General features: G+C 70.1%; 102 protein-coding genes and 2 pseudogenes (2 of these 104 only partly in view). 32 read left to right on the plus strand and 72 right to left on the minus strand.

All coding sequences use genetic code 11. From position 1 onward, the window contains the following. The 4 genes from JMF97_RS09885 to JMF97_RS09900 all read right to left on the minus strand — a co-directional run. On the minus strand, window positions 1–406 hold the 5' end (the start) of the coding sequence (locus JMF97_RS09885; RefSeq protein ID WP_307816848.1) for an MFS transporter. Its footprint begins 854 nt before the window's first position; the window shows 406 of its 1,260 coding nt (coding positions 1–406); the start codon lies at window positions 404–406; its stop codon lies beyond the left edge, outside the window. A 133-nt stretch (window positions 407–539) separates the two neighbouring features. Next, window positions 540–1,670, minus strand: a complete 1,131-nt coding sequence (locus JMF97_RS09890; protein WP_203221269.1) for a glycoside hydrolase family 26 protein — start codon at window positions 1,668–1,670, stop codon at window positions 540–542. Further along, window positions 1,658–3,583 carry a glycosyltransferase family 2 protein gene (locus JMF97_RS09895; protein ID WP_307816849.1) on the minus strand — a complete coding sequence of 642 codons (1,926 nt, stop codon included), beginning with the start codon at window positions 3,581–3,583 and terminating at the stop codon, window positions 1,658–1,660. The genes JMF97_RS09890 and JMF97_RS09895 overlap by 13 nt, the downstream gene beginning before the upstream one ends. A gap of 184 nt (window positions 3,584–3,767) precedes the next feature. After that, window positions 3,768–4,847, minus strand: coding sequence for a glycosyltransferase family 39 protein (locus JMF97_RS09900; protein ID WP_238359050.1), 1,080 nt, complete (start codon window positions 4,845–4,847; stop codon window positions 3,768–3,770). A gap of 524 nt (window positions 4,848–5,371) precedes the next feature. On the opposite strand from JMF97_RS09900, the gene JMF97_RS09905 reads away from it, so the two are divergent. Together JMF97_RS09905 and JMF97_RS09910 are read left to right on the plus strand one after the other, a co-directional pair. Continuing rightward, complete coding sequence (locus JMF97_RS09905; protein ID WP_203221271.1) at window positions 5,372–6,763, plus strand: glycoside hydrolase family 43 protein; 1,392 nt, start codon at window positions 5,372–5,374, stop codon at window positions 6,761–6,763. Between the two features lie 91 nt (window positions 6,764–6,854). Continuing rightward, complete coding sequence (locus JMF97_RS09910; protein ID WP_203221272.1) at window positions 6,855–9,596, plus strand: beta-L-arabinofuranosidase domain-containing protein; 2,742 nt, start codon at window positions 6,855–6,857, stop codon at window positions 9,594–9,596. Window positions 9,597–10,286: 690 nt separating this feature from the next. On the opposite strand, the gene JMF97_RS09915 is transcribed toward JMF97_RS09910, so the two are convergent. The 9 genes from JMF97_RS09915 to araB form a co-directional block, all read right to left on the minus strand. After that, window positions 10,287–11,276 carry a LacI family DNA-binding transcriptional regulator gene (locus JMF97_RS09915; RefSeq protein ID WP_203221273.1) on the minus strand — a complete coding sequence of 330 codons (990 nt, stop codon included), beginning with the start codon at window positions 11,274–11,276 and terminating at the stop codon, window positions 10,287–10,289. Window positions 11,277–11,731: 455 nt separating this feature from the next. Next, on the minus strand, window positions 11,732–13,777 hold the full coding sequence (locus JMF97_RS09920; RefSeq protein ID WP_238359051.1) for a family 43 glycosylhydrolase: 2,046 nt from the start codon (window positions 13,775–13,777) through the stop codon (window positions 11,732–11,734). A 450-nt stretch (window positions 13,778–14,227) separates the two neighbouring features. Further along, window positions 14,228–15,730: an L-arabinose isomerase gene (gene araA, locus JMF97_RS09925; protein ID WP_203221275.1), complete on the minus strand. Its 1,503-nt coding sequence runs from the start codon at window positions 15,728–15,730 to the stop codon at window positions 14,228–14,230. Between the two features lie 27 nt (window positions 15,731–15,757). After that, a complete protein-coding gene (yjfF, locus tag JMF97_RS09930) occupies window positions 15,758–16,747 on the minus strand; it encodes a galactofuranose ABC transporter, permease protein YjfF (protein ID WP_203221276.1) in 990 nt (329 codons plus the stop codon). Next, complete coding sequence (locus JMF97_RS09935; protein ID WP_126712156.1) at window positions 16,744–17,787, minus strand: ABC transporter permease; 1,044 nt, start codon at window positions 17,785–17,787, stop codon at window positions 16,744–16,746. Before JMF97_RS09935 ends, yjfF begins: the two co-directional genes overlap by 4 nt. Before the next feature lie 17 nt (window positions 17,788–17,804). Further along, complete coding sequence (locus JMF97_RS09940) at window positions 17,805–19,346, minus strand: sugar ABC transporter ATP-binding protein (protein WP_203221277.1); 1,542 nt, start codon at window positions 19,344–19,346, stop codon at window positions 17,805–17,807. A 187-nt stretch (window positions 19,347–19,533) separates the two neighbouring features. Beyond that, window positions 19,534–20,541: an ABC transporter substrate-binding protein gene (locus tag JMF97_RS09945; protein WP_238359052.1), complete on the minus strand. Its 1,008-nt coding sequence runs from the start codon at window positions 20,539–20,541 to the stop codon at window positions 19,534–19,536. 129 nt (window positions 20,542–20,670) lie between these two features. After that, window positions 20,671–21,345, minus strand: a complete 675-nt coding sequence (locus tag JMF97_RS09950) for an L-ribulose-5-phosphate 4-epimerase (protein WP_013733666.1) — start codon at window positions 21,343–21,345, stop codon at window positions 20,671–20,673. Continuing rightward, window positions 21,342–23,027, minus strand: a complete 1,686-nt coding sequence (gene araB / locus JMF97_RS09955; protein ID WP_203221278.1) for a ribulokinase — start codon at window positions 23,025–23,027, stop codon at window positions 21,342–21,344. Before araB ends, JMF97_RS09950 begins: the two co-directional genes overlap by 4 nt. Before the next feature lie 164 nt (window positions 23,028–23,191). On the opposite strand from araB, the gene JMF97_RS09960 reads away from it, so the two are divergent. Further along, a complete protein-coding gene (locus tag JMF97_RS09960; RefSeq protein ID WP_203221279.1) occupies window positions 23,192–23,425 on the plus strand; it encodes a hypothetical protein in 234 nt (77 codons plus the stop codon). A 470-nt stretch (window positions 23,426–23,895) separates the two neighbouring features. Beyond that, the gene (locus JMF97_RS09965; RefSeq protein ID WP_126712087.1) at window positions 23,896–25,548 is read left to right on the plus strand and encodes a glycoside hydrolase family 27 protein; all 1,653 of its coding nucleotides are present in this window, start codon (window positions 23,896–23,898) and stop codon (window positions 25,546–25,548) included. Between the two features lie 162 nt (window positions 25,549–25,710). Here JMF97_RS09965 and JMF97_RS09970 read toward each other — a convergent pair whose 3' ends face one another. The 4 genes from JMF97_RS09970 to chvE form a co-directional block, all read right to left on the minus strand. Beyond that, window positions 25,711–26,889, minus strand: a complete 1,179-nt coding sequence (locus JMF97_RS09970) for an ROK family transcriptional regulator (RefSeq protein WP_203221280.1) — start codon at window positions 26,887–26,889, stop codon at window positions 25,711–25,713. 108 nt (window positions 26,890–26,997) lie between these two features. Then, entirely contained in the window at window positions 26,998–28,248 is a 1,251-nt protein-coding gene (gene mmsB / locus JMF97_RS09975) for a multiple monosaccharide ABC transporter permease (RefSeq protein WP_203221281.1), read from the minus strand. Continuing rightward, window positions 28,245–29,783 carry a multiple monosaccharide ABC transporter ATP-binding protein gene (gene mmsA / locus JMF97_RS09980; RefSeq protein WP_203221282.1) on the minus strand — a complete coding sequence of 513 codons (1,539 nt, stop codon included), beginning with the start codon at window positions 29,781–29,783 and terminating at the stop codon, window positions 28,245–28,247. The genes mmsB and mmsA overlap by 4 nt, the downstream gene beginning before the upstream one ends. 106 nt (window positions 29,784–29,889) lie before the next feature. Beyond that, the gene (chvE, locus tag JMF97_RS09985) at window positions 29,890–31,023 is read right to left on the minus strand and encodes a multiple monosaccharide ABC transporter substrate-binding protein (RefSeq protein WP_307816850.1); all 1,134 of its coding nucleotides are present in this window, start codon (window positions 31,021–31,023) and stop codon (window positions 29,890–29,892) included. Between the two features lie 563 nt (window positions 31,024–31,586). Between chvE and JMF97_RS09990 the strand changes: the two genes are divergently transcribed. Beyond that, window positions 31,587–32,888 carry a hypothetical protein gene (locus JMF97_RS09990; protein WP_203221283.1) on the plus strand — a complete coding sequence of 434 codons (1,302 nt, stop codon included), beginning with the start codon at window positions 31,587–31,589 and terminating at the stop codon, window positions 32,886–32,888. 109 nt (window positions 32,889–32,997) lie between these two features. Here JMF97_RS09990 and JMF97_RS09995 read toward each other — a convergent pair whose 3' ends face one another. The 4 genes from JMF97_RS09995 to JMF97_RS31970 all read right to left on the minus strand — a co-directional run bounded on the left by JMF97_RS09995 (window position 32,998) and on the right by JMF97_RS31970 (window position 38,720). Continuing rightward, on the minus strand, window positions 32,998–35,994 hold the full coding sequence (locus JMF97_RS09995) for a glycoside hydrolase family 95 protein (RefSeq protein ID WP_203221284.1): 2,997 nt from the start codon (window positions 35,992–35,994) through the stop codon (window positions 32,998–33,000). A 346-nt stretch (window positions 35,995–36,340) separates the two neighbouring features. Further along, window positions 36,341–36,799, minus strand: coding sequence for a hypothetical protein (locus JMF97_RS10000; protein WP_203221285.1), 459 nt, complete (start codon window positions 36,797–36,799; stop codon window positions 36,341–36,343). Between the two features lie 137 nt (window positions 36,800–36,936). Continuing rightward, window positions 36,937–37,692, minus strand: coding sequence for an SDR family oxidoreductase (locus JMF97_RS10005; protein WP_203221475.1), 756 nt, complete (start codon window positions 37,690–37,692; stop codon window positions 36,937–36,939). A gap of 2 nt (window positions 37,693–37,694) precedes the next feature. Continuing rightward, the gene (locus JMF97_RS31970) at window positions 37,695–38,720 is read right to left on the minus strand and encodes a zinc-dependent alcohol dehydrogenase (protein ID WP_203221286.1); all 1,026 of its coding nucleotides are present in this window, start codon (window positions 38,718–38,720) and stop codon (window positions 37,695–37,697) included. A gap of 185 nt (window positions 38,721–38,905) precedes the next feature. On the opposite strand from JMF97_RS31970, the gene JMF97_RS10015 reads away from it, so the two are divergent. After that, window positions 38,906–39,658, plus strand: a complete 753-nt coding sequence (locus JMF97_RS10015) for a FadR/GntR family transcriptional regulator (protein WP_203221287.1) — start codon at window positions 38,906–38,908, stop codon at window positions 39,656–39,658. On the opposite strand, the gene JMF97_RS10020 is transcribed toward JMF97_RS10015, so the two are convergent. From JMF97_RS10020 to JMF97_RS10040, 5 genes are all read right to left on the minus strand, one after another. Beyond that, the gene (locus JMF97_RS10020; protein ID WP_203221288.1) at window positions 39,610–40,488 is read right to left on the minus strand and encodes an amidohydrolase family protein; all 879 of its coding nucleotides are present in this window, start codon (window positions 40,486–40,488) and stop codon (window positions 39,610–39,612) included. The two genes, JMF97_RS10015 and JMF97_RS10020, sit on opposite strands and share 49 nt — an antisense overlap. Further along, on the minus strand, window positions 40,485–41,804 hold the full coding sequence (locus JMF97_RS10025) for an enolase C-terminal domain-like protein (protein ID WP_307816851.1): 1,320 nt from the start codon (window positions 41,802–41,804) through the stop codon (window positions 40,485–40,487). Before JMF97_RS10025 ends, JMF97_RS10020 begins: the two co-directional genes overlap by 4 nt. Before the next feature lie 62 nt (window positions 41,805–41,866). Then, window positions 41,867–42,907, minus strand: a complete 1,041-nt coding sequence (locus JMF97_RS10030; protein ID WP_203221290.1) for an ABC transporter permease — start codon at window positions 42,905–42,907, stop codon at window positions 41,867–41,869. Beyond that, window positions 42,900–44,441, minus strand: a complete 1,542-nt coding sequence (locus JMF97_RS10035; protein WP_203221291.1) for a sugar ABC transporter ATP-binding protein — start codon at window positions 44,439–44,441, stop codon at window positions 42,900–42,902. The genes JMF97_RS10030 and JMF97_RS10035 overlap by 8 nt, the downstream gene beginning before the upstream one ends. Then, window positions 44,438–45,508 (minus strand): sugar ABC transporter substrate-binding protein, encoded by a 1,071-nt coding sequence (locus tag JMF97_RS10040; protein WP_238359053.1) that lies wholly within the window; start codon window positions 45,506–45,508, stop codon window positions 44,438–44,440. Before JMF97_RS10040 ends, JMF97_RS10035 begins: the two co-directional genes overlap by 4 nt. 415 nt (window positions 45,509–45,923) lie before the next feature. On the opposite strand from JMF97_RS10040, the gene JMF97_RS10045 reads away from it, so the two are divergent. Further along, a complete protein-coding gene (locus tag JMF97_RS10045; RefSeq protein WP_203221292.1) occupies window positions 45,924–46,385 on the plus strand; it encodes a VOC family protein in 462 nt (153 codons plus the stop codon). Window positions 46,386–46,445: 60 nt separating this feature from the next. On the opposite strand, the gene JMF97_RS10050 is transcribed toward JMF97_RS10045, so the two are convergent. From JMF97_RS10050 to JMF97_RS10065, 4 genes are read right to left on the minus strand one after another with little or no spacing between them, the layout of a single operon-like run. Further along, window positions 46,446–47,594: a serine hydrolase domain-containing protein gene (locus JMF97_RS10050; RefSeq protein ID WP_203221293.1), complete on the minus strand. Its 1,149-nt coding sequence runs from the start codon at window positions 47,592–47,594 to the stop codon at window positions 46,446–46,448. A 4-nt stretch (window positions 47,595–47,598) separates the two neighbouring features. After that, the gene (locus JMF97_RS10055) at window positions 47,599–48,426 is read right to left on the minus strand and encodes a carbohydrate ABC transporter permease (protein ID WP_203221294.1); all 828 of its coding nucleotides are present in this window, start codon (window positions 48,424–48,426) and stop codon (window positions 47,599–47,601) included. Beyond that, window positions 48,423–49,388 carry a carbohydrate ABC transporter permease gene (locus JMF97_RS10060; RefSeq protein ID WP_203221295.1) on the minus strand — a complete coding sequence of 322 codons (966 nt, stop codon included), beginning with the start codon at window positions 49,386–49,388 and terminating at the stop codon, window positions 48,423–48,425. Before JMF97_RS10060 ends, JMF97_RS10055 begins: the two co-directional genes overlap by 4 nt. 45 nt (window positions 49,389–49,433) lie before the next feature. Next, window positions 49,434–50,795, minus strand: coding sequence for an ABC transporter substrate-binding protein (locus JMF97_RS10065; protein WP_203221296.1), 1,362 nt, complete (start codon window positions 50,793–50,795; stop codon window positions 49,434–49,436). A 351-nt stretch (window positions 50,796–51,146) separates the two neighbouring features. Here JMF97_RS10065 and JMF97_RS10070 point away from each other — a divergent pair, with 351 nt between their 5' ends. From JMF97_RS10070 to JMF97_RS10080, 3 genes are read left to right on the plus strand one after another with little or no spacing between them, the layout of a single operon-like run. Next, the gene (locus JMF97_RS10070; protein ID WP_203221297.1) at window positions 51,147–52,193 is read left to right on the plus strand and encodes a LacI family DNA-binding transcriptional regulator; all 1,047 of its coding nucleotides are present in this window, start codon (window positions 51,147–51,149) and stop codon (window positions 52,191–52,193) included. A gap of 50 nt (window positions 52,194–52,243) precedes the next feature. Then, window positions 52,244–53,191: a glycoside hydrolase family 68 protein gene (locus tag JMF97_RS10075; protein ID WP_203221298.1), complete on the plus strand. Its 948-nt coding sequence runs from the start codon at window positions 52,244–52,246 to the stop codon at window positions 53,189–53,191. A 1-nt stretch (window position 53,192) separates the two neighbouring features. After that, window positions 53,193–54,137 (plus strand): carbohydrate kinase family protein, encoded by a 945-nt coding sequence (locus JMF97_RS10080; RefSeq protein WP_203221299.1) that lies wholly within the window; start codon window positions 53,193–53,195, stop codon window positions 54,135–54,137. Between the two features lie 37 nt (window positions 54,138–54,174). On the opposite strand, the gene JMF97_RS10085 is transcribed toward JMF97_RS10080, so the two are convergent. The 16 genes from JMF97_RS10085 to JMF97_RS10160 all read right to left on the minus strand — a co-directional run bounded on the left by JMF97_RS10085 (window position 54,175) and on the right by JMF97_RS10160 (window position 69,456). Continuing rightward, window positions 54,175–55,353: a low temperature requirement protein A gene (locus JMF97_RS10085; protein ID WP_203221300.1), complete on the minus strand. Its 1,179-nt coding sequence runs from the start codon at window positions 55,351–55,353 to the stop codon at window positions 54,175–54,177. A 251-nt stretch (window positions 55,354–55,604) separates the two neighbouring features. After that, window positions 55,605–56,126: a flavin reductase family protein gene (locus JMF97_RS10090; RefSeq protein ID WP_203221301.1), complete on the minus strand. Its 522-nt coding sequence runs from the start codon at window positions 56,124–56,126 to the stop codon at window positions 55,605–55,607. A gap of 243 nt (window positions 56,127–56,369) precedes the next feature. Beyond that, the gene (locus JMF97_RS10095; protein ID WP_203221302.1) at window positions 56,370–57,377 is read right to left on the minus strand and encodes a sulfate/molybdate ABC transporter ATP-binding protein; all 1,008 of its coding nucleotides are present in this window, start codon (window positions 57,375–57,377) and stop codon (window positions 56,370–56,372) included. Continuing rightward, on the minus strand, window positions 57,374–58,210 hold the full coding sequence (locus tag JMF97_RS10100) for a sulfate ABC transporter permease (RefSeq protein ID WP_203221303.1): 837 nt from the start codon (window positions 58,208–58,210) through the stop codon (window positions 57,374–57,376). Before JMF97_RS10100 ends, JMF97_RS10095 begins: the two co-directional genes overlap by 4 nt. Continuing rightward, window positions 58,203–59,051, minus strand: coding sequence for a sulfate ABC transporter permease subunit CysT (cysT, locus tag JMF97_RS10105; protein WP_203221304.1), 849 nt, complete (start codon window positions 59,049–59,051; stop codon window positions 58,203–58,205). The genes JMF97_RS10100 and cysT overlap by 8 nt, the downstream gene beginning before the upstream one ends. Further along, a complete protein-coding gene (locus tag JMF97_RS10110; protein ID WP_203221305.1) occupies window positions 59,048–60,067 on the minus strand; it encodes a sulfate ABC transporter substrate-binding protein in 1,020 nt (339 codons plus the stop codon). The genes cysT and JMF97_RS10110 overlap by 4 nt, the downstream gene beginning before the upstream one ends. Window positions 60,068–60,314: 247 nt before the next feature. Beyond that, window positions 60,315–60,770, minus strand: a complete 456-nt coding sequence (locus tag JMF97_RS10115) for an RrF2 family transcriptional regulator (RefSeq protein ID WP_203221306.1) — start codon at window positions 60,768–60,770, stop codon at window positions 60,315–60,317. Window positions 60,771–60,866: 96 nt separating this feature from the next. Continuing rightward, window positions 60,867–61,889 carry an ABC transporter ATP-binding protein gene (locus tag JMF97_RS10120; RefSeq protein ID WP_203221307.1) on the minus strand — a complete coding sequence of 341 codons (1,023 nt, stop codon included), beginning with the start codon at window positions 61,887–61,889 and terminating at the stop codon, window positions 60,867–60,869. Then, window positions 61,886–62,866, minus strand: a complete 981-nt coding sequence (locus JMF97_RS10125) for an ABC transporter ATP-binding protein (RefSeq protein ID WP_203221308.1) — start codon at window positions 62,864–62,866, stop codon at window positions 61,886–61,888. The genes JMF97_RS10120 and JMF97_RS10125 overlap by 4 nt, the downstream gene beginning before the upstream one ends. Then, window positions 62,863–63,756 (minus strand): ABC transporter permease, encoded by an 894-nt coding sequence (locus JMF97_RS10130; RefSeq protein WP_203221309.1) that lies wholly within the window; start codon window positions 63,754–63,756, stop codon window positions 62,863–62,865. Before JMF97_RS10130 ends, JMF97_RS10125 begins: the two co-directional genes overlap by 4 nt. After that, the gene (locus JMF97_RS10135; RefSeq protein WP_203221310.1) at window positions 63,753–64,697 is read right to left on the minus strand and encodes an ABC transporter permease; all 945 of its coding nucleotides are present in this window, start codon (window positions 64,695–64,697) and stop codon (window positions 63,753–63,755) included. Before JMF97_RS10135 ends, JMF97_RS10130 begins: the two co-directional genes overlap by 4 nt. A gap of 18 nt (window positions 64,698–64,715) precedes the next feature. Beyond that, a complete protein-coding gene (locus JMF97_RS10140) occupies window positions 64,716–66,251 on the minus strand; it encodes an ABC transporter substrate-binding protein (protein WP_203221311.1) in 1,536 nt (511 codons plus the stop codon). An 81-nt stretch (window positions 66,252–66,332) separates the two neighbouring features. After that, entirely contained in the window at window positions 66,333–66,986 is a 654-nt protein-coding gene (locus tag JMF97_RS10145) for a M23 family metallopeptidase (RefSeq protein ID WP_203221477.1), read from the minus strand. A 381-nt stretch (window positions 66,987–67,367) separates the two neighbouring features. Further along, window positions 67,368–68,189 carry an RICIN domain-containing protein gene (locus tag JMF97_RS10150; RefSeq protein ID WP_203221312.1) on the minus strand — a complete coding sequence of 274 codons (822 nt, stop codon included), beginning with the start codon at window positions 68,187–68,189 and terminating at the stop codon, window positions 67,368–67,370. After that, a complete protein-coding gene (locus JMF97_RS10155) occupies window positions 68,186–68,695 on the minus strand; it encodes a sigma-70 family RNA polymerase sigma factor (RefSeq protein ID WP_203221313.1) in 510 nt (169 codons plus the stop codon). Before JMF97_RS10155 ends, JMF97_RS10150 begins: the two co-directional genes overlap by 4 nt. A gap of 95 nt (window positions 68,696–68,790) precedes the next feature. Further along, complete coding sequence (locus JMF97_RS10160) at window positions 68,791–69,456, minus strand: hypothetical protein (protein ID WP_307816852.1); 666 nt, start codon at window positions 69,454–69,456, stop codon at window positions 68,791–68,793. Window positions 69,457–69,697: 241 nt separating this feature from the next. Between JMF97_RS10160 and JMF97_RS10165 the strand changes: the two genes are divergently transcribed. The 6 genes from JMF97_RS10165 (at window position 69,698) to JMF97_RS10190 (ending at window position 75,698) form a co-directional block, all read left to right on the plus strand. Then, a complete protein-coding gene (locus JMF97_RS10165) occupies window positions 69,698–71,293 on the plus strand; it encodes a GMC family oxidoreductase (protein WP_203221314.1) in 1,596 nt (531 codons plus the stop codon). Between the two features lie 316 nt (window positions 71,294–71,609). Beyond that, complete coding sequence (locus JMF97_RS10170) at window positions 71,610–72,890, plus strand: multidrug effflux MFS transporter (protein WP_238359054.1); 1,281 nt, start codon at window positions 71,610–71,612, stop codon at window positions 72,888–72,890. A gap of 278 nt (window positions 72,891–73,168) precedes the next feature. Continuing rightward, window positions 73,169–74,593 carry a rifampin monooxygenase gene (gene rox, locus JMF97_RS10175; protein ID WP_203221315.1) on the plus strand — a complete coding sequence of 475 codons (1,425 nt, stop codon included), beginning with the start codon at window positions 73,169–73,171 and terminating at the stop codon, window positions 74,591–74,593. A 23-nt stretch (window positions 74,594–74,616) separates the two neighbouring features. Beyond that, complete coding sequence (locus JMF97_RS10180) at window positions 74,617–75,105, plus strand: GNAT family N-acetyltransferase (protein WP_203221316.1); 489 nt, start codon at window positions 74,617–74,619, stop codon at window positions 75,103–75,105. A gap of 42 nt (window positions 75,106–75,147) precedes the next feature. After that, window positions 75,148–75,477, plus strand: coding sequence for a hypothetical protein (locus tag JMF97_RS10185; protein ID WP_203221317.1), 330 nt, complete (start codon window positions 75,148–75,150; stop codon window positions 75,475–75,477). Between the two features lie 38 nt (window positions 75,478–75,515). After that, the gene (locus tag JMF97_RS10190) at window positions 75,516–75,698 is read left to right on the plus strand and encodes a hypothetical protein (protein WP_203221318.1); all 183 of its coding nucleotides are present in this window, start codon (window positions 75,516–75,518) and stop codon (window positions 75,696–75,698) included. Window positions 75,699–75,753: 55 nt separating this feature from the next. On the opposite strand, the gene JMF97_RS10195 is transcribed toward JMF97_RS10190, so the two are convergent. The 4 genes from JMF97_RS10195 to JMF97_RS10210 form a co-directional block, all read right to left on the minus strand. Then, window positions 75,754–78,015, minus strand: a complete 2,262-nt coding sequence (locus JMF97_RS10195; RefSeq protein WP_203221319.1) for a catalase — start codon at window positions 78,013–78,015, stop codon at window positions 75,754–75,756. 128 nt (window positions 78,016–78,143) lie between these two features. After that, complete coding sequence (locus tag JMF97_RS10200) at window positions 78,144–78,647, minus strand: SRPBCC family protein (protein WP_203221320.1); 504 nt, start codon at window positions 78,645–78,647, stop codon at window positions 78,144–78,146. Next, window positions 78,644–79,006 (minus strand): metalloregulator ArsR/SmtB family transcription factor, encoded by a 363-nt coding sequence (locus JMF97_RS10205; protein ID WP_203221321.1) that lies wholly within the window; start codon window positions 79,004–79,006, stop codon window positions 78,644–78,646. The genes JMF97_RS10200 and JMF97_RS10205 overlap by 4 nt, the downstream gene beginning before the upstream one ends. 50 nt (window positions 79,007–79,056) lie before the next feature. After that, a complete protein-coding gene (locus JMF97_RS10210) occupies window positions 79,057–80,040 on the minus strand; it encodes an NAD(P)-dependent alcohol dehydrogenase (protein ID WP_203221322.1) in 984 nt (327 codons plus the stop codon). A gap of 117 nt (window positions 80,041–80,157) precedes the next feature. On the opposite strand from JMF97_RS10210, the gene JMF97_RS10215 reads away from it, so the two are divergent. Then, window positions 80,158–80,865: a TetR/AcrR family transcriptional regulator gene (locus JMF97_RS10215; RefSeq protein ID WP_203221323.1), complete on the plus strand. Its 708-nt coding sequence runs from the start codon at window positions 80,158–80,160 to the stop codon at window positions 80,863–80,865. Window positions 80,866–80,908: 43 nt separating this feature from the next. Here JMF97_RS10215 and JMF97_RS10220 read toward each other — a convergent pair whose 3' ends face one another. The 5 genes from JMF97_RS10220 to JMF97_RS10240 form a co-directional block, all read right to left on the minus strand. Beyond that, entirely contained in the window at window positions 80,909–81,907 is a 999-nt protein-coding gene (locus JMF97_RS10220; RefSeq protein ID WP_238359055.1) for a DUF5954 family protein, read from the minus strand. Window positions 81,908–82,006: 99 nt separating this feature from the next. Further along, on the minus strand, window positions 82,007–82,894 hold the full coding sequence (locus tag JMF97_RS10225; protein ID WP_203221324.1) for an arginase family protein: 888 nt from the start codon (window positions 82,892–82,894) through the stop codon (window positions 82,007–82,009). A gap of 139 nt (window positions 82,895–83,033) precedes the next feature. Continuing rightward, window positions 83,034–83,924 carry a hypothetical protein gene (locus tag JMF97_RS10230; RefSeq protein WP_203221325.1) on the minus strand — a complete coding sequence of 297 codons (891 nt, stop codon included), beginning with the start codon at window positions 83,922–83,924 and terminating at the stop codon, window positions 83,034–83,036. After that, window positions 83,921–84,934 (minus strand): WxL protein peptidoglycan domain-containing protein, encoded by a 1,014-nt coding sequence (locus JMF97_RS10235; protein ID WP_203221326.1) that lies wholly within the window; start codon window positions 84,932–84,934, stop codon window positions 83,921–83,923. The genes JMF97_RS10230 and JMF97_RS10235 overlap by 4 nt, the downstream gene beginning before the upstream one ends. Before the next feature lie 33 nt (window positions 84,935–84,967). After that, window positions 84,968–86,479: an HtaA domain-containing protein gene (locus JMF97_RS10240; RefSeq protein ID WP_203221327.1), complete on the minus strand. Its 1,512-nt coding sequence runs from the start codon at window positions 86,477–86,479 to the stop codon at window positions 84,968–84,970. A 135-nt stretch (window positions 86,480–86,614) separates the two neighbouring features. On the opposite strand from JMF97_RS10240, the gene JMF97_RS10245 reads away from it, so the two are divergent. From JMF97_RS10245 to JMF97_RS10260, 4 genes are read left to right on the plus strand one after another with little or no spacing between them, the layout of a single operon-like run. Beyond that, a complete protein-coding gene (locus JMF97_RS10245) occupies window positions 86,615–87,457 on the plus strand; it encodes a neocarzinostatin apoprotein domain-containing protein (RefSeq protein ID WP_203221328.1) in 843 nt (280 codons plus the stop codon). Continuing rightward, a complete protein-coding gene (locus JMF97_RS10250; protein WP_203221329.1) occupies window positions 87,454–88,473 on the plus strand; it encodes a heme/hemin ABC transporter substrate-binding protein in 1,020 nt (339 codons plus the stop codon). Before JMF97_RS10245 ends, JMF97_RS10250 begins: the two co-directional genes overlap by 4 nt. Then, window positions 88,464–89,498, plus strand: a complete 1,035-nt coding sequence (locus JMF97_RS10255; protein ID WP_238359056.1) for a FecCD family ABC transporter permease — start codon at window positions 88,464–88,466, stop codon at window positions 89,496–89,498. The genes JMF97_RS10250 and JMF97_RS10255 overlap by 10 nt, the downstream gene beginning before the upstream one ends. Continuing rightward, the gene (locus tag JMF97_RS10260; protein WP_203221331.1) at window positions 89,495–90,292 is read left to right on the plus strand and encodes a heme ABC transporter ATP-binding protein; all 798 of its coding nucleotides are present in this window, start codon (window positions 89,495–89,497) and stop codon (window positions 90,290–90,292) included. Before JMF97_RS10255 ends, JMF97_RS10260 begins: the two co-directional genes overlap by 4 nt. Window positions 90,293–90,341: 49 nt before the next feature. Here the strand turns inward: JMF97_RS10260 and JMF97_RS10265 are convergent, their stop codons facing one another. Together JMF97_RS10265 and JMF97_RS10270 are read right to left on the minus strand one after the other, a co-directional pair. Beyond that, a complete protein-coding gene (locus JMF97_RS10265) occupies window positions 90,342–90,656 on the minus strand; it encodes a DUF2470 domain-containing protein (protein WP_203221332.1) in 315 nt (104 codons plus the stop codon). Continuing rightward, the gene (locus JMF97_RS10270) at window positions 90,653–91,294 is read right to left on the minus strand and encodes a biliverdin-producing heme oxygenase (protein ID WP_203221333.1); all 642 of its coding nucleotides are present in this window, start codon (window positions 91,292–91,294) and stop codon (window positions 90,653–90,655) included. Before JMF97_RS10270 ends, JMF97_RS10265 begins: the two co-directional genes overlap by 4 nt. Before the next feature lie 219 nt (window positions 91,295–91,513). Here JMF97_RS10270 and JMF97_RS10275 point away from each other — a divergent pair, with 219 nt between their 5' ends. Next, complete coding sequence (locus JMF97_RS10275) at window positions 91,514–91,906, plus strand: SCO5389 family protein (protein WP_203221334.1); 393 nt, start codon at window positions 91,514–91,516, stop codon at window positions 91,904–91,906. A gap of 90 nt (window positions 91,907–91,996) precedes the next feature. Here JMF97_RS10275 and JMF97_RS10280 read toward each other — a convergent pair whose 3' ends face one another. Both JMF97_RS10280 and JMF97_RS10285 read right to left on the minus strand, forming a co-directional pair. Continuing rightward, complete coding sequence (locus JMF97_RS10280; RefSeq protein ID WP_203221335.1) at window positions 91,997–92,386, minus strand: VOC family protein; 390 nt, start codon at window positions 92,384–92,386, stop codon at window positions 91,997–91,999. Beyond that, window positions 92,368–92,652, minus strand: a complete 285-nt coding sequence (locus tag JMF97_RS10285; protein ID WP_203221336.1) for an ArsR/SmtB family transcription factor — start codon at window positions 92,650–92,652, stop codon at window positions 92,368–92,370. The genes JMF97_RS10280 and JMF97_RS10285 overlap by 19 nt, the downstream gene beginning before the upstream one ends. A 125-nt stretch (window positions 92,653–92,777) precedes the next feature. Here JMF97_RS10285 and sthA point away from each other — a divergent pair, with 125 nt between their 5' ends. Continuing rightward, window positions 92,778–94,181: a Si-specific NAD(P)(+) transhydrogenase gene (gene sthA / locus JMF97_RS10290; RefSeq protein WP_203221337.1), complete on the plus strand. Its 1,404-nt coding sequence runs from the start codon at window positions 92,778–92,780 to the stop codon at window positions 94,179–94,181. A 378-nt stretch (window positions 94,182–94,559) separates the two neighbouring features. Here the strand turns inward: sthA and aceB are convergent, their stop codons facing one another. Together aceB and aceA are read right to left on the minus strand one after the other, a co-directional pair. Continuing rightward, complete coding sequence (gene aceB, locus JMF97_RS10295) at window positions 94,560–96,170, minus strand: malate synthase A (RefSeq protein ID WP_203221338.1); 1,611 nt, start codon at window positions 96,168–96,170, stop codon at window positions 94,560–94,562. Continuing rightward, window positions 96,167–97,459: an isocitrate lyase gene (gene aceA, locus JMF97_RS10300; RefSeq protein WP_238359057.1), complete on the minus strand. Its 1,293-nt coding sequence runs from the start codon at window positions 97,457–97,459 to the stop codon at window positions 96,167–96,169. Before aceA ends, aceB begins: the two co-directional genes overlap by 4 nt. Before the next feature lie 188 nt (window positions 97,460–97,647). On the opposite strand from aceA, the gene JMF97_RS10305 reads away from it, so the two are divergent. Then, a complete protein-coding gene (locus JMF97_RS10305) occupies window positions 97,648–99,048 on the plus strand; it encodes a short-chain fatty acyl-CoA regulator family protein (protein ID WP_307816853.1) in 1,401 nt (466 codons plus the stop codon). Window positions 99,049–99,174: 126 nt separating this feature from the next. Here JMF97_RS10305 and JMF97_RS10310 read toward each other — a convergent pair whose 3' ends face one another. Together JMF97_RS10310 and JMF97_RS10315 are read right to left on the minus strand one after the other, a co-directional pair. After that, window positions 99,175–100,014, minus strand: a complete 840-nt coding sequence (locus tag JMF97_RS10310) for a Rossmann-fold NAD(P)-binding domain-containing protein (protein ID WP_203221339.1) — start codon at window positions 100,012–100,014, stop codon at window positions 99,175–99,177. Then, window positions 100,011–100,427: a nuclear transport factor 2 family protein gene (locus JMF97_RS10315; RefSeq protein ID WP_203221340.1), complete on the minus strand. Its 417-nt coding sequence runs from the start codon at window positions 100,425–100,427 to the stop codon at window positions 100,011–100,013. The genes JMF97_RS10310 and JMF97_RS10315 overlap by 4 nt, the downstream gene beginning before the upstream one ends. A 92-nt stretch (window positions 100,428–100,519) precedes the next feature. Here JMF97_RS10315 and JMF97_RS10320 point away from each other — a divergent pair, with 92 nt between their 5' ends. Continuing rightward, complete coding sequence (locus JMF97_RS10320; RefSeq protein WP_203221341.1) at window positions 100,520–101,050, plus strand: TetR/AcrR family transcriptional regulator; 531 nt, start codon at window positions 100,520–100,522, stop codon at window positions 101,048–101,050. Between the two features lie 98 nt (window positions 101,051–101,148). Here JMF97_RS10320 and JMF97_RS10325 read toward each other — a convergent pair whose 3' ends face one another. The 5 genes and pseudogenes from JMF97_RS10325 to JMF97_RS10345 form a co-directional block, all read right to left on the minus strand. Next, window positions 101,149–101,406, minus strand: coding sequence for an alpha/beta fold hydrolase (locus JMF97_RS10325; RefSeq protein WP_203221342.1), 258 nt, complete (start codon window positions 101,404–101,406; stop codon window positions 101,149–101,151). 106 nt (window positions 101,407–101,512) lie between these two features. Further along, window positions 101,513–101,857, minus strand: coding sequence for a cupin domain-containing protein (locus tag JMF97_RS10330; RefSeq protein ID WP_203221343.1), 345 nt, complete (start codon window positions 101,855–101,857; stop codon window positions 101,513–101,515). A 27-nt stretch (window positions 101,858–101,884) separates the two neighbouring features. Beyond that, entirely contained in the window at window positions 101,885–102,157 is a 273-nt protein-coding gene (locus JMF97_RS10335; protein ID WP_203221344.1) for a hypothetical protein, read from the minus strand. A gap of 167 nt (window positions 102,158–102,324) precedes the next feature. After that, window positions 102,325–102,951: pseudogene (locus tag JMF97_RS31210) on the minus strand (questin oxidase family protein); the annotation flags it as partial. 3 nt (window positions 102,952–102,954) lie between these two features. After that, window positions 102,955–103,647, minus strand: a complete 693-nt coding sequence (locus JMF97_RS10345; RefSeq protein ID WP_203221345.1) for an alpha/beta fold hydrolase — start codon at window positions 103,645–103,647, stop codon at window positions 102,955–102,957. A gap of 753 nt (window positions 103,648–104,400) precedes the next feature. On the opposite strand from JMF97_RS10345, the gene JMF97_RS10350 reads away from it, so the two are divergent. After that, a complete protein-coding gene (locus JMF97_RS10350) occupies window positions 104,401–104,967 on the plus strand; it encodes an HAD domain-containing protein (RefSeq protein ID WP_438803749.1) in 567 nt (188 codons plus the stop codon). A gap of 29 nt (window positions 104,968–104,996) precedes the next feature. Here JMF97_RS10350 and JMF97_RS10355 read toward each other — a convergent pair whose 3' ends face one another. Next, a complete protein-coding gene (locus JMF97_RS10355) occupies window positions 104,997–105,563 on the minus strand; it encodes an NYN domain-containing protein (RefSeq protein WP_203221347.1) in 567 nt (188 codons plus the stop codon). A gap of 233 nt (window positions 105,564–105,796) precedes the next feature. On the opposite strand from JMF97_RS10355, the gene JMF97_RS10360 reads away from it, so the two are divergent. Further along, window positions 105,797–106,918, plus strand: coding sequence for a sigma-70 family RNA polymerase sigma factor (locus tag JMF97_RS10360; RefSeq protein WP_203221348.1), 1,122 nt, complete (start codon window positions 105,797–105,799; stop codon window positions 106,916–106,918). Beyond that, window positions 106,885–107,584, plus strand: a pseudogene (locus JMF97_RS10365) (YybH family protein). The gene JMF97_RS10360 and the pseudogene JMF97_RS10365 overlap by 34 nt, the downstream one beginning before the upstream one ends. Before the next feature lie 73 nt (window positions 107,585–107,657). On the opposite strand, the gene JMF97_RS10370 reads toward JMF97_RS10365, so the two are convergent. After that, the gene (locus JMF97_RS10370) at window positions 107,658–109,175 is read right to left on the minus strand and encodes a M20/M25/M40 family metallo-hydrolase (RefSeq protein ID WP_238359059.1); all 1,518 of its coding nucleotides are present in this window, start codon (window positions 109,173–109,175) and stop codon (window positions 107,658–107,660) included. A 233-nt stretch (window positions 109,176–109,408) separates the two neighbouring features. Between JMF97_RS10370 and JMF97_RS10375 the strand changes: the two genes are divergently transcribed. Further along, window positions 109,409–110,254: an endonuclease/exonuclease/phosphatase family protein gene (locus tag JMF97_RS10375; RefSeq protein ID WP_203221349.1), complete on the plus strand. Its 846-nt coding sequence runs from the start codon at window positions 109,409–109,411 to the stop codon at window positions 110,252–110,254. Window positions 110,255–110,263: 9 nt separating this feature from the next. On the opposite strand, the gene JMF97_RS10380 is transcribed toward JMF97_RS10375, so the two are convergent. Next, window positions 110,264–111,103: a DUF4253 domain-containing protein gene (locus tag JMF97_RS10380; protein ID WP_203221350.1), complete on the minus strand. Its 840-nt coding sequence runs from the start codon at window positions 111,101–111,103 to the stop codon at window positions 110,264–110,266. A 240-nt stretch (window positions 111,104–111,343) separates the two neighbouring features. Between JMF97_RS10380 and JMF97_RS10385 the strand changes: the two genes are divergently transcribed. After that, entirely contained in the window at window positions 111,344–112,495 is a 1,152-nt protein-coding gene (locus tag JMF97_RS10385; RefSeq protein WP_203221484.1) for an RNA ligase RtcB family protein, read from the plus strand. Further along, window positions 112,492–113,100, plus strand: coding sequence for a peptide chain release factor H (gene prfH, locus JMF97_RS10390; RefSeq protein ID WP_203221351.1), 609 nt, complete (start codon window positions 112,492–112,494; stop codon window positions 113,098–113,100). The genes JMF97_RS10385 and prfH overlap by 4 nt, the downstream gene beginning before the upstream one ends. On the opposite strand, the gene JMF97_RS10395 is transcribed toward prfH, so the two are convergent. Beyond that, window positions 113,101–113,868 carry an SIR2 family NAD-dependent protein deacylase gene (locus JMF97_RS10395; protein ID WP_203221352.1) on the minus strand — a complete coding sequence of 256 codons (768 nt, stop codon included), beginning with the start codon at window positions 113,866–113,868 and terminating at the stop codon, window positions 113,101–113,103. Between the two features lie 105 nt (window positions 113,869–113,973). Here JMF97_RS10395 and JMF97_RS10400 point away from each other — a divergent pair, with 105 nt between their 5' ends. After that, a protein-coding gene (locus JMF97_RS10400; protein ID WP_203221353.1) for a hypothetical protein crosses the window boundary here: on the plus strand, window positions 113,974–115,343 show its 5' portion. The gene runs 133 nt beyond the window's last position; the window shows 1,370 of its 1,503 coding nt (coding positions 1–1,370); it begins with the start codon at window positions 113,974–113,976; the stop codon falls past the right edge of the window.

The following is a 115,343-nucleotide window of genomic DNA, read 5'->3' on the forward strand; positions in this document are numbered from 1 at the left end:
GCATCGAGCCCGTGCTGGGCAGGTAGAAGGCGTCCACGACCCCGATGGCCAGGGCGGCCAGCAGCAGTGGCAGCCACGGATCCGCCGCCGACCACACGGCGGCGGCCAGCGCCACGGTGACGACGACCATCGCCGCGTCCGAGACCACCATGACGGTCCAGGCGCCCAGCCGGTCGGCCACCGCGCCGCCGACCAGCAGAAGCAGGGCCCGGGGCAGGTTGACGGCGGTAAGCACCAGCGCGGCGAAGCCGCCACCTTCTCCGGCCGCCACCCAGGCCATCGCGAACGCCATGGCTTGAACGCCGATCAGGGACAGCGTCGTCCCGCCCAGCCACGCCCAGTACGTGCCCGGCACCGCCGTCGCACTGCCGCTCGATGGCGCCCTACCGGTGGATGTCGCCGCCACGGATCCTCCCGATCACCGAATCGCGCCGACCGGTGTCGAGGGTCTGGCCGGTCGCTGTGTCGCGTCCGGCACTGTCCGGCCTCGACCCGGTCGAGGGTCAAGCCGGCACGGGAGCGACCCCGACGGGCGACCGTCAGTCGGCCGGCGCGGTGCGCGGGAGCATCTCGGGCGACCAGGTGAAGCGGTAGCGCGGATCGGACACGGCCTGGGCGAAGGCCGCCGAGACGGCCGGGGAACTGACGATCCGCCAGTCCCGTTCCTTGTTCACCTCGAACCAGATGAGCCCGATGATGTCCTCGTGCCCGGGCAGCAACCGGAACGTCTCAGTGATCCACTCTGCTTTGCGGCCGGCGATGTCGGAGGCCGCGGTCTCCGTGATGACCAGCGGTTTGGCGCTGAAGGCTCGGATCTCCCCGATGGTCTCCTTGAAGATCGCGTCGAAGGACCGGTATTTCGAGAAGGCGCCCATGCCGTAGTAGCCCGAGATGCCGATCCAGTCGACGTAGTCGTCTCCCGGGTAGAGCCCGGCAAGCTTCGGCGTCGAGCCGTCCCATCTGGCGTTCGGGCTCCACACCCAGATCACGTTGGTCGCGCCGGCCGCCTTGAACAGATTGTGCAGGTGGCGCCAGGCCTTGACGTAGTCGCCTGGCCGGTTGCCGTTGGCGCTCTCGCACCACGGATACCAGTTGCCGTTCATCTCGTGGGCGAACCGGATGGCCACCGGGTAGTCGAGTGCCTTGATCCCCTCAGCCCAGGAGCGCAGGTAGTCGTCGAAGTCGCCGCCCGCGATGCGGGACAACCGGTAGTCGGGCTGACGGGAGCGGAGCCGGTCGATCGTGCTGCGGGCGGCCCCCTTCTTACGGGCCTCCTCGTCCACCCGGTAGTCCCACGGTTCCCAGGCCAGCATCGGCAGCATGCCCCGGTCCCGGACCGCGTCGAACAGCGCCCGGTCGAAGGTGTCGGTCGCCCAGCCGGAACCGAAGAGCATGACCTGCGGATGGTGCTTCGCCGTCGCGGTGAAGGTGTCCACGGGCGTGAAGTCGTGCGGTCCCTCCTTGGTCGCGATGCCGATGAACACCTTCTCCGTCGGCGGGAAGACCTCCGACGGGGATGGCGAAGGGCTCGGTTCGCGTACCGCCGTCTGGTCCGACGGGACGGGTTCCCGTCCCCTGGGCCCGGCACCCGGCGCGATGGCGAAGGCGTACGCCAGCAGCAGCGCGCCGACCAGCGACATGGCGACCCGCGGCAGCGTCAGCCGTGCCATGACACCTCCCGGGAAGCGACCACCGGTGCCGTCGCCCGGACCCGCCGGCCACGGACGGCATGACGCCCGGTCGTACCGGCGCGGCTGTCGGTGCGGGGACCACCCAGAGTTGGTGCGTGCGAGCGCCGGGCCAGAAGAGCCGACCCGCACGCGATCAGCGGTGGGCCGAGGCCGGTCAGGAGGGTCAGGACCGGCCATACCCGCAGCGGTGTGCGGCCGTGTTCCAGCACGAAGCTCGCGGCGAGCAGGCCGGCGGCGAAGGCCGCCCAGCCCAGGTGCAGCCGGAAGGTGCCGAGCGATTCGGTGGTGCGTAGCCTGCCCTTGGCGGTCACCACGAATCCGAGCTTGCGGCGCAGCAGCGCACCGGCGGCAGCCGCCACGTAGATCGGGCCGGCGAACAGCGCCAACGCCATGCCGACCAGGCCGATCTCCTCCCGCTCGTGCGGCGCGATGTTGAATCGACGCAGCCAGAGCCAGAGCACGAACCAGGTGCAGATGGTGGCGCCCCACAGCACCGACCACACGGCGATGTCGACCCGGGCCGCGCTCACCCCGGTGAGCAGGTACGCGGCGGTGGCGAAATTGCCCAGCAACAGACTGACCGCGACGCTCGGGTAGTAGAACTGGAGCAGCCGGTAGTGCCAGCGCCGTCGGGACCGTAGTTCGCGCGGCGCCCGCAACTCGGGGCGGACCAGGATCTCGCAGATCCCCGCCGCCCACCGCTTCTGCTGGTTGAAGTAGTCCGCCCACGATGTCGGGCCTTCCCCGATGGCCACCACGTCGGGGGTGTAGACGCCCTTCCACTGGTTGCCGGTCTGCGGGTTCACCGCAGCGTGGATCCGGATGCTGGTCAGGTGATCCTCAATGATCGAATCCTGGTAGCCGCCGATGCTGCGCCAGGCGGACGGCCGGTACAGGTGGCCGGTGCCGGTGAGCAGTGGGGCGTCCAGTCCGTTGCCACCGCGGGCGATCAGTCCGTTGTAGAGGTACTGCTGGACCGACGCGCCGTGGGCGACCAGGTTCTGGTGCATGTTGCCGTAGACCTGTGGCGTCACCACGAAGGCGACGTCCGGGTCGCGGAAGTAGCCGAGCGTGCGCTCCAGGAAGTTGGCCAGCGGCACGTGGTCCGGATCGACGTTGGCGACTACGTCGTAGTGGTGTTCGTGCTCGGCCCGCCAGGCGTTGTGGTTGCCGGACTTCGTCCTGGTGCGGAACTCTCCGTCGGGTTGGTTGTACTCCGGTCGTCCCTTACGGCTGAAGTGGCGTACGCCGAGCCGTGCGGCCATCTCCTTCACCGCCGGATCGTCGCCCTCGTCGAGGATCCAGACGTCGACCTGCCCGCAGTAGACGATCTCCCGCATACGCCGCAGGGTCCGCTCGGCGACGTCGATGGGCTCCTTGCTCGGCACGATCGTGGTGAGCAGCGCCACCCGCAGGCCAACCGGAGGATCGACCGGGATCGGGTCCTTGGCGTGGTACGCGAACACCCAGACGACCATGTTCTGCGCGAGGCGGATCAGTTCGACGCCGACGATCACGCAGAAGCCGAGCCGGGCCACAGCGGTCTGCCAGTCGCCGAGCCCGGTCACGCCCGAGCCGGGTACGTGCTGGGGAAGCAGCAGCCAACCGACGAGCAGCAGGCCGGCCGCACTGTTGACGAGGACCAGCAGGGTCAGTACGAGCCGCGCCGCGGGTGACAGGACGGATCGGAACTCGACCGCCGCCTGCGGATGTCGTGGCGCGACGAGAGTTCCGGCGCTCGCCCCGCAACTCGCGTACGCGATGCGAGCACTGATGTTGAGTTGACGACGGTCGGGGCGTCGGGCGGGTGACGGCCGGGCCGCGGTGCTCTCTACGGGCCCGCCCCCGGGCGGCCTCTCCGTCACGTCCCGAGACAGGCGTGTATCGGTCACGACGCCCACGTTGCCCCCCAAGGGTCGGAGTTCCCTGGCCTTCATGAACACGGCCATGCTGATCGTAAGGACAGATACCGGCAAACTTCTCAGATAGCTTTGTTCGACCCCAAAGGGCTACATATCTACTCTTTCATCTACCAGCAGGGCCGGCGTGAGTCCCGAGTCGCGGACCGATGCCCGGCTATCGCCGCCAGCACACCCGCCGACCGGCGGACGCGCATCGCGCGAGCCCGGCCGCGCCGAGCGTCGCCCAGGCCGGAAGCGTGAAGAGAATGAACTCCGGCCGCCAGATCGGCGTCGCCTGCGCAGCGAGCAACAGGGCCAGCGGCGGCACGGCCGCCCAGGCGGTGAACACGGCGGCGGGGTAGCGCAGCGGAAGGCTGAACAGCACCAGCACCAGCAGCGCCGCACCCAGCGCGGTGACGCCGAACAGTTCTCCCGGCGTCGCGGCCAATCCGGTCAGACTCGGGCTCGACGTTTGCGCGAGCCGTACTCCCTGCCGCATGGCGAGCCAGAGCAGGCCGACCGCGGGTAGCGCGCTCACCACCGCAGCCGTCAGCCATCGCAGCGCCACCTCGCGTCGGAAGGCGAGCACGGTCCAGCCGTGTCCGACGAGGAGCAGGAGCGCGGTCACCTGACACAGACCCAGCAGGCCCACCACGGCCGCGTAGAGCACGAAGCGCCAGATTCTCGGCCGGTCCACGGCCGCCTGGAGCAGCCATGTGGCGAGAACCGCGGCGAGCAGGGTGAGCGCGTACGGCTGGGCCTCCTGCGCGTACCGCGCGGACGTCGGCAGCAGGGCGAAGATGACACCGGCCAGGACACCGGCGCCCGGTGCGAACATCCGGGCGGCCAGCGCTCCGACGAGCGCCGCCGCGGTGACCATGGCGAGGACGGAGAGCCCTCGCAACGCCAGCTCCGAGGTGCCGAAGTACTCCGCCCAGGCCCGCACCAGCAACTGGTAGAGCATGCTGTCGCCCGAGCGGAGCATCGACCAGGTGTCCCGCCAGGACGACGTGTCCCCGGCCCAGGTCGCGAGTTCCGCCATCCGCGGCCCGGGTGTGTCGGCCCGTACGGCGCCGAGCGCGCCCATCAGCAGTGCCGGCACCAGCCAAGCGGCCAGCCGCATTCGGCGGGTACCGTTCACCGGCTCGCCCGGTGCCTCGCCGCGACCCTCCCCCCATGGGTCCTCGGCGGCCTCCGGCAACCCGAGTCGGGGCAGGACGATGGTGTCGGCGTCCTTCATCTGTCCCTCACGCATCTCCGTGGGTTCCGTAGATCCAGGAGCGTATTGAGCGGATCTCACCACCGAGGGCGTTATGCCTACAAAAGCCGCCAAACCGGTACGTCATAGCTGCAAAGCGACAAACAACTGGTCATCTGAGCGGACCGCCGTACGATGCCCGCCGCTCGACGTGACCGACAGGCGTGTTGCGGGAAGATTTCGACCCTGCGGTCGGCCGGAAACCCGAGGCTTGCGCACCCGTTACCGGAACCATTATGTTAGCGATAACATCGATGTCGGCGCATAAAGTTCGGAACTCGATCCGTGGAGACGGGCTAGGGCACCCCGCTGCCACGGCCGCACACAATACCCGGCCGGACGGTCGTGGGTCGCCTGCGGTGCCGCCGTCTCCGACGCTCCGCCGTGCCCCACCACCTACCGCAGCGACACCTCCTGCCCGCCGGCCGTTCCCTGGGCTTCGTCCCCCCGGGGCTCACGGCCCGCCCAGCACTTGGCGTGCCGGAGTCACACCCCGTCCCACCACCAGAAAGGTCCGCCCCATGGCTTTGAGTCGACGAGCATTCACCCTGGGCGCGATAGCCAGCGCCGGACTCACCGCGACCGGCCTGGCGATCAGTCCACGACCCGCCTCGGCGGCCACCTCCACCGCGTACCTGAACACCTACTTCACCGAGTCGCCGAACCAGTCGGCGGCCAACTACGGCCTGCATCTCGCGGTCAGCCGGGACGGTCTGAACTGGTCTCCGCTGAACCAGAACAACCCGGTGGTCACTCCGACCGCCGGTGACCTGGGCCTGCGGGACCCGTACATCTTCCGCAAGCAGGACGGCACGTTCGTGGTCATCGCCACCGACCTGTACGGGCTCAACTTCGGCCGCAACAGCCAGTACCTGCACGTCTACGACTCGACGGACCTGACCAGCTTCACCGGATACCGCCGGATCCAGATGCACACCTACAGCAACGTGCACACCTGGGCGCCGACGGTGTTCTGGGACGCCGCCCGTGGCCAGTACGGCATCGTCTACTCGGCCAACACCACCACGGACCTGTTCCTGGTCAACTACACCAGCGACTTCCGCACCGTCAGCGCCCCGCAGACCTACTTCAGTCCCGGCTTCCCGGTGCTCGACGCCGACATCCGGGTCAGCGGCGGCGTGACGTACATGTTCTACAAGAACCTCGCCAACGGGAACATCTACGGTGCCCGATCCAGCACCGGCGCGCCGAACAGCTTCACCACCTACACCAGCGGCCTGCGGCAGGGCACCGCCATCGAGGGCGCACACCTGGTTCCACGCAACGACGGCGGCGGCTGGTGGCTGTGGGGCGACTCGTTCGGCCCGATCAACAACGACATGTATCTCTGGTCGACAAGCAACGTCGGCGGCAACTCGTGGGCGGTGGCGAACCAGCGCGACTACACCCCACCGCTGAACTCCAAGCACGGCTCGATCGTCGGGATCACCGAGGCCGAGTACCACGCGGTGGTCAACCGCTGGGGTCTGCCGAACTGGGTCCGGCTCAAGTCGTCCAACTTCCCCGACTACTTCGTCCGGCACCTCAACGGCGCAATCCGCATCGACCCGTACCCCTTCGACCCGCACCGCGACCAGATGTGGCGGATGGTGCCCGGCCTCGCCGACCCGGCCGGGGTCTCGTTCGAGTCGGTGAACGTGCCCGGCAGCTACCTGCGGCACAGCGGCTACGTGGCCCGGCTGGCCGCCAACGACAACAGCGCCACCTTCCGCGCGGACGCCACCTTCTACCGCACCGCCGGGCTGGCCGACAGTTCCTGGTCGTCGTTCCGCTCGTACAACTTCCCCACCTACTACCTGCGGCACGCCGGCTACGTGCTGCGCATCGACCCGCTCAGCTCCTCCTCCAGCGCCAACGACCGGCAGGACGCCACCTTCCGGGTCACCTCGTAACGGTCCACCGGCCCGGGGTGACGCGAGGTCCGGCCCACCCCGGGTCTCGTACGTGCCGCCACCCCCCTCACCCGCAACTGCGGAGGCCGTGATGCCCTACCCGTCCCTCAACCGCCGACACGTGCTCCAGGCCGCCGGCGCGGCCGCCATCGCCACCGCCGTCGGTCCCGTCCTGCGCGGCGGCACCGCCAGCGCGGCGATCCCGCCGGTGCGACCCGACCTCGGTGTCTCGGCGTACGCCTTCGACATGGGCCAGGTGCGCCTGACCGCCAGCCGCTGGCTGGACAACCAGAACCGCACCCTGAACTACCTGCGCTTCGTCGACGTCAACCGGCTGCTCTACAACTTCCGCGCCAACCACCGGCTGTCCACCGCCGGGGCCGCGGCGCTCGGCGGTTGGGAAGCGCCCAGCTTCCCGTTCCGCACCCACTCCCAGGGGCACTTCCTGACCGCCTGGTCGCACATGTGGGCCGTGCTCGGCGACACCACCTGCCGGGACAAGGCCAACCACATGGTGGCCGAGCTGGCGAAGTGCCAGGCCAACAATCCCGCCGCCGGATTCAACACCGGGTATCTCTGCGGCTACCCGGAATCCGACTTCACCGCCGTGGAAGCCCGTACCCTCAACAACGGCAACGTGCCGTACTACACCATCCACAAGACGCTGGTCGGGCTGCTCGACGTGTGGCGGCACATCGGCAACACGCAGGCCCGGGACGTGCTGCTGGCGTTGGCCGGGTGGGTCGACTGGCGTACCGGCCGGCTCAGCTCGGCGCAGATGCAGGCCATGCTCGGCACCGAGTTCGGCGGCATGAACGCGGTGCTGACCGACCTGTACCAGCAGACCGGCGACGCCCGCTGGCTGACCGTCGCCCAGCGCTTCGACCATGCCGCCGTGTTCAACCCCCTCGCGGCGAATCAGGACCAGCTCAACGGGCTGCACGCCAACACCCAGATCCCCAAGTGGATCGGCGCGGCCCGCGAGTTCAAGGCCACCGGCACCACCCGGTACCGCGACATCGCCAGCAACGCCTGGAACCTGACCGTCAACACCCGCACCTACGCCATCGGCGGCAACAGCCAGGCCGAACACTTCCGGGCTCCGAACGCCATCTCCGGGTACCTGCGCAACGACACCTGCGAGCACTGCAACACGTACAACATGCTCAAGCTGACCCGCGAGCTGTGGCTGCTCGACCCGAACCGGGTCGCGTACTTCGACTTCTACGAGCGCGCCCTGCTCAACCACCTCATCGGCGCGCAGAACCCGGCCGACAACCACGGCCACATCACCTACTTCACCCCGCTGCAACCGGGCGGACGGCGCGGCGTGGGACCGGCCTGGGGTGGCGGCACCTGGAGTACGGACTACAACTCCTTCTGGTGCTGCCAGGGCACCGGCCTGGAGAACAACACCACCCTGATGGACTCGATCTACTTCCACAACGGCAGCACGCTGACAGTGAACCTGTTCATGCCGTCGGTGCTGAACTGGTCGCAACGCGGCATCACCGTCACCCAGTCGACCAGCTACCCGGCCAGCGACACCAGCACGCTCACCGTCACCGGCACCGTCGGCGGCTCGTGGACGATGCGCATCCGCATCCCCGCCTGGACGCAGGACGCCACCATCAGCGTCAACGGCACCGTGCAGCCCATCGCCACCACCCCCGGCACGTACGCCTCCCTCACCCGCACCTGGACCTCCGGCGACACGGTGACCGTACGGCTGCCGATGCGGGTCATCGTGGAGCCGACGAACGACAACCCGAGCGTCGTCGCCCTCACCTACGGCCCGGCGGTGCTCTCCGGCAACTACGGCAACACCGCGCTGTCGGCGCTGCCCGCGTTGGCCACCGCCTCGGTCACCCGCACCAGCACCACGGCGCTGACCTTCACCGCCACCGCCAACGGCGCGCAGGTCAACCTGCTGCCGTTCTACGACGCGCACGGGCACAACTACACCGTCTACTGGAGCAGCGGCGGCTCCTCCGGCCCGGCGCAGGCCACGTTCCGGCTGGTCAACGCCGCCACCGGGCTGGTGCTCGGGATCGAGAACATGTCCACCGCCGACGGCGCACCGGCGTTGCAGTGGGCCGACAACGGCACCGCCGACCACGACTGGCAGCTTGTCGTCGACGGCAGCGCGGTGCGGTTCCGCAACGCCAACAGCGGCAAGGTGCTCGGCGTGCAGAACATGTCCACCGCCGACAACGCGCAAGTCCTGCAATGGTCGGACACCGGCACGGCCGACCACCGCTGGACGATCGTGGACGCCGGCGACGGCTCACACAAGATCCGCAACGGCAACAGCGGCAAGCTGCTGGCCGTCCTGAACGGCTCGGCCGCGCAGGGCGCGCGGGTGGTGCAGGACCCGGACAACGGTACGCCGGACAACCAGTGGCGGTTCGTCCCCAACGGTGCCCGCCGGATCCAGAACCTGGCCACCGGCCTGGTGCTCGGTGTGCAGAACATGTCCACCGCCGACGGCGGCCTGGTGATCCAGTGGGGTGACACCGGCACCGCCGACCATCTCTGGACCGCGATCGTGGACAGCGGCGGCTACCTACGGCTGCGCAACTCCAACAGCGGCAAGGTGCTGGGCGTGGAGAACGGCAGCAGCGCCGCCGGCGCCCGGGTGGTCCAGTGGGCCGACAACGGCTCGGCCGCCAACCGGTGGCGGCTGCGGTACGGCGGAGGCGGCTACTTCCGGATCCAGTCCGCGAACGGCGGACGGGTGCTCGGCGTCCTCGGCGCCTCGTCGAGCCAGGGCACCCAGATCGTCATCTGGGACGACAACGGCGCCAACGACCACCGCTGGCGCTTCATCTGATCCCTCCCGTTGACGGTCGACGGTCGACGTTGATCGCCGACGCGTGTGCGGCCCGGGCCTCTGCTCGGGCCGCACACGCGTGTCCGGCAGCCGGTTTTCCCCCCCCCGGCAAGGACGCCGGGACCCGCAATCATCGATTTATCGACACCCTTGATGGTGTTATCGATAACATGCTAACTTCGGGTCAGGAGCCAGGGCACACTCCTCTTCACGGTCACCGCCTGTCGAGCCACTGCGGGACACCAACTACTCCCGCCCCGCCGACCGGCAACCCGTCCGGGCCAACAACCCCACGCACCCCAGCACTCCCCCACCCGCCCAGCCAGCCCTGTTGATCAAGAGGTTTCGGTCTAATTCCCACGCACTCCCGACCAAAACGTCTTGATCACCGATGCAGGCTGGACCGTTCCGGCGCACTACCGACCAAACCTCTTGATCGCCTGTGCAGGGCAACAGGGCGAGAAGGCGGGCCGGTCGGACCGGATCGGGCCGAGGGCGGGTTGGCGGGTCCAGCCGGGGCCGGTCAGGTCGGAGCCAAGGCCAGGCCGGAACGAGGCCCCGGGGTCGTTGAGGTGGGTGATCAAGAGGTTTTGGTCGGATGTCGAGCTGATTCTGACCAAAACCTCTTGATCAACACTCCGAGCCGGCCGGCCGGCGGGCAGGGCAGGGCAGGGGGGTGAGAGCAGGGGGTTAGCGGTGGGGTGGGGGGGCTACGGATTGGCGGGAGACGAGGGAGGGGGCGATGGTTTCGCGGAGGGCGCCGCCGCTGTCGGTTTCGATCTGCGCCAGCAGCATCTCCAGGCTGGCCCGCGCGACCGCGACGAAGTCCGGGCGGACGGTGGTCAGCGGTGGGATGAAGTAGGCCGCTTCCGGCACGTCGTCGAAGCCGACCACGCTGATGTCGTCGGGCACCCGTCGGCCGTGCTCGTGCAGGGCGCGCAGCACCCCGAGCGCGAGGTGGTCGTTGGCGGTGAAGACCGCGGTCACGTCGGGCATCCGGGCGAGCATCTGCCCGCACCGGTAGCCGGCCGCCGCCGACCAGTCCGCCGGCACCAGCGGCGGGACCTCGACGCCCGCCGCGAGCAGGGCGGCCCGCCAGCCCTCGATGCGGCCCGCGCTGTCGAACCAGTCGGACGGCCCGGAGACGTGCCAGACCGTACGGTGCCCGGCGTCGAGCAGATGCTGGGTCGCGGCTCGGGCGCCGGCTGCCTGGTCGACCGTCACCAGCGGCATCGGTCGGCGCGGATCACCGTCGACGGTGACCAGCGGTACGTCGTTGGGCAGCCGTTCCAGCGCCTCACCGGCCGACTCCACCGGTGCGATCACCACGATGCCGGCGACCCGGTGGGCCAGGTGCCGTTCGACGACCGCCGAGATGGACCGGTGATCGAGGTCGCGGACGCTGCCCACACTGACCGCGAAGCCGGACTCCGCGGCGGTCTGTTCCAAGGCGGCCAGCAGTGACGCCGGCCCGTAGAGGGTGGTGTTCTGCGCGACCACGCCGATCACCTGAGAGCGACCGGTGACCAGCGCACGCGCCGCCCGGTTCGGCCGGTAGCCCAGCTCGGCTATTGCCGCCTGGACCCGCAGCCGGGTCTGTTCCCGCACGTTCGGGTGGCCGTTGAGCACTCGCGAAACCGTCTGGTGGGAGACGCCAGCGAGGCGAGCCACGTCCGTCATCGCAGGATCGCGTACGGCCATCTCACACTCCCGCATGCCCGTGGGTCGCCGCGACCCGTCGACACTGACCGGAGCGGCTTTGATTCACGATCCCTCTCGCGACGCCCACGCCGGCCCGTGCCAGCCGGGGGTGGCTTTGCGCTAGATCACGCACAGTCTACGACAGCGACGACGTCATACGCCGACAGGCCAGTCGCGGATGACAGATGTCCGTCTTTCCGATCAGCACCGATCGACTGAAGGGTGGTTCGAAGTCGCTGCTCCGCGCATTTCGCCACGCGCCGATCCGGGCCACGATTCCGCAAAATTGCGGCCCGGATCGGCGCGTGGCGCGGGTGGCGCCCATGGCTGGGCGCCACCCGCCGGTCACCGGTGGCTGGTGACCTCGTACCCGGTGGTCGGCGTTGCCGGAGGAGAACGCCGGACCCACCTCGAGAGCCGCCTGACGATCGAGGTCAGGGCGTCGCCAGCTCGAAGCGCCGCACGGTCACCGCGCCGCCCAGTGCCTGGGTGGCGTGGTTGAAGATGGCGAACCGGTACCCCATGAAGAACGTCCAGTTGTTGTTGAGGGTCAGGGCGTTGCCCAACGAGACGAAGTTCACCCCGTCGGTGCTGTACGAGAAGCGGGCCTGCCGGCCTGAGCCGGGTCTGATGTCGGCGTTGGCCCGCAGCCAGATCCGCCCGCCGGACACCGCCGCGCTGGCGATCTCGCTGCCGGTGCTGGTGGTGTCCCAGTTGCTGTTCATGTTCAGCCCGTTGGTCATGACCACCCGGGTCTGCCCGTTGTCACGCCGTACCCCGATCCAGGCCGAGACGTCGCGCAGCATGGCCAGACCGGTCCGGTCGCCGTCGCGCATCGTCGAGTAGTCCAGCTCGACGGTCGCCGTGGAGGTCGGCCCCTGGATGCGGTGGGTGACCGTGTTCCGGGCCTGGTAGAGGTCGTTGGTGACCGAGGCGGTCTGCAGACGCAGGCCGTTGTTCACCGACCAGCGGCTGTTGTCCGGGTTGTGGTTCCACTCCCACTGCGGGCCCAGCGTGGTGCCGGCGAAGGTGTCCACGCCGGTGAGCGGCTTGACCGGACGCAGCGGCAGCGGGTTGGGGTAGTTCACGCCCCAGGCGCCGTTGACCGTCTGCACCTGCGGCCAGCCGTCGGCGGTCCAGTTGATCGGGGCCAGGGTCGGCACCCGCCCGCCCGGGTACGCGTCGGTGAAGGCCATGTAGTACCAGGCGCCGTTCGGGGTCTGCACCAGGCCGCCCTGGTGGGGTACGCCACCGCCGGAGATCGGACCCTGCATGTTGAGCAGCACCTGCCGCTGCTCGTACGGGCCGAAGGGTCCGTTCGTGGACTTCAGCACGTACTGGCCGTTGGCGGGGCGGGTCAGCCAGATGTAGTAGGCGCCGTTGCGCTTGTAGAACCGGGCGCCTTCCAGGGTGCCGATGCTCGACGGGGTCTGGTAGACCTGCTGGGCCCGTACCTGGCTGCGCCCGTCGGCGGAGAGCTGCGCGACGCTGATCGTGCCGTTGCCGTACGCGACGTACATGGTGTCGTTGTCGTCGATGAGCATGCCGGCGTCGTAGTAGCAGGGCAGGGTGGCGTGCCGGGTCCAGGCGCCGTCGACGGCCTTGGCGGTGTAGATGTGGGTCTGGGCGAAGTTGATGCACCCGGCCCAGTAGTACGTCTGGTTGCTCGGCCGGTAGCTCAGCGTCGAGGCCCAGATGCCCTCCACGTACGCCTGTTGCCCGGGGGGCAGGTCGTACTTGGTGCCGAAGTCCAGTCGGGGCACCGAGTGCCCGGCGAACTCCCAGTTCACCAGGTCCCAGGAGCGCAGGATCGGCGCGCCGGGCGAGTAGTGCATGGTGGAGGCGGTCATGTAGTAGACGTCGCCGACCCGGATCACCTCGACGTCCGCGAAGTCCTGCCAGACCACCGGGTTGGTGAAGTTGCCACCGGTGGGCGGCGGCGTCGTCGGCCCGGGGGTGGGCCCGTCGCCGACCCGGACCAGCTGCCACTGCTGGTTGGTGCCGTTCCAGTCGTCGTACTGGACGATGTTGCCGCCGTCGGCGGTCGAGGCGTTCTGCACCTCCATCACCCGGTTCGAGTTCCGGTTGATCAGCCGGACGTAGCCACCGGCCGAGTCGGCCAGCCGGAACTGCTGGTTGGTCCCGTTGTGGTCGGACCACTGCACGATCGAGGCGCCGTTGGCGGTGGAGAAGTTGTAGACGTCGAGCACCTTGCCCGACAGCCGCGACTTGAGCCGGTAGTAGCCACCGCCGGAGTCGACGAACTGCCACTGCTGCTGGTTCCCGTCGTTACGCGACCACTGGGTGATCCGCGCGCCGTCGTTGGTCGCCAGGTTGTAGACGTCCAGCGCCTTGCCGCTGTTGCGGTTGACCAGCACGTACCACGCGTTGGTGTCGACTGTGGCGGCCGAGGCCGGCGTGGCGGCCACCGCCACCAGCGTGCCGCCGACCATCACCGCCGCCGCCACCGCGGCCCACATCCGCGACCACCACCCGCGCCTGCGCGGCGCGGGTCCTGAGACCTCGCCAATGGCAACCATGATCCTCCTTCAGCAATGACGAGTCATCTGAGCGGGACGGTCTCCACTGCGGCGAGCGTGGTGATCTCAGGCCAGCTATGTGATCGCTAACATGTCATCCGGTGCCCAACGGACGACAAGAGATCATTTGCTGGAAGAGACGCGAAGCGGCCCGGACAGCCACAGATATCGTCCGTCTTCACTATCGACTGTGAGCGATAACACGACGTTAGTCAAGACGTAACATCCGCCACGCGATCACGCGGCGGAGTGCAAGGCGAGGACCCGCCACCGGCGGGGCGGCGCCCCGGCCGGTGGGTGGCGGGCCGGCCGGGGCGAGGCAGCCGCGCAAGCGCGCGCTGCCGCCTCGGCGTGACGGGCGCGCCGCCCGTCACGCCGACAAGGTCGTGCTCAGAAGCCCCGGGCGAGCCGGTAGTACGCCTGGTTCCAGCGCAGTTCGTTGGCGAAGCGGCGCGGCTCGGTGTCCGCGTCGATGACGACCAGTTCGGTACGGGCCATCTCGGCCAGGTCGTGCAGCTCCTCCACCCCGACGGCCTGAGACAGGACGGTGTGGTGCGGCGCGCCCGCGCTGATCCACGCCTCGGCCGAGCCGGCCAGGCTCGGGCGGGGCTGCCAGACGGCCCGGGCCACCGGGAGCTTGGGCAGCGGCTGCGGCGGCGCCACCACGTCGACCTCGTTGGCGACCAGCCGGAACCGCTCCCCCATGTCCGCCAGACCGAGCACCACCGCCGGACCGGGCGCGGCGTCGAAGACCAGCCGGACCGGGTCCTCCCGGCCACCGATGCTCAGCGGGTGGATCTCGACGTTCGGCACGCCGGCGGCGATTGTCGGGCACACCTCCAGCATGTGCGCGCCGAGGATCATCTCCTGGCCCGGCGTGAGGTCGTAGGTGTAGTCCTCCATGAACGAGGTGCCGCCCTCGGCCCCGACCGCCATCGCCTTGACGGTGTGCACCAGCACCGAGGTCTTCCAGTCGCCCTCGCCGCCAAAGCCGTACCCGTCGGCCATCAGCCGCTGCACCGCGATGCCGGGCAGTTGCCGCAGTCCGCCGAGGTCCTCGAAGTTCGTGGTGAAGGCGCGGAAGCCACCGGCGTCCAGGAAGGTACGCAGACCCAGCTCGATGCGGGCGGCGTAGCGCAGCGAGTCGTGCCGGTCGCCGCCGGGACGCAACTCGGCGGCGACACGGAACGTGTCGTCGTACTCCTTGACCAGGTCGTCGATCTGCGCCTCGGCGACCTCGTCGACGGCGGTGACCAGGTCGTTGACGCCGTAGGTGTTGACCGAGACGCCGAAGCGCAGCTCCGCCTCCACCTTGTCGCCCTCGGTGACCGCGACGTCGCGCATGTTGTCGCCGAACCGGGCCAGGCGCAGCGAACGCATCGCCGACCAGCCGATCGCCGCCCGGGTCCAGGCGCCGACGCGGGAGACCACCCGCGGGTCGGTGACGTGCCCGGCGACCGTCTTGCGGGCCACCCCGAGCCGGGTCTGGATGAACCCGAACTCCCGGTCGCCGTGGGCGGCCTGGTTCAGGTTCATGAAGTCCATGTCGATCTCGTGCCATGGCAGCTGGACGTTGGCCTGCGTGTGCAGGTGCAGCAGCGGCGTACGCAGCGCGTCCAAGCCGGTGATCCACATTTTCGCCGGCGAGAAGGTGTGCATCCAGGCGATGACCCCGACCGCCCCCTGCACGCTGGCATCCTGACAGACCTTCAGGATGTCGGCGCTTGTGGTCAGGACCGGCTTCCAGACCACCCGGGCGGGAATGTGCGGCGAATCGTCGAGCAGGGCGGCGATCTGACGGGACTGCTCGGCCACCTGCCGGAGGGTGTCCTCGCCGTACATCGCCTGGCTTCCGGTGAGGAACCAGACCTCGGGTTCAGGTTGTGCTGCCATGGGAGTTGCCTTCCGCGAGAGGGGCGGTCACTTGTAGCGGATGCCGATGAGGCGCTGGAACAGGATGAACGCGAAGAGCAGGCCTCCGATCACGATCTTGGTCCACCAGGAGTTGAGGCTGCCGTCGAAGGTGATCAGAGTCTGGATCACGCCGAGCACCAGCACGCCGAGCACCGTGCCGAACACGTAGCCCGATCCACCGGTCAGTACGGTGCCGCCGATCACCACCGCCGCGATCACGTCGAGTTCCATGCCGACCGCGATCAGCGGCGCGCCGGACAGGGTGTAGAACGACAGCAGGATCCCGCCGATCGCCGAGCAGAGCCCGCTGATCGTGTAGACCGCGATCCGGGTACGGCCCACCGGCAGGCCCATCAACAGCGCCGACTGCGGGTTGCCGCCGATCGCGTACACGTTGCGCCCCAACCGGGTGTACGCCAGCACGTACGCGGCGATCAGCACGACCGCGAAGGCGATCAGGACGCTGACCGAGACGAAGTTGCCGCGGGGATCGCCGATCCGGTACTGCGCCATCGTGGTCCAGAAACCGTCGGTGATCCGGATCGACGAGTCACTGATGAACGTGCACATGCCCCGGGCGAAGAACATCCCGGCGAGTGTCACGATGAACGGCTGGATGTCGAAGAAGTGGATCGCACAGCCCATCAGGAACCCGAGGGTCGGCCCGATGAGCAGCGCGATGATCAGCACCGGCAACGCCGGCAGGCCGGACTCGAGCAACCAGGCCGAGACCATCGCCGTCATCGCGACCACCGAGCCGACCGACAGGTCGATGCCACCGGTGAGGATCACGAAGGTCATCCCGACCGCGACCACGAGCAGGAAGCCGTTGTCGATGAAGACGTTGAAGATGACCTGGATGTTGGAGAAGGCGCGGTACTGGGACACGCCGATGCCGTACATGACCAGCAGCAGGGCGAGGGTGACCAGCACCGGCACGTGACGCCGGGGCAGTTTCGCCCAACGCGGGCCGGTGGTCAGCGAGGTCGTGCTCACGCCGTCACCTCTTCCTTCTGCGGCTGCGGGGCCGAGGTCGGCGAGGGCGGTCCACCGCGCCTGCGCCGACCGAGCTTGGCCCGGAACTCCGGTGCCTGGATGAGGCAGACCGCGATGACGACCACCGCCTTGAACAGCAGGGCCGTCTGGGGGGAGATGTTCATGGCGTACACCGTCGTGGTGAGGGTCTGGATGATCAGCGCGCCGAGGATGGTGCCGCTGAGGTAGAACCGGCCACCGGCCAGCGACGTGCCGCCGATGACGACCGCGAGGATCGCGTCCAACTCGACCCAGAGACCGGCGTTGTTGCCGTCGGCGCTGGAGACGTTGGCGGTCATCATGAAGCCGGCGACGGCCGCACACGCCGCGCTGACCACGTAGACGAGGAAGACCATCCGGGCCGACCGGATGCCGGCCAGCCGGCTGGCCTCACGGTTGCCACCCACCGACTCGATGATCATGCCGAGGGCGGTACGGCGGGTCAGCGCCGCGACGAGCAGAGCCGCGCCCAGCGCGATGAAGATCGCCAACGGCAGGGTCAGCAGGTGCCCCAGCCCGATCGCCCGGTACGGCCCCGAGTTGATGGTGATGATCTGTCCCTCGGTGACCAGCTGGGCCAGGCCCCGGCCCGCCACCATGAGGATCAGCGTGGCGATGATCGGCTGGATGCCGATCACCGAGACGAGCACACCGTTCCACGCGCCGAGCACGAGTGCGGCGCCGAGCGCCATGGCCAACGCGGTGAAGACGGTGACCAGGCTGTTCTGGTCCGGTGCCTGACTGATGTGCAGACAGGCGATGGCGCCGCTGATGGCGCAGATCGAACCGACCGACAGATCGATACCGCCGGTGGAGATGACCAGGGTCATGCCCAGCCCGACCAGGATCAGCGGGGCGCTCAACCGGAGGATGTCGATCGGGGTGCCGTAGAGGTGCCCGTTGTTGACCTCGACGGCCAGGAAGCCGGGACGGTAGATCGTGTTCACCGCCAGCATCACCACGAGGACCGCCACCGGCCAGAACAGCCGGTGGCTCGCCATCGACCTGAGACGCTCGTTCACTGGCTCGGCTCCTTCCTCGTCGATCCGCTGGCGATGGTCTGCATGACGCGCTCGGCGTCCACAGTGTCGTCGTTGACGAGCTGCGCCACCATCTCCCGGTCGCGCATCACCGCGACCTTGTGGCTCAGCCGCAGCACCTCCTCCAGCTCGGCGGAGATGAACAGCACGGCCATGCCGCCGTCGGACAACTGCACGACGAGCTTCTGGATCTCGGCCTTGGCGCCGATGTCGATGCCGCGGGTCGGCTCGTCCAGGATGAGCAGGCGAGGCTCGGTGATCAGCCAGCGGGCCAGCAGCACCTTCTGCTGGTTGCCGCCGGACAGGTTACGCACCGGCACATCGGGGTTGGCGGGTCGGATGCTCAGCGCCTTGATGTACTGCTCGACCAGTTCGTCCTGGCGTCGGCGTGGGATCGGGCGGAGCCAGCCCCGGGCCGCCTGCATCGCCAGGATCATGTTCTCCCGGACGGACAGATCGGGGATGATCCCCTCCGCGCGGCGGTTCTCCGAACAGAACCCGATGCCGTACTCAATGGCCTGGACCGGGTTGCGCAGGCTCGTCGGTTTGCCGTTCACCGCGACCTCGCCCCGGTCGGCGCGGTCCGCGCCGAAGAACAACCGCGCCGCCTCGGTACGCCCCGAGCCGAGCAGGCCGGCCAGGCCGACCACCTCGCCGGCGTGGACGGTCAGGCTGAACGGGGCGACCGCGCCCTTGCGACCCAACTCGGAGACCGCCACGAACGGGGTGCCGCCCTCCAGGGCCGCGAGTTCCCGCCGGGGCTGCTCCTCCAGCCGTTCCAGGACGTCGAGTTCCTTGCCGATCATCTTCTCGACCAGGGCGAGCTGCGGCAGCTCCGCGATCGGGTACTCACCGACCAGGGTGCCGTTGCGCAGCACGGTGATCCGGTCGGCGATGCCGTACACCTGGTCGAGGAAGTGGGTCACGAAGATGATCGCGATGCCCTCGTCGCGCAACTGGCGCATGACGCGGAACAGCTGCGCCACCTCACCGGCGTCCAGGCTGGAGGTCGGCTCGTCGAGGATCAGCACCCGCGCCTGCACGTCGATCGCGCGGGCGATGGCGACCATCTGCTGCACCGCCAGGGAGTAGCTGGCCACCGGCGCGGTGACGTCGATGTCGAGGTCGAGGCGGGTCAGCAGTTTGCGGGCGCGGCGGCGTACCTCACCCCAGCGGACGGCACCGAAGAGGCGGGGCTCCCGGCCGATGAAGATGTTCTCCGCCACGGAGAGGTTGGGGCAGAGGTTGACCTCCTGGTAGACCGTGCTCACGCCGGCGGCGGACGCCTGCATCGGGCCGGAGAAGGCCACCTGCTCATCGCCCAGCGTGATGGTGCCCTCGTCGATGCCGTAGACCCCGGTCAACACCTTGATCAGGGTCGACTTGCCGGCGCCGTTCTCGCCCATGAGGGCGTGCACCTCGCCGGGAAAGAGCCGGAAGTCGACGTTGTGGAGTGCGCGCACTCCAGGAAAGGTCTTACTGATCCCGGTCATCGTCAGGACCGGACGGTTATCCGTCATCCCATCAGGCCTTCTTCTGGGTTCGATTCTGTTCGGGGGCTACGGCCGTCCCGTGACGTCCGCCCGACCGACCCTGAGGGTCGATCGGGCGGACGTGGGCACCGGAGGTGTCGGGCCGCCCGGTCCGTCGGGGAAGTGGGCGACGCGGCGGGGCCGCCACGCTCAGTGTGGCGACCCCGGGCATCGATCAGTACTTACGGTTGGGCAGAGCCTCCTTGGCCTGCTCCTGGGTGAAGGTGGTCTCCTCGGTCTCGATCCGCGGCGGCACCTCTTCACCGGCGTGCACCTTCTTGGCCAGCTCCATCAGCTGTGGGCCGAGCAGCGGGCTGCACTCCGCGATGAAGTTGAACTTGCCGTCGGCCAGGGCCTGCATGCCGTCCTTCACCGCGTCGATGGTGATGATGACGATGTCCTTGCCGGGCTCCTTGCCCGCCGCGGTGATGGCTTCGAGCGCACCCAGACCCATGTCGTCGTTGTGCGCGAAGAGCACGTCGATCTTCGGGTGGGCCTTGAGGAACTGCTCCATGACCTGCTTGCCACCGGCACGGGTGAAGTCACCCGACTGGGAGGCGATGACCTTCAGCTTGGGGTCGGCGGCGATCGCCTCACCGAAGCCCTTCTTGCGGTCGTTGGCCGGGGCCGAGCCGGTGGTGCCCTGCAGCTCGACGATGTTCACGTCGCCGGTCGCGCTCTTCATCTGCTCGACCAGCCACTCGCCCGACAGCCGGCCTTCCTTGACGAAGTCCGAGCCGAGGAACGTCTTGTACAGCGACTTGTCGGCCGAGTCCACGGCGCGGTCGGTCAGGATGACCGGGATGCCGGCGTCCTTGGCCTCCTTGAGCACGGTGTCCCAGCCCGACTCCACGACCGGCGAGAAGGCGATCACGTCGACCTTCTGCTGGATGTAGTTGCGGATGGCCTTGATCTGGTTCTCCTGCTTCTGCTGGGCGTCGTCGAACTTCAGCTCGATGCCCGCCTCGGCAGCCGCCTCCTTGATGGAGTTGGTGTTGGCCGTCCGCCAGCCGCTCTCCGCACCGACCTGGGAGAAGCCCATGACGATCTTGCCGTCGCCGCTTCCTCCTTCGTCGGTTCCGGTGTCACTGTTGCCGCAGGCTGCCATGCCGCCGGCCAGAAGCACGGCGGCGAGCGCCGCGACGGCGCGCCGAGGCGCGAGGGACATTCGCATGTTTCTCATCGGATCTCCTCGGGTGGGGGTGCGGGTTCCACGCCGTCGGCCGAGGCCGGCGGCATGGCGTACTGGTGGTGTGGATCCTGTGCACGGTGGTACGAGTTCGGTCGCGGCCCGGTCGGGTCGCGGCCGGGGTCAGGTGGTCGTCGCCGGCGCGGGACGTTGGCCGTAGACGTTCTGGTAGCGGTCGTAGAGGGCGTCGATGTCCGCCTGCGCCATCGGCACCGGCTGCCCGAGCGCCCGTGCCAGGTGCGCGGTCCGGGCGACGTCCTCGCACATCACCGCGGCCTTGACCGCGGCCCGGGCGGTACGCCCGATGGTGAAGACGCCGTGGTTGCGCATCAGCACGGCCGGCGAGCGGTGCCCGGTCAGCGTGCTGACGATCCCCTTGCCGATGTCGTCCCCGCCGATCAGCGCGAACGGACCCACCGGGATCTCCCCGCCGAACTCGTCGGCCTGGGCGGTCAGCCAGCAGGGGATCGACTCGCCGCGAGCCGCCCAGGCGGTCGCGTACGTGCTGTGGGTGTGCACCACGCCACCGACCTCGGGCATGGCCCGGTAGACGTAGGCGTGCGCGGCGGTGTCACTCGACGGCGACAGGTCACCCTCGACCGGTACGCCGTCGAGGTCGCAGAGCACCATGTTGTCGGCGGACAGGTCGTCGTAGTCGACACCGCTCGGCTTGATGATCATCAGGTCCCGGCCGGGTACCCGCGCGGAGACGTTCCCGGCCGTCCAGGCCACCAGCCCGTAGCGGGTCAGTTCGCCGTGCAGCCGAGCGACGGTCTCGCGCAACTCACGCTCGATCATGCCACCTCCTCCGACGCGGTCTCGTTGGTCGACGCGGCCGATCCCGCAGCCGCATTACGGATCGCCCGCAGGCGCAGCATCACGTCGTTGGCGCCGCGACCGAAGTGGTCGTGCAGCGTCCGGTACTCGGCGTAGAGCGCGTCGTAGGCGCGTACCCGGTCCGGATCGGGGCGGTAGACCGCCTCGCTGATCCGACCCATCGCCTGCGACGCCTCGTGGATCGACGGGTACTCACCGGCGGCCACCGCGGCGTGGATGGCCGAGCCGAGCGCCGGGCCCTGCGCCGAGCCGATGATGCTCAGCGGCCGGTTGGTGACGTCGGCGTAGATCTGCATCAGCAGCTTGTTCGAGGTGAGTCCGCCGGCGATCACCAGGTCGTTGACGGGCACTCCCGCCTCGACGAACGCCTCGATGATCATGCGGGTGCCGTACGCCGTCGCCTCCAGCAGCGCCCGGTAGACGTCCTCCGGGCGGGTGGCCAGGGTCAGGCCGACGATCATTCCACTGAGGTCGTGGTTGACCAGCAACGACCGGTTGCCGTTCCACCAGTCCAGCGCGACCAGGCCGTGGGCGCCGACCGGCTGGGCGGTGGCGAGCTCGGTGAGCCGCTCGTGCGAGGCGACCTCCGCCGGGGCGGCGTGCTTGACGAACCAGCCGAAGATGTCGCCGACCCCGCTCTGACCGGCCTCGTAGCCCCAGGCCCCGGCGCTGATGCCGCCCTCCACGACGCCGCACATCCCGGCCACCTCGGCCGGCTGGGCGCCGTTGACCACGTGACAGGTGGAGGTGCCCATGATCGCGACCAGTCGGCCCGGTGCGAGGGCCTGCGCGGAGGCGGCGGTGACGTGCGCGTCGACGTTGCCGACGGCCACCGCGATGCCCTGCGGCAGGCCGGTCCAGCCGGCGGCCTCCGCGGTCAGCTCGCCGGCCTTGTCGGCCAGCGGCATCAGCGGACCGTCGAGCTTGGTCACGAAGTCGCCGAAGTCGGGGTTGAGGGCGGTCAGGTAGTCCGTCGACGGGTACTTGCCGTCCTGCATGATGCCCTTGTAACCGGCCGTGCAGACGTTGCGGGTCTCGACGCCGCACAACTGCCAGACGATCCAGTCGGCGGCCTCGATGAACCGATCGGCCCGCCGGTAGACCTCCGGGTCCTCCTCCAGCAGTTGCAGCCCCTTGGCGAACTGCCACTCGGCGGAGATCCTGCCGCCGTAGCGGCCGATCCACGGCTCGCCGCGTTCGTGGGCCAGGGCGTTGATCCGGTCGGCGTGCGGCTGGGCCGCGTGGTGCTTCCAGAGCTTCACCCAGGCGTGCGGGCGCTGCCGCAGCTCCGGCACCTCGCACAGTGGAGTGCCGTCGGCGAGCGTCGGCAGGATCGTGCAGGCGGTGAAGTCGATGCCGATGCCGACGACGTCGCGCGGGTCCACTCCGGCCGCGGCGACGGCCGCCGGCACGGCGTGACGCAGCACGTCGCGGTAGTCCTGCGGGTCCTGCAACGCCCAGTCCGGTGGCAGAGACGGGCCGCCGTCGGGCAGTGCGGACTCGATGACGGCGTTGCGGTACTCGTGCACCGCCGTACCCAGTTCGGCACCGTCGCGTACGCGGACCACCAGGGCCCGCCCGGACAGGGTCCCGTAGTCGACTCCGACGACATACCGGTCGCCGACTTCGCCCACACCGCTCATGCTCACCTCCGGCCGATGACGGCCCTCAGTGTTAACGCTCACATCCGGCGTCGTCAAGACACCGGCCGGCAACAGCTCCGTAACGGAGTACGACGACCCGTCCGACCACCCGCAACGAACGGCGCGACACCGCGTACCCGACCCGCCCTGCGCCAGATGCCGGGATGGGCGACCGGTCGTCGATGTCGGGCTCGGTCGGTGCGGGCGTCGCCCGGTCGTCGGCTGCCCGCGACCGCTCCGGCGGCTCCGCCCGCGACGGCCGCGCCAACACCGGGACCGCCGGCCACCGGGACGACAACAACCCCGGAAGCGAGCTTGCCGAGCGATCGACCGACGCCATCCACAAAGGCTTCCGGGCCACCGGCGAAAGCGGGCTCGACTCGGTACATGAGCGTTAACATCCGTCGATTCGGTCAGGGCGACTCGACTCGCGTCCTCGACATCCGCGCCGGAGCAACGCCGTACCGGAGACGATCACCTACTGAATCGTTTCCACATGCGAAATCAGCAGCGGAAGTACGGGGTAACTACTCCTGATCAGGTCGAGAAGTCCGCTTGGCATCCATCGACGACGATTTACAGAACTAGATGTCAGCGATAACATCCCTGACATCGGAGCGCCCGTGTCCGGAAGAACCGCCACCGTCACACCGCCCACGTCGTAGCGCCACCACCGTGACGGCCGACGCGATCCTCGGGCGGCCCGTGGGCGACGGCGTCCCCGCCACGGTCGGCGGCACTTCGTCCATCTGACCGCGAGCAGACGACGCTGCCCGCGCCCGCTCGACGAACCACCTGGGCTGCCCGACAACTCACCGGTCGGTCATCGATGACTACCACTCACCGTCCCTGTTCCGAGGAGGATCGAATGCGTGCACGACCACGATGGTTGGCCGTCCTGAGCGTCCTGGTGCTGACGCTCACCACGGTCGTCGTCGACGGACTCCACTCACCGAAACCCGCACAGGCGCTGAACAACGGCGTGGCTCGCACCCCACCAATGGGGTGGAACACCTGGAACACCTTCGGCTGCAACATCAACGAGACGCTGATCCGGCAGATGGCCGACGCGATCGTCAACACCGGCATGCGTGACCTCGGCTACAAGTACGTCGTCGTCGACGACTGCTGGTTCGACCCGAACCGCGACGCGCAGGGCAACCTTCAGGCCCACGCCGGTCGCTTCCCCAGCGGCATGAAGGCCCTCGGCGACTACCTGCACTCCCGGGGTCTGCTCTTCGGCCTCTACCAGGTGCCCCGGGAGAAGACCTGCGCCCAGTACTTCGGCGCCTGGCCCGGTTCCACCGGCAGCCTCGGACACGAATACCAGGACGCCCGGCAGTTCGCCGCCTGGGGCGTGGACTTCCTCAAGTACGACTGGTGCTCACCGTGGGGCACCATCAACGACCAGATCGCCGGGTTCTCGCTGATGCGCGACGCCCTCGCGGCCACCGGTCGGCCCATCGTCTACAGCATCAACCCGAACAGCATCCACGAGAAGACCGGCCCTCAGCGCAACTGGGGCGACATCGCCAACATGTGGCGGACCACCGAGGACATCACCAACGCGTGGAACACCGGCCAGACCAACGGCTACCCGATGGGCATCCAGAACATCGTCAACGTCAACGTGCCCATCGCCTCGTACGCCTCACCGGGCTCGTTCAACGACCCGGACATGCTCGTGGTCGGCAACGGCGGCATGACCGACACCGAGATGCGCAGCCACTTCGCCCTCTGGGCGATCATGGCGGCACCGCTGATCGCCGGCAACGACATCCGTAACGCCAACGCCGCGACGCTGGACATCCTGCGCAACCAGAACCTCGTCGCCATCAACCAGGACTCCCTGGCGCTGCAGGCCGTGCAGGTCTCCAACGACGGCATCCGCCGGGTGCTGGCCAAGCGGCTGGCCAACGGTGACGTCGCGGTCGCCCTGTTCAACCAGGGCAACTCCACCACCACCGTCTCCACCACGGCGGCGGCGATCGGCAAGTCCGGCAACTCGTTCACCCTGCGCGACGCCTGGACCAACACCACCTCGACGAGCACCGGAACGATCTCGGCAAGCGTGCCGGCGCACGGCACCGTGGTCTACCGGGTCAGCGGTGGCGGCACCACCACTCCCCCGCCCCCGCCGACCACCTTCCGGCTGCGCAGCGAATCGTCCGGCCGCTGCCTTGACGTCAACAACAGCGGCACCGCCAACGGCACCGCGACGCTGATCTGGGACTGCCACACCGCCAGCAACCAGAGCTTCACCCAGAACGGTCAGGCCCTGCAGGTGCTCGGCAAGTGCCTGGACATCTCCCCGACCGCCACCCCCGGCACCCCCGTACAGATCTGGGACTGCAACGGCGGCACCAACCAACAGTGGACGTTCAACAGCAACGGCACCATCAGCAACGTCCGCTCCCCCAACCTCTGCCTGGACGTCAACAACAACGGCACCGCCAACGGCACCCCCGTGATCGTCTGGACCTGCCACACCGCCCCCAACCAACGCTGGACCCGCACCTAACCCCACCCCGTCCCCCTCTCCCCCGCCCCCTCGCCCCGCCCCCTCGCCCCGTCGATCTTGCACTTCTGGTCGCCGATATGCCTGGATTGAGAGCTTTCGTCGAGGCAGAAAGTGCAAGATCGACGGGCGCAGGGGTGGGGCGCTGGGGTGGGGTGCTGAGGGTCAGGGGGTGGTCAGGGGGTTGGTGAGGAGGGGGGTGAAGGCCAGTTCGGCGGCGCCGGTGAGGGTGGCGTCGTCGGCGAGGGCGGCGATGCGCAGTTTGACGTGTTCGCGGGCGACGGGCAGGACGTTGCGGGCGATGCGGGCACGGACCTGGTCGGCTGCGCCCGGGTACAAGTCGCACAGCATTCCGCCGAACACCACCATGCCGGGGTTGAACAGATTGATCAGGTTCGCCACCCCGATGCCGAGCCAGTCGCCGACGTGCCGCAGCGCCTCGCGGGCGGCGGGATCTCCGCGGTCGGCGTCGTCGGTCACCGCGCGGATCGCGTCGCGGCCGAACAGTTCGGCGGGCCGACCGGCGGCGTCGAGCAGGGCCCGCTCGCCGACCTCGGCCTCCAGGCAGCCGTACGAGCCGCACCCGCAGGCCCGCCCGTCGTACGGATTGACGACCATGTGCCCGACTTCGCAGCCGTAGCCGCCGTCGCCGCCCAGCAACCGACCGCCGACGATGATCCCGCCGCCGACCCCGACGTCCCCGTGCAGGTAGATGAGGTTCTCCAGGCCGACACCCGCGCCACGCAGGTGTTCGGCCTGCGCGCCCAGGTGTGCCTCGTTGCCCACCAGCACCGGCAGACCGAGCCCGAGCCGACGACCCAGTTCGGCGCCGAACGCCTGGTCGACCCAGCCCAGGTCCGGGCCGAAGCGCACCATCCCGTCGCCGGGGCGGATCATCCCGCAGTACGACGCGCCCACGCCCACACAGGTGGCCGACGCTGGCGCGGCACGATGCAACTGGCGACCGAAGCGGGCCAGCACCTCCACCACCTGCGGCAGATCAGGCCCGGCGCGGGGGCGTACCGCCTCGCGACGGTCCAGGATGACGCCGCCCAACCCGACCCGGGCGGCGACCAGCCGGTCCACCGCCACGTCGAAGGCGAGGACGTAGATCCGGTCGGAGGCGGGGCGCACCAGCAGGGACGGTCGGCCGGCACGACCGGTGTCCGACGGGGACTCCTCCTCGACCAGGCCCACCCGGGCCAGCTCGGTGGTCAGCGCGCGGATGGTGCTGCGGTTGAGCCCCATCCGCGCGGCCAACTCGGCACGGCAGAGCGGACCGCCCAGATGCACATGGCGCAGCAGCGTGCTGGCGTTGCGCCGACGGATCTCCTCCTGGACCAACCCGATCCTCCGGCATCAGCGTCGATGCGGACACCCCGACGCGAGGCAGTGTGGTCAACAGCCGCCGTGACGTCAAGGCGAGGGCCGGGACCCCTCCACGTCGCACCGTCAACGGGTCGCCCCGGCGCGGCGCTTGTTGTAGACGTCGAACGCGACGGCGACGAGCAGCACCAGCCCCTTCACCACCGACTGCATCGACTGGTCGACGCCCATCAACTGCATGCCGTTGCTCATCACCGCCATGATCAGGCCACCGACCATGGCGCCGACCACGGTGCCCACGCCACCGGTGACGGCCGCGCCGCCGATGAACGCCGCGGCGATCGCGTCCAGCTCGAACATGTTGCCCGCGGCCGGCTGCGCACCGTTGGAGCGGGAGGAGAAGATGACGCCGGCCACCGCGGACAGGAAACCCATGTTGACGAAGATCCAGAAGTTGACCGTACGGACCTTCACACCCGACAGCATCGCCGCCGGCAGGTTGCCGCCGATCGCGTAGACCTGCCGACCGAACACGGTACGCCGGGTGAGCAGCCCGTAGACCAGCACCAGCACGGCCAGGATGATCAGCACGATGGGCAGGCCCCGGGCGTTTGCCAACTGCCAGGCGAACCACATGACCACGGCGCCGACCAGCACCATCCGCGCGACGAACAACGCGAACGACTCCACCGGCTGCTGGTAGCGGATCCGCGCCACCCGGGTCCGGAAGCAGCTCACCACGTACCCGGCCACGGCGATGCCGCCGATGAGCAGAGTGAAGGCGTCGTAGCCGTCCCCGCCGATCAGCCCGTTGAGGAAGCCGGCCGCGATCTGGTTGTACTCGGTCGGGAACGGCGACAGGGAGATGTTGTCGAGCACCCGCAGTGTCAGACCACGGAACAGCAGCATGCCGGCGAGCGTCACGATGAAGGCGGGGATGCCGACGTACGCGACCCAGAAGCCGTGCCACGCGCCGACGGCGAGCCCGACGGCCACCGCCGCGAGCACCCCGACCCACCAGGGTTGCCCCTGCCGGATGACGACCACGGCGGAGACCGCGCCGGTCAACGCCACCACCGAGCCGACCGACAGGTCGATGTGCCCGCCGATGATCACGATGACCATGCCGATGGCGAGCACCAGGATGTACGAGTACTGAAGGACGATGTTCGTGATGTTGCCGGGGCTCAGCGAGAGACCGTCGGTGAGGACCGCGAAGAACGCGACGATGACGACGAGCGCCACGAAGATGCCGCTCTGCCGCAGGTTGTTCATGATCAGCGTACGCGGGTCGCTGCTACCGACGTGCAGTGCGTCGGCGGGCGTACTCTCGCCCGACCCGCCCTTGTGCACCGAGGAGGGCTTGGTGCTGGTCATCTGACGGATTCCTTGTCCTTCGCCATGAGTTCCATGAGCTTCTCCTGGGTCGCCTCAGCCACCGGCAGCACGCCGGTGATCCGGCCCGCCGACAGGGTGTAGATGCGGTCGCACATGCCCAGCAGTTCCGGCAGTTCGGACGAGATCATGATGACCGCCTTACCGTCGGCCACCAGTCGGTTGATGATCGTGTAGATCTCGTACTTCGCCCCGACGTCGATGCCCCGGGTCGGCTCGTCCAGGATCAACACGTCCGGGTCGGTGAACAGCCACTTCGACAGGACGACCTTCTGCTGGTTGCCGCCGGAGAGCTTGCCCACCACGGACAGCACGCTCGGCGCCTTGATGTTCATGTCGCGCCGGCTGGCCTCGGCGACCCGGGTCTCCTCGTTGTCGTGCACCCATCCGGCGCGGGCCAGCCTGCGCAGCCCGGCCGAGGACACGTTGTGCCGGATGTCGTCGATGAGGTTGAGGCCGAAGCGCTTGCGGTCCTCGGTCGCGTACGCGATGCCGTTGCCGATCGCCTCGGACACCGACCGTGCCCTGATCTCCCTGCCGTGCATGTACAGCCGACCGGAGATGTCCCGCCCGTACGAGCGTCCGAAGACGCTCATCGCCAGCTCGGTACGGCCCGCCCCCATCAACCCGGCGATGCCGACCACCTCACCGGCCCGTACGTCGAGGCTCGCGCCGTCGACGACCAGCCGGTCCTGGGTGGGATGCCGGACGGTCCAGTCCTCGATGCGCAGCACCTCCGCGCCCGGGGAGGAGACCCGGTCGGGGTAGAAGCTGTCCAGGTCGCGGCCGACCATGCCGCGGATGATCCGCTCCTGGGTCACCTCGCCCGAGCCCATCTCCAGCCGCTCCACCGTCCGGCCGTCGCGCAGCACGGTGGTCGAGTCGGCGATGGCGGTGATCTCGTTGAGCTTGTGCGAGATCATGATGCAGGTGATGCCCTGGTCGCGTAGCCGACGCATCAGGTCCAGCAGGTGCGCGGAGTCGACGTCGTTGAGCGCGGCCGTCGGCTCGTCCAGGATCAGCAGCTTGACCTCTTTGGACAGCGCCTTGGCGATCTCGACCAACTGCTGTTTGCCGACGCCGAGTTGCACCACGGGGGTGACCGGGTTCTCGTGCAGGCCGACCGAGGCGAGCAGCTTCGCCGCCTCGGCGTTGGTGCGGTTCCAGTCGATCAGGCCGCTGCGGCCCCGGCGTTCGTTGCCGAGGAAGATGTTCTCGGCGATGGAGAGGTACGGCACCAGGGCGAGTTCCTGGTGGATGATGACGATGCCGTGGGCCTCGCTGTCGCGGATGCCGCGGAAGTCCACCGGTTTGCCGTCGAGCAGGATCTCGCCGGAGTAGCTGCCCGACGGGTAGACGCCCGACAGCACCTTCATCAGGGTGGACTTGCCGGCGCCGTTCTCCCCGCAGATGGCGTGGATCTCGCCACGTCGTACGGCGAGGGTGACGTCCTGTAGCGCCGCCACCCCCGGGAAGGTCTTGGTGATGCGACGCATCTCGAGGATGTGGTCGTCCATGATCACCGTCCTGCGGTCTCGATCGTGGTGCGGGGCTGAGTGGTGCGGTCGAAGATGGTCCGGGCTCGGCGGCAGGCACCCGCCGCCGAGCCCGGGGAGCGTGCCGTCAGCCCTTGGCCTGGCCGGCGGCGACCTCCTCGGCGGTGAAGTATCCGGAGTCGATCAGCACCGACTTGATGTCGTCCTTGAACACGGTCTGCACCGGCAGCAGGTACGACGGGACGACCTTGACCCCGTTGTTGTAGGTCTCGGTGTCGTTGGCCTGCGGGGTCTTGTCCTGGAGGAACGACTCACCGGCGACCACCGCCTGCTCGGCCAGCAGCCGGGTGTCCTTGAAGATCGTGGAACTCTGCACCCCGTCGTTGATCAGCTTGACCGAGGCGATCTCGGCGTCCTGCCCGGTCACCACCGACATGTCGTCGCGGTAGCCGGCGTTCTGCAGCGCGGTGATGATGCCGCGCGACAGGCCGTCGTACGGCGAGAGCACGCCGTGGACCTTGCTGCCGTCGTTGTAGCTCGACGTCAGCAGGTCCTCCATCCGCTTCTGCGCGCCCTCCTGCTGCCAGCGCAGGATCGCCACCTGGTCGATCTTGGTCTGCCCGGACTTCACCTTGAGCGTGCCGGCGTCCAGGAACGGCTTGAGAGTGTCCATGGCACCGTTGAAGAAGAAGTGGGCGTTGTTGTCGTCGAGCGACCCGGCGAACAGTTCGATGTTGAACGGCCCCTTGGCGTCACCGTCCGAGCCGTCCTTGTTCTTCAGGCCGAGACCGACCAGCAACGCGGTGGCCTGCGCCACCCCGACCTTGTAGTTGTCGAAGCTGACGTAGAAGTCGACGTTCGGGCTGTCCCGGATGAGTCGGTCGTAGGCGATGACGGGGATCTTGGCGTCGGCCGCCGCCTGCAACTGCCCGCTGAGCGCGGTGCCGTCGATCGCCGCGATGATCAGTACGTCGGCACCACGGGTGATCATCTGGTCGATCTGCTGCGACTGGGTGGGGATGTCGTCGCCGGCGTACTGCAGGTCCACCTTGTAGCCCTTGGCCTCCAGCTTCTCCTTGACGGAGGTGCCGTCGGCGATCCATCGTTCGGAGGTCTGGGTGGGCATCGAGACACCGATGGTCAGATCACCGGGCTTGTCGCTGTCGTTACCGCCGCCACCGCCGGCGCCGTCACCACTGCAGGCCGCCATGCTCAGCGCCAGGACGACGCTACCGAGAGCGGCCAGGATTCTTCTGCTCACTGGCTTCCCCAATCTGAACTCGCGCCGTCAGCCGGCTGCGCGGGTCGCACTTGGAGGCCAAGTGTTAGCGCTCACATGTACCAGGTCAACACCTGCCCGGAAATCCAGCGGTCACGGTCTCGTAACGTTCTCGCGACTCCTCCGATCGGCCAGGTAGCCGCAGGTCAGAGCGGGTGACGCCGACGAACACAGCGGCATCTCATCGATGTCCGAGGATGCCTTTGTCGCGTCGAATGCGACTCGCTGGCGACTGTCCCGCACCACCCGGAGACCACTCCCGCGCCGTCGCACACCGGGGGCGACGGCGATGACCACAAAGGGTGACATCGGCGACCACAAGGGACGGCCGGCGGCGGCGCATCATCGCCAACCGAGCAGGCGACCCCAAGGCCTCCGTCACGACGGCGGTGCTGTCGGCGCGAGTTCCGGTGGCCCGCCTGTCCTTGACAGCGCACCGACTCTCGGAAGATGCTCTGCTAAATCAGTTTAGCGACTGCATCCCTCGGCACCCCTGAGCAGTTGTCAGCACGCGCGGGTCAGTCGCACCCCACCAGGGAGGATCGATGAGACTGCGCAGGGCGCTGATCGCCGTCGCCGCGGCGCTGGCGATCGGCATGTCCGGTACGGCCTACGCCGCTGCCGGCGACCGGGGCGGTGCCGGCGGCATCGCCGGCATCACCCCCATCACCACCGTCTACACCTACGGTCAGAAGGTCTCGGCCGTGGCCGTCGAGTACCCGGCCACGGTCAACCCGCGCACCCTGGACACCTCGACCTTCGCGGTGTCCGACACGACGTACAACTTCCGCTTCAACCCGATCGAAGACCTGCCCAAGCTGGCGGAGCGGACGGTCACCCACACCTACACCAACGACGCGCCGACCATCCGCGCCGACCGGCGGTCGGTGCCGGGGCGGTACGTCATCGTGGAGTTGGACCCGGACGAGAACCTCGGCTGGACCGTCGTGCTCTCCAAGTGCCCGACCTTCCTGTGCCACGTCAAGGTCAACGAGGATCTGCCCACCCGGGTGGTCCAGCGCAAGGACGTCCACGCCCAGCCGGGCAACGGCAAGGGCAAGGGTCCGGTGCTGGTCAAGGCGGCGCCGACCACCGCGCACCGGGTCACCGAGAAGGCCGTCAACCTGCTCGTCGACGACTTCCGGTACGGCTCGTACCTCAGCGGCGGCATGGTGCTGCCGTACCACTACCACCTGCCGAAGAACTACCAGCCCGGCAGGACGTACCCGCTGATGGTGGTCCTGCCCGGCCACGGCATGGGCTGGGACGGCGACAACCTGGGCGTGCAGATCGCCGCCGACATCCCGGCGACGGCCTGGTTGCAGTCGAGCTGGACCGGCAGCACCGAGGACGTCATCGTGCTGGCCCCGCAGAACCAGCGGGTCGGTCTGCCCGCCGAGGGGGACCTGCTGATCCGGCTGGTCGAGCAGTTCGTCAAGGACCACCCGGTCGACACCGGCCGGGTCTACGCCACCACCGTGTCGTACGGCTCGCGTCTGCTGTGGGAGGCGTTCGCCAAGCGGCCCGACCTGTTCACCGCCGGTCTGGTCACCGGTGGCTTCCAGATCAGCGCCGCCCAGGCGACCGCGATCGCCGCCGGTGAGGTGCCGCTCTGGATCACCCACGGGGTCAACGACCATCTGCTCAACATCTCGCTGGCGCGCAACACGCACGCCGCGTTGCGGACGGCGTACGAGGCGCGGGGCACCTCGCCCGAGCGGACCGCCGAGTTGCTGCGCTACACCGAGTACGGCAACGAGGCGTTCTCCCTGCCGGACTACCACGCCGCCTACGGCCCGACGTACGAGGACAGCAGCATCCTGCGGTGGCTGCTGGCCCAGCGGTGACGCACCGGTGACCATCGCGACGCGCCGGCCGCGGCACCCCCGTGGTGCGCGGCCGGCGCGCCGTTTCGATGGTCCGTGCCCGCCCGGCGGTGCGGGCACGGACGTTCCGTCAGCCGCCGATCGCGACGGCGAAGATGTGCATGGTCGGCACGTTGGCGGCCGGTCGCGCGCTGATGTTGGGCAGCTCGACCCGGCTCACCGGCTTGTTCTGCAACCCCACCCCGACGTAGTAGACGCAGGCGGAGACGTTGTGCCGCTGGTTGCCGGGCCGGTTCTGGTACGCCATCACGATGGCGGCGGTGGCACCGGCGTGCGGTCCGCCGTACCAGTCGGGGGTGCTCAACGTGAAGCTCTGCCGGGTGCCGTCGGCGTAGACCACCGTGGCGGTGCCCGACACCGCACCGTAGGTGCCGGTCGCGAGGAACCCGAGCGTACGACCCGTGCCGGTCACGCTTATCGACTGCCCTGAGGCGATGGCGTTGTCCGCGCCGCCGGGGGCCACGTTCGGCCAGCGGAAGTTCACGCCGTTGCGGCTCACCGTGCTGCCCAGGGTGACGCCGGCCTGGGCCAGGGCCTGCGCGGAGAGGCTGGCGCCGTTGCCGTCGAAGTTGGCCGCGCCGGTGTTGGTGTCGTTGGTGGTACTGGCGTTGCTGAAGCTCTGCTCCAGCGTCGGTGCGGCCGCCGCCGAGCCGGTGGCCCGGTAGGTGCGTCCACCCTGCACGGTGACCTCGATCAGGTCGGTCTCGACGCGGGTGGTGCGGGCCGGCGTGCCGTCGGTGGTGTCGACGACGGTGAAGGTGCCGGTGAACATCCGACCGCGCAGCCGTACGGTGCCGGGCCGGTCCGGCCGGACGAGGATCTCGGTGGCCTGGCCGTTGCTCCAGGTGATGCCGACGGTGTGCCCACCGCGCCCGCGCAGGCCGCTGACCGAGCCGCTGGGCCAGGCGGCCGGCAGGGCGGGCAGCAGGTGTAGTTCACCGGCGTGGCTGTGCAGCAGCATCTCGGCGATGCCGGCGGTGGCGCCGAGGTTCCCGTCGATCTGGAACGGCGGGTGCAGGTCGAACATGTTGGGGGCGAGCCGGGCGGTGGTGGCCAGGTAGCGGATGAGGTCGTGGGCGCGGTTGCCTTCCTCGAGGCGGGCCCAGAAGTTGATTTTCCAGGCCAGCGACCAGCCGGTGCCGTCGTCGCCGCGGATCTCCAGGGTCCGGCGGGCGGCCTCGAACAGCTGCGGGGTGCCGCGCCTGGTGATCTGGTTGCTGGGGGCGAGGCCGTAGAGGTGCGAGACGTGCCGGTGGTTGCGTTCGGTCTCCACCCAGTCGTACAGCCACTCCATGATGTTGCCGCGCGAGCCGATCCGGGTCGGGGCGAGCCGGTCGCGGGTGGCGCGGACCTGGGCCCGGAAGGTGGCGTCGGTGTTGAGGATCTCGCTGGCCCGGGCGCAGCCGTCGAAGAGGTCCCGCAGGATCTGGTTGTCCATGGTCGGTCCGGCGCAGACACTGGCGTCGGCGTGGTGGCCGATCTCGGGTGAGTTCGACGGGTTGGTGACCAGGTAGCCGAGGCTGGGCTCGGTGACCAGGGTGTCGAGGAAGAACTGGGCGGCGCCCTTCATGGCGGGGTAGTTGGCGCGCAGGAAGTCCAGGTCGCCGGTGAACAGGTAGTGGTCCCAGATCATGGTGGCCAGCCACGCGCCGCCGGTCTGCCACATCCCCCAGAACGCGCCGTCGACCACCGACGAACCGCGCCAGGCGTCGGTGTTGTGGTGGGTGACCCAACCCCCGGCCCCGTACTGCACCTGGGCGGTACGCGCGCCGCTGACGGTCAGGTCCTGGATCATCGAGAACACCGGTTGGTAGCACTCGGACAGGTTCGTGGTGTCCGCCGGCCAGTAGTTCATCGGCAGGTTCGCGTTGATCGTGTACTTCGAGTCCCAGGCCGGGGTCAGCGAGTCGTTCCAGATGCCCTGGAGGTTCGCCGGTTGGGTGCCCGGACGGGATGAGGAGATCAGCAGGTACCGGCCGTACTGGAAGAGCAGGGTTGAGAACTGCGGGTCGTTCACCGAGTTGTGCTGGGCGATCCGTACGTCCGTCGGCTGGTCCGCGGCCGACGTACGCCCCAGTTCGAGACTGACCCGACCGAACAGCGCCTGGTAGTCGGCCACGTGCCGGGCGCGCAGCTGGTCGTAGCTGCTGGCCCGGGCCGCGGTGAGGTGCCGCCGCGCGATGCCCTGGTAGTCGCCGCCGACGTTGCGGAAGTTGACATAGCTGGAGCCGATCGAGACGAGCAGGGTCACGCTGGTGGCGCCGGTGACCCGCAGCGTCCCACCGGAGCTGCTCACGGTGCCACCGCTGACGGTGGCGTGCGCCAGCGCGAGGAACCGGACCGCTCCGGTCACGCCCTCCTGGTTGCCGGAGACGCCGTCGAGAGCGATCGTGGCCCCGTCCGGACTGGACACGCTGGTCCGCTGCGGGCTGTCGAACGTCGCGGTGAAGGTGATCGAGGCGGACCGGTCGGCGGTCAACCGCATCGCGATGACCTGGTCCGGCGCGCTGGCGAAGACCTCCCGTTGGAAGCGGACCCCGTTCATCACGTAGCTGACGGAGGTGGTCGCGGTGGTGAGGTCCAGCTGCCGGTTGTACTGCGAGGTGCCGCTGGCATTGGCGAAGGCCAGCCGGAGATTGCCGACGGTCTGGTAGGCCAGTTGCCCGACCGGGTTGCCGAGCATGGTCTGGTTGATCAGGTTCTGGGCCTGGGTCCACTGGTTGGCGAAGACCAGCCGCCGGATCTCCGCGAGCGAGCCCTGACCTCTGGGGTTGCTGGAGTCGTGCGGCCCACCGGCCCAGACGGTGTCCTCGTTGAGCTGGAGCCGTTCCGTGTCGCTGTTGCCGAACACCATGGCGCCCAGTCGGCCGTTGCCGATCGGCAGCGCCCGCAACCAGTCGGTGCCGGCGGACCGGTCGTACCAGAGCGCGAGGTCGCCGGCCGCCAGCACCTGTGGGGGTGCCACCGAGTCGGCGCGGGCGACTGCGGTCCACGGCAGCGGCAGCAGGGCGCCCCCGGCACCGGCCGCGCCGATCTTGAGCGCCTGCCGTCGGGTCAGGTCTGACATCGATCCTCCAAGGCGGTGACCGATCCCGGCCACCCGAAGCGCGGAAACACTGATTGAGGAATCAGCCCGTTGAAGCCAGCCGCGGCCGCGATGCGTCAGGTCGCCGGTAGCCTGCGAAACAGGCAGACATATGATGTGTTTCGGAGATGTTACTACCGGCTCAGGCAATAGGCAATGGTCGATGCTTGCCGCCGGAGCTGTCAGACCAGCCGGCGAAACCGCTGCTAGCGGTGATTGGCCAGGAAAGCTCGTCCACCTCGGACAAGCATCCCCGACACGCCGACAGAAGGCAGTCACCGGCCGCTTACATCAGATGTTGATGGATACGCTTTCGATGTGGTGGCGGCTATGCGGTCCGGCCGCGACGACCGGGTGGCATCCGGTCCACCTCGGCCAGCCGGACGAGTGCGGCGGTGCGCAGCACGGCGGGCTCGTCGAGGGCGAGCCGGCGCGCATGCTCGACGAGCAGATCCGGTATCCGGTAGCGGGCCCCGCACTCGACGACCAGCCGGCGTTCCACCAGGTCGGCCAGGGTGCGTCGGGCGTGCACCAGGGTCAGGTTGCCCAGCGCCGCCGCCGCGCGCACGTCGAAATCCGGGCCCGGGTGCAGACCCAGGCAGCGGAACAACCGCCGCCGGCTGGCGGGCAGGGCGCGGTAGGCCAGGTCGAAGGCGGCGGTCGCGGCCCGCTGCTCCGCAGCCCCATCGAGCGGCTGACGGCGTACGCGGTCAAGCGCGACGAACGCTGCGGTGGTGGTGCCGCTCGGCAGCCGCCCCGCGTACCTCACCCGGCCTGACAGCCGCATGACATCCCCTCCTACCAGCCGAACCCGGCAGTGACCTCCGACTTCGACGGTGGCCGCCACCGGCGACCACGGTGTCCTGCTCATGTCGAGAGATAAAATGTTATCGATAACACTGCAGGAGTCAATGGCACGGCGGTTCAGCGGGCGAGCCAGCCGCCATCGACCGGGATGATCGCCCCGTGCAGATAGGCCGCGGCGTCGGAGGCCAGGAAGACGGTGATCCCCGCGAGGTCCTCGGGCCGTCCCCAGCGTCCGGCCGGGATCCGCTCCAGGATCGCCTGGTTGCGTTCCGGCTGCTCGCGCAACGCCTGGGTGTTGTCCGTGCTGATGTAGCCGGGTGCGATGGCGTTGACGTTGACATCGTGCCGCGCCCACTCGTTGGCCAGCGCACGGGTCAGCCCGGCGATCCCCGATTTCGCCGCGGCGTAGCCGGGCACGGTGACGCCCCCTTGGAAGCTCAACATCGACGCGGTGAAGACGATCTTCCCGCTGCCCCGGGCCACCATGTCCCGACCGACCTCGCGGGCGAGCAGGAACGGCGCGGACAGGTCGACCTCCAGCACGTGGTCCCAGTCGGTGTCGGAGTGCTCGGCTGCCGGCGCGCGGCGGATGGTGCCGGCGTTGTTGACCAGGATGTCCACCGGCCGGTCCCGCTGCCCGAGCCACCGCGCGAGCCCCCGGACGGCCTCGCGGTCGGACAGGTCCGCCCGGTACGGCACGAACGACCGCCCGTGCGCGCCCACCCGGGCCGCCACCTCGCTGCCGGTCACCTCCAGTGCGGCGCTCACCCCGATCACGTCGGCGCCGGCCGCCGCGAGGGCTTCGGCCATCGCCAGGCCGATGCCACGGCGGCAGCCGGTCACCACGGCCAGCCGGCCACTGAGGTCGAACATCGTCACGCGTCTCCTCCACAGTCCACGAGCACCTTGACGTCGCCACCGGCGGCCAGCGCCTCGAACGCCTGCGCCACCTCGGTCAACGGCACGATGCGGGAGATCAGTCGGTCGGCCGGCACGTGACCACCGTGCACCAGCCGGACCGCCTCGACGTAGTCCGCGCGCTCGTAGACACGTACGCCGATCACCTCCAGCTCGCGCCAGAAGATCCGGTGCAGGTCCACCTCGCGCGGGGCGGGGTGGATCGCCACCACGACCAACCGCCCGCGTACGGCGAGCAGGTCCGTCGCCGTACGGACACCGGCGGCCGATCCGGACACCTCGTACACCACCTCGGCACCGGCGCCCCCGGTTACCTCGCGGACGTAGGCGGCGACGTCGACCGTCGCGGGATCCACCGCGGACAGTCCGAGGTCGGCGGCGAGTTGACGCCGCCGCGGGTCGAGTTCGAGCACTGTCACCTGGGCACCGGTCGTCCGCGCGACCGTACCGATGAGCAGCCCGACCGGACCGGCGCCGATGACCACCGCGTGTTCACCGGCGACCAGGCGGGACCGCCGCACGTCGTGCACGGCCACCGCGGTCGGCTCCACCAGCGCGGCGTGCGCCAGGGACAGCCCGTCGGGCAGCGGCACCAGGATCCGCGCCGGCACCGTCCAGGACTGCTGCATCGCACCGGGCGAGTCGATGCCGACGAAGTTGAGCCGGTGACAGATGTGGGTGTGCCCGGCGCGGCAGGCGGGACAGTCGCCGCACCAGTCCAGCGGCATCACCGTCACCGGGTCCCCCACCCGGTGGCCCTCGACACCCGCGCCGACCTCCGCGATACGGCCCGACATCTCATGGCCGATCACCGCCGGTCGCTGCACCCGCTGGTCCATCGCGCCGTGCGCGATGTGCAGGTCGGTGCCGCAGATCCCGGTGTAGGCGACCTCGATGCGGACCTGCCCGGGGCCGGGCGGCACCCGGTCGGCCTCCTTGACGACGAAGGTCTGGTCGCCGACGTAGTACGCGCTGCGGTTCACGCCGCCTCCTCGATCAGGTGCTCGTCGACGGACGTGACCGGGCGCCGGTCCCACTGCCCGGGTGGCACGGCGGACCGTGTCGGCGACAAACGTCCGATGTCTCTATAGTGGTGGAAGCTGGTGCCGGTGACCGCCGGTGGATCCGAGCCGAGGGTGTGAGGCGGGCCGGTCCGAAGGGGGCGTGGATGGCACTTACCGACGACGCGATCGCGAAGATCCGGAGCATGATCCAGAGCGGTGAGTTGCCGCCGGGGGCCCGGCTGCCACCGGAACCGCAACTGGCCGCCCAGATGGGGCTCTCCCGCAGCGGCGTCCGGGAGGCGGTGAAGGTGCTGGAGTCGGCCCGGGTGCTCGACGTACGGCGCGGTGACGGCACCTATGTCACAAGTCTCGCTCCTCGGCTTCTGCTGGAGGGGCTGGGCCTGGCGGTCGAGCTGCTGCGCGACGACACCCTGCTGGAGGTCATGGAGGTGCGCCGGATGCTGGAGCCGGTGGCCACCGGCCTGGCGGCGCTGCGGATGACCGACGCCCAACTCGACGAACTGGCCCAGATCCTGGAGGACATGCGGGCCGCGGCCGACGACGCCGAGAAGCTGATCCAGTTCGACACCGCCTTCCACCACACCGTCATCGCGACCACCGGCAACGAGACTCTCACCTCGCTGCTGGACGGGCTCTCCAGCCGTACGCTGCGGGCCCGGGTGTGGCGTGGCCTGATCGAGGGCAACGCGGCACACAAGACGATCGACGAACACCACGCCATCTATTTCGCCCTGCGTTCGCGGGACCAGCTGCTCGCCCAGGCCAGTGCGCTGATCCACGTGAACACCTCCGAGGCGTGGTTGCGTACGGTGCTCGCGGCCAACGCGGCGAAGGCCCAGCGACGCGCTCATCCGGGTGCTCCGGCGGGGCGGATCGACGGTACGGACAGTCCGTAGGTGCGTACCGCGGTGCCGGCGAAGATCTCGTTGCGCTGCCGGTCGGTCAGCGTCGGCAGGGCCGCCTCCAGGGCCCGCCGAATGCCCGGATAGTCCGACCTGAGCAGGCACACCGGCCAGTCCGAACCAAACATCAGACGATCGGCGCCGAACTGTTTCACCGCCTCCTCGACGAACGGCCGCAGGTCGTCCGCCGTCCAGTGCGGCGCCGCCTCGGTCACCAGGCCGGACAGCTTGGCGGTCACGTTCGGGTGGGCCGCCAGGTCGGCGAAGGGCTCACGCCATTGGCGCAGTCCCGCCGCACCCTCGTCGATGCGGGGCTTGCCGAGGTGGTCCAGGACGAACCGGAGTTCGGGCAGCGCCTGGGCCGCCCGGGCCGCGGCGGGCAGCTGATCGGCCCGGATCACCAGGTCGAACACCAGGTCGGCGGCGGCGATCTCGGCCAGTCCCCGGCGTACCTCGGGCCGGTCGAGGTAGTCGGGGTCGGTCTCCCCCTGCACCTGCGAGCGGAGCCCGACCAGCAACTCACCACCGCGCAGCCGCCGGTAGCGGGCAATGGTCTCGCCGACGTCACCGGCGGCCACGTCGAGCCAGGCCACCACCCCCAGGATCGGCGCGGTGTCGGCGGCGTAGCCGAGGAACTCGGTCGCCTCGTCGGGATGGCAGCGACCACCCTCGACGAGCACCGTGCCGTGTACACCGGTCGCGGTCAGCTCGGCGGTCAGGTCCTCCGGTGTGAACGGCCGGCGGATGACCGCCAGCTCCGGCTCGTCGAGCCAGGTGTAGCCGCGTTCCGGCCGCCACAGGTGGTGGTGCGCGTCGATGATCATGCCGGTGCTCCCGCCATGGTTGGGGCGGCCCACTCCGGGCCGTCGGGATAGCGGTAGTCGGCCAGCGCGGCGGGCACGAGTTGGGCGCTCATGCCCGGCGCGGTGGGGGCCAGGTAGCGGCCGTCGCTGATGCGTACCGGATCGACGAAGTGTTCGTGCAGGTGGTCGACGTACTCGATGGCCCGGTCGTCGGTGCTGCCGCTGAGCGCGACGAAGTCGAACATGGCCAGGTGCTGCACCAGTTCGCAGAGGCCCACGCCACCGGCGTGCGGGCAGACCGGCACCCCGAACTTGGCGGCGAGCAGCAGGATCGCCAGGTTCTCGTTGACGCCGGCGACCCGGCACGCGTCGATCTGCACCACGTCGACCGCGTCGGCCTGCAGCAACTGCTTGAACATCACCGCGTTGTGCACGTGCTCGCCGGTGGCCACCTTCACCGGTGCCAGGGCGGCGCGTACGGCGGCGTGGCCCAGCACGTCGTCGGGCGAGGTCGGCTCCTCGATCCAGTACGGGTCGAACACGGCCAGCTCACGCATCCACTCGATCGCCTCGGGTACGCCCCAGACCTGGTTGGCGTCCACCGCGATGCGCACGTGCGGCCCGACCGCCTGCCGGGCGATGCCCATCCGGCGGATGTCGTCGGCCAGGTTGCCGCCGACCTTGAGCTTGATCAGGCGGTATCCCGCGTCGACGGCCTCCCGGCACAGCCGGGCCAGCTTCTCGTCGTCGTAACCGAGCCAGCCCGGTGTGGTGGTGTACGCCGGGTAGCCCTCGGCCCGCAGGATCCGCTCCCGCTCGGCGCGGCCGTCGGCGGCGGCCCGCAGCAGCTCCACTGCCTCCTGCTCGGTGAGGGCGTCGCGCAGGTAGCGGAAGTCCACCTGGGCCACGAGCTGTTCCGGGGTGAGGTCGGCCAGCAGCTTCCACAGCGGCTGACCGGCCCGCCGGGCGGCCAGGTCCCACACCGCGTTGACCAGGCCGCCGGCGGCCATGTGCACCACGCCCTTCTCCGGGCCCAGCCAGCGGATCTGGCTGTCGCCGACGAGTCGCCGGGCCAGCGCGCCGGGGTCGGCGACGAGCTCGTCGACCGACTGACCGATCACCATGGCGGCCAGCGACTGCACCGCGGCCACCTGGATCTCGGTGCCGCGTCCCACCGTGAAGACCAGGCCGTGCCCCTCGGCCCCGGCGGTGGTACGCAGCAGCACGTACGCGGCGGAGTAGTCCGGGAACGGGTTCATCGCATCCGACCCGTCCCGGTGCCGGGAGGTGGGGAATCGTACGTCGATGGTCTCCACGGACGAGATGAGTTCAGTCACCGAGGCTCCTGTGAGATCGGACATCTGACCTGCCTGTGCCGGGTGCTCGCGCAGCGGTGCCCTCATGTCTGTGCCTTGCCTCCGGTGATGCGGGAGACCACCAGGGCCACCAGGATGACCGTGCCGTTGAGGAAGTTGGTCCACTGTGCGGGCACACCGGCCAGGGTCAACACGTTGATGATCATGAACAGGAGCAGGACGCCGGTGAAGGCGCCGAAGACGGTGCCCTTGCCGCCGTTGAGGCTGACCCCACCGATGACGGCGGCGGCGAACACCTGGAAGATGGCGCCGCTGCCCTGCGCCGCGGGCACCGAGGCGAGCCGGCCGCTGATCAGCAGCCCGGCCAGGGCGGCGAGCATGCTGGCGACGATCAGCGCGATCCACAGCACCCGGTCGGTACGGATGCCTGCGGCGCGGGCCGCGTCGACGTTGCCGCCGATGGCGTAGAGCGCCCGACCGGCCCGGGTGTAGCCCAGCACCACGATGCCGACCGCGAACAGCAGCAACGACACCCAGATCGACACCGGTACGCCGAACCAGCTCGCCGAGCCCAGGTAGGTCATCGACTCGGGCAGGGCGAAGAAGGTCTTGCCACCGGAGATGCCGGTCAACAGTCCACGCAGCACGATGAGCATGCCCAGCGTGACGATGAAACCGTTGAGGCCGAACCGGACGATGAGCAGGCCGTTGAAGGCGCCGACGAGGGCACCGACGGCCAGCACGACCGGCACCGCCCAGGCCGACGGCAGCACGTCGAGCCCGAGGCCGCGGGTCAGGGCCGGGTCGATGACCAGCCAGGCGGCGATACCGGGGGCGAGCCCGAAGGTGGATTCCAGGGACAGGTCCATCTTCCCGGTGATCAGCACGATCGTCTGGGCGAGCACCACGATCGCGATCTCCGACATGCTCTGGAGCACGTTGATGATGTTGTCGGAGCTGAGGAAGACCGGGTTGACGACGAAGCCGACGATCGCGACCGCGATGATCGCCGGCACCAGGGCCAGGTCCCGCAGTCGGGCGATGGCCAGCGTCCGCGACGGCGGCCCGGCCGACGGTGGTGGCGCGGCAGCCGGCGACGCGGCGGTGGACAGCGTCTCAGACATGGTGGAGATCCACCCCTTCCATGGCGGCTACCAGATCGTTGTCGCTCCAGCCGTGGGCCATCTCGCGGACGACCCGCCCCTGGAACATCACCAGCACGCGGTCGCAGATCCGCAGGTCGTCGACCTCGTCGGAGACGACGAGCACGGTCGTGCCGCGGCGTCGTACCTGCTCGACGACGCCGAGCAGGGTCTGCTTGGACCGCACGTCGACACCGGCGGTCGGCGTGATGAGCACCAGCAGCTTCGGGTCGCTGGCCAGCGCCCGGCCCATCACCACCTTCTGCTGGTTGCCGCCGGACAGCTCCGCGACGGGCACCTGCGGGCCGGCCGCCTTGATCGCGAGATCGGCGATGCTCTGCCGGGCGAGGGCGTCGCGGCGCGCCGGGGAGATCAGACCCCGCCGACCGACCCGGTGCGGCACGGTCATCGTGACGTTCTCCGCGATGGACAGCAGCGGCACCAGCCCCTCCCGGTGCCGGTCCTGCGGGACCAGGCCCACGCCGGCGGCCAGCGCGTCGGGCACGCTGCCAGGACGCAACCGCCGACCGTCGAGGGTGACCGTCCCGCCCGCCGGGCGGGCCAGTCCGACGATCGCCTCGGCCACCTCGACCTTGCCGCTGCCGCCGCCACCGGCGATGCCGACGACCTCGCCGACCCTCGCCTCCAGCGACAGTTGCGCGCCGGAGGCGGTGACCAGGTCCCGCACCGACACCAGCACCGGCACCTCGCGCGACGGTGGCCGCGGTGCTGCCTCGGGCATACTCACGTCCTCGCCCGTCATGGCCGCCACCAGCGCCGGCCGGCTCAACTGCGCCACCGGGGCGGTCACGATGTGCCGGGCGTCGCGGAACACCGTCACCTGGTCGCAGATCTCGTAGATCTCCTGCAGGTGATGGCTGATGAACAGAAACGTCACGCCCTGGGCGCGCAGGTCGCGGATGCGGGCGAACAACCGCCCGATGCCCGCGCCGTCCAGTTGGGCGGTGGGTTCGTCGAGGATGATGAACCGGGCCCCGAAGGACAGCGCCCGGGCGATCTCCACGAACTGTCGCTGTTCGACGGTGAGCGTCGCGGCGGGTTGGCGTACGTCGACGTCGACCGACCATTCGGCGAGCAACTCCTCGGCCTGCCGGCGCAGGGTGTTCCAGCGGATCAGCCGGCCCGGCCCGCGGGCGTGCCGGTTGAGGAACAGGTTCTCCGCCACCGTCAGGGCCGGGATGATCGTCGACTTCTGGTAGACGCAGGCGACCTGCCGCCGCCACGCGTCGCGGTCGCCGAGCGGCGGTGCCGGCGCGCCGCCGAAGAGCACCCGGCCCTCGTCGGCTGCCTGCAGACCGGTGAGGATGCCGACCAGCGTGGACTTGCCGGCGCCGTTGCGCCCGACCAGGGCGTGCGTCTCCCCGCGCCGAACCACGATGCCGGCCTCGGACAGGGCCAGCGTCGAGCCGAAGCGTTTGGTGACGTTCACCGCCTCGACGACGGGCTGGTCGTCGCCGACCTGCCCGCCGGTCGGGGCTTGCCGGGTGGCGCTCATCCGTTGTTGCCCCACAGCGAGGCGTCGTCGAACTTCGTGGTGGGCTCGCCGCCGATCGGCGCGCCGTCCAGGGTCACCAGCGGCGCGGGCAGCTGGTCCTCCAGCAGCCCGTCACGCACCTGAATGATGGTGCTGCCGTGCTCGGTCGGGCCGGGCTGGAACGTCTTGCCCTCGATCGCCGCCTTGACGTACTCCAGCCCGTACTTGGCGTAGAGGTCGGCGGGCTGGCTGACGGTGGCGTCGATGAGGCCCTCGCCGATGTTCTTCAGCTCCTCGGGGATGCCGTCGTTGGAGACCACGAAGACGTGCGTGGGATCTGTCGGGGGCACCTGGAGACCGCGCTGCTTGAGGATCTGCAGCGTGCCGGCGAGGGCGAACGACGACTGCATGTAGATGCCCTTGATGTCCGGGTCGGAGGCGAACCGGGTCTGCAACTTCGACGCCGCCACGTCCGCCTTCCAGTCGGTGGCCTCGCCGAAGACGGTGATGCCGGGGAAGTCCCGTTGCATGCACTCGTTGAACGCCTCGGTGCGGTCCCGGCCGTTGATCGAGTCGAGACCGCCCTGGAGCATCACCACCTTGCCCTTGCCGCCGAGCTTGGTGCCGAGGAACTGGCAGGCCTTCGTCCCGTACGCGCGGTTGTCGGCGCGGACCACCATGAACACGTTGCCGGTGTCCGGCCGGGTGTCGATGGTGACCACCGGGAGCTTCCTGTCGTCGAGCTGGGCCAGCGTGGGCGCGATGGCCGCGGTGTCCTGCGGTGCCATCACCACGCCCTTGACCCCCTGGCTCATGAAGGTCTGGGTGTTCGAGATCAGGTTCGCGATGTCGTTCTGCGAGTTGGTGGTCTTCAGGTCGATCCCCAGCTCGGACGCGAACTGCGGCACGTAGGTGATGTACGAGTTCCAGAAGTCGGTGTCGGAGCGCGGGTAGTCCACCCCGACGAGCAGCTCGGAGCCGCCCGAGCCGGACCCGCCGGTCGTGTCGTTGCCGCAGCCGGCGGCGAAGGTGGCCGACGCGGCGAGCATCGTGGCCACCCCCATACCGAGCAGAGCCCTACGGTTCATTGCCGTTCCTCCAGATCGGGAAGTCATCGACACGGTCGCGCCCGCGGGTGGCGGCGACACGGGTCGGACGGGGATGGCGAAGGATCAGACATCTCAGGCAGCCTAGACATCGGACGTTATACGTTTTCGCCGCGTAACGTCAACGCCTCGATCCGGGACGGATGAGGCGTTCGGCAAGCGGGCGCGCGAAGGAGACGCGCCGAAAGGTCTGATGATTGGCGATGGCGACGACTCAGTGGGGCGAGCGGCTCACCCGCCGATGTTGGCGGTCACAACCGGTCGCCGATCGATCACTGCTTCCCGTCGAAAGGGCGCTGCGGGAACGCTAACATCGACGGCCGGTGATTGTCAGCCCTCGTCCCGCATCGTCCCCGGGAGGCGCACCGAAGACCGCCGTCACTGGCAGGCTGGGGGCATGAGTCGCCACATCCAAGTCACCTTCGACGCCCATGACCCGACGGCACTGTCGTCGTTTTGGCGGGACGTGCTGGGTTACGTACATCCGGGTCCGCCCGGGGTCGACCTGCCCGACGGCGCTGACCCGCTGGCCGCGTGGGACGACTTCCTCGCCCGACTCGGGGTGCCGCCGGAGGAGCGCAACACGCGATCGGCCATCGAGGACCCGGACGGGCACGGTCCCCGGCTGTTCTTCCAGCAGGTGCCGGAGGACAAGGTCACCAAGAACCGGGTCCACCTCGACGTGCGGGTCGCGCCCGGGTCGCAGGGCGACGAGCGGATGGCCGCGCTGGAGGCCGAGTGTGATCGGCTGCTGACGCTGGGCGCGAGCCGGCTACGCCGGGTCGAACCCGCGCCGCCGTTCGAGGCCGGCTTCATCGTGATGGCCGATCCGGAGGGCAACGAGTTCTGCCTGGACTGAACCGGCCACGAAGGGGTGGCACCCGACGCCACGGCCGGAGCGCGGCCGCGGCGTCGGGTCCTACTCCCCCAGGCAGTCGCGCACCGCGGCGCTGAGCAGGTTGGCCCGTTCGTCGTCGACGCCGCCCATCTGGTTGACCACGTAACCGAAGCCGACCTGGTGGGCGTCGTCGCCGAAGGCCAGGTGTCCGCCCGCACCGTCATGGCCGAAGCTGCGTGGCCCGACCATCGGCCGGGGCAGCGAGTGCACGAGGAACCCGGTGCCCCAGCGGTGTCCGGCGTCCGGGTGGCCGTACACCTGCTGGCCGGCGGCCCGGACGGCGATCGCGTCGTCGACGGACTCGGCGGTGAGCAGCCGGGGCCCGTCGACCTCCGAGACACAGGCGGCGTAGAGCCGGGCGAGGCTCTCGGCCGTGCTGACCGCGCCCGCGCCGGGGACCTGGGCCGCCTGGATGGCCGGGTCGTTGAAGCTGACCTCGTTGTTCTCGTCAGCCGGGAACGGGAAGGCGCCGCCCATGGTGATGGCGCGTTCGGAGACCGGATCGATCTCCGGGCCGGGATCGCCGATGGGTCCCAGCATCCAGGCGACCGCGTCGCGTTCGGCGGCCGGCAACCCGATCCAGGTACGCAGGCCGAGCGGCTCGGCGAGGGTCCGGGCGAACCAGACGCCGGGCAGCTCGCCGGTGATCCGGCGGATCACCTCACCGATCAGCCAGCCGAAGGTGATCGGGTGGTAGCTGTGCGCGGTACCCGGCTTCCACAGTGGCGCCTGCGCCTCGATCGCCTGGATCACCGGATCCCAGGCGAGCACTTCCTCCTGGGTGAAGGGCTTGTCCAGCGCCGACAGGCCGGACTGGTGGGTGAGCAGCCAGCGGACCGGGATCTCCGCCTTGCCGTGCTGGCCGAACTCGGGCCAGTAGCGGGTGACCGGGGCGTCCAGGTCCAGCCGGCCCTGCTGGACCAGCAGGTACGCGCAGATCGTCATGATCCCTTTGGTGCAGGAGAAGACCACGGCCGGGGTACGGGCGGTCCACGGTCGCCCCGAGCGGGGGTCGGCCGACCCGCCGTGCAGGTCGACGACCTTGCGTCCGCCCCGGTAGACGGCGACCGCGGCGCCCACCTCCTGCCGGTGGGTGAAGTTGTCACGGAACACGTCGGCGACCCGGCCGAAGCCGTCCTCGACGTCACCGTGGATCTGGGTGTCGGTCAACCCGCTATCCCTTCACTGAGCCCTGAAGCAGGGCCTTGATGAACTGCCGCTGGAAGATCAGGAACACGATGAGTGTGGGGGTGAGGATCAACAACGACCCGGCGCACAGCAGCACCAGGTCCGTCCCCCACTGTCCCTGGAAAGCGCCGAGCGCACCAGCCATGGTCCGCTTGGTGGCATCGTCGACCATCACGATGGCGAGCAGGAACTGGTTCCAGGTCCAGAGGAACAGCAGGATCGTCAGCGAGGCGATCGCCGGGCGGGCCAGCGGCACGTGGATCCGCCAGAACAACTGCCAGGTGTTGCTGCCGTCGACCCGCGCCGCCTCGGACAGTTCGGCTGGCACGTTCGTGAAGTGCGCCCGCATCCAGAACACCGCGAACGGCATGTAGAGGCCGATCAGCGGCAGGATGATCGCCCAACGGGTGTTGAGCAGGCCCAGGTCCCGCATCTGGTAGTACAGCGGGGTGACCACCGCCTCGAAGGGCAGGGTCAGCCCGAGCAGCAGCAGCCCGAAGGCGATGTGGCCGCCGGGTACCCGCAGGTGACCGAGGCCGAAGCCGGCCATGGTCGCGATGAGCACGCCGATCGGTACCACCCCGGCCACGATCAGCATGCTGGACTTGAGCAGGGTGCCCATGTTCGCGGCGGTGAAGGCGTCGGCGAAGTTGCTCCACTGTGGGTCCGACGGCCAGGCCAGACCGGTGGGTACGGTGCCGCGCGGTTGCAGCGCCGCCGACAGCATGCTCAGAAACGGCAGCAGGGTGACCACGACCAGGGCGATCAGGAAGATCCGCCCGCTCACCCGCTCGCTGCGACTGGTCAGGTTCATGGCTTCTCCCCTCGGGTCAGCCGCTGGATCGGCAGCACGCAGACCAGCACCAGCAGCATCAGCACCACGCCCAGGGCGGAGGCGAGCCCGACCTGCCGTTGGGAGAAGGCGAGCCGGTAGATCTCCAGGCCCGGCACGGTGGTCTGGATGCCCGGACCGCCGCTGGTGGAGATGTAGACGATGTCGAAGCTGGCCAGCGCCGCGATGACGGTGACCGTGAGGCAGACGCCGATCTCCTGGCGCAGGCTGGGCAGGGTCACCGCGAAGAACTCGCGGATCGGGCCGGCGCCGTCCATCCGGGCCGCCTCGTAGAGCGACGGGTCGATCTTGCTCATGCCGGTGACCAGCAGAATGGTGCAGAGGCCGAGCATGATCCAGGTCCCGATCACCCCGACCGCCGGCAGCGCGGTGCTGAACTCGCCGAGCCAGGGGCGGGTGACGCGGTCCAGGCCGACGGCCCGCAGCAGCTGGTTGACCAGGCCGTTGCTGGACAGCACCCAGCTCCAGGCGATGCCGGCCGCGACCAGCGGGATCACCTGCGGCAGGAACAGCACGGTACGGACCAGGGTGCCGCCCGGCCCGGTGGTGATCCGCCGTACCAGGCTGGCCACCAGCAGACCGAGCGCGACCGGGATGAAGCTGAAGAAGATGATCAGGACGAACGCGTTCGTGATGATCTTCAGCAGGTCCCGGTCGGTGAAGACGGTCAGGTAGTTGTCGAACCCGACCCACTGGGCCGGCCCGATGCCGTTCCAGCGGTACAGCGAGTACTGCACGGTCAGCGCGAGCGGGCGCAGCACGAAGAAGCCGTACATGAGCAGAGCGGGCAGGACCCAGAGCCACCCGATCCACCGGGTCGGGCGACCCCTACGGTTTCGGCGCGCGGGTTGCGCCGGGTCCGCCCCGCCGGGCCGGGTCGCGGTACCCGGCCCGGCGGGGACGCTGCCGAGGGCAGACGTCATCGGATTCCTTCCGTGGCTTCCCCGGCCCACGGGCCGGGGAAGAGGTCAGCGGGACAGTTCCTTCTCGTACTCGGCCTGCACCGCCTTGACGTAGCCCTGCGGGTTCTGCTGGCCGGCGATCAGCTTCTGCATCTCCGGGGTGATCGCCGAGGCGAAGATGCCGCCGGTGGCGTTGGCGGTGAAGTCGACGGCGCCGTTGTCCGCGCCGAGCTGCTGCGAGGCCTTGAGGGTCTCGGCCAGCACGGTGCCCTCGCCCACGGCCGGCAGCGCCGACGCGCTCGGACCGCCCGGGTGCGAGCCGCCGACGTTCACCGAGATCTCCCGGGCCTTGCCGTTGGTGTGCGCCCAGTTCAGGAAGTACGCGGCGGCGTCGGCGTTCTTGGCCTTGGCCCCGACGCCGAAGGTGTTCGGCGCGGACATCGCGACGCGTTTGGCGTCGGGGGTCTCACCCGGGAAGAGGAAGAAGCCGACGTTGCCGGCCATGTTCTTGTCCAGGTTCGCCGACTCCCAGTCGCCGTTGAACATGAACACGCCGTTGCCCTTCATGAACTCACCCATCATCGCGGTGTAGTCGATGGCGTTGGCGTCCTTCGGGAAGTACCCGACCTGGGCCCACTTCTGGATGGTCTCGGTGGCCTTGAGCGCGGCCGGGGTGTCGAAGGTGGCACCCGGCTTCTGGAAGATCCAGTCGGCGATCTGCTGCGGGTCGCCGAACTGGTTCTGCAGCGCCTGGTGCGGGAAGTTGATGCCGGCGGTGTTCTTGTTGAACTGCATGATCGGCTGAAGGTTCGCGGCCTTCGCCTTGGCCAGCAGGTCCTCGAACTCGGCGATGGTGGCCGGCGGCTGGGTCATGCCGATCTGCTCGGCCTGCTTCTTGTTGTAGAACACGCCGGTGACGCTGTAGCCCAGCCCCATGCCGTAGAGGGAGCCGCTGCCGCGCTGGGCGCCACCGTCGGTGAGCCGCAGCTGCACCAGCTGGGAGGCGGGGAACTTGTCCCAGCCGTGGGCGTCGAAGTACGGGTCCAGGTTCTTCAGCAGGCCGTCCTTGACCAGGTCGACCATGGTGGGCAGCCGGATGATGTCGGGCGCGTTGTCCGAGGCCAGGACGCGCGGCGCGTTCTCCACGATGACGGTGAACTGGTCCTCGCGGACGTTGAACGTGACGTTCGGGTGCTGCTTGGTGAACTCGTCGGCGAGCGCCTTGGCCAGCGGGAAGCCGGTCTCGGCGTACATCTCCAGGGTGATCGGGTCGGTGCCGAGCTCGGTGCTGACCGCGGCGTCGGCATCGCCCGACGGGGTCTGCTCCGTGCCCGGAGCGCTGCAGGCGGTGATGGTCAGGCCGGCGGTAAGCAGCGGCACGAGTAGTGCCAGCCGGCGTCGAGTGAACCTGGTGGAGAACTCCGGCACCTCAATGCTCCTTGACTCGTCCGCGTGCCTCGCCGTCTGGCGGTCCGGGCGCCCCGTGGATCGGCCTTCGGCCGGGTGGGACGTCGCGCCGGGACTCCGGCTCGCGGTATCCAATGACAAACTGGCGGATCACGCCCTCCGCCAGCGGCTCAACCACGTCGCTAAACTGATTTAGCAGAGCATGCGCGTGATGCCGAGGACTGTCAAGAACCAGTTGGCAACGGTCCGGAAACAGCCGGTTCACCTGACGGGCCCGACGCCGGCCGGGCCGCCCGCCGGTGATCGGTCCTTTGCCGCAACGCATCATGATGGGACGGCGGCGCTCGACGGACCGCCGCGATCGGAGGACTGATGGGCCGCAACCGAGCAACCCTGGCCGATGTCGCCAAGCGGGCAGGGCTGTCCAAGACCGCCGCCTCGATGGTGCTCAACGGGCGGGAGGGCACCCGACTGTCCGCCGAGGCGCACCAGCGGGTCTTCGCCGCGGCCGAGGAACTCGGTTACCGACCCAACGTGGCCGCGCGCAGTCTGCGTACCCGCAAGACCGCGACCATCGCGTTCGTCTCCGACATCGTGGCCACCACCCGCTTCGCCGGTGGCCTGATCCGCGGCGCGTTGGACGCCGCCCGCGAGCGCGACCACGTCCTGCTCATCACCGAGACCCAGGGCGACGCGACGTTCGAGCGGTACGCCATCGAGGCGATCCTGGACCGTCAGGTCGACGGCGTCATCTACGCCGCCATGGCCACCCGCCGCCTGTCCGTGCCGCCGGCGATCCTCAGCGGGCCGGTGGTGCTGCTCAACGCGACAAGCGCCGAGGACCTGCCCTGCGTGCTACCCGACGACGAGGGGGCAGGCGTCGCGATCGCCGAGACCCTGCTCGGGTACGGCCACCGGGACCGGATCGCCCTGATCGGGCGCAACCGGCAGAAGGAGCGCGACCCGGAGATCTCGCTGGCCGCCGAGGCGCGGCTGCGCGGCATCCGGGCCACCCTCGCCGCCGCCGGGGTCTCGTTGCTGGTCGAGAGCTTCTGTCCGGAGTGGCTGCCGGAGCACGGCTACACCGCGACCCGGGCGCTGCTGGCCCGCCCGGACCGGCCGACCGCGATCATCTGCATGAACGACCGACTCGCCTTCGGCGCGTACCAGGCGCTCGGCGAGGCGGGGTTGACCATCCCCGACGACATCTCGGTGATCTCCTTCGACGACGACCCCACCGCCTCGTGGCTGCGCCCGCGGCTGTCGACGGCCGCCCTGCCGCACGAGCAGATGGGGCGACGGGCGGTGGAGTTGCTGCTCGACGGCGAGGCCCCGGCGCAGTCGCTCGTGCCGATGCCGCTGCGACGGCGCCGGTCGGTCGCCGCGCCGGCCGGCTCACCTGCCGCCGAGCACGACTGACAGCAGAGCGGCGCTAGCCGCTAAACCGATTTAGTGGTACGTTCCCCGCCATGCTACGTCTGCCCGACCACTGGGTGTGGGACAGCTGGTACGCCCAGGACGACGACGGTTCGTGGCACGCATTCTTCCTGCGTGCCTCCCGCGCCCTGCTCGACCCGCACCGCCGCCACCGGCGCGCCTCGATCGGCCACGCCGTGTCGACGGACCTCCGCTCCTGGCAACTGGTCCCCGACGCGCTCGTGCCCGCCGACTCCCCCGGCTGGGACGACCTGGCGACCTGGACCGGCTGCACGGTCCGTGGCCCGGACGGGCGGTGGTACCTGTTCTACACAGGTGTCGGTCGGGCGGAGGACGGTCTCGCCCAGCGCGTCGGCCTCGCCGTCTCCGACGACCTGATCACCTGGCACCGGCACGGCGACGGCCCGCTCGTGGAGGCCGACCCGACCTGGTACGAGCTGCTCGACCCCCAGATGTGGTACGAGCAGGCCTGGCGTGACCCGTGGGTGTTCCCGGACCCGGCCGGCGACGGCTGGCACATGCTCATCACCGCCCGGGCCAACCAGGGGCCCGCCGCCGAACGCGGCGTCATCGGCCACGCCACCTCCCCGGACCTGCTGACCTGGACCGTCCGGCCGCCGCTGTCCGCGCCGGCCGGCTTCGGTCACCTCGAGGTACCCCAGGTCGCCGTCGTCGACGGCCAGCCGCTGCTGCTGTTCTGCACCAACGCCGTCGCCGACGGCCCCGAGCACCAACTCTGGGTGGTGCCCGCGCCCACGATCCAGGGCCCCTGGGACGTGGCCGCCGCGCAGCCGATCGCGCTGCCGAACCTGTACGCGCCCCGGCTGGTGCCCGACGGCGACGGCTGGTCCCTGATCGGGTTCCTCGACCACGTCGACGGCGAATTCGTCGGTGCGATCAGCGACCCGGTGCCGGTCCACTACCAGCCGGGCATCGGCCTGGTCCCCCGACTGCCGGCCGCCACGACCAGCGGAGGCTGAGGTGACCTGCGACCCTCAGCCGGCGGTCACCGTGCTCGGTGAGGCGGTCGTCGACCTGGTGCAGGGCCCGGACGGCAGGTTCACCGCCCACCCGGGCGGCAGCCCGCTCAACGTCGCCGTCGGCCTGGCCCGGCTCGGCGTACCGGCCACGTTGCTCGCCCGCTTCTCCACCAGCCGGTTCGGTCGCGTTCTGCGCGCACACGCCGACGCCAACGGTGTCGACCTGCGGCACGCCGTCGACACCGACGATCCGGCCACCCTGGCGATCGCCTCGCTCGCCGACGACGGGGTCGCCACGTACGACTTCTACGTCGACGGCACCGCCGACTGGCAGTGGCGCGACGAGGAGTTGTCCCCGGCACTGACCGGCCGGGGCATCCTGCACACCGGTTCGCTCGCAGTGTTCCGCTCCCCCGGCGCCGACCGGGTGGCCGACGCGCTGCGTACCGCGCGGGCCGAAGGCGCACTGATCAGCATCGACCCGAACATCCGTCCCGGCCTGCTCGGCACCCCCGAGCAGGCCCGCGCCCGCGTCGAAGAGTTGATCCGGCTGGCCCACCTGGTCAAGGCCAGCGAGGAGGACGTCGCCTGGCTCTATCCGGGCCGGCCCGTCGAGGACGTCCTGCGGCACTGGCGGGACCTCGGCGCCGCCCTCGCGGTGGTGACCCTGGGCGCGGGCGGGGCGCTCGCCCTCTCCGGCACCCGCGAGTTCCGGCAACCGGCACCGGCCGTCGAGGTGGTGGACACCATCGGCGCCGGTGACGCGTTCACCGCCGGGCTGCTGGCCGACCTGTCCCGGGCCGCCGACGGGTGGCCCGACGACGTGGTCGCCGCCGCGCTGCGGTACGCGGTCGAGGTCGCCGCCGTCACCTGCACCCGGGCGGGCGCCGACCCACCGTACCGACACGAGCTGTCGCACCGTGATCGGCCGGGCACCTCGGCCTGAGCACGCCAAGTGAGGTGCCCGCCCGCCGGGCCCGAGATCACCGGTCCACGGCCCCTGGTCGGCCGTGCCGCTGCGCGGTCGGCGCAGGCTCCGTCCGGGGCAGCATCGCCACTGCGACCATGTAGGCGGCGAGCAGACCGATGGCCGCCAGGGCAGGCAGCGACCGGCCGACCGGCAGCAGAAGGAGCGGTACGACACTGACGAGCAGGTGCACGAACCGACCGTCACAGCCGGACAGACGCCGGACCAGCAGCGTACTGAGCAGGTAGAGCGAGGTTCCGCCGTAGAGCGCGACGGCGCCGGGCCAGCCCAACGGCTGCCCACCCGGCTCGTCACCGGCGGAGAGCAGCGCGAGCACGTTCTCGAAGCCGAGCGCTGTGTAGATCACGCCGGCGAGCAGCGGCAGGTGCCCCAGGGAGTAGGCGTCCATGGCGATCCGGTCCCGCTGCTCGTCATGCGCGCGCAGCAGCGCCTGCTGGGCGACCGGGCTGACCCGGTCGAAGTGGACCGTGAACAGACAGGCGATCAGGACGAACCCGATCACTGCCGCGGCCAGCACCGGAGGCCTGGTGACCATGGTGCCGACACCGACGCCGACACCGGCCGCGAGGAACGACTCCCCCAGCGCGATGATCAGGATCAGTCCGTGTCGTTCGACGAAGTATTCGGGGCTGTGCAACGGCCATCCACCGAGCCGGGTGTGCACCACACCGCGATACCCACCAATCTCGATCACGAAGGCGAGCACCCACAGCCCGGTCTGCACCCAGCCGCCGTACCCGGCACCGATCAACAGGGGCACCCAGGCCAGGACGCTAGCCGCGGCGAAGCCCCGCAGCCGCCGCCGCAGCGTCGGCTCGCTCACCCAGTAGTAGAACGTCAGGGTCACGGCGCGCAGCAGCACGTACGACAGGGCCAGCAGCATCGGCCCGTCCAGACCCGGCCCTTCGGTCCAGGCCGCCGGCATGACCAGAGCCGCGATGAACAGCCCCGCCATCGCCGTCAGCACCGCCAGCCGTACCGGGGGCAGGTCGACGCGCGTCTGGTTGCCCAGCCAGAGGTATCCCGACCAGGCGAGCCAGAGCAACATCAACAGCAGCAGACCGCGTCCCATGGCCACCGGGTCCGGTGGTTTGCCCATGAAGGCGACGATGCGGGTGAGAGTGAAGACGAAGATCAGGTCGAAGAAGATCTCGAAGGGGATGACCGCGGACACCCCACGGCCGGGGGCCGGTCGGGGGATGCGCCAGCGACGGCCCACAGCCCGGCCGGGTCAGCTGCGCCGCAAGGCGAGCGGGCCTCGGCCGATGTCGCTGCTGCCGGATGCCGGGCGGCAGGTCCGCTGCGCTGCACCCTGCCCGCTGCCGTACGCCATCTTCCGACGCCCCTCCCTCGCCGCGACCTGCGCTTTTCCCGATGTTAGACAGGCACGGCACGACGTCGGGACGGTTCGGCGGAAGGGGCGCTTCACCCGGGTACGTGGGCTGCCGGTAGGCCGGTGTAGCGGCCCCGGTGGTAGAGCAGTGGTGAGCCGGCGCCGGCGCTGCGGAGCAGTTCCGGTTCGGCCAGCACGATGGCGTGACTGCCGACCCTGACCCGGTCGATCACCCGGCACAGCAGCCAGGCCAGCGCGTCGGCCAGGACGGGCACGCCCTCCGGGCCGGGCTGCCAACGGGTCGGTGCCGCGAACCGGTTGATCCCGCTGGTGGCGAAGGTCCGCGCGAGTTGGTGCTGATCGTGGGCGAGCAGGTGCACCCCGACATGCCGTGCGGCCGCCATCGTGGGCCAGCTCGACGAGCCGGTGTCGACGCAGAACGACACGACCGGCGGTCGGAGCGAGACGGCGGAGAAGGAGGTGGCGGTGAACCCGGCCAGCGGAGGTCCGGGCGCGGTGACCACGGTGACCGTGCTCGCCTGGTGACGCAGGAGGTTGCGGAGCTCCGCCACGTCGGCATCGACGGGCTCGAGATCGTCGGTGGGCGGCGCCATGGGGTACTCCCTACGCTCCGGGAACGGCCTCGGGTCAATAACCTACTGATCCGGTTGGTTATGTCGATATTCTGAGCCGATCAACCAGACCATGACAAGTGGCGTCCAGATCCCGGACAGTTCTCCCCGTTTCGGCCGCAACAGCACGACGCTGTGGGTGCGTTTCTTGTCGCTCCAGCGACAAGAAACGCACCCACAGCGTTCAGCAGACGCCGACCCCGCGCGCAGGGTACGCGTCCCGGGTCACGAGGTGGTCGTGGCAAGGCTGGGTTCGGCGGTGCGTTGCTCCGGGGTGCTCACCGTGGTGCTGGGGCTGCCCGGGGCGAGCTGAACCCGCACCTCGGAGTCGACCGCGACGCCCAGGGCGAGGAACTCGTTGCGAGTGAGCGTCACCGTCACCGGCTGGCCGCCGGTCGTGGCCACGTCGACCCGGATCTCGAAACCGATCCGGGTGATCCGGGTGACCCGGGCGGCCACTCCGGTGGTGCCGCCGGCCGACAGTTGCAGGTCGTGCGGGCGCACCAACTGGTCGCCGAGCTGGGTGACCGGGCCGAGGAAGCGCATGACGAACTCGTTGGCCGGACGGTCGTACAGGTCGTCGGGTGAGCCGATCTGCTCCACCCGCCCCTCGTTGATCACCACGATCTCGTCGGCCACCTCCAGGGCCTCCTCCTGGTCGTGGGTGACGAAGACGGTGGTGACGTGCACCTCGTCGTGCAGCCGGCGCAGCCAGTCCCGCAACTCCTTACGGACCTTGGCGTCCAGGGCGCCGAACGGCTCGTCGAGCAGCAGCACGGTCGGCTCGACGGCCAGTGCCCGGGCCAACGCCATCCGCTGGCGCTGCCCGCCGGAGAGCTGCGCGGGCAGCCGCTCGGCGAACTGCTCCAGGTGGACCAGGGCGAGCAGTTCGTCGACCCGCCTGCGGATCTCGTCCTTGGGTCGCTTGCGGATCTCCAGACCGAAGGCCACGTTGCGGCGTACGGTCAGGTGCTTGAACGCGGCGTAGTGCTGGAACACGAAGCCGACGTTGCGTTTCTGCGGCGGCAGACCGGTGGCGTCCACACCCTCGATCTCCACAGTCCCGGTGTCGGCGCGCTCCAGGCCCGCGATGATCCGCAGCAGGGTGGACTTGCCGCCACCGGAGGGACCGAGCAGGGCGGTCAGGCGGCCGGACGGGATGCTCACCGACACGTCGTCCAGCGCGACGAAGTCGCCGAAACGCTTGCCGACGTTGACAATCTCGATGCTCAACGGTCTTCCTTCGGCCTCAGGACGGACACGACGATGATGCAGGCGACAGCGACGAGAGCCAGCAGGAACGCGGTCGCGTACGAGCCGCCCTTGTCGAAGTTCAGGTACTTCTCCTCGACGACGAGGGTGGCCGTACGGGTCTCGCCGAGCACGTTGCCGGAGACGACCTTCACCGCCCCGAACTCGCCCAGGGAACGGGCCAGGCTGAGCACGACACCGTAGATCACCCCCCACTTGATCGCCGGCAGGGTGATCCGGCGGAACGTCTGCACGGCGTTCGCGCCGAGGCTGCGGGCGGCCTGCTCCTGCTCGTCGCCGATCTCCTGAAGGACCGGTACGACCTCCCGGATGACCAGCGGCAACGCCACGAACACGGTGGCCAGCACCATGCCCGGCGTGGCGAAGATGATCTGAAGGCCGGCGGATTCGAGAGTCGGGCCGAACCAGCCCTCCCGACCGCCGTAGACCAGCACCAGGGCGAGGCCGACGACGATGGGCGAGACCGACAGCGGCATGTCGAGCAGGGCGTTGAGCAGCCGCTTGCCGGGGAAGTCGTAGCGGACCAGCAGGATCGAGATGCCGACGCCGAACACCGTGTTGATCACGACGGCGGTCACCGCGATGACCACGGTGAGCCGCAGCGCGTGGGTGACGTCGGGATCGGTGAGGATGTCGTTGAGGCTGGTGAAACCGTCGGCGAGCGCGTTGCGGCCGACCAGGTACAACGGCCAGGCCACCAGGAGGAACAGGTACGCGGTGACCACCGCGCGCAGCACGTACCGGCCGGGTCGGCGGCCGACCTGGTTGCGGGTGGTGATCGAGTGTTCAGCCACGGCGTATCACCCTCCGCTGGATGACGTCGAGCACGACGATGACGGCCAACGAGACGGCCAGCAGCACCACCGCGACCGCCGCCGCGCTGTCGATGTTGTCGTTCTCGATGCTGCTGAGGATGCGTACGGAGGCCACCTCGGTACGCATCGGCAGGTTGCCGGTGAGCAGGACCAGTGAGCCGTACTCGCCGACCGCGCGGGCGAACGACAACGCCGCGCCCGCAGCGATGGCCGGGGTGAGGCTCGGCAGGACGATGCGCCGGAAGGTGGTGTACCGGCTGGCCCCCAGCGACGCGGCGGCCTCCTCCACCTCCGGGTCGAGTTCGGCAAGCACCGGCTGCACGGTCCGCACGATGAACGGCAGGGTGACGAAGAGGAAGGCGAGGAAGACCGCGATCCGGGTGTTGGCGATGTTGACCCCGAGCGGGCTGGTCGGCCCGTACAGCGACAGCAGCACCAGACCGGCGACGATCGTCGGCAACGCGAACGGCACGTCGATCAGGATCTCCAGCGCCCGTTTGCCGAAGAACCTGTCGCGGACCAGCACCCAGGCGATCAGGGTGCCCATCACGATGTTGACCAGGGTGACCAGCAGCGCGGTGCCCACGGTCAGCCGGATGGTGGCGGCGGTCTGCTCGTTGGTCACCGACCGCCAGAAGCCGGCCCAGCCACCCTCGGCGGCGGTCACCGCGACGGCGGCCAGCGGGATCAGCACGAGCAGGCTGAACCACACCATGGCCACGCCGAGGCCCAGCCCGGACACCCGGGTCAGCGGCAGGCCGCTCCGGACCGACCGGCGGTTGGCCGCCGGCCGGTCCGGAGCAAGAGTTGCCGAGGTCACTTCGCCTTCCCGGAGGCCGCGATGACCTTGGTGATGATGCCCTCGTTCTCGTCGAAGAACTTCTTGGACAGTGCCGACCAGCTCTCGAAGTCCGCGTCGACGGTGAGCAGCTTCTGCGGTGCCGGGAACGGGTTGGCCGGGTCGAGCGCGCCCTCGATGCCGCTGGTGTCGACGCCGTCGATGATCGGGCGGAAGCCGGTCAGGGCGAACTGCCGCTGCCCCTGCGGGCCGAGCACGAAGTCCAGCCACTCCTTCGCCTTCGGGTCCGCGTCCTTGAGGACGGCGCCCGGGTTCTGGATCAGGATGGTGGTGGGAGGCAGGATCCAGTCCAGATCCTCGCCGTTCTGCCGGGCCAGGATCGTCTCGTTCTCGTAGGCCAGCAGCACGTCACCGGTGCCACCGAGGAAGGTGGTGGTGGCGTCCCGGCCGCTGCCCGGCAGCGACACCACGTTGGCGAACAACTTGGTGAGGAACTCCTGCGCCTGGGCGTCGGTGCCACCGTTGGCGGCGATGTGGCCCCAGGCGGCGAGGGCGTTCCAGCGGGCGGCGCCGGAGGAGGCCGGGTTGGGCGTGACGATGCCGATGCCGGGCTTGATCAGATCGTCCCAGCCCTGAATGTTCTTGGGGTTGCCCTTGCGTACGGCCAGGACCACGACCGACGAGGACACGATCCCCTTGTTCGGGCCGTCGTCCCAGCTCTCCTCGACCAGACCGGCGTCGACCAGGCGGGTCACGTCGCTGCTGACGGAGAAGTGCACGTAGTCGGCCTTGAGGCCGGAGACCACCGCGCGACTCTGGTCGCCGGAGGCGCCGTAGGAGGACTTGAACCGTACGCCCTTGCCCGCCTCGGTCTTGTTCCATTCCGCGGCGATGGCCTTGTTGGCCGCCTCGGGCACCGCGAATCCGACGATGTTCAAGGTGCTGGAGTCACTCGCCGAGGTGCCGCCGCCGCAGCCCGACAGGGCCAGGCCGGTGACCATGGCGAGAGCGATGGCCGTTCTGATCCGGAGCCTCATCGCAGGTGTCCTCCTCCAGTGCGCGCCCGCACTCTATAAATCCGACCGACTAGATAGGGAATATGCCCGTTTTGGGCCATCAACAGGAAAAGCGGTGTTGGATCGCGGTCACGGACCGAGCCTCGGTGCCCAGCCGACAACGGCGCGACGACGATCCCGACGCGCCCGGCTCACGCCGGCGCGGCAGCATCGATCGCCTGCCCGACCGCGCACCGAATATCCCACCAACTCGACAGGATTTCAAGCCTTAATCCCGGCCGGACCGGGTGGACACCCGACCGGCGTGGACATCCGCCGAGCGGTCGACGGGCACGAGCAGGTCGGCGAGGCTGGACCGGTCGACCACCCCCTCGATCGCGCGGTGCACCGACTGCCACACCTCGCCCAGCCCGGCGGCCACCCCGTGATACGTCGCCACCTCGGCGGGCGCCCCCCGAACCGTGGTCAGTGGCCCGCCGGTGGCCCGCAACACGTCACCGACGGTGATCTCCTCCGGCGCCCTGGTCAGCGCGTATCCACCGTCGGAACCGCGGGCGCTGTGCAGCAGACCGGCACGGCGCAGATCCAGCAGGATGCCCTGCAGGAAGGAGTACGGGATGTCCTGGCTGGCCGCGAGCGCCGCCGCCTTCACCAGGGCCGGGTGCTGCTGGGCCATCGCCAACATGGCCCGTACGGCGTAGTCCGATCGCGCTGACACGTACACGCCTAGACCCCCGGTGCCCTACATACTCCATCGAACATATAGGGATACTGGACAAGGTCGTACGGCGCGTCAAGAGCCACGGTGCCGGCGAAAGCGTCAGGAGACGCGCATCGCCCGTACGGCCTCTCCCGCGTACAGGCAGGCGGCCCGGTGCCCGGCGGCGACCTCGACCAGCGCCGGATCGGTCTCGGCGCAGTCGGGTCGCACCTGCGGGCAGCGGGTCCGGAACCGGCAGCCACTCGGCGGGTCGACCGGGCTGGGAATGTCCCCACTGAGGATGACCCGCCGACGTTCCCGTTCGACCCGCGGTTCCGCCACCGGAATCCCCGACAGCAGCGCGGCGGTGTACGGATGCGCCGGCTCCCGCCAGATCTGCGCGGGTGTGCCGCTCTCCACGATGCGACCCAGATACATCACCGCCATCCGGTCGCTCATGTGCTCGACGGCGGCCAGATCGTGGGCGATGAACAGGTAGGTCAGTCCCAGGTCCCGTTGCAGCCCGCGCAGCAGATTCATGATCTGCGCCTGCACACTGAGATCGAGCGAGGCGATCGGCTCGTCGAGGACGATCAGGTCCGGCTCGCCGGCCAGCGCGCGGGCGATACCCACCCGCTGTCGCTGGCCGCCGGAGAGCTCATGCGGATGCCGGTCGGCCAGGTCCCGACGCAGACCCACCGCGTCGAGCAGTTCATCGACGCGGCGACGACGAGCGGCGGAGGAGTCGACGAGCCGGTGCACGATCAACGGTTCGGCGATGCTGGACCCGACGGTACGGCGCGGATCGAGCGACGCCTGCGGATCCTGGAACACCATGGCGACCCGACGCCGCAGCACCCGCAGCTGGCGACGCGACCAGCCGGTCACGTCCTGCCCGGCCACCCGGACACTGCCCGTGGTGGGATCGACCAGGCGCAGCAACGCCAGACCGGTGGTCGACTTGCCGCTGCCCGACTCCCCCACCAGCCCCAGCGTCTCGCCCCGGCGGACCTGCAACGACACCCCGTCGACCGCCCGGACCACGCCGGCCGAGGTCGGGAACCAGACCCGCAGGTCGTCGAGCTCGGCGACCGCCTCGGTCGCACCGCGCTGCGTCGGCAGCTGCACCTCACGGCGCTTCATCGGCCCTCCCCGTCGGGTTGCTGCGGGTAGAAGGTGCGGACGTGGTGGGCGCCGGCAACCGGGACCAGCGGCGGCAACTCGTGCTCACACCGGGCGTCGCCGCGCACCGGGCAGCGGGGCCAGAAGGCGCAGCCGGCGGGTAGCTCGTGCGGGCTCGGTGGCGCGCCGGCGATGGTGACCAGGTCACCACCGCCGGCCCCGGGCTCGGGTCGGGCGGCGAGCAGAGCCGAGGTGTACGGGTGCCCCGGCCGATCGAACACCGCCTCGACCGGCCCCTGTTCGACGATCCGCCCGGCGTACATCACCGCCACGGTGTCCGCGATGCCGGCGACCACACCCAGGTCGTGGGTGATCCAGACGACCGCGGTGCCGAGGCGCTGTTGCAGGTCGGCGACCAGCTCGACGATCTGGGCCTGGGTGGTGACGTCCAGCGCGGTGGTCGGCTCGTCGGCGATCAGCAGATCCGGCTCGCAGGCCAACGCCATGGCGATGACCACCCGCTGGCGCATGCCACCGGAGAACTGGTGCGGGTATGCGTCGACCCGCTGCGCGGCCGACGGGATGCCGACCAGGTCGAGCAGTTCGATGGCACGGGTGCGGGCAGCCCGCCGGGTCAACCCGAGATGCTCCTCGCCGGCCTCGGCGACCTGCCGCCCCACGGTCAGCACCGGGTTCAGCGAGGTCATCGGATCCTGGAAGACGAAACCGACGTGCCGGCCCCGCATCCGCCGCTGCCGATCCGCCGGCAACGCGGTGAAGTCCTCGCCGAGCAGCCGTACGCTGCCCGACACCCGGGCGGCGCGCGGCGCCAGGCCGGTGGCGGCCAGCACGCTCATGCTCTTGCCGCTGCCCGACTCGCCGACCAGGGCGAGGGTCTGCCCCGCCTCGACCGACCAGTCGACTCCGGCCACCGCGCGGGCCGGACCGCGCCGGGTGCCGATGGTGACGGTGAGCCCCGACACGGCCAGTACGCTCATCCGGTGCTCCTCCTGGCCTCGTCGACGGTCAACTGGCGGGGGTCGAGCACGTCCCGCAGCGCGTCACCGACCAGGTTGAACGCCAGCACGGTGCAGAAGATGGCGGCGCCGGGGAAGACACCCAACCACCAGGCGTCGGTGACGAAACCCCGCCCGTCGTAGAGCATCCGCCCCCAGGCGGGGGCCGGTGGCTGCACGCCGAGACCGAGGAAGGACAGCGCCGCCTCGGACAGGATCGCGAAGGCCAGCGACAGCGACGTCTGCACGATCAGCGGCGCGGCGATGTTCGGCAGCACGTGCCGGCGCATGATCCGCAGGTCGGACGCGCCGATGGAGACCGCGGCCCGGACGAAGACCTGCTCCCGCACCGAGAGCACACCGGCGCGGGTGACCCGGGCGAAGATCGGCGTGTAGACCACCCCGATGGCGATCATCGCGGTCAGCAGGCCCGGCCCGAGCACCGCCACGATGGCCACCGCGAGCAGCAGCACCGGGAACGCGAACAGCACGTCCATGCAGCGCATCAGCAGGTTGTCCAGCCAGCCCCGGTAGTAGCCGGCGAGCAGGCCGAGGGTGACCCCGGCGACCAGGGCGATGCCGACGCTCACCGCGCCGACCTGAAGGGACACCCGGGCGGCGACCATGACCCGGCTGAGCACGTCGCGGCCGAGTTCGTCGGTGCCGAACGGATGCGCCCAACTGGGCGCCTGGAGCATCCGGTCGACGTCCACGTCGTTGACGCCGGCCGGTGCCAACCACGGCCCGGCCACCCCGACCACGACCAGCAGCATCAGAACCGCGGTGCCGGTCAGGGCCAGCGGGTCGTGGCGCAACGCCGACAGGGCGCGCCGCAACTGCCCCTCGCTCCGGCTGACCGTCGGCGCGCTCATTTGACCGTGATCCTCGGGTCGAGGCGGGCATAGAGGATGTCCACCAACAGGTTGACCAGCAGGAACAGCGCCGCGACCAGCAGCACCGCGCCCTGGAGTACGGGATAGTCGCGGGCGCGGACCGCCTCGAAGGTGAGCCGGCCGATACCCGGCCAGGCGAACAGCACCTCGATCACGATCACCCCGCCGAGCAGGCTCGCCAACTGCACCGCCACCACGGTGACCACCGGGATCAGGGCGTTGCGCAGCACGTGCCGCAGCACCACCACCCGGGTACGCAGCCCCTTGGCCTGGGCGGTGCGGACGTAGTCCTCCGACAGCACCTCCAGCATCGACGAGCGGATGAACCGGGTCAGGATCGACGCCGTCACCAGGCCCACTGTCGCCGCCGGCAGGGCGACGTGCGACGCCCACCGGGCCGGGTCCTCGGTCAACGCCACGTACCCCGATGGCGGCAGCCAGCCGAGCACCCCGGCGAAGAGCAGGATGCCCATGATGCCCATCCAGAAGTCCGGCACCGAGACACCGAACTGGCTGAACACCCGCGCCGCGTGGTCGACGATCGATCCGCTGCGCATCGCCGACACGATGCCCAGCGGCAGGGCGATCACCAACGCGAACAGCACAGCGGTCACGGCCAGCGACAGCGTCGCGGGCAGCCGCTCCAACACGATGGCGGTGACCGGCCGTCCACTGCGGAAACTGACCCCCAGGTCGCCGGTCAGCGCCCGCCGCAGATAGTCGAAATACTGCACCACCAGGGGTTGGTCCAGCCCCGCCCGAGCTCGCAGCGCCTCGTAGGTCTGCGGGTCGAACCGGGTGCCGAGCGCCACCCGGACCGGGTCACCCGGCACCAGTTGCAGCAGCAGGAACACCACGAGAGTGACGCCGAGCAGCACCACGCAGGACTGGAGCAGTCGGCGGATGACGAAGCGGGCCACCTGCGGTCCCCTGCCCGCTCACCTGGTCAGCGCCACGTCGCGGAACCGGATCGCCCGGTCGGTGCGTACCTGATAGCCGGTGACCTGTTTCGACCAGCCCTGCGCCACGTCGGGGTTGTAGAGGTAGATGTAGCTGGCGTCGTCGACGATCTGCTTGGCCACCTGCTCGTACTGCTGCTTGCGGGTGTTCTGGTCGGTCTGCGTGCGGGCCCGGTCCAGCAGCTGGTCGACGGCGGGGTTGTGGTACTTGTGGAAGTTGAACGTGCCGCCGCTGTGGTGCTGGGCGTAGTAGAACTCGTCCGGGTCGATGTTGCCCAGCCAGCCGAGCATGAACGAGTCGAAGTTGCCGCTGCCCTGCTCGTCGAGCCACTGCGCGAAGTCCAGCGTACGGATCTTGACGTTGATGCCGATGCCGCCGAGCTGCGAGGCGATGACCTGCGCGGCGGTGACCGTCTCCGGGTACTCGCTGGTCACCATCAGGTCCATGGTCAGGTCACTGACCCCGGCCTGGTCGAGCAGCTGCCGGGCCTGGTTCACATCGTGCGAGTACGGCGCGTACTCGTAGTAGAAGGCGCTGTTCTGCGGAATCGCCGTCTGGTTGACCGTGGCCAACCCGAACTTGGCGGCCTTGGTGATCGCCTCCCGGTCCAGCGCGAACGCGATCGCCCGACGCACGTTGACGTCGTCGTACGGCTTACGCGCCTGGTTGAGGGCCAGGTACCAGTAGTCCGTCGACGGCACCGACTGGACGGTCGGCTCGTCGCCGTCGAGCAGCGCGGGCACCTGCTGCGGCGGCAGGTTGTCGGTCCACTGCACCTCGTTGCCGCGCAGATTCTGCAACGCCACCGTGGGGTCGCTGACGAAGGTGAACCGCACCCCGTCGAGCTTGGGCCGCTCACCCCAGTAGTTGTCGTTGCGGACCAGCTGGATGTTGTCGCCGGAGGTGTAGCCACTGAGCGCGAAGGGTCCGCTGCCGATCGGCTTGGTGGTGATCTCGCCGGACTCCACGTTGGCCTTCTGCACGATCGCCACCCCCTTGAAGCCGCCCAGGTTGGCCAGCAGATTCGGGGTGGGCGCGGACAGGGTGATGACCACCGTGGTCGGGTTCGACGCGGTCACCGACTTGACCGTGCCGAACTTGTACGCCGTGTTCAGCTTCTCGTCGATGATCCGCTTGTACGAGTAGACGACGTCCTCGGCGGTCAGCGGCGTACCGTCGGAGAACTTGACCCCCTCGCGGAGGGTGAACGTCCAGGTCAGCTGGTCGTCGCTGGTGGTCCACTCGGTGGCCAGCGACGGCTGCATCTCCAGGTTCGCGTCGGGCTCCACCAGGGTGTCGAAGACGTTCTCCAGCACCTGGAAGCTGTAGTAGGCCGAGGTCTTGTGCGGGTCGAGCTGATCCGGTTCACCACCGATGGCGGCGTTCAGGACACCCCCTGCGCCGGCCCCGTTCCCGCCGTCGACATCGACGCCCTCCCCCGCGCTACAGCCCACCGTGGCGGTGAGCAGCAGAGCGAGCGTCGCGCCGGCCAACCCGAATCTGGTGCTGGACATGGTCCTCCCCCAGGGTTCCTGCGGCCACTGCTTGACCCCACGCTAGCCGCAAACCGGGCATCCGGCAGGCCGCGACCGGCGTCAATTACCGGCAGCGGCGCAGTTGTTGCTGGTCAAGCGCACGGTGTACTCGGCATCGTCGTGCGTGATACCGGACGGCTGACCGTCGAACCAGGTCTCCACCTTCTGCCAACCCCGGCGCTGCTCATAATGCAGATGCGGGGCCCCGGAGTTGCCGGTGCTGCCGATCCGCCCGATCTGCTGCCCCTGGGCGACCCGCTGCCCCACCTGCACCATCGGCGGTTCGAGCAGGTGCAGATACTGGGTCTCCCACCGCCCGCCGTGGTCGATCTTCACCCAGTAGCCGCCACCGCGGCCCCGAGGCCCGTCCGGATTCTCCGGCGTACGCCCACCGAGCGACCCGTTGATGCCCGCCACGGTGACCGTGCCCTCGTACGAGGCGAGCACCGGCTGCCCCCACGGGTCACCCTTGAGTGGGAAGAAGTCCACGTCGTTGTCACCGTGACCGGGATAGGTGCCCACCTGCCAGGTCTCACCGCAGCCCACCGGCATCTGGAACAACGGTCGCGGCCCCGGCGGCAACACCTGCGGCACCACCACGTACGCGACCGCGCCGAGCACCCCCAGCAGACCGACCACCAGCAGCAGCCAGGGCAGGCGCCTGCGGCGGCGACGGTGTGAGCGGGGGTGGCCGGTCGTCACGCCCCGAAGCATCTCAGACGCCCACAACGCCCCCTCCCACCCCGCCCTCCCCCCTCGCGACACCCCGCCACCCTCCTCCAACGACAAGGATCACGCCGAGATCGCGCTCGATCCCAGATCGAGTGGTTACTCAATCAGCCGCACACCGCTCGATCTGGGATCGAGCGCGATCTTCACGCAGTTCGACCGGCACTCGTCGTCCGTCCCCGCCCCTCCCTCCCCGCCCCTCCGTCACCGCCGCGTCGATCATGGTGTTTTGGTCGGGACAAATGCGGTCATATGCCACATCTCGGCGACCAGAACTCCATGATCGACGGGGAGAGCGGGTGGGGCGACGGGGACAGCGAGTGGATCGACGAACAGATCGGGCGTGGATCAGTGGAGGGAAGGGGGTTACTTGGGGGCGGGGCCGTTGTCGACCAGGCGGAAGCGGGTGGTTATCGGGGCGTCGCCGGCCTCTTCGAGGATCAGGCCTCGGGTGGAGGAGTTCTGCAGGTACGCCGAGTTGCTGCTGATCAGGTACGTGCCTTCGGCGGCGGGGTCGAGAGAGAAACGCTGTCGGGGTTCGGCCTCGTCGCAGGGGACGCCTTCGACGCGTAGGGGCTGGCTGCCGGCGGAGCGGACCTCCCAGCAGATGTCGGTCAGGTCGACGCCGGGTTCGGCGGCGGTACGGATCTGGTAGGTGCCGGACCCCTGCGGCGTGATCACGAACAGTCGGCGGCCCTCGACACCGTCGACCTCGCCCAGTCGGCCGTCGTCGAGCAGCGACAACGCCGATTCGAACGCGCCGGTACGCACGATGGCGACCTGGCGTGTGCCGGACAGCAGCCGATCGGTGCTCGGCGGTATGGCTGGCGAACTGGTGGGCGAATCAGGTGAATCAGGTGACCCCGTGGACGAGTCGGGCGAACCCGTGGGCGAAGTCGGCGAGGTCGACGGACGCGACGGATCGACACTGGGGCCGGTGGACGGGCCGATGACGGTGGACGGGCCGATGGGCATCGACTCCGTGGAGCCGCCGAGGCGGGCCAACGCGACACCCGCGCCGAGCGCGACGACTGCGGTGGCGGCGAGCGCGACCGACGCGGTCCGGCGGCGACGACGCCGCGTTTCGCCGCGTCGCCGGATGTCAGTGGCGGCGGGGATCCGGCTGTCCTGCCCCCCGTCGCGCGCCAACGCCCGCAGGGCGTCGTCGAGCTGGTTGTCGAAGCTCACGGCTGCCGCCCTCCGTCCATCTGGGAACTGCTCTCCTCGGTCAGGTGGGCGGCCAGCGCCCGGCGGCCCCGGGCCAGCCGGGTCTTGACGGTGTTCTCGTTGCTGCCCACCTCGGCCGCGATCTCGGTGACGCTGAGGCCGACCAGATGGTGCAGCACCACGACCCGACGCTGCTCGGTGGGGATGCGCCGCAGCGCCGTCACCACCGCGACGTGGTCGACCGAGGTGGCCTCCACCTGCTGCCCGGTGGCGTCCCGCCGATGGGCCCGCAGCCGGTTGACGGTCTTGCGCCAGGCGCTCACCGCCACCCGGTAGGCCACCCGGCGTACCCAGGCTTCCGGGCTGTCGCACTCGCGCACCGTCGCCCACCGGTCCCAGGCCCGGGCGTACGCCTCGGCCACCGCGTCCTCGGCTTCCGCCCGGTTGCCGATCATCGCGTACAGCTGCCCCAGCACCCGCTGCACGGACGCGGAGTAGAAGGCGTCGAACTCCGCAGCGTCACGCATCGATCAAAGTCTCCCACCCAACCCGATTCAATCCATCAACTGTCTGGTCACACCGGTGACCCGGCCGGGGGTGGACGGCCGGGTCACCGGGCCGGTCACCTGCGCGGGGCCGGGCCGGTGTCGTTGAACCGGAAACTGCTGAACGGCGCGGCGTCACCCAACTCCTCCAGGATCAGCCCGGATCGTACCGAGTCTCGCAGGTACGCCCAACGGTTGCTGATCACGTACTCGCGTGCTCCGCCACCCTCGGCGGCGGCGATGACGAACCGCTGCGCCGGGTCGTTCGCCCGGCAGGTGGCACCCCGCACGTACAGCGGTTGGGTGTTCTGCGGGTTGTGCGCCTGCCAGCAGATCGCCTTGCCGGTGCCGCCGCCGTAGTACGCCTTCATCAGGAACTCCCCCGAGCCGAGGGGGGTCGGCACGAACACCTGCCGTCCCTCGTCGCCGTCGACCTCGGCCAGCCGGCCACCGTCGAGCAGCGACAGACCGCCCTCGAACGCACCCACCCGTACGATCGTGACCCGGCGTTTGCCGGAGAGCACGGCGTCGATGCTCGGGGTCGGCTGCGGCGTCGGCCGCCCCTTGCCGGCACCGGGCGGCCGCGCCCCGGCCACCGGCGCTGCCGCAGCCGGCGCCTCGACGGCCACCGCGCTCGGCGTCGGTGTGTCGTTTTCGGACGCCGACGCCACCCCGTACACGGTCGCGGCAACGCTTGTCAGCGCCACCAGGCTCGCTCCAGCGAGCCATCTACCCACCACCACGGTTCCTCCCGGCTGCCTCGCCTGCCGAGGCCAGCTGCCCTTGCCGGCGGCTGGTCCTCGGTCGTTCAGCCTGATGACGCGTAGCGCCGGCAGCGGGTTTCACCGATCCGCCGCATTTCTCGTCGGGCATTGCGGACACCCTGGTCGGCAGTGACAAGACGACCGCACCACCACCCTTTCCCTGCCGTGAGCGACGCAATACGGTGTGTGCCAGCGAGACACGCCAATATCGGGGGCCAGCATGGCGGAGTTCGACTACATCGTGGTGGGTGCGGGGTCGGCCGGCTGTGTGCTGGCGAACCGGCTGACCGAGGACCCGGGCACGCGGGTCCTGCTCATCGAGGCCGGCGGCTGGGACCGCAGCCCCTGGGTCCGCATTCCCAAGGGTTTCAGCCGACTGATGGACGACCGACGCACCGCCTGGCACTACCCGGCGCAGGTCCGAGCGGGCCAGCAGGAGGTCTGGCAGCGCGGCCGGCTGGTCGGCGGGTCCAGCTCGATAAACGGCATGGTGTACGGCCGCGGCGACCGGCTCGACTACGACGAGCTGGAACGTCTCGGCAACCCCAGCTGGGGTTGGGACACCATGCTGCCGATCTTCAAGCGCCTGGAGGACAATCCGCTCGGCGCCTCCGAGGTGCGCGGCGCCGGCGGGCCGTTGCGCCTGTCCACCGCCACCGGCACCGACGAGATCAGCGAGAACGCCATCGCCGCCGGGGTGGAACTGGGCTGGCAGCGGGTGGACGATCTCAACGCCACCGACGACGAACGCGTCGGCTACCTGATGGCGACCATCCGCGACGGTCGCCGCAGCAACGCCGCCGACGCCTTCCTGCACCCGGTCCGCAACCGACCCAACCTCACCGTCGTGGTCGACACCGTGGTGGTACGCATCCTGATCGAGAACGGTCAGGCGGTCGGAGTACGCACCCGACAGGGCGGCCAGAGTGTCGATCATCGGGCCGCCGCCGAGGTGATCCTCGCGGCCGGGGCGATCGCCACCCCGCAGTTGTTGCAGGTCTCCGGCATCGGGCCGGCCGACACCCTGCGCCAGGCCGGTGTCCCGGTGCTGGCGGACCGGCCGCGCGTCGGGGTCGGCATGCGCGAGCACCGCACCACGCCCATGCAGTTCCGGCTGGCGGGCAAGGCCGGTTACAACGCCCGCCTGAGCCGCCCACTCGGGCAGGCGCGGGAGATGTTGCGCTACCTGGCCACCCGACGGGGGTTGCTCGCCCTGCCGGTGTACGACGTCGGGGCGTACTTCCGCTCCGCGCCGGACGTCGGGCACCCCGACGCGCAGTTGCTGCTCGCGCCCTTCTCGGCAGCACCCCGACGCCCCGGACGGGCGATCGAGTTGGAGTCCGAGTCGGGGTTGATGGCCCAGGTCACGGTGACCCGGCCGGAGAGCGAAGGCAGCCTGGCCATCACCTCGGCGGACCCGGGCACCGCACCGGCGATCGTGGCGAACTACTTCACCGCCCCGCACGACCGTCGGGTCGCCGTCGGCGCGTTCCGGCGGGTGCGGGAGTTGTTCGGTACGGCACCGATCGCCAAGCGGATCGTCGCTGAGACGCTGCCCGGCCCGACGGTGCAGGACGACGAGGAGATCATCGAGGCGGGGCTCGCCCTCGGCTACTGCGGCTACCACGCGGTGGGCACCTGCGCGATGGGGCCGGGCGACGACTTCGTGGTGGACCCCCGACTGCGGGTACGCGGTGTGGCAGGCCTACGCGTCGTGGACGCGTCGGTGCTGCCGATCCTCGTCTCGGGCTACCTCAACGCCCCGGTGATGGCGCTGGCCTGGCGCGCCGCCGACCTGATTCGCGCCGACCGCTGACCGTCCCCACACCCACCTGCGCGATGACTGTCATCCGCGTTGACCGTGACACCACCTGTAGAGCTTCCTAGGCAGATAGGCTGAAGGGGAAGTCGCCGGTTCGGCGAGTCTGAATGCCTACGGCGGGCCGGTGCCGGAGAGTTGTCAGACGGTGACTCGTACTGCCGGCCCGGTCGACCGACGGCGCAGCTGGCAGGGCTGTGACCTGTATTACCAACGTCCGCAGCGGGAATCAGCCCGCCGGTCACGGGTTGCAGCCAGTTGTGACGATCACGCCGCTGACTGCCCTGACCGCCCGTTTCGTGGAGACGACCCGATGACCTCAGTCGACACGGCCGTGGCGCCGGCGCAGCCGGTGATGCCCGGCGACCTGATGAGCCCTCGGCAACGCCTGCGGCTGATCCTCGTCCTCGGCTCGCTGATCGCGGTAGGGCCGCTGACCATCGACATGTACCTGCCGGCGCTGCCCGCGATCGTCGACGACTTCGCGACCAGTTCCGCCGCGGTGCAGTTGACCCTCACCGGCACGCTTATCGGTCTCGCGCTGGGCCAACTGCTGATCGGTCCCCTCTCCGACGCCGTCGGCCGCCGCGCACCGCTGATCGCCGGCACCGCACTGCACATCGTCGCCTCGGTGTGCTGCGCGCTCGCCCCGAACGTCACCGTGCTGGGGGCGCTACGGGTCGTGCAGGGTCTCGGGGCCGCGGCCGCCGCCGTGATCGCCACAGCCGTGGTGCGTGACCTGTTCACCGGTACCGCATTCGCCCGGATGCTCTCCCGGCTGCTGCTGGTGATGGGTGCCGCGCCGGTGCTCGCCCCCACGCTCGGCAGCGAACTGCTGCGGTGGACGCAGTGGCGTGGCGTGTTCGCGGCGCTGGCCGTCTTCGGCGTACTGCTGATGCTCGTCGCCGTGCTGGGGCTGCCGGAGACGTTACCGCCCGCGCGGCGGCAACGCGGCGGGCCGCTGCACATCGTGCGGCTCTACGGTGGACTGCTCCGCGACCGCGCCTTCGTCGGGTTGATCATGGTTGCCGGTCTGGCCATGGCGGCGCTGTTCGCCTACGTCGCCGGGTCCTCGTTCGTCATGCAGGAGCAGTACGGGCTGGACGAGCAGCAGTTCGGGATCGCCTTCGGCGCCGGCGCGATCGGTCTGATCGCCGCGACCCAGGGCAACGTACGACTGCTGCGCCGCTACACCCCGCAGCGGATCCTGCTGGTCGCCCTGCTCGCGGGCACGGCCGCCGCTCTCGTGCTCGTCGCGCTCGCCGTGACCGGCCTCGGCGGGCTGCCGGCGCTGCTGGTCGCGCTCTGGTTGGTGCTGGCCGCGACCGGTCTCGCACTGCCGAACGCGCCGGCGTTGGCGCTCAGCCGGCACGGTGAGGCGGCCGGTACCGCCTCCGCGCTGCTCGGCGCGGTGCAGTTCGGCGTCGGTGCGCTGGCCGCGCCGCTGGTCGGCGTGCTCGGCAACGGCGCGGTGGCGATGGCCGCAGTGATCGCCGGTGGCCTGGCCTCGGCACTGCTCGCCCTGCTCGTCGTGGCCCGGCCCGACCAGCTCGCCGCAGTGGAGGCGGAACCGGTGGCCGTAGCGCTGCACTGACCCGGCGGCGCACCGACGCCCGATCACCGCGCTCGGCTCTACCGGGCCCGCGCGACGACTCGACGGAAACGACGACGTCAACGCCGGGAAATGCGAAAGCAGGAAGCGGATCGCTTCCTGCCACTCTTAACTTATAGCGCACAGGGGGTCTTGCGGCAAGACCCCGGTGATGGCGCAGAATCTGCGCCCGAGGCCACGAGCTGCGGAAACGGCAGCGCCTGCGGTGCAAATAGAACCGCAGGAACTGGTGGCCGAATCCTCCACCGAATGGGCGGCGCATGTTTGACGTGATCGTTGTGGGCGGCGGACCGACCGGCCTGATGCTGGCCGCCGAGTTACGGCTGCACGGGGTGCAGGTCGTCGTACTGGAAAAGGACTCGGAGCCGACCACGTTCGTCAGGTCGCTCGGCCTGCACGTACGCAGCATCGAATTGTTGGACCAGCGTGGGCTGCTGGACACCTTCCTCGCGCACGGCCAGCGGTACCCGGTCGGCGGCTTCTTCGCCGCCATCGAGAAGCCGGCGCCGGAGCTGGACAGCGCACACGCGTACGTGCTCGGCATTCCGCAGACCACCACCGACCGGCTGCTCGCCGAGCATGCGGTCGCGGTCGGCGCGGACCTGCGGCGCGGCTGCGAACTGGTCGGGCTGAGCCAGGACGAGCACAGCGTCACCGCCGAACTGGCCGACGGCACCCAGCTGCGCGCCCGCTACCTGGTCGGCTGTGACGGCGGGCGCAGCACCGTACGCAATCTGCTCGGGGTTGGTTTTCCCGGCGAGCCGAGCCGGGTCGACACGCTGCTGGGTGAGATGGCGGCGGATGCCCCGCTGGACACGATCGTCGCCAGGGTCACCGAGATCCGCAAGACCCAGAAACGGTTCGGCCTCGGGCCCCTCGGCAACGGGGTCTACCGGGTCATCGTGCCCGCCGAGAAGGTGGCCGTCGACCGGACCGTCGCGCCGACGCTCGACGAGTTCAAACAGCAACTGCGGGCGTACGCGGGCACCGACTTCGGTGTGCACTCGCCGCGTTGGCTGTCTCGCTTCGGCGACGCCACCCGGCTGGCCGAGCGTTACCGGGTGGACCGGGTGCTGCTGGCCGGCGACGCCGCGCACATCCACCCGCCCACCGGCGGGCAGGGCCTCAACCTCGGCATCCAGGACGCGGTCAACCTCGGCTGGAAGCTCGCCGCCGAGGTCAACGGGTGGGCCCCGGAGGGGCTGCTGGACAGCTACCACACCGAACGGCATCCGGTCGCCGCGGACGTGCTGGACAACACCCGCGCGCAGATGGAGTTGCTCTCCACCGAGCCGGGCCCGCAGTCGCTGCGCCGGCTGTTGTCGGAGCTGATGGACTTCGAGGAGGTCAACCGGTACCTGACCGAGAAGATCACCGCGATCGGCGTCCGGTACGACTTCGGCGCGGGACACGACCTAGTCGGCCGGCGGATGCGGGACGTCCCGCTGGGCCGGGGACGCCTCTACGAGCTGACCCGGACCGGACGTGGGCTGCTGCTCGACCAGACCAGCCGGCTCTCGGTCGCCGGCTGGGCCGACCGGGTCGACCACGTCATGGACACCAGTGGCGAGCTGGACGTACCCGCGGTCCTGCTGCGGCCCGACGGCCACGTCGCCTGGGCCGGCGCCGACCAGCAGGAGTTGCGGGGCCAGCTACCGCGCTGGTTCGGCACCCCGACCGATTGACGTGATGTGCGAGCATCGCCCGCATGTCTGAGCTGACGGTGCGATCGATGACCGAGGCCGAGTTCGACCGGTGGCGGGCCGGCATTGTGCGGGCCTTCGCGGACGCGCAGGTGGCGGCCGGCAACTGGCCCGCCGAGGATGCCCAGGAACTGGCCCAGCAGAACAACGACACCCTGCTGCCGGAGGGCTTCGGCCCCCCCGGAATGCTGTTCCTCACCGGTGAACTCGGCGACGGAACCCCGATCGGGGTGTTGTGGATCGGCCTCACCCATCCGCGTGGCGCCCCGGACTGCGCGTTCCTCTACGACATCGAGATCGACGCGGAGCACCGTGGGGCGGGCTACGGGCGGGCCCTGCTCGCCGCCGGTGAGGACGCGGTCCGCCGGCACGGGGTCGGTGCCATCGAACTCAACGTCTTCGGTGACAACGCCCGCGCCGTCGGGCTGTACGGCAGTTCGGGATACCGGGTGGTCACGCAGCAGATGCGTAAGACCCTGGTGGCGCAGGAGTGAGTCGCTGGTTTGACCACGCTCGCAGTGGGCAGGACCAGCGGCATGCTGGTTGACCTGATGGGACGCATGGACGACACGCTGACGCTCGCGATCCAGGGCTACGGATGGCTGCCCAACCGCCTGCGCCACAGCCCGGAGGACGTGGTGCGGACCCGTCTGCTCGGCCAGAGAACGGTGGCGCTGCGCGGGCCCGACGCCGCCCGGTTCTTCTACGACGAGCAGCACATCCGCCGGCACGGCGCCATTCCCGAGCCGCTGCGGACCGGTTCGTCGGTCGGCAGATCGGTGCCTTCGACCTGGTGCCGCAGGGTGGCGGCGATCCGCGTACCGGCCATCGTTGCCCCGGGGAGCAGATCACCGTCGCGCTGCTGAAGGCCCTGGCCGTACGGCTGGCCCGTCTCGATTACCAGGTGCCCGCCCAGGACCTGGACATTCCGCTGCACCGCATCCCGACCCGGCCGGTCAGCGGCCTGGTGATGGCCGTGCCCGCCCGCAGCGCCGCACCACTGGGCACCCACTGGTCGGCGGTTGTCGAAACGGCGGTCCCGCGCCGCTGCGTACCCCGCCGTCTGCCACACGGCGAGCGCAGCTGAGGCCGCCCCGCTGACGATGCAGCGGGGCGGCCTCACGTGCGTGCCGGCGGCGGGGTCAGGACACCGAGGCGGGGAACCTTTCCCAGACCCGGTGGTTGGTCATCAGTTGCCGGACAGCGTCGAAGACGTCGTCGCCGGAGTCGCCGGTGACCACACCGGGGCTGCCGGTGACACCGGCCTGGTCCAGGACGGTGACGCCGGTGCCCCAGGCACCGATCGCCTTGGCGTGCCGCCAGACCTCCTCGACCAAGAGCAGCACCCGGGGGTCGACGGTGGCGGAGTTCGCCGCGCCGGCCTTGGCGTCCCGGGCGGGCAGCGCGTCGGGGGCCGGTGGTGGTGCGGCGGCGAGCAGGAGCGCGTCGAACTCGACCGAGCGGCCGGTGGCGAAGGTGCGCTGCACCGGCAGGTCGCCGATCATGCCGCCGTGTCCGGCGATCAGCAGCGGCACCATGTCGGCGGCGAAGACGGCGCGACGCACCTGGTGAATGGTGGCGAGGTCGCTGTCGTCGGTCACCACGATGCCGACCGTCCGGCCGTCGACCGGCCACTGCCGGCCCACCTGCGACAGCGCAGGGCTGGGCTCGACGTCGGCCAGCGGCACGGTCGGCTGCGGTGCGGGCAGTCCCAGGCCGGTGGCGACCTGGGCGCAGAGCACCGGGTCGATGTTGGCCAGGCACTGCAGCTGCCGTTCCTTGATCGCCTGGTGGTAGCACTTGCCCAGCTCGAAGGTGTAGGCCCGGATGATGTGTTCCTGCTCGACCGGGGACATGCTCAACCAGAAGAGTCGGGCCTGGCTGAAGTGATCATCGAAGGACGCCGGACTCTGCCGGATCTTGGGGGCCTGGGCCACCTGGACGGGTACGTCGATGAACGGGTGGTCGTCGTCGCCGGCCGGGAACGGGTTGCCGCCGTCGAGGGAGTTCGGCCGGTACGGTGCCACCCCGGCGTGGATGGCCTGCTGGTGGAAGCCGTCACGCAGCATGTCGTTGACCGCGGCGTGCGGCCGGTTGATCGGGATCTGCGAGAAGTTCGGCCCGGCCAGCCGGGTCAACTGCGTGTCGACGTACGAGAAGAGGCGGCCCTGCAACAGCGGATCGTTCGTGACGTCGATGCCGGGTGGCAGGTGGCCGACGTGGAAGGCGACCTGTTCGGTCTCGGCGAAGAAGTTCGTGGGCGTGCGGTTGAGCACCAGCTTGCCGATGGGCTGCACCGGCGCGAGTTCCTCCGGCACGATCTTGGTCGGGTCGAGCAGGTCGATGCCGGCGAACGTCTCCTCCGGGGTGTCGGGGAAGACCTGGATGCCGAGTTCCCACTCGGGGAAGGCGCCGGCCTCGATGGCGTCGTAGAGGTCGCGGCGGTGGAAGTCCGGGTCGATGCCGTTGAGCAGCTGCGCCTCCTCCCAGACCAGGGAGTGCACGCCCAGCTTGGGCTTCCAGTGGAACTTCACCAACGCTGTCTCCCCCGCCGCGTTGACCAGGCGGAAGGTGTGGACGCCGAAGCCTTCCATGGTCCGGTACGAGCGCGGGATGCCCCGATCGGACATGTTCCACATGGTGTGGTGCTGTGCCTCGGTGTGCAGGGAGACGAAGTCCCAGAAGGTGTCGTGGGCGCTCTGCGCCTGCGGGATCTCCCGGTCCGGGTGCGGCTTGGCGGCGTGGATGATGTCGGGGAACTTGATGGCGTCCTGGATGAAGAAGACCGGCATGTTGTTGGCGACCAGGTCGAAGGTGCCCTCGTCGGTGTAGAACTTGGTGGCGAAGCCACGGGTGTCGCGTACCGTGTCGGCCGAACCGCGCGAGCCGAGCACGGTGGAGAAGCGCACGAAGACCTCGGTCTCGCGGCCCTTGCGCAGGAAGCCGGCCCGGGTGACGTTCTCGGCGGTGCCGTACGCGGTGAACAGTCCGTGCGCGCCGGCGCCCCGGGCGTGCACGACCCGCTCCGGGATGCGCTCGTGGTCGAAGTGGGTGATCTTCTCCCGCAGGTGATGGTCCTGGAGCAGGACGGGTCCGCGGGGCCCCGCCTTCAGCGAGTGGTCGGTGTCGCGCAGCCGCGCCCCCTGCGCGGTGGTGAGGAAGGCACCCTGCTGGCCCTTTGCCGTCGGCGGCGTGCCGGTCTTCGCGCCGGTGGGCGTACGGGTCTGCGGGGTGCCCTGCTCGGGCTTGGGTGGCAGCGGGTCGTGCGGGGTGGTCGGCTCCGCCAGGGACGGCGGGGCGCTGCCCGGCGCACCGGGCACCTGCGGGGTCAGCGCCTCGGTGACCTTCTCCGCCGCGGATTCCACGACGTCCTTGACCGCCTTGGCGGGGTTACGCGATTCCATCTCTGCAGGTACCTCCCTGGAGCACAACGACCGGACTCCAGGGGCGGTACCCTGGCCAGGGAGAACAAAACGGGTCGAAGGCACTCGACGCCGCCGAATCGATCACATCCGCCGAACGGCGCGGGAGATCAGTGCGGCGACAGACTCAACTGATCGAAATAGGTCTTCATGGCCGGGTAGTAGTCGTCGAACGACGGCATCGTCGTGTCGTTGTGGACGGCGAGCAGCCGATCCAGGTAGTACTCCCAGCCGGGCCCGATCTCGCCGATGCCCTCGACCGTGTCCAGGTGCTGGACGAAGCGCAGTTCCGTCCGCTCTCCGTGCGGGGTGAGCTGCACCTCCCACCGCCAGGCGCCGGATTCGTCCTGGCTGGAGAGGGCGAGCCGGCGGGGTGGCTCGCACGCGTCGATCCGTAGCTCGGACCACGGCTGCCCGTCCTCGAAGGCCATCTGCAGCCGGATGCTGCGCCCGGGCGCGGCGTGGCCGTCCCAGCGGCCGTACCACCGGGCCGTGCGATCAGGTTCGGTCAGGCTGACCCAGACGTCCTCGATGGGGGCACGAAATTCGCGGGTGATGACCAGGTCGGTCCCATGGTCGGTGCCGAAGAGGCGTCCGGTTGGTGGGAGTGTCACGCTGTCCGCTCCTCACGGGAGTTGGGCGAGCGGCCGGTGCGGCGCTCGCGGCGGGTACGGTGAACCTCGGTTTCCAGCGCGTCGAACCGGCGCTCCCAGCGCTCGGGCTGAGCGAACTGCGACAGCCATCGATTCAGCTCGGCGAAGCGTGTCGCGTCCAACTCGTAGCGACGCTCGCGGCCGACCAGGGTGTCGTGCACCAGGCCGCTTTCGCGCAGGACGCGCAGGTGGCGACTGACCGCCGGTCGGCTGATCTCGAAGTGCTCGGCGATCCGGCCGGCGGTGAGCCGGCGTTCCCGCAGCAGTTCGAGGATCCGCCGGCGCACCGGATCGGCGATGGCGCCGGCTACCTTGTCCACCGCAGAAGCGTAACTGATGGGTTACGGGTTTTCCAGCGAACCGCGGCCGGTCAGATGGTGATGACCACCTTCGCCCGGGCGTGTTCGCCTTCGAGGTAGCCGATGGCCCGGGGCACCTCGTGCAGCGGGTAGGTCCGGTCGATGACCGGGGTGAGCCGGCCGGCCTCGGCGTACGCGCGGAGGGTGTCGAGGTGGGCACGGCTCGGTGTCGCGGTGAGGATGGCGATGCGCTGCCCGACGACGGGGGCCAGCAGCCGCCCCCGGGCCAGCAACCAGACCGGCCCGAACAGGCTGCCCCGCCGGCGGACGCCGCCACCGGAGAGCACAAGCGTCCCGGTCGGGGTCACCGCGCGCCGCAGCGCGGTCAGGGAACGGTTGCCGACCAGGTCGAACACCAGGTCGTGGCGGTGGCCGTCGCGGGTGAAGTCGTCGCGGGCGTAGTCGACGACCCGGTCGGCGCCGAGGGAGCGGACCAGGTCGACGTTGCGGGTGCTGCACACCGCCGTCACTGTCGCGCCGAGGGCCTTCGCCAGCTGCACGGCGAGGGTGCCGACGCCGCCGGAGGCGCCGTTGACGAGGACCCGCTGACCCGGCTCGACCTGCCCGACGTCGGACAGTCCCATGAGGGCGGTCACCCCGGCCAGCGGCAGGGCGGCAGCCTGTTGCGGGGTCAGGTTCGTCGGCGCGGGCGCGACCAGGGCCTGCGGTACGCAGACGTACTCGGCGAACGCGCCGTTGGCGTCGCCGAGGTCGCCGAAGACGGCGTCGCCGGGGCGTACCTGGTGGACGTCGGGGCCGACAGCGCTGACCCGGCCGGCGAAGTCGCGGCCACGGATGCGGGCCCGAGGCTTCGCGGGACCGAAGGCCAGTCGGGACATCCACGGGTCGCCGCGCACGATGTGCCAGTCGTACGCGTTGAGCGCGGCGGCCTCGACGCGCACGAGCACCTCACCGGCGGCGGGCACCGGCACGTCGACGTCGGCAAGTCGCAGTGTCTCGGGCGGGCCGTACCGGTCCTGGACGATCGCTCTCATCGCTTCCTCCCCTGCCGCTGGTGTACGGCGTACACCGCTGCGATCAACGGTAGGTGTACGCCGTACACCTGTCAAGGCGGTTATGGTTCTCCCGGCACCCGGAAGACGAGGTTCACGATGGCTGAGCAGGCAGGAACGCCCCGGCGGACGCCGCTGAGCAGGGAGCGGATCCTGCGCACCGCGATCGCGCTCGCCGACACCGCCGGGATCGAGTCGCTCAGCATGCGCAACCTCGCCCAGGAACTGGGTGTGGTGCCCATGGCGCTCTACAAGCACGTGGCCAACAAGGACGAACTGCTCGACGCGATGATCGACATGGTGGTCGGCGAGATCGACGCGCCGATCCCCGACACCGAGTGGAAGCAGGCCATCCGGGGACGGATCCTGTCGGCCCGCTCGGCGTTGCAACGCCATCCCTGGGCGGCGCTCGCGATCGAGTCCCGCAACATGGCGACCCCGGCGATCCTCGGCTACCTCGACTCGGTGGTCGCCACCCTGCGATCCGGCGGGCTCTCCGCCGACCTCGCCCACCACGTCATGCACGCGATGGGTAGCCGGGTCCTCGGCTTCAGCCAGGAACTGTTCGACACCACCCGCGACGCCGGCCGGTCCGGCCCGAACACCGCACCGCAGCCGGCCGCCCTGCCACCGGAGATCGCGGCCCGGTTCCCGCACCTCGCGGAGATCGCCACGGCGTCGCACGACGAGACGTCGGTGGTGGGATCCGGCTGCGACGACCAGTTCGAGTTCGAGTTCGCGCTGGACCTGCTGCTCGACGGCATCGAACGGTTGCAGCAGCGGGGATGGACGTCAGCGCATCGCTGAGAACGGTCAGTGCCGGCTGGTGGGGTCAGTCCGGCTGGTGGGGTCAGTCCGGCTCGGGTAGCCGGCCCTCGGCCCGCAGTCGGGCGAAGTGGACCTCGGGTGGCGGCTCGGGATCCGGATCGGACGGACGTGGCCCCTCCGGTCCGTCGGCGGCGAAGCGCAGCAGCGTCTCCACCCGGATGACCCGGAGCCGACGACCACGCACACTCACCTCGTCGACGCGGCTGACTTCCAGGTCGTCGGCGGCGCGCCGGTACTCGGCGGCCTCCGCCTTGCTCGGGTTGGCGATGCGCGGGGTCAGCCATCGGAAGTCGAAGAGGATCAGCTCGCGGGCCTGCTGCGGGGTCGCCACCGCCCGGCTCGACGGCTGCCAGACGCCGTCCACCTGCTCGGCCACGGCGTAGCGGGTGGGCAGCAGTACGCCGTTGGGATGTGAGCGTACGGCGGCGACACTGTCGGCGTACGCGGCCGGCGACACGTCCGCCTTCGGGTAGCGGGCGGGCAGCAGCTCGACCTTCAAGACCGCGGCGCCGACGCCGGTGGGTGCCGACGGGTCGGCGATCAGGTCGGCCCCGCCGAGGAAGCTGTCGCAGGTGTCGGCCTGGCGTGGATCCAGGTCGGTGGGGCGTGGCGGCTCCGGCCCGGCCGGGCCGAACCGGGCGAACGTGTCGGCCCGGATCACCCGGTGCCGGCGACCGCCGACGGTCACCTCGTCGACCTTCTGCCAGTCCAGCACCTCGCCCACGGCCGTCAACTCGGCGACCAGGTCGGCGTCGGTGGCGGTGGCGAGTCGTTCGCGCAGCCGGTGGGCCAGGGCGTCGCGGGCGGCCTGCGGAGTGTCCTCGACGAGACCGTGGATCCGCCACCGCCCGCCACCGAGATCGATCGCGTGACCGAACAGTGGAGCGCCGATGCGCAGGATCGGGTACACCTCCGCGCGTTGCACGGCGTCGTGGTCGGTCACCACGGCGACCGGATCGTCCCCGCGCCGGAACCGGATCACCACCCCCGGAAACTGCTCACCGTCATCCACACATGGCATTCTGTGACCGCCCGGATCGACACGCCAGACCGCCACGCGCGACACGGCAACCGATATCCCCGACAGGTTGGCCGAACAGGCTCTACTGGTTCTGATCGATCAGCTTCGCAGGGCGTCGACCAGGGTTTCGACGAGCGCGGCGGCATAGCGGCCGTCCGGGTCGAGGTCCGGGTCGTAGATCGTCACCTCAAGGCCGACGCAGGCTGGGTTGGCGAGCAGCGGACGGAGCAGCTCCACCAGATGCGGATAGTCCAGGCCGCCGGGGTCGGGCGCATCGGCGGCCGGCATCACCGCAGGGTCGAGCACATCGGCGTCGAGGTGTACGAAGTAGCCGTCGCAGCCGGCGTATCCCCGTGCCACACGGTCCCCGACCAGGCCAGGTCCCTCGGCGATGATCTCGGACGCGGTATGCACCGCGATGCCCAGACCACGCACCTCGTGGAGATGATCGTCGTAGTCGCGGACGCCCAGAACAACCAGATCGTCCTCACGGCAGTACGGCGCAAGCCCGTCGATGTCGGCAATGTCCGTCTGGCCCCGGCCGGTGACGATGGCGGTACCCTCGCCTGCGGACGCCCCCACATGCGTGCTGTTGCCGGCATGACGGAAGTCGATCGAACCGTCAAGGTAGACGATGCCGTAGCGGCCACGCCGGCGTAGCGCGAGCGCAGCGCCGAAAAGGATCGAGCAGTCACCGCCCAACAGCATCAGAAAGCCCGCGTTGTCGAGGACCACGTTCACCCGCTCCGCGAGTCGGCGCGTGTACGTGGCGAGGGCGTCGGCGTTGAGCACGCCGTCCCCCGGCCGCCAGCCACGGATGTCGTAGCGCGGCGGGACGACCACGCCACCGTCGTGCGCCCCGAGCCGGTCGAGCAGGCGCTGATCGCGAAGCGCACCGGCCAGCTTGTAACACCCGGGGACGAGACCAGGGGCCGGGGCACGCAACCCGAGATTGGACGGGGCGTCAAGAACCGTGATCGATCGCATCGATCCAGCGTAGAGCGATATCCGGGCACCCACGATACGCACACATCTGCCGCGAATCGCTCGCCAGGTCCGCCAGCCAGGCATGTCCCGGATGGGCGGTCGGACAGGCCTTTCGCTGTCAGCGCCCGCCGGGCTCGGGTCATTCTGCCTGGGGGCCACCAGCATCGCGAAGTACACCATCCTGCCGACGCACCCTTGAGCCGATTGCGGTCTGCAAAGGCAGGCGCGGGTGCGGCCCGCGACGGGGACGCGGTCGGACCACCGCCAGCGCGGTCAGCACGAACCCGAGCATTCCGGCCAGTCCCCATGGCTGGTGGTCGGTGCTCGCCGTCACCCGGCTCGTCGCCCCGGCGGTGACGATGTCGCCATGGATCTGGTAGGTGCCGACGGCGAAGGCCGGCAGGGTGACCGGTACGCGAACCTCCCGTTCCTCCCCGGCGGCGATTTCGTCCGGTTCGGGTGGGGTGACGAAGCCGGTCGGGTCCGGGCCTCGACCGACGCTGAACGACCAGGCCACGTTCACCGGTGCGGGCTGCTCGTTGCGCAGTCGCAGCACGAGCGTCCGGCGGGCGGGCGCGCCGAAATGGGCGGTCCACCCGTCGGCGCGCTCCAGATGCGCCGCGAGGACGGTCGGGGGCCGGGTGGCCGCCTGCCGGACGGTGTCATCGACCGGTGCGGGTGCCCCGGTGACGACCAGCGGCGCGGAGGCCGACCGCGAGCTGTCCAGAGTGGTCACCCGCACCTGGCAGGGACAACCGCCGGGTGGCGCCACGACGGTCAGCGGAGTCCCACCGGCGCCGCCAGCGGGCAGGTGGATCTGCGCCGAACTGTCCACCGCGCAGCGTGCCGGCGCGCCCGCGCCACACAGCTCGATGCGGACCGTACCGCCGGGCCAGCCGGTGAGCCGGACCAGCACCTGCTCCCCCGGCCTCGCCTCGGCCCGGTCCACGCCGACATGAGGGCCGGGATCCGGGGCACCGGTCAGGGCGAGCGCGGCGACCAGGGCGAGAGCGGAGATCGAGAGCCTCACGTCTTGACCGTCGGCGGTCGACGCCGCGCCGAGCGCAGCCGGATGACCAGCAGCCAGCCGAGACCGGTGAGCAGGACGGCGGCCCAGACCCACGGTACGGCCCAGGTGCCGGCGGTACGGCGTACCGTGGGCAGGATCTGGTCGGGGGTGGCCGGGTCGACCACCACGGCGGCGGACAGCCGACCGGCGGGTACCACACCGGTTATCTGTTCGGTGATGGTGATCGCCGCGCCGGGCAGCAGTTCGGGCACGTCGACGGGTTCGGTACGGGCCAGCCGGAGACCGAACGGGGCGGTCAGGCGTACCTGGGTGGTGCCGGTCAGCCGCGTGTTGCCGGTGTTGCGCAACCGATAGCTGACCACGACCGGGCCGGTACCGAACGGGTTGAGCGGGTTGTCATAGCCGATCCGCATCGCCTCCACCTGCAGGCCGGGCCGGACCGGGCCGGCCACCCGCAGGTAGATCCGGGCGGCGACCCGCCGGTCCAGGTTGACCTGTCCCCCGTCGCCGGCGGACCGCACCTGGGCGATCGAGGCGACCACGCCGCCGGCGTGGTCGCCGGGTGTGGCGTTGGCCGGCACGGTGATCTGGAACGGCACGATCACCTGTTCCCCGGCGGGCACCCGGTAGGTCCGTTCGGCGAAGGTGATCCAGGCACCCACGTCGGTGGCGGGGCGGCTGGCCGGTTGCAGGGCGAAACCGCCGTCGGTGGTGGTGAACGCGTCGGCGCCGTACACCGCGAAGGTCATCGCGCGCTCGCTCAGGTTGGTGATGGCGACCCGGTCGTCGATGCGTTGGCCGGGCTCGGCGTCGTGGACGAAGTAGCTGCGCCCGGTGGGTCCGGACGGGCCGGAGGGCTGCACCGCCCAGGTGAAGCCGGTGGCGCTCGGGGTCGGGGTAGGGGCCGGCGCGGCGGTGAGAGCGGCCGCCGGGCCTACGGTCAGGACGGTGGCGAGCACGGTGAGGACCGCGGTCGCGGCGACCAGGTGCGGGAAAGGGCACCTCGTCATCGATCTGCGCACAACAAGATGCCCTTTCACGCGTCAGGACAGGGTCAGGGTGAGGGTGGCGGTGTAGCCGCCCGGCACGGCGGCGGGCGGGACCCCGAGGCGCAGGTCGGCACCACACTGGAAGCTGCCGGCGCTGGTCCCGGCCGGGGCGGCGCACAGCGTACGGGCGCTGCCCAGGCCGTCACCCGGGGTGGCCGGGGCGCCGGGGGTGACCACCCCGGCGGCACCCACCAGGGTGTCGGCGAGCACGGACGCGTTCGGCGTCCAGCCGAGGTTGTCGGCGGCGATGGTGCCGCCGAGCGCGTTGGTGAACTCCTCCACCTGGCCGACGACGTTCCAGCCGGCGTTGGTGCCGCGCAGGTCGCTGACCGTCACCGCGTTGAGGGAGCCGTCGGCGAAGGCACCCGGGTGCACGGCGGGCAGCGCGACACTGGCGCCCGACGAGGTGAGCGTCAGCGGGCCGGATTGGAGCACCTGTGCGGTGATCTCCTGCTCGGCGCCGTTCGGGCCACCCGCACCGCCGAAGGTGATCGGGGTGAAGGTGTCCTGGCTGCGGTCGCTTGAGGCGTGCGCCGCGAAGGTCATCACGTAGCACTGGATCGCGGTGCAGTCGACGTTGTTGCCGTTGCCGTCGGTGTAGGTGGGCACCAGGTCCAGGGTGGTGGTGAAGCTGCCGTCGGCGGGCAGCCGCACCTGGGCGGCGGACGACGAGGCGTTCTTGTGCACCCACTTGACCGGCTTGTAGGGCCGCGAGTTCGTCCAGTAATTCTCGCCCTTGGGCCCGAAGGCCAGGTAGAACCCGACACCACCGTTGGCCTCCGGGTCGAACCCGGTGCCGGTGACGGTGACGGTGGCTCCCTCGGGGTCGAGGGCGGCGGACGGGTTCACCGTGACCGACGGGGCGGCGGGAGCACCGCCGCCGGTGGCGGTGGTGAGGGTGAACGACGCCGGATCGAGCACCGTGCCGGCGGTGAAGAAGCCGGAGAACGCGCTGGCTCCGGTCTCGGTGAGCGTGGTGGTGATGTTGCTCCAGGAGGCCGTGCCGCCGGAGATCGTCGGGCTGGCCGTGGCGAGGGTGGCGATGGCCGCCTGCTCGATGCGTACCGGCTCGAAGCCGCCGCCGCTGGCCTGCAGGTCGACGTCGGCGAGCAGGGAACCACCGGCTCCGTCGAGGACCACCGTCGGGTTGGCCAGGGTGATGGTGAAGAAGTGCGCGGGGTACGAGAACACCACCGTGCCGCCGTAGTTCACCGTGGTCGCTCCGGTGGCGCTGTCGTACGTGCCGCCGGTGGCCGGGAACTTGAAGGTGCCGTCGGCGTTGCGGGTCGCGCCGTCGGTGACCGCGATCGGCGGGTTGCCGTTGCCGGTCGACACGTACGCGCGGAATGAACTCTTGAAGCCCCAGTCGAGGCTTCCCCCGGTGACGTCGGCGGGCGCCGCCGTCGCGGGTGCGGCCACGGCCAGTGTGGTGGCAGCGCCGAGCACGGCGGCCGTAACCCACCGGTACGTCCGTCGGCGCACGCCGCCGGGTCTGGGTACGGGCATGTGTCTTCCTCTCAGAAGGGGGAGGGCGTCATTAGGTTAGGCTCACCTAACTCGTTCGAGAATCCTCCGAACACCCTCTTGCGCGACAGGCAAGATCGACTTAGGTTAGCCTAACCATACCTACGGAGGTTAGTCATGCCTGCCCGCCTAGCCGCTGCCCTGGTCAGCGCGATGCTGCTGGCCCTCGGCGCCCTCGCGGCTCCCGCGTACGCCAACACGATCGGCAAGGGCCCGAACGGTCAGCGGCTCTCCGTCAGCAAGACCAGTGGCATTCCGCTCGGCGGCACCACCGTCACCGTCACCGGTTCCGGCTACGACATCGCCAAGGGGATCTACGTCGCGTACTGCGTGGACAACGGCGCGGGCGTGGCACCCTCGCCCTGCGGCGGCGGCGTCGACACCACCGGTTCCACCGGCGCATCGCACTGGATCTCCTCCAACCCACCCTCGTACGCCGAAGGACTGACCCTCCCGTACGGAGCGGGCGGGTCGTTCACCGTGCAGGTGAAGATCACCTCGAAGATCGGCGACGTGGACTGCACCACCCGCCGCTGCGTGGTGGCCAGCCGCAACGACCACACCCGCGCCTCGGACCGGTCCCAGGACGTCAAGGTGCCGGTGAGCTTCGCCACTGCCGCCAGCCCGAGCGCACCCGCTGCCGCCCCGGCGTCGACCGTCCCGGCCACGGTGCCGCCCGCCGCACCCGCCAACACGTCCGCTCCGCGCACACCGGCCGCCGGGGCGGCACCCTCGGCCGTGGCCGGCTCGGCCGCAGCCCCGAAGGCCACCGCCGCCGGGGGCGAAGGCCCGACAGGCACCGCGCCGATCGCCGACACCGACCAGCCCGTACTCACCACGCAGGTCAGCGACAGCACCGGCACAGGGCGTTGGTTCACCGCCGTCCTGGCGGGACTTGCCGCGCTACTGGTCGTGGTCGTGGTACTGCGGATGCGGGGCCGCCGCCGGGAACAGCGATGAGACGACGACCGCTTGCGTGGCCGGCCCTGCTGACGTTGCCCGCACTGCTCGGCCTCACCGCCTGCGCGCCCGCCGCCTCGACGGCGGCCCCGGCGACCGGCTGCGGACCCACCACCGCCGTAGTCAGCGACGTTGACGTCGAGCCGGTCGGCGCCGATCCCGGCAGCACCCTGCCGACCACGGTCACCTCGGCCGACGGCACCAGCGTGACGGTCACCGACGCCAGCCGCATCCTGCCGGTGAACCTCTACGGTTCGATCGCCGAGATCGTGTTCAGCCTCGGGCTCGGTGACCGGGTGATCGGCCGGGACACCTCCACCACCTTCCCCGCCGCCAGCGACCTGCCCGTGGTCACCCCGGCCGGACACGACCTGTCCACCGAGGCCATCCTGCGCCTCAACCCCACCGTCGTACTCGCCGACGACAGCATCGGCCCACCCGAGGTGCTCGCCCAGCTGCGCCGGGCCGGCATCCCGGTGGTCCTCGTCGACGACGAGCAGAGCCTCCCCGCCATCAGCCGGAACATCCGGACCATCGCCGCCGCGCTCGGCGTACCGGAGGCCGGGGAACGGCTGGTGACCCGGGTGGAGAGCGACATCGCCGCCGCCCGCCGGGCCGCCCCACCCGACACCACACCACTGCGCATCGCGTTCCTGTACGTCCGCGGCACCGCCGGGGTCTACCTGATCGGCGGCAGGGGCGCCGGATCCGACGAGATGATCCGGGCCATCGGCGCCACCGACGCCGGCACCGAGATCGGTTTGTCCAACTTCCGTCCGCTGACCAGCGAGGGACTGATCAACGCGGCGCCCGACGTCATCCTGGTGATGACCGAAGGGCTGGAGTCGGTCAAGGGTGTCGACGGGTTGCTCACCCTGCCCGGGGTGACCCAGACGCCGGCCGGTCAGCACCGCCGCATCGTGGACATGGACGACGGGCTGCTGCTCACCTTCGGCGCGCGTACCGGTCGGGCCATCCGCGCGTTGGCCGACGCGGTGTACGGATCATGCGCGTGAGGCGGGTGAGCCTGGTCGCGGGCCTCGCGGTGACCCTGCTGCTGCTCTGCCTCGTCGCCGCCGGCACCGGGCAGGTCCGGGTCCCCCCGGCCGAGGTGCTCGGCTCCATCCTGCACCGCATCGGCCTCGACATCGGACCCGTGCCGAGCGTCACCCACGGTGAGAGCGCACTGTGGGTGGTGCGCTTCCCGCGGGTCGTGCTCGCCGTGATCGTCGGGGCCGCGCTCGGCTGCGCCGGCGCGCTGATGCAGGGCATCTTCGGCAATCCCCTGGCCGAGCCCGGCGTCATCGGCGTCTCCTCCGGCGCCGCGGTCGGCGCGGCCACCGTCATCATCACCGGGGTGGCCACGTTCGGCGGCTGGACCGTGGCGGCCGGCGCATTCCTGGGCGGCCTCGCCGCCACCGGTCTGGTCTACTCGATGTCGCGCGTCGGCGGGCGGACCGAGGTGGTCACCCTGGTGCTGACCGGCATCGCGGTCAACGCGGTGGCCGGCGCGCTGATCGGCCTGCTGATGTTCTTCGGTGACGCGGACGCCGTACGGGCCATCGCCTTCTGGCAGCTCGGCAGCCTGGCGCAGGCGAACTGGGCGGCGGTGGCGGTCACCGCCCCATGCGCGGCGGTCGGCATCACGATCGCGGTCGCCGTCGCCCGCCGCCTCGACCTGCTCGCCCTCGGCGACCGCTCGGCCCGGCACCTCGGTGTCCACGTCGAACGGCTGCGGCTGGCAATGGTCGCGGTGACCGCGCTGCTCGGTGCCGCGGCCGTGGCCTTCACCGGGGTGATCTCCTTCGTCGGCCTGGTCGTACCGCACCTGATCCGGATGGTCGCAGGCCCGGGTCACCGGCTGCTGCTGCCGGCCAGCGCCCTGGGCGGGGCCATCGTGGTGGTCGCCGGGGATCTGGCCGCCCGCACCCTGGTCGACTACCAGGAACTGCCACTGGGCGTGTTGACCGCCGTGGTGGGCGGACCGTGCTTCTTCTGGCTGCTGCGCCGGACCCGAGCCCGAGCGGGAGGTTGGGGATGAAATGGACCGATGTCGACCCGGAGCGGGTCGACCTGCGGGCCGAGCGTCTGTGCATCCGGCGTGATGCGCGGCCGGTTTTGTTCGACGTGTCCCTCTCGGTTCGTGCCGGCGAACTGCTGGCGCTTGTCGGTCCCAACGGCGCCGGCAAGAGCACCCTGCTCGCCGCGATCTGCGGCGACCTGACACCCGCCGCCGGCACCATCGGGTTCGCCGGCCGGCCGCTGACTCGCTGGACACCGGTCGAGCTGGCCCGACTGCGCGCCATGCTGCCGCAGCGCGCCACCATGTCGTTCCCGTTCACCGTGGGCGAGGTCGTCGCGATGGGGCGTGCCCCGTGGGCCGGTACCCGGCTCGCCACCGAGGACGACGAGGCGGTGGCCGAGGCGTTGCGGCTGACCGGGATGGAGGCGTTCACCGGTCGGGTGTTCTCCGCGCTGTCCGGCGGTGAACAGGCCCGCGTGGCACTGGCCCGGGTGCTCGCGCAGCGTACCCCGATGCTCCTGCTGGACGAGCCGACCGCCGCGCTGGACCTGCGGCACCAGGAGTTGGTGCTGCGGCTGGCCCGCGATCGGGCCCGGCAGGGTGGCAGTGTGGTGATCGTGCTGCACGACCTGGGCCTGGCGGCGGCGTACGCGGACCGCATCGCGTTGTTGGCCGGTGGCCGGCTGGTCGCCGACGGGCCGCCGGACGCCGTGCTCACCGCCGACCGGCTCAGCGAGGTCTACCAGCACCAGGTCGAGGTGCTGCCCCACCCGCACACCGGTGTCCCGCTGGTCCTACCGGTACGCCCCTGACCAGCCGGGCTGGTCAGGGGCGTCAGGTCAGGTGTCCGCCGAGGCGGGTTCAGCTGGCGTCCGGTCGCGGGGTACGGCCCAGCGCGGCGCACGCCTCGCGGTACATCCGGGCGGCCTCGGCGCGGATCTGCCGGCGTTCGACGAGCCGCTCCGAGAACGGGACACGTACCGGCACCTCGGTGCCGTCCACGACGGCCAGGAACTCCATCGCCTCGGCGTCCAACCCGGACATGGTGGCGGCGGTGGCCGTCGGCTGGCCGCCCAACCCCTGGCAGATCACCAGACAGTCGTCGGCGTGGTCGGTGTTCATGTGTCGCATCACCGCCGCGATCACCTCCGGTGGGAACGGGTTCGCGGCGCTCATGCAGCACTCGCCTGGGTCACGACCTGCCCCAGCTCGTCGAGCATGGCGGTGTTCAGCCGGTAGGCGTACGACACCTCGTCGAGGAAACGCTGCCGCTCGACTGCGTCCCAGGCGGCCGCGTCGAGCAGTTCCCGGTAGTGCTGCTTGAAGGTACGCGCGTCCAGGCCCGGGAAGAGGAAGAACCGGATGCCGTCGGTGTCGAAGCCGAAGGTGTTGCGCAACGCACGTGCCATCACCTGACCGCCGGAGAGATCACCCAGGTAACGGGTGTAGTGGTGGGCGACGAACCCGGCCGGCCAGGAGAAGGCGACCTCCCGCAGGCGGGCCTGGTACTGCGCGGTGGCGGTGCTCGGGCTGATCCTTTCCGGCCAGTCAGGACCGTGCAGGAAGGACAGATCCTCCACGATGCGCGGCAGTCGACGTAGTTCTTCGATGACGAACGGGCCGGCTACCGGGTCGTCGCACATCGCGTCGGCGGCTTCCTCCAACGTCTGGTAGACCACGTGCAGTTGTTGGAGCAGCGCGGCGTACCCAGCCCGATCCAACTGTCCCGACAACAAGGCATCGAAGTACGTCACATTCTGTGCGGCCCGATGGTCCGCCCTGGTCAGCTCTCGCACCTCTGCGGCGAATCCCATGAGCAACCTCCTGTTAGGTTAGCCTAACCTATCATGATCTAGCGCCCCTGTGGAGATGGCCGAAAGTGCCAGCTCAAGCATCCCGCCAGGGGATACCCGCTCCGCCCGAGTCGACGATCGGCGTGGCGGCGCGCGCGCAAACGTTGACACCGCCCAGGCGGAATGATGTGCTCGGACCGGCGCGCCAATGACAATCGTTTCCATTAAACGAGGAGAAGCATGTCACTCACCGTGTCACCCGACCTCCTGCGAGCCGCCGAGTCCGGGCCCGTCACCGACGAGGAGTTCATCGCCTGCGTCCGCGAATCGCTGCCGTACGCCTGGCAGACCGTCAGCCGGGTGGCCGCGGAGCTGGCCACCTCGGACATCGAGTTCTCCGACAACGTGATCGCGCCACCCAGTGACGCAGAACGGGGCCAACTGCTGCGCGCCATGGCCAGCGACGCGATCCGGGCCGGCCTGGAGCGGCACTTCGGAGTGAAGCTGGCCTTCCAGAACTGCCACCGGGTCGCGGCGTTCCGCACCGCGGCCGTCGACTCCGACGCGTACCGTCGCTTCGTCTCCGCTCGCGGCCAACTGCTCAACCAGTCTCCGGAGCTGCGCAACTGCTGAGGCGCGGGTCCGGACCCCGGCGGGCGGGCGTACGCCCCACGGGCGCAAGCCCCCGTCCCGCCCGCCGGGGCACCCCGGTCGGTGACCGCCCTACCCCTGCGGCGCCACGATCTGGATGAGGTTGCCGCAGGTGTCGTCGAAGACGGCGGTCATCACGGTCCCCGCGTCCAGCGGCGGCTGGGTGAAGGTCACTCCCTGCGCGGTCAGCCGCTCGTACTCGGCCGACACGTCCGCGACGGTGAACATGGTGACCGGAATCCCGTCGGCGACGAGGGCCTTCTTGTAGGCGAGGGCGGCCGGGTGCTGGTCCGGTTCGAGGACCAGTTCCACGCCCTCCGGGTCCTCCGGGGAGACCACGGTCAACCAGCTGTATTCACCAAGCGGCACCTCGGTCTTCTTGATGAAGCCGAGCACCCCGGTGTAGAAGGCCAGGGCCTTGGCCTGGTCGTCGACGAGAACACTCACGTGTCCGATTCGCATGGTCCCACCCGCCATCTCTGATAGATCTGCTGAAGGGGAGACGTGTCCAGGTCGATGAAGGTGTACCGGCCCTGACGCCGCAACACCACCAGCCCCGACTCGGCCAGCACCGCGAGGTGCTGGGAGATGGCCTGGCGCGTCGAGGTGAACCCCTTGCCCGTCAAGCGGACGCACAACTCGAACAGCGTCTGGCCGTTGCGATCCTGCAACTCGTCGAGGATGGCACGCCGGGTGGGATCCGCCAGCGCCTTGTACACGTCGCCCACCGCCGAACAATAGGCAAGTAGCTACTTGCATGTCAAACATCGACAACGTTCCGAGTAGGTAAACCCTTGCCCCGGGCGGCCGGCAGGCCTGGCGCGAGTGGACGCCGCTTGCGACGCTTACGCTCGTGTACGACTACGACGTGTTGGTGCTGGGTTCCGGACCCAGCGGTCAGAAGGCCGCGATCGCCGCCGCCAAGCTCGGCCGACGGGTCGGCCTGGTGGAACGGCGCGACATGATCGGCGGGGTGTGCATCAACACCGGCACCGTGCCGTCCAAGACGCTGCGCGAGGCCGTGCTCTACCTGACCGGCCTGAGTCAGCGGGACCTCTACGGCAGCAGCTACCGGGTCAAGGAAGACATCACGGTCAGCGACCTGGCCGCCCGTACCCAGCACGTCATCAACCGGCAGACCGACGTGATCCGCAACCAGTTGGCCCGCAACCGGGTCGCGATGATCACCGGCACCGGGCGGTTCGCCGACGCCCACTCCGTCTGGGTCGACGGCGGGTCCGGTCACGAGTCCAAGGTGACGTTCGACAAGGCGATCATCGCCGCCGGCACCCGCCCGGCCCGCCCGGACAGCGTCGACTTCGACGACCGCACCATCGTCGACTCCGACGGCGTCATCAACCTGCAGGCCGTGCCGCGCAGCATGGTGGTGGTCGGCGCCGGGGTGATCGGCATGGAGTACGCCTCCATGTTCGCCGCCCTCGGCACCAAGGTGACGGTGGTCGAACGCCGGGAGAAGATGCTCGACTTCTGCGACGAAGAGGTCGTCGAGTCCCTGAAGTACCACCTGCGCGACCTGTCGGTCACCTTCCGCTTCGGTGAGGAGGTCGCCGCGGTGGAGAAGCACCAGACCGCCGCGCTGTGCATCCTCAAGAGCGGCAAGAAGATCGCCGCGGACACCGTCATGTACTCCGCCGGGCGGCAGGGTCAGACCGACGGGCTGGCCCTGGAGGCGGCCGGCCTGACCGCCGACCGGCGGGGCCGCATCGAGGTCGACGCGAACTTCCGCACCGCTGTGGAGAACATCTACGCCGTCGGTGACGTGATCGGCTTCCCGGCGCTGGCGTCGACCTCGATGGAGCAGGGCCGGCTGGCCGCGCAGCACGCCTGCGGCGAGCCGGTACGCGCGATGCACGAGTTGCAGCCGATCGGGATCTACACCATCCCGGAGATCAGTTTCGTCGGTAAGACCGAGGACGAGTTGACCGACAGCGCCACCCCCTTCGAGGTGGGCATCGCCCGCTACCGCGAACTGGCCCGGGGGCAGATCGTCGGCGACTCGTACGGAATGTTGAAGTTGCTCGTCTCGCCGGACGACGGACGCCTGCTCGGCGTGCACGTCTTCGGCACCGGCGCCACCGAGATCGTGCACATCGGGCAGGCGGTGATGGGCTGCGGCGGCACGGTCGACTACCTGGTCGACACGGTGTTCAACTACCCGACCCTGGCCGAGGCGTACAAGGTGGCGGCGCTGGACGCCGCCAACAAGATCCGCAACATCACCCGCATCGACGGCTGACCCCCACCCCGGCCTGAACATCCGCGCGACTACCGCGCGTCACGGCGGCCGTCCCCCGGCCGAATGCCCCTCTCCGCGCTTTGCTCTGCTTCAACCCACGCACAGGCCTGTTGACCTGCGGTTTGTGCTGCCGGTGCCGCAACGGCGGCACACCGGCCCAAATCCGGAGGGTAACCGTTGCGTGGGTTGAAGCAGAGCAAAGCGCGCGGGAGAGAGTGACCGGGGCGGTCGATGGCCGCAGATGGTGCTGGTCAACGACGACGGCAGGGCGGGGGCGGGGCAAGCCGGGGTGGGCAGGCCGCAGTAGGGCAGGTCGGGCCAAGTCAGGCTGGGGCAGGGCGGGCCGGGGTGGGGCGAGGGGCCCCACCCCGGTTGCCGTCAGTTGGCCGTCGCGAGTGACCGGCGGCGCGGCCCCAGGTGCCGGGCGTACGCGCCGGTGGTGAAGAAGGCCGGCAGCTCCTCGCCCAACGCGGTCTCCTCGACGATGCGTGCCGCCTGCGCGGCGCGTTCCCGCTCGGCGTCGCCGCGTCCCTCGGTCAGCGCCGACAGTTCCTCGGCGAGCATCGCCCGCACCCGGTCTGGGGTGACGCTGCCGCCCTCGGCCAGCGGCGTACCGTGGTGCAGCCACTGCCACACCTGGCAGCGGGCGATCTCGGCGGTCGCGGCGTCCTCCATCAGGTTCCACAGCGCCACCGCGCCCGCTCCCCCGAGCCAGGCATCGATGTAGTGCAACGCCACCGCGATGTTGGACCGCAGGCCCGCCTCGGTGACCTGGCCCGGGGTCTTGTCCACCGAGAGCAGGTCGGCGGCGGTCACGGACACCTCGTCGCGCTGCCGGTCGAGCTGGTTCGGGCGCTCGCCGAGCACCGTGTCGAACACCTCCCGGCAGGTCGACACCAGGCCGGGGTGGGCCACCCAGGAGCCGTCGAACCCGTCGGCGGCCTCCCGCTGCTTGTCCGCCTGCACCTTGGCCAGGGCGGTCGCGTTGACCTCCGGGTCGCGGGCCGGCACGAAGGCGGCCATCCCACCGATCGCGTGCGCGCCGCGCCGGTGACAGGTCCGCACCAGCAACTCGGTGTACGCCCGCATGAACGGCACGGTCATGGTGACCGCGGCCCGGTCCGGCAGGACGAAGTCCGGCCACTGCCCGAAGTTCTTGATGATGCTGAAGATGTAGTCCCACCGGCCGGCGTTCAACCCGGCCGAGTGCTCGCGCAGCTCGTAGAGGATCTCCTCCATCTCGAAGGCCGCCGTGATCGTCTCGATCAGGGTGGTCGCCCGGATGGTGCCCTGCGGCAGCTTCAGGTAGTGCTGGGCGAAGACGAAGATGTCGTTCCACAGCCGTGCCTCGCGGTGGTCCTCCAGCTTCGGCAGGTAGAAGTACGGTCCCGCGCCGGCGGCGAGTTGCCGGCGAGCGCAGTGGAACAGGTAGAGCCCGAAGTCGACAAGGCTGGCCGAGATCGGTCGACCGTCCACCACGATGCCCTTCTCCACCAGGTGCCAGCCGCGCGGCCGGACCACGATGGTGGCCAGCTCCTCGCCGAGGGCGTACCGCTTGCCGCGTGGGTCGGTGAAGTCGATCCGCCGGTCCAGGGCGTCCATCAGGTTGACTTGTCCACCGATGACGTTGTCCCAGATGGGGGCGGTGGCGTCCTCGAAGTCGGCGAGCCACACCTTGGCACCGGAGTTCAGCGCGTTGATGGTCATCTTGCGTTCCGGCGGGCCGGTGATCTCGACGCGCCGGTCTTCCAACCCCGGTGCCGGTGGGGCCACCCGCCAGGTCGGGTCGGCCCGCACGCCGATGGTCTCCGGCAGGAAGTCGGGCAGCTGCCCGGTGGCGAACCGGTCGCGGCGCGCCCGTCGGGTGTCCAGCAGGGCGACCCGTCGGGCGGCGAACTCGCTGTCCAGGGTGACCAGGAACTCCAGCGCCTCGGGCGTGAGCACCTCGTCGAATCGTTCGGCCATCGGGCCGATGACCTCGTACCTCATGCGAACTGCTCCTCTTCGGTGGAGCCCCGCAGCGCGGTGGTCTCGGCGGCCGGGTTGAGCACGGTGCTGATCAGGTCGAAGTAGCCGGTGCCGACCTCGCGCTGGTGCTTGACGGCGGTGTAGCCGGCCGGCTCGGCGGCGAACTCCCGCTCCTGAAGCGACACGTACGCGGCCATGCCGTCGCTGGCGTAGCCCCGGGCCAGGTCGAACATCGAGTAGTTCAGGGCGTGGAACCCGGCCAGGGTGATGAACTGGAACTTGTAGCCCATGTGGCCGAGTTCCCGCTGGAACTTGGCGATGGTCGCGTCGTCGAGGTGCTTGCGCCAGTTGAACGACGGTGAGCAGTTGTAGGCCAGCAGCTGGTCCGGGTACTCCGCCTTGATCGCCTCAGCGAAGCGGCGGGCCACCTCCAGGTCCGGGGTGCTGGTCTCCATCCAGAGCAGGTCGGCGTGCGGGGCGTACGCCAGTCCTCGGGCGATGCACGGCTCGATGCCGTTGCGCACCCGGTAGAAGCCCTCGGCAGTCCGCTCGCCGGTGACGAAGGGCTGGTCGCGCTCGTCCACGTCGGTGGTGAGCAGGGTGGCCGCCTGGGCGTCGGTGCGGGCGATGACCACGCTCGGCACCCCCGCCACGTCGGCGGCCAGCCGGGCTGCCTCCAGGGTGCGGACGTGCTGCCCGGTGGGGATGAGCACCTTGCCGCCGAGGTGGCCGCACTTCTTCTCGCTGGCGAGCTGGTCCTCCCAGTGCACCCCGGCCGCGCCGGCCGCGATCATGGCGTTCATCAGCTCGTACGCGTTGAGCACCCCACCGAAACCGGCCTCGGCGTCGGCGACGATCGGGGCCAGCCAGTCGATGCCGGAGGGGTCCCCCTCGGCGGTGGTGATCTGGGCGGCGCGCAGCAGCGCGTTGTTGATCCGCCGGACCACCGCGGGCACCGAGTTGGCCGGGTAGAGGCTCTGGTCGGGGTAGGTGTGGCCGGCCAGGTTGGCGTCGGCGGCCACCTGCCAGCCGGACAGGTAGATCGCCTTGAGCCCGGCCCGGACCATCTGCACGGCCTGATTGCCGGTGAGGGCGCCGAGCGCGTGGATGTAGTCCTCACTGTTCAGCAGGCGCCACAGCCGGTTCGCGCCGTGCCGGGCCAGGGTGTGCTCCTCCTGGATCGCGCCGCGCAACCGCACCACGTCCTCGGCGCGGTAGCTCCGACGCACACCCCGCCAACGGGGGTTGGTGTCCCATTCGTGCTGCAACTGCTCGACCGGAGTAGGCATCGTCTCGTGTCCCTTCACCATTCGTGGCACACCGTGGCCGTTGAGCTCCGCTGCCCGGTCCTCGGTGGTGCAGACCACGTTCACATGCCTGGTCGGCGGGGGTCGAGGGACGGAAAATGCCAATTCTTGTAAATCCTCGGAGACATTTTGCAAAGTTGTTAATCGGCTTATTGGCAGCAGTGCTAATATGATCCGACAAACCTGCTGGCGTGGGGGTGAGGACGATTAGCAAGACCTTCGCCGGGGCTCGGCTACGCCGGCTGCGCGAGGAACGCGCGCTCAGCCAGACCGAGCTGGCCCGGCACCTGGGCATCTCCCCCAGCTACCTCAACCAGATCGAGCACGACACCCGGCCGCTGACCGTGCCGGTGCTGCTACGCATCACCGAACTCTTCGGCGTCGACCCCACCGTCTTCGCCGCCCACGACACTCCACGCCTGGTCACCGGGCTGCGGGAGGCCCTGCCCAACCGGGCCAGCCCCGCCGAGCTGACCGAGCTGGCCACCCGGCTGCCCGAGCTCGCCGCCGCCGTCATCGACCTGCACCGGCGCTACCAGCAGGCCGAGGAGCAGCTCGCCGAGCTGGTCGGCGACCGGGAACGACTCGGCCGCAGCCCGCACGACCAGGTCACCGAGTTCTTCTACCGGCGGCAGAACTACGTACCGGAAATGGACGAGGAAGCCGAGCGGCTGGCCGCCGCGATGGGATTGCGGCGCGGCGAGGTCCGCGGCCGGCTGCGCGACCGCCTGGCCCAACGGCACGGCGTACGCATCCTGCGCGAGGACGACGGCGCACTCGGCGGCGAGCTGCACCGCTACCGGCCGCAGACGCGCACCCTGCACCTGTCCACCTCGCTGCGCGGCGGGCAGGAGGCGATGCGGATGGCCGCGCAGATCGCGCTGCTGGAATTCGCCGACGTCATCGACGAGATCGTCGAGTCGGAGAACTTCGACGACCCGCAGACCCAGATCCTGACCCGGGTCGGGCTGGCCAACTACTTCGCGGCCGCGCTGATCCTGCCGTACGACCAGTTCCTCACCGCCGCCGAGCAGCGCCGGTACGACATCGAACTGCTCACCCAGCACTACGCGATCGGCTGGGAGACGGTCTGCCACCGGCTCAGCACGTTGCAGCGGCCCCGGGCGCGTGGGGTGCCGTTCTCCTTCGTCCGGGTGGACCGGGCCGGCAACATGTCGAAGCGCCAGTCCGCCACCGGTTTCCCGTTCTCCCGTACCGGCGGCACCTGTCCACTGTGGAACGTATACGAGGCGTTCGGCGCACCGGGTCGGGTGGTCACCCAGGTGGCCGCGATGCCGGACGGGCAGCGCTACCTGTGGATCGCCCGCACCATCACCCGCCACCACGGCGGCTACGGCCAACCCGGCAAGGTGTACGCGATCGGCCTGGGCTGCGAGACCCGCCACGCCGGCCGCCTGGTCTACTCCACCGGCGTGGACCTGCACGCCGCCGAGGCCGCCACCCCGATCGGCCCCGGCTGCAAGACCTGCGACCGGATGACCTGCCCCCAACGAGCCGCCCCACCCATCAGCCGCCAACTGGACGTGGACGAGAACCGCAGCACCTTCGTCCCCTACCCCCTCCGCGACTAACAGCCCCCACCCCCACCCTCCCCGTTGATCATGAAGTTGTTGTCCAGCGCATCAGGTCAGGCGGGTTCGGCGCCTGAACACGGTGCCGGGTACGGCCGACACCGCACCCGGCAACCCGCAAATCGGCTAGGGCATCGAGGGCAGAGCCGTCGCCATGTGTTCGGCCAGGAGGAACTGCCGTAGTGATCGCGGCGGCACACCTGTCACGTCCTCGACGGTGATGGTCGTCCGGTCCTCGGTGCCCTCCGCGATCATCACGTCCATGGCGGCGAGGACGTCGGCGAAGGCGGCCGGCACGCCGTACCGTTGGTGCCGCTCGGATAGCTCTTCCGAGGTGACCGCGCGGTGGCGCACGGCCCGGCCGGTGGTGTCGCTCAGGATCTCGGCGACCTCGTCGAAGCTCAGCGGCTCCGGACCGGTCAGGACGAGGTCGCCGCCGGGCACCTCGGCGTCGGTGAGTGCTCGCGCGGCGACGGCGGCGATGTCCCCGGGGTCGATGAAGGGGATCCGCCCCCGGCCGGTGGCGCTGACGATCTCGCCGTCGCGCCGGGCGGACTCGGCGTGTGGGCGGTCGCCGGTGAAGTTGCTGGCGAACCAGGTCGGCCGCAGCACCACCGGCTCCGGCACAAAATCGGCGAGACGCGCGCCGAACATGCCGAGACCAGGACTGCCGATCGGCACTGCCGACGAGCTGAGCAGCGCAATTCGGCGTACGCCGGCCCGCCGGGCCTCCTGTAGGAACGGCACGACGACCGGCTCGGGGTCGACGGCGCCCGGTGGTGCCACCAGGTAGATCGCCCGCACGCCGTCGACGGCCCGTGGGTACGTGGTGGGATCGGCCCAGTCGAACCTCACGTCCGCGCCCGGCGAGCGGCCGGCCCGGCGTACCGGGACGTTCTCGCCGGCCAGTCGCCGGGCGAGACGGCTGCCGGTGGTCCCGGTCGCTGCGGTCACCAACACCGTCATGCCGATACCTCCGTCTCCATCATGGTCTCGGTGAGGATGAGGGGGTTCCAGTAGTCGCGGTAATGCCGGATGAGTCCGCCGGCGATGGTCAGCACGGCGACGTAGCGGACGGTGTACGGCTCGCCGTTGGCGACCATCCGGCCGCTGATCGCCATCTCGGCGACGATGACGTCCGGGTCGGTGGTCTCGTGCACGACGACGTCGTGCACGCGCTGGACGTCCAGCCGATCGGTGTAGCCGTCCAGGTATGCCTCGACGGCTTTGCGCCCTTCGAGCCGTTGCGGCCAGCCTGGTGGCGCGAACGGGAACTCCATGATGGCGTCGTCCGCGTACAGCGCGGTGAACCCGGCCATGTCGTGAGTGAGCAGGCGGTCGGTGGCGCGGCGGAAGATCGCCACGGGGGTGTCGGGCACAGGTTCCTCCTCGGATCGGTGGCCGCTAAGATTCGGACCGCTGGTCCGTTTCACGGTAGCGGACTAACGGTCCGTTTCGTCAAGGGAGTGCCATGCGAGTCGACAAGGCGCGCAACCGGGACATGGTGCTGGCTGCCGCTGCCCGCCTGTTTCACGAGGCCACCCACCCGGATGAGGTCTCGATGGACGCCGTCGCCGCCGCCGCAGGTGTCGGCAAGGGCACGATCTTCCGGGGCTTCGGTGACCGGCGCGGTCTGCTTCTCGCGCTCTACCAGGAGCACATCGACCGTGAACTCACCGCGCCGGTCGCCGAAGAGACGCCGGCTCAGACCGCCCTGGAACTAATGACCCGCACCTGGCGGTTCAAACAACGCCATCGCATCCTCACCCTCGCCCTGGAGCGGGAGGGCTTCGGCAGCCCGTACCAGAACAGCGGCTACACCCAACTACACGCCCAACTCACCGACCTCGTCGGCCAGGCACGCGGCACCGACAACGCCGCCTTCCTGGCCCACGCGCTGATCGCCGCCGTGCGGAGCGACCTCATCGAGCACCTGCGCAACCACCCCGAAATCGACGCCGAAGCCGGCCTGCGCGAGTTGGTGTACGACGTGCTCGGCTAGCCGACCTTCCAGGTGCCCCCGGCAGGTTCCCTCAGGTGCGTTGGGCTGTCGTCCGCCGTTGCCCTGCTGGGATACCGGGCTCGACGGGCCACCGCCGATCAGCAGGGTAGGTGCGGTGATCCGGGCGACGAGGTCGCCCCAGCGTGGATCCGGATCGCGCTGTCTCCGTGGCCGCGCAGGTCGACGGCGTACACCGTCTGCTCGGCGGCCAGCCCTGCCGCGATCACGCCCCAGTCGCGGGCGGTGCGGCCGGTGGCGGGCAACAGCACCACGGGTGGGCGGACCGCGTCCGCGGCCCCCCATACCCGCAGCGAGAGGCGCAGGTCGCCGAGCACGATGTCGGTCAGTTCGGGCATCATCCGAGCCTTGCCGACATCACCGTTCGAGGCCAAGCGATTCCGCTACCGGCAGACCCGCCTGGCCCGACATGCCCCTCCGTACGGGGAACGTCGTCGCCCGCGGTCAATGGGCGGGCACCGAGACACAGACCATAGTGGTGTCCTCAAGTGCCTCGACGATTCCCGGTGCCTGCTCCGGCACATGCACGAAGTCGCCCGCACGAACCGTCACGGCGTCGCCCTCGGCACCCACCCGTAACGCTCCGCTGAGCACCACCCAGACCTCCGCATAAGGGGCCGGCAGGTCGGCACGCGCCCCGGCAGGGAAGAACGCCGGGTAGGCGCTCATCGCCCGGCCGACCTCTTTACGCAGCCCTGGCGCGATCAGAATCTGGTCGCCGAGACGGACGGCATCTTCGTCGTCGATCACCGAGGTGAACCGGCGGACCTGCGCGGACGTGTCAGACATGTCGAAATCCTTTCGCTGACGGAGGCGTCATGCGTCGAGGTCGACCGCGGCGGTCACGTGACCGGGCGGGGCCTGGATCCCGAGTTGCCGCGCGATTGCCGGGATCTCCGGGTCGGCGAGGAACCCTTCATAGTCCTTCGCGTCCCAGTCGAAGACGCACCACGCCCGCTGCGCATCCTCGGGATCGAAATAGACCTGGGCACGCCGACAGCCGTGCTCACGCCGCTTCTCCACCCCCACAGTGGTGAACACTTGAAGGAAACGGACGGGGTCAGTGACCCTGGCGATGGTGACGATCACCTGTCTGCTCCTCAGCTCCGCAGGTCGACTCCGGCTGCCGACCGGCACCTTAGAACCTCAAGTCTGGTTGAGGTCAAGAACCGTCAGCGGGGGCCTCAGTGCGTCATGGATACCACTCGAACATGGAACGAGCGTGATCTCCAAGCCGCCATCAACCTCGTGATCGACGGCGGTGACCAGGGAGCGGCGCGCTGCATGACTTCGGCGGGGTCCGCCTCGGGTGCGGCCGGCGGAGCGGGGTGTCCGGTTGCCGGGGCGTACGCGGCGGTGACGGCCGCCGTGGCGGCCCAGGCGGCGGCGAGGCTGGCCGCCCAGAGCGCGCCGGGCAGAGCGGGCAGGGTACGCAGGACCGCGTTCGGCGCGGTCGCGGCGTGCACCAGCATGACCGGCTCGGCGTACCCGTGGGTGCCGTGCCGGACGACCGCCGCGTGCACGATGCCGGCCAGCCGGGCCGGGACGTCGTCTTCATCGGTGGTTTGCCCGACGGGTTCGTCAAGGTGCGGCACCGCCCCGGCCGCCGCCGGCCAGTCGGGAAGGTCGGCACGTTGGGCGAGGCAGGACCGGATTCCGAAACGCTGGTCGGGTACGCGCGGCACCGCGTCGAGCGCGGTGCGTGGGTCGGTGGCCGGGTAAGGCCCGGCGCCGGGCGGCATGAAGGGCTGCCAGCGGGCTGCCCAGTAGGCCAGCCCTTGGCCGAGTTCAGCGACCCGGGGTGCGGTTTCCTGCGCCAACAACGCGCGCACCGCGTGACCGACCCGGATCACGCCATGGGTGGCGCCGGCGGCGATACCCGGCGGCTACGCGTCGAGAAACGTGATCACCGTGTCGAGGTAGGCGTCCGGCTCGGTCTCGTGCACCAAGTGCCCGGCGTCGATGGTGACCAGTCGGGCGTCGGCCAACCGGTCGGCGAGTTCGGCGACGTGTTGCTGGGGCACTGGGCTCGACAGGCCGCCGCCGAGCACCAGGGTGGGTACGGTGATCCGGGCGATGATGTCGGGCCAATCTGAAGATGGATCGTCGATCTCGGGGCGGACCTGCTCCACCACCCGCCAGTCGAATGGCAACTCCCCCGCCGGCCGCTCCGGTGGCGCAGGTGGACGAGGGCACGGGAAGCCGATGTCCTCCAACACCAGGCGACGGATGTGCTGCGGTCCGGCTGCCGCCGCCGCCCGGCAGGCGATGAGGCCGCCGAGGGAATGGCCGATCAGGTCGACCGGGCCGATATCGAGGCGTTCGAGGAGGCCCAAGACGTCCCGGGCGAACAGTTCCAGCCGGTACTCACCAGGCCAGTCGCTGCTTCCGTGACCGCGCAGATCGACGGCGTACACCGTCCGCTCGGCGGCCAGTTCCGCCGCGACCACGTCCCAGTCATGGGCGGTCCGGCCGGTGGCGGGCAACAGCACCACCGGGATACGGGCCGCACCAACAGTTGGCCACACCCGCAACGAAAGGCGAACGTCGCCGAGCGCGATGTCAATCAGGCCGGGCACCACACGAGCATCATCGACATCGCCGCCGAAGCCCAACCGATTCCGCTCCCAGCAGACCCCCTTTCGACGTTGATCATGAGGTTGACGGCAGTTGTTGATCTCCACGGTGCCGTCAACCTCATGATCAACGGGGCGGGGTGGGCGGGTGAGGTCGCGGGCTAGGTGGGAGGGGCGGGGGCCGGCGGAGAGGAGGCGGCGGAGGTCTGCGGGGGTGTCGTGCATTAGTTGGAGGTGGAAGTAGTTGATGTGTTCCAGGAGTGCGAACAGGGCGAAGGCCAGTCCTGGCCATGAGGTGCGGCCTGGGTTTGTCACGGCTGCGTAGCCGGTGGCTAGGAGTCCGACAGCTAGGAGCAGTGGGTTGGCGGTGCGCGCTGCGCGGAAGGCCGGTCGCGCCGGGAGGTGGGGGCGGCGGGCGTTGATCTGATGCAGTTTGGTTGCCCAGTAGGCGGCGCCTTCGATCAGCAGAAGCGCGAACAAGGCGAAGCCGAGCAGGTTGGTTGCCGTGGCTGGGAGCCCGACCAGGCCGAACCATATCCAAGCTTGCAGTGGGATGTTGATGAGTTCCAGGGCAGCCAGCGAGCGCAGCCGGCCGCGAACAGCGTGACTGGGTGTTGGGCCGGTGGGGGCGGTTCGCATGCCAGCCATCATGGATCATGGCGCGCTATCCGCTCTGGCATGCCGGTAGGCGTTTATCGGCCGCCTCGTAACCGTGCTCGCGTTCCTGCGTGCACCACTGGGCGGTACGGTTCGGCGGTGGCTGGCAGAGTTGGACCGCCGTTGATCTTCGTTGACATCGACGGGGTGCTGATCCCGCTACGGTCCCGGCCGTACGCAGTCCGTGTTGGTGGGCATGACGACGGGCCCGATCAGCACGGGAATCCGCTGTTGGACCGTCTCGATCCCGCCGACGGTGATCGGCTGCTGGCCCTGCCGGGTGAGCTGGTCTGGGCCAGCACCTGGATGGCCGAAGCCAACGAGGTCGTGGCGCCCCGGATCGGTCTTCCCGCTCTACCTTTCGTCGACTGGCCCGACGATGACGAGGAACCACCACGTGGAGTGCACTGGAAGACCAAGCCGCTGGTGCGGTGGGCGGCAGGTCGCCCCTTCGTCTGGCTGGACGACGAGATCAGCGACGCCGACCGGCGGTGGGTGGCCGCCCAGCACCCGCAACCTGCACTACTGCATCGTGTCGACCCGGACCGGGGACTGACCTGGATCGACCTCGCGGCGGTGAGTCGCTGGCTGGACCATCGGCCCGGCGTGCCGCAGCGGCGCGGCCACCACAGCCCTGGCGGCCGGTACGCGGCGGCGCGGTGGTGAAGGCCGCTCCACCGGCCAGCTCGCGCCGCCTACAGGAAGCGCTCCGGGTCGAAGCTTTCGAGGTCGATGATGCGGACCCGAGGAAGCACGTTGGTGAAGCAGTCCGCGTCCTCCTCGATGTCGAATATCTGCAGGCCCGGCAGCTCGGCGAAGCCGGCGTTGAGGAATTCCTTGAACCCGACGACCGCGACCTGACGATCGCCGTCCAGCAGCAGCTCGCCGAGCTGCGGCAGGAAGTCACCATCGTGGCTGGCTAGCATCACATTGCCCGGGCGCCGGGCGATGGCCTGCAAAGTCCGCTGGATGCCGATGTCCACCACTTTCTGATCGAATGAACCAGCGAGCGGGATGGGCCGGTAATCCATGCTCAGCAGGGCCCGGACGAAAGGCATCGGCAGTACGCCACCGGAGGCGTTGAGGAAGAACAGTCCCTTCACCGGCTGCCGCCAGGTGTCGCGCGCGAACTCCCGTAGACGCTCCCACCGGGGTCGCTCCGCAGGGGCCGGCCGGCGCTCCAGAACACTGTTGCCGAGAGTGGCGTCGATGTTCTCCCCGTCCACGATGAGGTACGTGACGGATTCCGATGTGCCGGGCATAGAGGTACCTCTCGAGTCGAGCAGCGAGCGCGGACCGGTCCAGCCCGAGCGTGTGACGTGCCAGAAGCCATGCTCGTGGTCAAGGGTATTGGCTGCCCGTCCGCCGCACCTCGGCAGCCTCGAGAGTCGGGGATCAGGCCACCGGGGGTCTCCGTGTGGTACCGGAGGGTGACGCCGACTCACGCACGGTCGCCGGCTGCAGGCGGGGTCAGGGTCGGCGTAGCCTGCCGATGATGGAGCGCGAGCAGGGGTACGGGGAACTGCTCGACGCGGCGCGGGCGGGCGACGGCGAGGCGTTCGGGCGGCTGATCGGGCCGCTGCGCGAGGAGTTGCGCGCCCACTGCTACCGGATGCTCGGCTCCCTGCACGACGCCGAGGACGCCGTCCAGGACACCCTGGATCGGGCCTGGCGGAACCTCGCCCGGTTCCAGGATGACCATGGATCGATCCGACCCTGGCTCTACAGGATCGCCACGAATCGGGCGTTGACCCTGATCGAGCGCCGGGGGCGCCGGGAGCTGCCCACCGACCTTCGACCGGACGCCGCGGCGACAACCGAGCTGGCGTGGCTGGAGCCGTACCCCCAGCGGTTGATGGGGTGGACCGAGCAGCTCGGGCCGGAGACCCGGATGATCGCCCGGGAGAGCCTGGAGCTGGCGTTCGTCGCCGCCCTTCAGCATCTGTCGGCCCGGCAGCGGGCGGTGCTGCTGCTGCGCGAGGTGCTCGGCTATTCGGCCAGGGAGGCCGCCGACCTGCTGGGCACCACCGTCGCGGCGGTCAACAGCGCCTTGCAGCGGGCCCGCGCGGTCCTCACCGGTCTGCTGCCCGAGCAGACCCAGCAACGGACCCTGGGGGCGCTCGGCGACGCGGGACAGCGGGAGTTGGCCCGCCGGTACGCGGCGGCCTGGGAGGCCGGTGACGTCGAGGCCATCGTGACGATGTTGACCGACGACGCGCGGTACTCGATGCCGCCACTGCGGATCTGGTACGAGGGTCGGCCGGCGATCCGAGGTTTCCTCGTCGAGGTGGTGGGGTCGTACCGCTGGCGTTTCCTGCCGGGCCGGGCCAACGGGCAGCTGGCGTTCGGCACGTACCGCTGGGACGAAGTCCGGGGCGCCTACCTGCCGGCGGGTCTAGACCTGCTCACGCTGCGCGGCACCCGGATCGCCGAGGTGGTCTCGTTCCTCGACGCCGCATCCCCACGCTACGGGCTTCCGGCCCGACTCGACGGCGAGCCAGCCGGGGGTGCGATGAGTTTGCCGCCCGGCCCGGGTTGTAGGGGTGACGGACCCCGAACAACCCGGAGAGGAACGAGCCGATCATGGCCACTGACGAGGAACAGATCCGCACCCTGATCGAACGCTGGGCCGCCGCTGTGCACCGCGGCGACCTCGACGCCGTGCTGGCCGACCACGCCGAGGACATCGTGATGTTCGACGTGCCGCCGCCGCAGCAGGGGGTACGGGGTCTGGCCGCCTACCGGGAGAGTTGGCCGCCGTTCTTCCGCTGGCAGGCCCAGGGCGCCTCGTTCGAGATCGAGTCGCTGGAGGTCACGGCCGGCGCCGAGGTGGCGTTCGCGTACGCCCTGCTGCGCTGCGGCACGGCGGCGAACCTCGCCGCGGCGCCTGACCGGCGACTGCGCCTCACGCTGGGTCTGCGCCGTCAGGACGGGCGCTGGGTGGTGACCCACGAGCACCATTCCTTCCCGCTCGACACCGCCGTGCGGGACCCGGCCGCCGACGAACGGGAGCTACGTGAACTGCACCAGCGGTACGTGAGGTCTGCCAGGCCGGTCTAGCTGCCGCCGCGACGGCAGGGTGACCTGGGACGTCCCCGACCAGACCATCCTGATAGACGGCGACCTAGCCGTCTCCTGGGGCCTGAACCTCATCCGGATCACCCTGTCCAGCGGCGAGCGCACGGAAACCTGCTCCCGCGGCACCCGCGTCTTCACCCGCCGCGCTGGTGTCTGGCGCCTAACCCACCAACACCTCTCCCACCCCCACGCCCAGCCCCGTTGATCATGATGTTAGCGGCACTCGTTGATCTCCAGACCGCAGTCAACCTCATGATCAACGGGGATATCGCGGAGGGTTAGCCCTGGGTGATGGTGACGTCGTCGACGGCGGCTTCGACCAGGCTGGCGGTGCTGGCGTCGGCGGCTTCGATCAGGATTCGGATGCTCTGGCCGGCGTAGCTGCTCAGGCTCCAGCTACCCGACGTCCAGGTGGCGTTGCGGTTGGTGGCGGTGGCGGACTGGGTGAACAGGGCGGTGGTGCCGCTGTTGTGGACGACGGAGACCCGGAAGAAGTCCGCGCTTGTGGCGTTGCTGCCGTGGGCGAGGTACCAGGACATCTTCAGGGTGAGCGGGCCGGTGGTGGGCAGGGTGATGGCGGGTGAGCGGACGCTAGTCGTACCGCCGTCGATGTCGTGGTCGCCGGCGGAGGTGCCGGCGAGCCTGCCGGTGACCAGGTCGTTGGTGCCGGAGAGGGCGGTGAGTTGCTTGGCGCCGCTGGAGTTGGTGGCCTGCGGCACGCCGCGCTCCCAACTGCCGCTGGTGGCGGTGTCGGTGCCGGCGGGGTTGGTGGTCCAGCCGGTGGCGGTCTCGAAGGTGTCCGACCAGACCGTCGTCGCCGGGGTGCCGGCCGCCAGGGTCCAGAGGGCGTACGCGGCGGCGTCACCGGCGCGGTTGAGCACGGTGTCGGAGATGTTGCTCGGGTACGTGTCGCACGCCCGGTGGTAGCAGGGGTCGAAGGCGCTCTGGGTGCCGCCCCACTTGGTCACCTGCGCGGCGGTCTTCACCCGGGACGCGCCCGCCGCCACCCCGGAGGTCTGCACGCCGATCGCGTTGAAGGGGGCGTCGTCGGAACGGCCGGCGCCTTCGGTGTTCTCCTCGGTCGGTACGCCGATGGAGTCGTAGTACGCCTTCAACGTCTGGCCGGGCACCGAGGTGATCCGGTTGATGAAGTAGCCGCCGTTGACGGAGCCGACCATGTCGAAGTTGAAGTACGCCTTGATCTTCGCGCGTTCCGTGCTGGACAGCGTGTTGGCGTAGAACCGTGATCCGTTGAGGCCCTGCTCCTCGTCGGTCCAGAAGGCGAACCGGACCCGGCTGGTCAGGCTCGGGTTGGTGGCCGCGAGGGTCAGGGCGATCTCCAGCAGGGTCGCCGACCCGGAGGCGTTGTCGTTGATGCCGGGACCGGCGGACACCCCGTCCAGGTGTGCGCCGAACATGTAGATGCTGTTCGGGTCTCCACCGCCCGGCCAGTCGGCGATCACGTTCGGGCCGGCGCCGCTGGTGCAGCCGGAGGTGCAGTTCTGCCGGGTCACGGTGAATCCGGCGGCGACCAGCTTGTTGTACACGTAGGTCACCGAGGCGGTGTAGCCGGCGCTGGTGGCGCGCCGGTTGCCGCCGTTGCTGGTCGCGATCGTCTGGAACTGCTGAATGTGTGCCTTTGTATTGGTCAGCGAGATGTCAGGGGCCGCCATGGCGGACACCACCGAAGCGGTCGCCGGGGCGGTGGTCGCGGGGGCGGTGGCCGGGACGGCGACCACGGCGACGGCGGTCAGGACCAGGGCCGTGCAGGCACGCAACACCGAAGGTACTCGCAACGTTTTCTCCTGCCGGATAGGGAACGCCGGAGACACCGGCAGCCGCAGATTAGGACGGTGCGGAGAATGGCGTAAACACATCGCGCTATACCGCTTTGTCCATAGCGTGACGCGGTGACCGTCCCCGCCGAACGGAAGCGGTCACGCACATCGGCACCCGCGATCACGGACAGTCAAGGTTTCGCCTGGGGCTGGATACGCTGGCCACCCGTCCGCGCGCACAGGTCAGGTGTATGGCTGGTCGTCCGTACCGGGTTGCCCGGCCACCGTCGATCGTCGGTCTGCTGCTCGTCGCCGCAGTGCTGACCGGTTGCGCGGTGGCGCGCCCGGCTGAGCGCGTCGAGCTTCGGGTGCTCCAGATGAACCTGTGCAACAGCGGCATGGCGACGGGCTGCTACACCGGGCGGGCGGTCGGCCGGGCCGCCGAGGTGATCCGCGCCGAGGCGCCCGACATCGTCACTCTCAACGAGGTCTGCTCCGACGACGTCGACATATTGGAGCGGGTGATGACGCAGGTGCACGCCGGCCGAGTGGTGGCGGCCTTCCAACCGGCGCGCAACGGTCGAACCGGCGAGCCGTACCGCTGCGTCAACGGCCAGCGGTACGGCGTCGGGGTGCTCGCGCACATCGCCGCGCCGTACCGGGGCCACACCGTGCACCACGGGTTCTACCCGGCGCAGGACCCGGCCGACCCGGAGCAGCGGGCCTGGCTCTGCCTCAACGCCACCGGCGCCTACCACGCGTGCACCACGCACCTGGCGTACACCAGCGCCGAACTGGCCCTGGCCCAGTGCGCGCACCTGCTCGGGGTGGCCGTCCCGCAGGTGCAGGCCCGCTCCGGCCAGCAGCCGACCGTGGTCAGTGGCGACCTGAACCTGCGCCACGGCGGGTCACCCGATGTGCGGTCCTGCGTGCCGGCGGACTACCGGCACCGGCACGACGGCGGGGTGCAGCAGGTCATGGTTACCGCCGACAGCAGCGTCGAGTCCGTCCGGTCCATCGGGATGGACCGGGCCACCGACCACGCCGCGTTCCTGGTCACCCTGGCCATCCGCCGGCAGCAGGACCCGCAGCTCTGAGCGCAGCGCTCAGTCCCACCAGAACGCCCAGGTCGGCGCGTCGACGAGACGCTCGGCGTAGGCGGCGACAGTGTAGGGACGCTGCCCCTGCAGGATGTTGTCCGGGCAGAGGGCGAGGTGTTCGGCGGCGATGGGCAGCGCCTCGTCGAGGGTGCTCGGCGGTGCGGCGACGCTGAGGTACAGCTCGGCGAAGCCGGCGCCGATCACCCGTACCCCGAAACGGTCCTCCCAGCTGCGCAGCACCGCGCACAACTCGGCGACGCCGATGTGGTTGATCGCGCCGTGCCAACCGACGGCGGCCAGCACGTCGCTGCTGCGCGGCGCGGGCACCAGGCCGAGATGCGCCTCGGTCAGCGCCTGCGACAGCTGCTCGGCCCAGTGGTCGGCGTGCTCGCGCACCGCGACCCGGGGCGGCAGCGCCGGGGCCAGACCAGGCCAGGCCCGACCGTACGGAGCGACGAACGAATCCTCCTCGGCCGGGGGCGGCGTGTCGTCGCCGTCGCCGGTCTGGTCGGCCCACCGGCCGGCGAGCACCCGCTCGGCGTCGTGCTGGTCGGGCGTGGAGGTCGCCGGCCAGAGCTCACCGCCTCGCCAGGGGCGGGACATGTCACCGCCGAGGCCGTCCAGCAGCAGCGGCCACAGCCCGGAGCTCTCATGTGCCGCGTGCAGGCGCGTCCACAGTCCGGCCGGTGCCGGCTCGTCGCTCATCCACAACACGGGTCGTTCGTCGGCGCCCTCGCTGCCGCGTACCGTCTGGCCGGGCGGCAGTGGCACGGTCAGCGTTCGCGGAGCACCGTCCGGGAACAGTTCCAGCAGGTCGGCGGGCATATCGTTCAACTGCGACGTCACGAGGCGTGAGAGTAGCGGCCGGGGCCGACTTTTTCCGTGCTCCGCGCGGCGCCACCTCGACGAAAACCGGTTGCCCCGGCCGGTGGGCTGCGCCAGGGTGGGCGCATGACGTACTGACGGATCGCACCCCGCCGCGCCGAGACACCTCCGCGCGCCCCCTCGTGCTCTCACCCACCGTCCGTGCCTGTGCTCTTCTCCTCGGGAGAGAACTCCTTGTCTGAGCTGCACCTGCGGCAGTCGATGCTGCCCGCGTCCGGTCCCGCCACGATCAGCGTCTTCGCCTCGCCCACCAGTTGGATCGAGTCCGACGCCCACACCCAGTGCCGTCAGGTCGCCGCCCTCGACGGCATGATCCACGTCGCCGCCATGCCCGACCTGCATCCGGGCAAGGGCGCCCCGATCGGGGCCGCGATGACGTCCCGCGTGCTGTACCCGTTCCTCGTCGGGTCCGACATCGGCTGCGGCATCGGGGTGTTCCCGATCCGGCTCAAGCGACCCGTACCGGAGAAGTTGGCCGCGCGGTTCCCCGACCTGGACCGGCCGTTGCATCCCGAACACGACGCCGACGATCCGGCGTGGACGGTGGTGAGCGGCGAGATACCCGCCGGCCACGTCGAGGGTCTCGGCACGGTGGGCCGGGGCAACCACTTCGTCGAGCTGGCGCGGATCGGCGCGGTGCTCGACGCGATCCACGCGGGTCGTCTCGGGCTGGCCGCCGGTGACCTGGTGCTCGTCGTGCACACCGGTTCCCGCGGGTTGGGTGAGCGGATCCTGCGCGAGCACACCGAACGACACGGCGCCGGACCGGCCCCGGATCCGCAGGCGTACCTGGCCCGGCACGACGAAGCCGTGCGGTGGGGTGCGCTGAACCGTCGGCTGTTGGCCGCCCGGGTCGCGTACGCGCTGGGCGCCGCACCGACCGAGCCCGTCGTGGACCAGTGCCACAACCTGGTGGAGGTACGTGACGGCAGCTACCTGCACCGCAAGGGCGCGGCACCGGGTGACGGCCGGGACGTGCTGATCGCCGGCACCCGGGGCACCCCGTCCTATCTGGTGGCCGCGCATGCCGGTGCGGAGGCCAACTACTCGGTGGCGCACGGCGCCGGGCGGAAGATGTCCCGGGCCGACGCGCTGCGCCGGGGGCGGGCCAAGCACACCGTCGAGGAGCTTCGGCGTACGCCGGTGGGTTCGCTCGTGGTGTGTGGCGACCGGCAGTTGCTCTTCGAGGAGGCGCCGGGGGCGTACAAACGCATCGAGCAGGTGATCGACGACCTGGTCGCGCACCGGCTGGCCACCCCGATCGCGACCACGGTTCCGCTCGTCACGTACAAGACGGCCGACCTCGCGGTCGGGTCACGGCGCGACGAGCGACGTCGGCGGGGCCGGCGATGACGGTACGCCTGCTGCTGTCGGCCGGACGCGGCCCGCAGGAATGCGCCTGGGCGCTGGCCCACCTGCTGCGACGCCTCGAAGCCGAGGCCGCACGGCAACGACTGCGGGTGCACCGGGTCGACACGGTCGCCGGTGACCGGCCCGGCACCTACCGCTCGGTCCTGCTGGAGATCGGCGGCGCTGGTGTCGAGGCCTTCGCCGCCGCCTGGACCGGCACGCTGTGCTGGCAGGCACCCAGCCCGTACCGGGCCGGGGTCGGCCGGAAGAACTGGTACGTCACCGCCCAGCCCTGCCCGGCGGACACGGACGCCACCGGCTTCGAGGAGTCGGACGTGGACGTGGTCGCCTGCCGCACCGGCGGGCCGGGCGGTCAGCACCGCAACAAGGTCAGCACCGCGGTACGGGCGACACACCGCCCGACGGGGCTGGTGGTCGTGGTCGACACCGAACGGCAGTTCAGCCTCAACCGCCGCATCGCGCTGCGGTTGCTGCGGCAGCGACTCGCGGACCGCGACGACACGGCGGCACGCGACGCCACCACCGCCCGGTGGCAGCTGCACGACCGACTGGTACGCGGCGACCCGGTCCGGGTCGAACGCCCGTAGTCACCCGGCGCCGCCCCAGGCGGCGTCGACCAGGGCGGGCAGCACCCGGGCCGCCGGGCCGCGCAGGTTGATGTCGGACACCTGGTCCAGCGGCGTCGGTTCCGGATTGACCTGGATCACCGTGGCGCCGCAGCGGGCCGCGACGTGCGGGATCTCCGCGGCCGGATAGACCAGGCCGGAGGTGCCGACGGTCAGCAGTACGTCGCAGGAGGCGGCGGCCTCCGCGACGGCTTCCAGGGCCGGCTGCGGCAACGCCTCCCCGAACCACACCACGCCCGGCCGGACCGGCGCCGAGCAGCGGTCGCAGCGCGGCGGCGGCAGTCGGCGTCCCTCAGCCGGTTCGTCCGGGTCGGGGATCGAGGCCGGGTGGGCGCAGGCGGAGCAGCGGGGCGCGAACAGGCTGCCGTGCAGGTGCAGCGGGGCGGTGGAGCCGGCCCGCTCGTGCAGGTCGTCCACGTTCTGAGTGACCAGCACGGTGTGCGGGGCGCGGGCCTCGATCGCCGCGACGGCCAGGTGCCCCGGATGCGGTCGGGCCCGCGCGACGACGGCGCGCCGCCACTCGTACCAGCCCCAGACGAGGGCCGGGTCGGCGTCGAACGCCTCCGGGGTGGCCAGCTGCTGGGCGTCGTAGCGCTGCCACAGGCCGGTGAGCGCGTCGCGGAAGGTCGGCACACCACTCTCGGCGGACATGCCCGCGCCGGTGAAGACCACCACCCGCCGGGCCTGGCCGAGCAGCTTCGCGGCCTGCGTCGGTCCCGATTCGGTCATCCGTCGAGACTATCGGCGCTCGGGTCGCTCGCCGGGCTCGCCTACAGTGTCGGATCACCCTGTCGCCAGGCGACGACACGACGATCGGGAGGGCCGTTGCGCCGGATGCGTGCGTTCGAGCTGCACCACTGGTTGCTGCTCTCGTACGTCACGGTCATCTTCGGGTGCGCGATCTGGATGGCCGTCCTCGCGGTCGACTCGTTCCGGGCGACGTACGGCGGGGTGGCCGGCGCGGTTGCCGTCGAGGACTGCGTGTACGCCGACACCGACGACGGACCCCAGTGGACCTGTTCCGGGCCGTTCGTCTCCGCCGACGGCGCTGTCCGCATCGACGCCGTGAAGCTCAAGCCCCGCTACGGCGAGCCCTTCGAAGACGGCGCGACGGTGACGGGCCGGGTCAGCAGCTCTTCGGCGGGCACTCTGCACACCGACGGCCAGATGTGGATGTGGGCAACCGGGGTCGCGGTCCTGCTCCTCGGAACCGGCATCTACCACCTGCGTTCCGCCCTGCGAATCGAGCGCCAGGTGGCGACGCCGCCGGTCGATCCCGAACTCGGGGCGATCTCCGCACGGGCCCGCGCGTTCCTCACCGAGTGGGAACACGTCCTCGCGCCGTCGACCCCGGCGGCCGCAACGCCGTCACCGGTGTCGATCGTCGACGCACCGAAGCGAGCGAACCTCGCCGTCGGGAAGGTGCTGATCGGCTGGCTGCTGCTGGTGCTGACCATCGCCGGCACGCTGTGGCACCTGATGGAGTGGGAGCGCCGGCAGGTGACGTCGTTGACCGGGCAGGCTCTGGGCACGGTCACCGGGGCCCGACTCGGCGCGGAGAACCGGATCGAGGTCGCCTACCCCGACGCCACCGGCGCCGAATGGCGGGTGCGGTGGAAGCCGGTGGACCCGGACAGCTACCGGGAGGGCGGCCAGGTGCCGGTGCGGTACGACCCGGCTCAGCCGTACGAGGTGATGCCGGCGTATCCCGAGTTCTTCGAGATCGAACCACGGGGGCGGACGGTGCTCGTGCAGCTGATCCTGCTGCCCGGGTACGTGTTGGCCTGGGCGTGGACGTGGCGGCTCGGGCGCTGGCTGCTCGGCGCGGTGTGTCGTGGTCGACCGGCCGAGGCCTGGGTCATGGTGGCGCAACTGCACTGGGGCATCGAGCCGACATCGTTCTGGCTGGAGCTACGCACCGAGGACCGGATCTGGTACCAGCGGATCGTCTGGGATCGCCGGCTGGTGCGCCGGCTGGTCGGTGACCCGGCCGACGGTGGGCAGCTGCCGCTGAGCGTCGAGCTGCGCCGCTGCCCGGGGTTGCGGCGGATGTACCTGGTCGACGTGGCCGGGGTGGGGCGACTCTGGCCGGCGAGCACCGCCCGTGTCCGGCCGCCCCGCAACTATGCGCTGCGCCCGGTCGAGCTGCACTTGTTCGGCGTCGCCGAGGCGACGGGCAGACACCTGGCGATTCTGCTGGCGTT

This window comes from Micromonospora fiedleri, assembly GCF_016774385.1.
GTDB lineage: Bacteria > Actinomycetota > Actinomycetes > Mycobacteriales > Micromonosporaceae > Micromonospora > Micromonospora gifhornensis.

Coding starts and splice junctions, on each gene's coding strand:
- JMF97_RS09890 (WP_203221269.1), bottom strand. CDS start 1,670: ATGGCACGGCTGACGCTGCCGCGGGTCGCCATGTCGCTGGTCGGCGCG.
- JMF97_RS09900 (WP_238359050.1), bottom strand. CDS start 4,847: ATGCGTGAGGGACAGATGAAGGACGCCGACACCATCGTCCTGCCCCGA.
- JMF97_RS09905 (WP_203221271.1), top strand. CDS start 5,372: ATGGCTTTGAGTCGACGAGCATTCACCCTGGGCGCGATAGCCAGCGCC.
- JMF97_RS09910 (WP_203221272.1), top strand. CDS start 6,855: ATGCCCTACCCGTCCCTCAACCGCCGACACGTGCTCCAGGCCGCCGGC.
- JMF97_RS09915 (WP_203221273.1), bottom strand. CDS start 11,276: ATGACGGACGTGGCTCGCCTCGCTGGCGTCTCCCACCAGACGGTTTCG.
- JMF97_RS09920 (WP_238359051.1), bottom strand. CDS start 13,777: ATGTGGGCCGCGGTGGCGGCGGCGGTGATGGTCGGCGGCACGCTGGTG.
- araA (WP_203221275.1), bottom strand. CDS start 15,730: ATGGCAGCACAACCTGAACCCGAGGTCTGGTTCCTCACCGGAAGCCAG.
- JMF97_RS09935 (WP_126712156.1), bottom strand. CDS start 17,787: ATGGCGAGCCACCGGCTGTTCTGGCCGGTGGCGGTCCTCGTGGTGATG.
- JMF97_RS09940 (WP_203221277.1), bottom strand. CDS start 19,346: ATGACGGATAACCGTCCGGTCCTGACGATGACCGGGATCAGTAAGACC.
- JMF97_RS09945 (WP_238359052.1), bottom strand. CDS start 20,541: ATGAGAAACATGCGAATGTCCCTCGCGCCTCGGCGCGCCGTCGCGGCG.
- JMF97_RS09950 (WP_013733666.1), bottom strand. CDS start 21,345: ATGATCGAGCGTGAGTTGCGCGAGACCGTCGCTCGGCTGCACGGCGAA.
- araB (WP_203221278.1), bottom strand. CDS start 23,027: ATGAGCGGTGTGGGCGAAGTCGGCGACCGGTATGTCGTCGGAGTCGAC.
- JMF97_RS09960 (WP_203221279.1), top strand. CDS start 23,192: ATGGGCGACCGGTCGTCGATGTCGGGCTCGGTCGGTGCGGGCGTCGCC.
- JMF97_RS09965 (WP_126712087.1), top strand. CDS start 23,896: ATGCGTGCACGACCACGATGGTTGGCCGTCCTGAGCGTCCTGGTGCTG.
- mmsB (WP_203221281.1), bottom strand. CDS start 28,248: ATGACCAGCACCAAGCCCTCCTCGGTGCACAAGGGCGGGTCGGGCGAG.
- mmsA (WP_203221282.1), bottom strand. CDS start 29,783: ATGGACGACCACATCCTCGAGATGCGTCGCATCACCAAGACCTTCCCG.
- JMF97_RS09990 (WP_203221283.1), top strand. CDS start 31,587: ATGAGACTGCGCAGGGCGCTGATCGCCGTCGCCGCGGCGCTGGCGATC.
- JMF97_RS09995 (WP_203221284.1), bottom strand. CDS start 35,994: ATGTCAGACCTGACCCGACGGCAGGCGCTCAAGATCGGCGCGGCCGGT.
- JMF97_RS10000 (WP_203221285.1), bottom strand. CDS start 36,799: ATGCGGCTGTCAGGCCGGGTGAGGTACGCGGGGCGGCTGCCGAGCGGC.
- JMF97_RS10005 (WP_203221475.1), bottom strand. CDS start 37,692: ATGTTCGACCTCAGTGGCCGGCTGGCCGTGGTGACCGGCTGCCGCCGT.
- JMF97_RS10015 (WP_203221287.1), top strand. CDS start 38,906: ATGGCACTTACCGACGACGCGATCGCGAAGATCCGGAGCATGATCCAG.
- JMF97_RS10020 (WP_203221288.1), bottom strand. CDS start 40,488: ATGATCATCGACGCGCACCACCACCTGTGGCGGCCGGAACGCGGCTAC.
- JMF97_RS10030 (WP_203221290.1), bottom strand. CDS start 42,907: ATGTCTGAGACGCTGTCCACCGCCGCGTCGCCGGCTGCCGCGCCACCA.
- JMF97_RS10035 (WP_203221291.1), bottom strand. CDS start 44,441: ATGAGCGCCACCCGGCAAGCCCCGACCGGCGGGCAGGTCGGCGACGAC.
- JMF97_RS10040 (WP_238359053.1), bottom strand. CDS start 45,508: ATGAACCGTAGGGCTCTGCTCGGTATGGGGGTGGCCACGATGCTCGCC.
- JMF97_RS10045 (WP_203221292.1), top strand. CDS start 45,924: ATGAGTCGCCACATCCAAGTCACCTTCGACGCCCATGACCCGACGGCA.
- JMF97_RS10055 (WP_203221294.1), bottom strand. CDS start 48,426: ATGAACCTGACCAGTCGCAGCGAGCGGGTGAGCGGGCGGATCTTCCTG.
- JMF97_RS10060 (WP_203221295.1), bottom strand. CDS start 49,388: ATGACGTCTGCCCTCGGCAGCGTCCCCGCCGGGCCGGGTACCGCGACC.
- JMF97_RS10070 (WP_203221297.1), top strand. CDS start 51,147: ATGGGCCGCAACCGAGCAACCCTGGCCGATGTCGCCAAGCGGGCAGGG.
- JMF97_RS10075 (WP_203221298.1), top strand. CDS start 52,244: ATGCTACGTCTGCCCGACCACTGGGTGTGGGACAGCTGGTACGCCCAG.
- JMF97_RS10090 (WP_203221301.1), bottom strand. CDS start 56,126: ATGGCGCCGCCCACCGACGATCTCGAGCCCGTCGATGCCGACGTGGCG.
- JMF97_RS10110 (WP_203221305.1), bottom strand. CDS start 60,067: ATGAGGCTCCGGATCAGAACGGCCATCGCTCTCGCCATGGTCACCGGC.
- JMF97_RS10120 (WP_203221307.1), bottom strand. CDS start 61,889: ATGAAGCGCCGTGAGGTGCAGCTGCCGACGCAGCGCGGTGCGACCGAG.
- JMF97_RS10125 (WP_203221308.1), bottom strand. CDS start 62,866: ATGAGCGTACTGGCCGTGTCGGGGCTCACCGTCACCATCGGCACCCGG.
- JMF97_RS10130 (WP_203221309.1), bottom strand. CDS start 63,756: ATGAGCGCGCCGACGGTCAGCCGGAGCGAGGGGCAGTTGCGGCGCGCC.
- JMF97_RS10140 (WP_203221311.1), bottom strand. CDS start 66,251: ATGTCCAGCACCAGATTCGGGTTGGCCGGCGCGACGCTCGCTCTGCTG.
- JMF97_RS10145 (WP_203221477.1), bottom strand. CDS start 66,986: ATGCTTCGGGGCGTGACGACCGGCCACCCCCGCTCACACCGTCGCCGC.
- JMF97_RS10155 (WP_203221313.1), bottom strand. CDS start 68,695: ATGCGTGACGCTGCGGAGTTCGACGCCTTCTACTCCGCGTCCGTGCAG.
- JMF97_RS10165 (WP_203221314.1), top strand. CDS start 69,698: ATGGCGGAGTTCGACTACATCGTGGTGGGTGCGGGGTCGGCCGGCTGT.
- JMF97_RS10170 (WP_238359054.1), top strand. CDS start 71,610: ATGACCTCAGTCGACACGGCCGTGGCGCCGGCGCAGCCGGTGATGCCC.
- rox (WP_203221315.1), top strand. CDS start 73,169: ATGTTTGACGTGATCGTTGTGGGCGGCGGACCGACCGGCCTGATGCTG.
- JMF97_RS10180 (WP_203221316.1), top strand. CDS start 74,617: ATGTCTGAGCTGACGGTGCGATCGATGACCGAGGCCGAGTTCGACCGG.
- JMF97_RS10185 (WP_203221317.1), top strand. CDS start 75,148: ATGCTGGTTGACCTGATGGGACGCATGGACGACACGCTGACGCTCGCG.
- JMF97_RS10195 (WP_203221319.1), bottom strand. CDS start 78,015: ATGGAATCGCGTAACCCCGCCAAGGCGGTCAAGGACGTCGTGGAATCC.
- JMF97_RS10210 (WP_203221322.1), bottom strand. CDS start 80,040: ATGAGAGCGATCGTCCAGGACCGGTACGGCCCGCCCGAGACACTGCGA.
- JMF97_RS10215 (WP_203221323.1), top strand. CDS start 80,158: ATGGCTGAGCAGGCAGGAACGCCCCGGCGGACGCCGCTGAGCAGGGAG.
- JMF97_RS10220 (WP_238359055.1), bottom strand. CDS start 81,907: ATGCCATGTGTGGATGACGGTGAGCAGTTTCCGGGGGTGGTGATCCGG.
- JMF97_RS10225 (WP_203221324.1), bottom strand. CDS start 82,894: ATGCGATCGATCACGGTTCTTGACGCCCCGTCCAATCTCGGGTTGCGT.
- JMF97_RS10235 (WP_203221326.1), bottom strand. CDS start 84,934: ATGACGAGGTGCCCTTTCCCGCACCTGGTCGCCGCGACCGCGGTCCTC.
- JMF97_RS10240 (WP_203221327.1), bottom strand. CDS start 86,479: ATGCCCGTACCCAGACCCGGCGGCGTGCGCCGACGGACGTACCGGTGG.
- JMF97_RS10245 (WP_203221328.1), top strand. CDS start 86,615: ATGCCTGCCCGCCTAGCCGCTGCCCTGGTCAGCGCGATGCTGCTGGCC.
- JMF97_RS10250 (WP_203221329.1), top strand. CDS start 87,454: ATGAGACGACGACCGCTTGCGTGGCCGGCCCTGCTGACGTTGCCCGCA.
- JMF97_RS10255 (WP_238359056.1), top strand. CDS start 88,464: ATGCGCGTGAGGCGGGTGAGCCTGGTCGCGGGCCTCGCGGTGACCCTG.
- JMF97_RS10260 (WP_203221331.1), top strand. CDS start 89,495: ATGAAATGGACCGATGTCGACCCGGAGCGGGTCGACCTGCGGGCCGAG.
- JMF97_RS10265 (WP_203221332.1), bottom strand. CDS start 90,656: ATGAGCGCCGCGAACCCGTTCCCACCGGAGGTGATCGCGGCGGTGATG.
- JMF97_RS10270 (WP_203221333.1), bottom strand. CDS start 91,294: ATGGGATTCGCCGCAGAGGTGCGAGAGCTGACCAGGGCGGACCATCGG.
- JMF97_RS10275 (WP_203221334.1), top strand. CDS start 91,514: ATGTCACTCACCGTGTCACCCGACCTCCTGCGAGCCGCCGAGTCCGGG.
- JMF97_RS10280 (WP_203221335.1), bottom strand. CDS start 92,386: ATGCGAATCGGACACGTGAGTGTTCTCGTCGACGACCAGGCCAAGGCC.
- aceB (WP_203221338.1), bottom strand. CDS start 96,170: ATGAGGTACGAGGTCATCGGCCCGATGGCCGAACGATTCGACGAGGTG.
- aceA (WP_238359057.1), bottom strand. CDS start 97,459: ATGGTGAAGGGACACGAGACGATGCCTACTCCGGTCGAGCAGTTGCAG.
- JMF97_RS10310 (WP_203221339.1), bottom strand. CDS start 100,014: ATGACGGTGTTGGTGACCGCAGCGACCGGGACCACCGGCAGCCGTCTC.
- JMF97_RS10320 (WP_203221341.1), top strand. CDS start 100,520: ATGCGAGTCGACAAGGCGCGCAACCGGGACATGGTGCTGGCTGCCGCT.
- JMF97_RS10325 (WP_203221342.1), bottom strand. CDS start 101,406: ATGCCCGAACTGACCGACATCGTGCTCGGCGACCTGCGCCTCTCGCTG.
- JMF97_RS10330 (WP_203221343.1), bottom strand. CDS start 101,857: ATGTCTGACACGTCCGCGCAGGTCCGCCGGTTCACCTCGGTGATCGAC.
- JMF97_RS10355 (WP_203221347.1), bottom strand. CDS start 105,563: ATGCCCGGCACATCGGAATCCGTCACGTACCTCATCGTGGACGGGGAG.
- JMF97_RS10360 (WP_203221348.1), top strand. CDS start 105,797: ATGGAGCGCGAGCAGGGGTACGGGGAACTGCTCGACGCGGCGCGGGCG.
- JMF97_RS10375 (WP_203221349.1), top strand. CDS start 109,409: ATGGCTGGTCGTCCGTACCGGGTTGCCCGGCCACCGTCGATCGTCGGT.
- JMF97_RS10385 (WP_203221484.1), top strand. CDS start 111,344: ATGCTGCCCGCGTCCGGTCCCGCCACGATCAGCGTCTTCGCCTCGCCC.
- prfH (WP_203221351.1), top strand. CDS start 112,492: ATGACGGTACGCCTGCTGCTGTCGGCCGGACGCGGCCCGCAGGAATGC.
- JMF97_RS10395 (WP_203221352.1), bottom strand. CDS start 113,868: ATGACCGAATCGGGACCGACGCAGGCCGCGAAGCTGCTCGGCCAGGCC.